This window comes from Streptomyces sp. P17 (genome assembly GCF_032436805.1).
GTDB lineage: Bacteria > Actinomycetota > Actinomycetes > Streptomycetales > Streptomycetaceae > Streptomyces.
Genome location: NZ_JAVRBF010000024.1, coordinates 1 through 112,190, shown reverse-complemented (window position 1 = coordinate 112,190; position 112,190 = coordinate 1). Strand labels below are relative to the sequence as shown.

Here is a 112,190-nt window from a genome sequence, read left to right as displayed (position 1 = left end):
CTTGGGTCTTTGGCCGGTGCGGCGAGGGTGCGTGCCGGGCGCCGTGGGTGCTGTGCGGGACTTTCAAAACACCCCCTGGAGGCGCGGGGCTGTATCGATTGGCGGCTCCGCCGCGTGGGCGCGACAAGCCACGACAAGTCCGCACCCGCCGAACCACCGCACGAGCCGAGCTCTGACGCGAAGGTCATCGCGGGTTACGTTGTCGGGAAGCCGTATTGGAGCTGACCCGACGGAGCCCGCGATGCCCTTCGCTCGACTCGCAACAGCAACGACCCCCACCTGCCACATCGGCCTCGGGCTCGCAGCGGTCGGCCGCCCCGGCTACATCAACCTCGGCCGGGACGAAGACCTCGGAGAGAACCGCAGTGTCGACGCCCTGCGCGACCGTACGCACGAGCTCCTCGACGCCGCCTACGCCCAAGGCGTCCGCTACTTCGACGTCGCCCGTTCCTACGGCCGCTCGGAGGAGTTCCTCGCGGACTGGCTGAACGCCCGCCCCGACATCGACGACGTGGTCATCGGCAGCAAGTGGGGCTACACCTACACGGCCGCCTGGTCGGCGCACGCCGAGACGCACGAGGTCAAGGACCACAGCCTCCAGACGTACGAGCGTCAGCGCGCCGAGACCGACGCGCTGCTCGGCGAGCGGCTCGACCTCTACCAGATCCACTCGGTGACCCCGGACAGCCCCGCCCTCACCGACAAGGACCTGCACGCCAAGCTGGCCGAGGCCGCAGCCCAGGGCCTCACCGTCGGCTTCTCCACCAGCGGCCCCGCCCAGGCGGACGCGATCCGCGCCGCCCTCGCCGTGACGGTCGACGGCGAGCCCCTCTTCCGTACCGTCCAGTCGACGTACAACCTCCTGGACACCTCCGCCGCCCCCGCCCTGGCCGAGGCCCATGACGCCGGACTCACGGTGATCGCCAAGGAGGCCATGGCCAACGGCAGGCTCGCGGAGCCCCATGCCCCGGACGCGCTGAAGGCCGTAGCGGCGGAGACCTCCCTGGGCACCGACGCCGTGGCCCTCGCCCATGTCCTGCGCCAGCCCTGGGCCGGTGTCGTCCTCTCCGGCGCCGCCACCGTTGTCCAGCTCGCCTCCAACCTGCACGCCCCCGTCGTGGACCTGGACAAGGACCAGCTGAGCAGGCTGGCGGAGCTGGTGGAGGAGCCGGGGGCGTACTGGGAGCGGCGGGGCCGGTTGCCCTGGCACTGACAGATCATGGGCGCCCGATGACCGTGAGACACGCATGCCCACTGTGAGACAAAGATGTCTCACATGGGCTATCGTCGTCTCATGGCTGTCGATCGTGACCACGTGCTGCGCAGCGCAGCCGCCCTGCTCACCCGGAAATCCACGTCCACCATGGACGAGGTCGCCAGGGCCGCCGGCATCAGCCGGGCCACGCTGCACCGGCAGTTCGCCGGGCGGGACGCGCTCGTGCGGGCGCTGGAGGCGCTGGGCATCGCGGAGTGCGAGGCCGCGCTGGACGCGGCACGCCTGGACGAGGGCCGGGCGAGCGAGGCCGTACGCCGGCTCGTCCGCGAAATAGAGCCCGCGGCCGGGCTGCTCGCGTTCCTCTACACCGAGAACCAGCTGTTCGAGGGCGAGGGGCAGAACGAGGGCTGGGCCCGGCTCGACGTCCGGATCGCCGCACTGTTCCGGCGCGGCCAGGAGTCCGGCGAGTTCCGGATCGACCTCACCCCGGCCTGGCTCACCGAGGCCCTCTACGGCCTGATGGCCTCCGGCGCCTGGGCGGTCCAGGAGGGCAGGGTCGCGGCCAACGACTTCACGCACATGATCGCCGAGCTGTTGCTCGGCGGCGCACTACGGAGAGAGGAATCATGACCAGCACCCTGCAGCCGGCGAACCCGACCGAGGCGGTGAAGCGCCCCGGCCGTTGGCTCGCGCTGTCCGTCCTGGTGCTCGCCGTGCTGCTGGTGGCCGTCGACGCGACCGTTCTCGGTCTCGCGACCCCCTTCATCAGTGAGGACCTGAAGCCCTCCGGCACCCAGTTGTTGTGGATCGGTGACGTCTACTCCTTCGTCATCGCCGGTCTGCTCGTCTCCATGGGCAGCCTCGGTGACCGAATAGGCCGGAAGAAGATCCTGCTCGTGGGCGCGACGGCGTTCGGCGCGATATCCGTGCTGAACGCGTACGCGACGACCCCCGAGATGATGATCCTGGCCCGTGCGCTGCTCGGTGTCGCCGGTGCCACCCTGATGCCGGCCACGCTCGCCCTGATCCGCAACATCTTCCACGACCCGCGCGAACGCAGCCTCGCCGTCGGCATCTGGGGCGCGACCGCCTCCGCCGGTACGGCAGTCGGCCCCATCGTCGGCGGTTTCCTGCTCGAACACTTCTGGTGGGGCTCGGTCTTCCTCATCAACCTTCCCGTGATGGCGGTCCTGGTCGTGGTCGGCATCAAGATGCTCCCGGAGTCCCGCAACCCGAACCCCGGTCCCTGGGACCTGGTCAGCGTGCTGCTGTCACTGATCGGCATGGTCGGCGTCGTCTACGCCGTCAAGGAGTTCGCGGCACAGGGCCCGGCCTGGGACTCGCTCGCCGTCGGCCTGCTCGGCGCGGCCGCGGTGTACGGCTTCGTACGCCGCCAGCTGACGCTCCCCGCCCCGCTGCTGGACATGCGGCTGTTCCGCAACCGCGGTTTCAGCGGCGCGGTCCTGGCCGACCTGCTGACCATCCTCGGCCTGTCCGGGCTGGTGTTCTTCCTCTCCCAGTACCTGCAACTCGTCCAGGGCCGCGGCCCCTTCGAGGCGGGCCTGGCCGAACTCCCCGCCGCCGTCGGCGCGGTGGCGGCAGGCCTGATCGCGGGCCGAGCCGCCCGCCGCTTCTCGGTACGAGCCGTGGTCTCCGGCGGCCTGGCGGCGGTCGGCCTGGCACTGGCCGCGCTGACGGTGATCGACCAGTCGACCGGCTACCCCCTGCTGGGCGCGGCCCTGCTGGTGGTCGGCATCGGCGCGGGCTTCTCGTTCACGGTGACGGCGGACGTGATCCTGGGCTCCGTACCGAAGGAACAGGCAGGCGCGGCATCGGCCGTGTCGGAAACGGCGTACGAATTGGGCGCGGCCCTGGGAATCGCCGTACTGGGCTCGATCGTGACGGGTGTGTACCGCGACTTCACGGCTCCGGCGGGCACCCCGGCGGGGGCGCATGAGTCCCTGGGCGGCGCGGTGGAGGCGTCCGCGGGGCTGCCGACACAGACGGCGCAGAACCTGCTGGACGCGGCCCGCCAGTCCTTCGTGGACGGCCTGGCACTGGCGGCAGGAGCGGGAGCAACGGTCCTCCTGCTGGCGTCGGTGGCAGCGTGGTTCATGCTGCGCAACCAACGGTTGGACAGCGGGCAGCTTTAAGCCCCTTTTCGCCCCGACCTGATGGTCGGGGCGCCATGACTCGACGCCCACGAAAACCGTCAGTCACCGTCGCCGCCCGCTCCGCCGTAGCCCTCACCGGAGGCAGCACCGCGCTGGCCGCCGACGGCGAGAAAGAACCCCGCGAACAGATCAGGTTCGTCGTCACGGAGAAGGCGGACGGTCCCGAGAGCGGTTCATCGACCTCGCGACGGCGGCCACCGGGGCCCGCGAGGAGTTCGCCCCGCTGGCGGCGGAACGCGGTCTGACCCTTCACCGCAGGCTGGCACCGGGCCTCACGGTCATCGGCGACCACGACGCCCTGCGCCGAGCCCTCGGCAAAGCGCCCCGTCAGGGGCGCGGGGAACTGCGCGACAAGCCCCCACCGGCCCGCGGACGAAAAACTACGCCGCTTCCTTCGCCTTCGTCGCATACATGTCCACATACTCCTGCCCGGACAACCGCATGACCTCAGCCATCACGGAATCGGTCACCGCCCGCAGCACATACCGATCCCGGCCCATCCCGTCGTACCGCGAGAACTCCATGGCCTCGCCGAAGCGAACGGTCACCTTCGAGGGCCGAGGCATCCCCGCACCCCCGGGCTGGATCTTGTCCGTGCCGATCATCGCGAACGGCACAACCGGCGCCCCCGTCATCAGGGTGAGCCGCGCGATCCCGGTCCGCCCCCGGTACAGCCGCCCGTCGGGCGACCGCGTGCCCTCGGGGTAGATGCCGAAGACCTTGCCCTCCTCCAGGATCCGGCGCCCGGTCATCAGCGCCGCGACCCCGCCCTTGCCGCCGTCCCGGTCCACCGGGATCATGCCGACGCCGGTGAAGAACCACGCCATCAGCCGGCCCTTGAGGCCCTTGCCGGTGACGTACTCGTCCTTGCCGATGAAGAAGACTTGCCGGTCGCAGACGAGCGGAAGGATCATCGAGTCGATGAACGTGAGGTGGTTGCCGGCCAGGATGACCGGACCGTCGCCCGGGATGTGCTCCGCGCCCTCCACCTGTGGGCGGAACATCAGGCGCATGATCGGTCCGAGCACTGCCTTGATGAGCGCGAAGCGGGACAACGGGCCCTCCGGTGTCAAGGGGGTCGATATAAGTCTGTGCAGGTGAGGACGATACTCGCGGTCCCCGGGGTCGCGCACATCGGGTTCACGGAGGTCTTACGCACTGTTGACGCAGGTTTACCTGCGGTGCCGTGCCGTCGCCTGCCGGAAACCCGCGCGGAACGGTGTGACGGACATCGCGCCGACCCGTGTCGGGACGTCCTCCCCACGCCTACCCCGCGCCATGCGTCCGATGCCGACGGTCCGTCAGAACTCTGTCCCCACACGACATCCGGCGTCACCCGTGTGTTCGATCCGGGGTCTCCCGCCGGTCATGGACGGGCACCTACGATCGGCCCGCACGGCGCCCTGGAGGCGGAGCGACGAAAAAATGTGAAGAGCCGAGGGCAGGAGGCCGCTCATGGGAACGCAGGAGTCGGACGAGCAGGCGCGCGGGACCGGACGGCGGGCACTGCTCGGCGCGGCGGTGCTGGGGGCGGGCGGAGCGGTCCTCGGACTGTCCGGTACGGCAGGAGCCGCCGGCGCGGGGTACGCGGGTGGCGTGAAGAGCCTGCCCAAGCCCACGATCATCGGACACCGCGGTGCCAGCGGCTACCGCCCCGAGCACACGCTCGCCGCCTACCAGCTCGCCCTCGACATGGGCGCCGACATCGTCGAGGCCGGCGACCTGGTGCCCACCAAGGACGGCCACCTCGTCTGCCGGCACGAGCCGGAGATCGGCGGCACCACCGATGTCGCCGACCACCCCGAGTTCGCCGGCCGCAAGACGACCAAGCTGCTCGACGGCGTCTCCGTCACCGGCTGGTTCACCGAGGACTTCACGCTCGCCGAGCTCAAGACGCTCCGCGCGATCGAGCGCATCCCGGCCAACCGTCCGCACAACAGCCTCTACGACGGCCGCTTCGAGATCCCCACCTTCGAAGAGGTGCTGCGGTGGCAGGAGGAGCAGACCCGCAAGCGCGGCAAGCAGGTCTGGATCTACCCCGAGATCAAGCACCCCACCTACTTCCGCAAGCTGGGCCTCGGCCTGGAGGAGCGGATCGCCAAGGTGCTGCGCAAGTACGGCAGGCACAAGTGGAACTCGCCGGTCATCGTCCAGTCGTTCGAGCCGACCAGCGTCCAGCGCCTCCACAAGCTCATCGACAACCCGCTGGTGGTCCTGCTCTCCGGCGCGAGCACGCGGCCGTACGACTTCGTGGACAGCGGTGACCCACGTACCGTCGCCGACCTGATCAAGCCGGCCGGGCTGCGCGAGATCGCCTCCTACGCCCAGGGCATCGGCCCCACCCTCGACCTGATCATCCCGAAGGACGCGAGCGGCAAGCTCACCACGCCGACCACCCTGGTCGCCGACGCGCACAAGGTGGGCCTGGTCCTGCACGCCTGGACGCTGCGCAACGAGAACCCGTTCCTGCCCGCGGACTTCCGCAAGGGCACGGACGCGGACGCCTACGGCGATGTCTTCGGCGCCTACCAGACGTACTTCGCCACCGGTATCGACGGCGTCTTCACGGACCAGCCGGACACCGGCCTCCTGGCCCGCGAGGACTTCGTCAACAGCTGAGCCCCGCGCCCCGGTTGGGGTGACCAGCGGCCGCCCGGGCAACCAGTCGCCCGGGCGGCCGCGTCGTGCTGCATATGACACCCGACTTTGATTTCGAGGTTCTCGCGCTGCGTCCGCTGCTCACCGCCGAGGCCTCCGCCGAGGCGCACGCCTCCGGGACCGAGCCCGGAGACCTGGAACAGGCGGTCTGGCTGCGTCTTCTGGAGCTCCTCGACGCCCAGGGCCCCCCGCCCCACCCCGAGCGCTGGCTGCGCTCGGCCGTCCGTTCCGAGGCCCGCCGCACCCGCCGCACCAACCGCCTCGAACGGCCGTACGACGCCGAACCCGCGGACGAGTCCGACCGCGACCCCGAACACCTCGCCCTGCGGGCCGCCCGCCACCGCGCCCTGCGCGACGCGGTCCGCCGGCTGCCCGGCCGCTGCCCCAGTCTGGTCGAGGCGCTGCTCTCGCCGAGGGACCTGACATACCGGGAGATCGCGGGGGAGTTGGGTATCTCACAGGGCAGCCTTGGCCCGGAACGTTCCAGATGCCTGGGTTGTCTACGGCGATTGCTGACGCCGGAGGTTGCGGCCACCGGAGCGCGGGGATAGGAGTGAGGGACGACAGGTGATCAGGTGAGCGGGAGGCGTGCGCACATGGGCATGAGCGTGACCATCTCTGCGGCGACCGAGCAGGACGCGGAGCAGATCTTCAAGCTGCAGTACCTGTGCTTCCAGAGCGAGGCGGCACTGTACGGCAACTACCGCATCGACCCGCTCGTCCAGACGCTGGACTCGGTGCGTGAGGAGGTCGCCGAGGACTGCGTCTTCGTGGCCCGACTCGGCGACGAAGTGGTCGGCTCGGTCCGGGGCTCGGTCACCGAGGACGGCGCCGCCGCCATCGGCAAGCTCTGCGTCCACCCCCGCCTCCAGGGCCACGGCATCGGCGCCCGACTCCTCCGAGCGGCCGAATCCGCCCTCGCCGCCGAGCGCGGCGCCACCCGGTTCCGCCTCCACACCGGCCACCGCAGCGAAAGCAGCCTGCGCCTCTACCGCAAGGTCGGCTACACGGCGGTCGGCACCTCCGAGGGCACGGACGGCGTACCGATGATCATCCTGGAGAAGGCGGCGGGTTCATACGCAGCGACGGCTTGAGGTCCGACCTGAGGGGCGCGGGGAACTGCGCGACAAGCCACAGACGACCCGCGCCCGCCGACGGCGATCAACCCGGCTGCTCGCTCCGCGCCTTCCGTAGCCAGTAGATCGCCGACAGCGGCAGCAGTACGGGGATGAACAGATACCCCATGCCGTAGTCGGACCAGACCGTCGCGTCCGGGAACCTCGACGGCTCGACCAGCGTCCACGTACCGACCACCAGCACGCCCAACAGCTCCGCGGCGCAGCACGCCAGCGCCGCCTTACGGGCCGTCTCGCCACCCCTGACCAGCGTGTACGTGATGAATCCGTACACGAGTCCCGCCACCGCAGACAGCGAGTAGGCAAGCGGGGCGTGGTCGAACTCGGTCGAGATCTGGACCGCCGACCGCGACACCGCGCCGACGACCATCACGCCGTACAGCCAGACCAGCAGCATCCCCGGCCCGCTGATGAGCCGAGTGCGCTTTCCCTCCAGGGCTGCCATCTCAGCCTCCCCAGATGTCATAGAGCCGCACCTCCAGCACGGCGAGCACCACACCACCGGCCGCGACCGTGATCGAACCCCACTTGGTCCGCTCGGCCAGCGACATGAACCCGGCCGCCGGCACACACGCGAAGGCGCCCAGCAGATACGCGACGAAGATCGTCGTTCCCTGCTCGGGGTCCTCGCCGCGCGCCAACTGCACGATCCCGACCACCAGCTGGACCAGCGCCAGCAGGGTCACCACGGCCATCCCGATGAAGTGCCAGTCCTTCGTCGGCTCATCGCGGTACGCGGCAAAGCCGCACCACGCGGCGAGCAGCAACGCGGCGACGCCGGTCACGAGTGTCAGGGCAGCAAGCATGCGGCGACCCTATTACGGGCCAAAAGGCCTGGTGCGGCCGACCCCTGCGGGCACCGTAGGGTCGAGGGCATGCACCTCCACGCCGAAGCCCTGCTGTTCGACAACGACGGCACCCTCGTCTCCTCGCTCGCCTCGGTCGACCGCTGCTGGACACGGTGGGCGGGGGAGTACGGAATCACCGCCGAAGAGTTCGGACGCATCGAACTGCACGGCCGGCCGGCCGTGGAGATAGCCGCCGACCTGCTGCCCGCCGACATCGTGCCGGTGGCCGTGGCCCGCATCGAGACGCTGGAGGTGGAGGACGTCCCCAACGGCGGCGTGGAGCTGCTGCCCGGCGCCCGTGCCTTCCTCGCCTCGCTGCCCGCCGACCGGTGGGCCGTCGTCACCTCCGCCACCCGGCGCCTCGCCGAGGCCCGCCTGGACGCCGTCGGCATCCTGCCCAAGACCCTGATCGCCGCCGACGACATCACCCGCGGCAAGCCCGACCCCGAGCCCTACCTCCTCGCCGCCCGGCGGTTGGGCGTCGACCCGGCCCGCTGTGTCGTCTTCGAGGACGCCCCCGCCGGTCTCCAGGCCGGCCGTGCCGCCGGGATGACCACCGTGGCCTTGGCCACAACCCACCAGGCCCACGAGCTTCGAGCCGACCTGGTGGTCAAGGACCTCTCGGCCCTGTCCGCCCTGGTCACCGCCGCGGGCATCGAGATCTCCGTCCGCGGCTGACCACCGTCCACCGCTCTCCGCAATGCGGACAGCCGTTCTTGGTCCGCGTACACCGTCTGCTTTACTGATCGCATGACCACGACGAGCATCCGCATCCTTGCGACCGAGGCGACCATGACGCCCGGTGCTCGCTGTATGTGTCGAATGTGCGCCTTCTAGAGGGCCCCCGCACCACTTTCTGAGCCTCGCGCCCCGAAGCGAGCCGCCACGGCATGTCCGTACGCCTCCAGCCGTACGTGACCCAGCTGCCCCGCGCACATCTTCCCTCCCGTACCAGGGCACACCCACGCCCGCGTACTCGACAGTGACGGAAACCCCCAGTGATCACCACATCGGGCCTGACGAAAATTTACCGGGCTCACCGCACCCGCGGTCGAGAGGTCACCGCCCTCGACGGCGTCGACCTGCACGTCCGCGAGGGCGAGGTGTACGGCGTCATCGGCCAGTCCGGCGCCGGAAAGTCCTCGCTCATCCGCTGCGTCAACCTCCTGGAGCGCCCCACCGCCGGCACGGTCACCGTCGCAGGCCAGGACCTCACCGCGCTCGCCGGTCGCGGACCGCGCGCCGGCAAGGAACTGCGGCAGGCGCGCAGCCGGATCGGCATGGTCTTCCAGCACTTCAACCTGCTGTCCTCGCGGACCGTGCAGGACAACGTCGGGCTGCCGCTGGAGATCCTCGGCAAGTCGGGCAAGGAGCGCTCCCGCAAGGCGCTCGAACTGCTCGACCTGGTCGGCCTCGCCGACAAGGCCGGGGCCTACCCCGCCCAGCTCTCCGGCGGCCAGAAGCAGCGCGTCGGCATCGCCCGCGCGCTGGCCGGCGACCCCAAGGTGCTGCTCTCCGACGAGGCCACCAGCGCGCTCGACCCGGAGACCACCCGCTCCATCCTCCAGCTGCTGCGCGACCTGAACCGGCAGCTGGGGCTCACCGTCCTGCTCATCACGCACGAGATGGACGTCGTGAAGTCGATCTGCGACTCGGCCGCGCTCATGGAGAAGGGCCGCATCGTCGAGTCCGGCACCGTCAGCGAGCTTCTCGCCACCCCCGGTTCCGAGCTGGCGAGCGCGCTGTTCCCGGTGACCGGCGACGCCACCGACGGCGACCGCACCGTCGTCGACGTCACCTTCCACGGCGAGACCGCCACCCAGCCCGTCATCTCCCAGCTGGCGCGCACCTACAACGTCGACATCTCGATCCTCGGCGCCGCCATCGACACCGTCGGCGGCCTCCAGGTCGGCCGGATGCGCATCGAACTGCCCGGCCGCTACGAGGACAACGTCGTGCCGATCGGCTTCCTGCGCGAACAGGGCCTGCAGATCGACGTACTGGGCCAGGAGCCCGTTCTGCTCACGGAAGGTGCCCACCGATGACCTGGTCCGAGATGCAGCCGCTGCTGGAGCAGGCCTGTTGGGACACCCTCTTCATGGTCGGCTGGTCCACGCTCATCGCCGTCCTCGGCGGCCTGCCGCTCGGCGTGCTGCTGGTCCTGACCGACAAGGGCGGACTGCTCCAGAACGTCGTCGCCAACAAGGTCATCGGGCAGGTCGTGAACGTCGCCCGCTCCATGCCGTTCATCATCCTGATGGTCGCGCTGATGGGGTTCACCCGCTCCATCACCGGCACGACCATAGGCCGTGAGGCCGCCATCGTGCCGCTCGCCATCGGCGCGATCCCCTTCTTCGCGCGGCTGGTCGAGACGGCTGTCCGCGAAGTGGACGGCGGGCTCGTCGAGGCCGTGCAGTCGATGGGCGGCAACACCTGGACGGTCGTGCGCAAGGTCCTCGTACCGGAGTCCCTGCCCTCGCTGATCGCCTCCACCACGACCACGATCGTCGCCCTCATCGGCTACTCCGCGATGGCCGGCACGGTCGGCGCCGGCGGTCTCGGCGACATCGCCATCCGCTACGGCTACCAGCGCTTCGAGACCGAGCTGATGTGGATCACCGTGGCGATCCTCGCCGTGGTCATCTCCCTCATCCAGTTCGCCGGCGACTACGCGGCCCGCTCCCTGCACCGCCGCAGCGGGACCGCGGGTCCCGCGCCCAGGCTTCGGCTGCTGAAGGCGTCCACAGCCACCAGCAAGACCGTCTAGTTCTCCCCGTCACACCCATCACGGGGTTGCTCCACCCATCAGGAAAGGCACTTTTCGTGCGTAACACCGCCAAGATCACCACCGCCGTCCTCGCCGCCGGAGCCCTCACCTTCGGGCTCACCGCCTGCGGCTCCTCCGACAGCGACTCCGCCTCCGCCGACACCAGCGGCCCGCTGGTCGTCGCCGCGAGCCCCGTCCCGCACGCCGAGATCCTCACCTACGTGAAGGACAACCTGGCCAAGGACGCGGGCCTCGACCTGGAGGTCAAGGAGTTCACCGACTACGTCACGCCGAACACGGCGACGGAGGACGGATCGGTCGGCGCCAACTACTTCCAGAACCAGCCGTACCTCGACGACTTCAACAAGAAGAACGGCACCCGCATCGTGCCCGTCGTCACGGTCCACCTGGAGCCGCTCGGCCTCTACTCGAACAAGGTCAAGAGCGCCGACGCCCTCAAGAGCGGTGCCACGATCGCCGTCCCGAACGACAGCGTGAACGAGGCTCGTGCCCTCAAGCTGCTCGACGCCAACGGGATCATCACGCTCAAGGACGGCGTGGGCAACGAAGCGACCCCGGCCGACATCACCAAGAACCCCAAGAATCTCAAGTTCAAGGAGCTGGAGGCGGCCCAGACCCCGCGCTCCCTGGACGACGTGGACGCCGCGGTGATCAACGGCAACTACGCCATCGAGGCCGACTTCAAGCCCGCCCAGGACGCCCTCGTCCTGGAGTCCGCCAAGGACAACCCGTACGGCAACTTCCTTGCCGTGAAGAAGGGCAGCGAGGACGACCCGCGCGTCAAGAAGCTCGCGAAGCTCCTGACCTCCCCCGAGGTCAAGAAGTTCATCGAGGACAAGTACGCCGGTTCCGTCATCGCCTCGTTCTGACCCGCGCCTTGTGACCACCGCACCGCACCACGGGGAGGACCCCTGTGGTGCGGTGCGGTGGTTTCATGCTGCATGCTGGGCAGTTCAGCAGGCCTGACGGTTTCGAAGGTTACGGAGCGGCGCATGACGAGCACCTTCCCCAACATCTCCATCAGCACGGAGCGGTTGGTGCTGCGTCCCCTCGACGAGGACGACGTGCCCGCCCTGACCGAGATGATGAACGACGAGCAGGTCGCCGCCTGGACCGATGTCCCGCAGCCCTTCACCCAGGCCGGCGCCCGCACCTGGATCACCGAGTACGCCCCCACCCAGCGCACCGGGGGCCACGGTCTCGACCTCGCCGTCGCCGAGTTCCTCACCCAGCGTCTGGTCGGCATCGTCCAACTCGGCAAGACCAACTGGCACATCCGCTCCACCGAACTGTCGTACATCATCGCGCCCTGGGCCCGCGGCGAGGGCTACGCCTCCGAGGCCACCCTCGCCACCGCCCAATGGCTCTTCGGCGACCAGAAGTTCGAGCGCATCGAGCTGCGCACGGCCGCCGGCAACACCGCCTCCCAGCAGGTGGCCCAGAAGATCGGCTGCATCAGCGAGGGCGTCCTGCGCAACGCCTGCATAGCGCACGTCCGGGCCGACGACGGCACCTGGTCCGATGTGCGCACCGACTTCATCGTCTGGGGCCTGCTCCCAGAAGACCTGGAGGGCGCGGGGGAGCAGCCGGCCGACTCCGGAGGTTTCACGTCCTACTCCGACTGGAACTGACCCCGGTCGGCCGGGATACCCTCGGGCTGCCCCGTCCACCTGCGTAAACCCCCTGGAGACTGACGACCATGGCCGACCGGGTCACGGTGATCGGCTGGGACGGCTCGCCGCTGACCGCCGCGGCACGCGCCGCCCTCGGCGCCGCCACGCTCGTGGCCGGCGCCGCGCACCACCTGGCGCTGCCCGAGGTGCCCCCCGCCGCCGAGCGCATCCGCCTCGGCAGCGTCGCCCTCGCCGCCCGCCGGATCGCCGGCCACCGCGGCACCGCGGTGGTGCTCGCCGACGGCGACCCCGGCTTCTTCGGAGTCGTACGAACCCTGCGCGCGCCCGAGTTCGGCCTGGAGGTCGAAGTCGTGCCCGCCGTCTCCTCGGTCGCCACCGCCTTCGCCCGCGCCGGAATGCCCTGGGACGACGCCCAAGTGGTCGTCGCGCACCCGCGCACCCTGCGACGCGCCGTGAATGTGTGCCGCGCCCACACCAAGGTCGCCGTCCTCACCTCACCCGGCGCGGGACCCGCCGAACTCGGACTGCTCCTGGAGGGCGTCCACCGCACCTTCGTCATCTGCGAGGAACTCGGCACCGAACGCGAACAGGTCACCGTCGTCACCTCCGACAAGGCCGCCGACCACACCTGGCGCGACCCCAATGTCGTCATCGTCATCGGCGGCCCTGCCGGGATCGCGGAGGGCGGCGGCTGGATCGCGGGCCGCGACCCGTCCGCCACGCCGCGCGGCTGGACCCTGCCCGCCGAGGCCTACGGCGGCCTTATGGGCGAGGGCGAGCTGGAACCGCTGCGGGCGGCCCAACTCGCCCGGCTCGGACCGCGCGTGGGCGATCTGGTGTGGGACATCGGCTGCGGCAGCGGTGCCTTCGCCACCGAGGCCGCCCGGGCCGGGGCCGCCGTCATCGCCGTCGACCGCGACCCACGGGCCTGCGAGCGCACCGAGTCCAACGCCCGCGCTCTCGGCGTCCAGCTCCAGGTCGTGCACGGCACCGCCCCGCACGTCCTGGAGAACCTGCCCGAACCCGACGTCGTACGCGTCGGCGGCGGGGGAGCGGCGGTCGTCTCCGCGGTCGCGGACCGCCGCCCGCAGCGCATCGTCACCCACGCGGCCACCCGCGACGAGGCCGAACTCATCGGCCGTGACCTGACCGAACACGGCTACCGGGTCGAGTGCGCCCTGCTCCAGTCCGTCGAACTCGACCCGCGGGCCTGGACGGAGCGCGAACGGAGCGTCGCGTTCCTGCTCAGCGGCCTGCTGCCGGACCGTACGGGCTGACGCCGATCCCGTCCCCGTGATCCTGTTGTCGTACCGCGCGCGGTAGGCTGGCCGATCGTTGCACCGCACTCGGACGCCCGACGCTTCGTCGGTCAATGTCCGGAAAACACGCCCGTTTTGGGGTGGGTGTGGTACGGCAGAACCGGAGGACGCGCAACGTGGCGCAGTCCACAGCGGGATCGTCGCGGATGAAGCTGTCGTGACGGGGGAACGGCCGCGACAATGCCAGTAAATGGCTTTGTCGTCTTTGTGGACGGGTCGTTCGTGCCGCTGGGCACACACGCTCGTTCTTCACTGTGGGGCGGTCGGTGCGCCGTTCCGGGTGAGCAGGTCGTAGAAGCACTAACCGATGGGCGAGGGGTACGCATGACCGACACCGGCCAGGTTCCGGGCGAGGGACTGCCGGAGAACGCAGGCATGGTGGATCAGCCGGGCGTCCCCGCGCCCGGTGCGTACACCTACCTCTCCGAGACCACCGCCGAGGACGAAGACCTGTTGCTGCTGCCCGGCGCCCAGAGCGCCTGGGGCAACGAGGTCGCCCCGCCCACGCCGGAACCGGTCGTGGAGGCCCTGCACGAACCCGGTGCGCACGAGATGTCCGGCCGGGACAGCGGCGCGGTCGACCTCAGCGCGGTCCGGATGCCCGGTCCGGCGCCGGTGCCGCCGACGACCCCGCGGCGCCCGCTGCATCTCGGCCCGCCGACCCCCGACGCCTCCGCCAGCCCGGTCCGCTCCCTCGCCGACCGCGGCGCGGTGGGAGCCGCGCCGGTGCGGCAGCCCGGTCCGCCCACGGCAGGTCCGGAGTACCTCGACATCGCGGGGCCGCAGCCGGCCGCGCCCTGGGGAGCCCCGGCGCCTTCTCCCGCTCCCGCTCCGGTGAGCGCCGAGGTGCCGGCTGCCGAAACGGTTGTTCCCTCGGCGGCACCGGCTCCTGAGCCCGCCGACGCGGCCCAGGCGGCCATGGCCCGTCTCGCCGCGGAGGCGGTCGCTGTCGCGCAGCCCGTGGAGGGACCGGAGCCCGGTCACGCCGCGCAGGAACCGAAGGCGAACGAGACGGTGCCGGCCGCCGCGCCGGAGGAGGCCGGGCCGTTTCCGGTGGCGCCGGTCGCGGACGAGGTTTCCGTGCCTGTCGCGCAGTTCCCGGTGCCGGAGGGTGACTCGGGCGCGGGTTCCGAGGCTGGCCAGGTCGTGGAGCCGGTGGCCGAAGCGGTGCCGGTAGCGGTGGCCGGAGTTGCGCAGGACACCGAGCCGGCTGCGCCTACGGATGTTCAGGCTGCCGAGGACGTTCAAGCTCCCGAGGCCGTCGTGCCCGAGGCTGTAGCCCCCGAGCCGGAGCCCGTCGCGGTTCCGGAGCCGCCGGTGGCCGAGCCCGTGGCGCCGGAGGCTCCGGTGGTCGTCGAGGCCGCCGTACCGGACGCGGCGCAGGCCGCCGAGGGCCCCGAGGCCGTCGTACCCGAGTCCGCCGAGGGCCCCGTCGTCGCCGAGCCCGAGCCGGTCGTGCCCGTGGCTGAGGAACCGCCCGCGCCCGAGCCCCCGCAGGTCGTCGAGCCGGTACCCGCGCCCGAGGTTCCCGTCCCGGACCTCGCTGCCGAGGCCCCCGCCCTGGACCTCGCTGCCGAGGCCCCCGCCCCGGACCTCGCTGCCGAGGCCCCCGCACCTGAGCCCGCTCCGGAGACCCCCACGGCTCCCACCCCCTTCGTGGCCGCCCCCACCGAGCTCCCGGCCGAGCCGGCCGCCCCCGTCGTAGCAGAGGCACCCGTCGTCATCCCCGAGCCCGCCCCGCAGCCCGAGCCCTTCGAGGCGCAGCCCGTGACCCCGGCCGTCGAGGAGCCGGAGGCCCCCGCGCCCCAGCCGTACGTCGCCGACCCGGCCGGGCCCCAGCTTCAGACGCCGGAGGCCGGTGTGCCGAGGGAGCTTCACCCGGAGCAGCCCCTGGGGCAGTTCGTGCCGGTGGCGGGACAGGTGCCGACCACCCCGCACCTCGCGCCTACCCCGCCCCAGCCGATCGTCCTCCCCGCCGAGGAGTCCCCCTCGGTCCCCGCTCCACGCGCGGGCGGCCCCGAACCGGTACAGCACGCGGAGGACCTGGACACCAGGGCCGCCGACCAGGAAGAGAGCACGGCCCCCGTGGCAGAAGCACGACAGGCCACCGGCCCGGCCGCGCCCGCCTACGAAGACGCCGAGCGCGAGGCCGTGCTGAAGGTCATGCGCGAGCGCCGTGACATCCGCAACGGCTTCCGCAGCGACCCCATCCCGCACGAGGTGTTGCTCCGCGTGCTGGAGGCGGCCCACACGGCACCGTCCGTCGGCCACTCGCAGCCCTGGGACTTCGTCGTCATCCGCTCCGCCGAGACCCGGCGCACGATGCACGAGCTGGCGATGCGGCAGCGCGACGCGTACGCGAAGTCGCTGCCCAAGGGGCGGGCGAAGCAGTTCAAGGAACTGAAGATCGAGGCCATCCTCGACACCCCGGTGAACATCGTGGTCACCGCCGACCCGACCCGCGGCGGCCGGCACACCCTGGGCCGCCACACGCAGCCGCAGATGGCGCCGTACTCCTCCGCGCTCGCCGTCGAGAACCTCTGGCTCGCCGCCCGCGCCGAGGGCCTCGGCGTCGGCTGGGTCAGCTTCTTCGACGAGCGCGAGATGGTCCGCACCCTCGGTCTGCCCGACCACCTGGAGGTCGTCGCCTACCTGTGCGTCGGGTACGTCGACGAGTTCCCGGACGAGCCCGAGCTGATGCAGGCCGGCTGGTCCAAGCGCCGCCCGCTGTCCTGGGTGGTCCACGAGGAGACGTACGGCCGCCGCGCCCTGCCCGGCGAGGACCCGCACGACCTGCTCGGCGAGACCGTCGCCCAGATCCGCCCGCTGGACGCCAAGGCGCTCGGCGAGGCCTGGGAGCGGCAGAAGCGCATGACCAAGCCGGCCGGTGCGCTCGGCATGCTGGAGATCATCTCCGCCCAGCTGTCCGGCCTGTCCCGCCAGTGCCCGCCGCCGATCCCGGAGCCCGCGGCCGTCGCGATCTTCGCGGGCGACCACGGTGTGCACGCCCAGGGCGTCACCCCCTGGCCGCAGGAGGTGACGGCCCAGATGGTCGCCAACTTCCTCGGCGGCGGCGCGGTCTGCAACGCCTTCGCGGGCCAGGTGGGCGCGGAGGTCTGCGTGGTGGACGTAGGTGTGGCGGCCGACCTCCCCGCGACGCCCGGCCTCCTTCCCCGCAAGGTCAGGGCCGGCACTTCCGACATGACCACCGGCCCCGCGATGACCCGCGAGGAGGCCAAGCAGGCCATCGAGGTGGGCATCGAGACGGCCCGCGACCTGGTGGCGGCGGGCAACAAGGCCCTGCTGACGGGCGAGATGGGCATCGCCAACACGACGGCCTCGGCGGCTCTGATCTCGGTCTTCACCGGCGCCGACCCGGCCGAGGTGACCGGCCGTGGCACCGGCATCAACGACGAGACCCTCGCCCGCAAGACCGAGGTCGTCCGCCGCGCCCTCGAAGTCCACCAGCCGGACCCGGCCGACCCCATCGGCGTCCTCGCCGCGATCGGCGGCTTCGAACACGCGGCGATGGTGGGCCTGTTGCTGGGCGGCGCGTCCTTGCGTACGCCGGTGATCCTTGACGGCGTCAGCGCCGGCGCCGCGGCCCTGGTCGCCCGCGCGATCGCCCCGGAGGTCCTCGCCGCCTGCATCGCGGGCCACCGCAGCGCGGAACCGGGCCACGTGGCAGCCCTGAACAAGCTGGGCCTGCGCCCCCTGGTCGACCTCGACCTCCGCCTCGGCGAGGGCACGGGCGCGCTCCTGGCGCTGCCCCTGGTCCAGAGCACGGCGAGAGCGATGCACGAGGTGGCGACGTTCGACTCGGCCGGGGTCACCGAAAAGTAGGCAGTGGGTGGGGCCTGGGGACCGCCGCCCCGGGCCTCTTCGCCACGCCCACGGCCCGCACCCGGCGACGATGCCCAGCCACCGGACACCGCGAGCCGCTCCCCCCACCGCCCCGTAAAATCCGCACGTCAGGGCTACCGCACCGCCGCATCAGAGGAGCCGCACCCTCATGGCCGAAAACCCCGCCTACCCCGTAGGCCTCCGCCTCACCGGCCGCCGGGTCGTCGTCCTCGGCGGCGGCCAGGTCGCCCAGCGCCGTCTCCCGGCACTGATCGCAGCGGGCGCGGACATCCACCTCGTATCCCCCGAGGTGACCCCCTCCGTCGAGGCCATGGCGGAGGCGGCCGAGCTCACCTGGCACAAGCGGCCGTACGAGGACGGCGACCTCGCGGAGGCCTGGTACGCCCTGATCGCCACCAGCGATCCCGAGGCCAACCAAGTGGCCTCCACCGAAGCGGAGCGCAACCGCGTCTGGTGCGTCCGCTCCGACGACGCCGACGCCGCCACCGCCTGGACCCCGGCCACGGGAACCAGCGAGGGCGTCACCGTCGCGATCCTCACCACCGACACCCGGTCCCGCGACCCCCGCCACACCGCCGCCATCCGGGACGCGGTCGTCGAGGGCCTGCGCGACGGCACCCTCGTCGCCCCGCACCACCGCACCCGCACCCCCGGCGTCGCCCTCGTCGGCGGCGGCCCCGGCGACCCGGACCTGATCACCGTCCGCGGCCGCCGCCTCCTCGCCGAGGCCGACGTGGTCATCACCGACCACCTGGGCCCGCGCGACCTGCTCGCGGAGCTGCCGGCCAGCGTCGAGGTCATCGACGCGGCGAAGCTTCCGTACGGACGGTTCATGGCCCAGGAGGCCATCAACAACGCCCTGATCGAGCACGCCAAGCAGGGCAAGTCCGTCGTACGTCTCAAGGGCGGCGACCCCTTCGTCTACGGCCGTGGCATGGAGGAGGTCCAGGCGCTGGCCGAGGCCGGTGTCCCGTGCACGGTCGTGCCCGGCATCTCCAGCTCGATCTCGGTCCCGGGAGCCGCGGGCATCCCGGTCACCCACCGGGGCGTCGCGCACGAGTTCACGGTGGTCAGCGGCCACATCGCGCCCGACGACGAGCGTTCACTGGTCGACTGGCCGTCCCTCGCCAAGCTCACCGGCACACTGGTGATCCTCATGGGCGTCGGCACCATCGGGAAGGTCGCCGAGACGCTCATCGCGCACGGCAAGTCCCCGGACACCCCCGTCGCCCTGGTCCAGGAGGGCACCACGGCCGCCCAGCGGCGCGTCGACGCGACCCTCGCGACGGCCGCCGAGGCCGTCACCGCGCAGGAGGTCAAGCCGCCGGCCGTCATCGTCATCGGCGAGGTCGTGAAGGTCGGCCCGACGACCTTGGCGTAACCCGAGGTAACTCACCTTCTCCCGAGCCGTTGGCACCGCACGCACGACAAGGCAGTATCACCCTGTGGCCGATCTCATCACCGTCGAGGACCCCGACGACCCGCGCCTGCGCGACTACACGGGCCTGACCGACGTAGAACTGCGCCGCAAGCGCGAGCCCGCCGAGGGCCTGTTCATCGCCGAGGGCGAGAAGGTCATCAGACGGGCCAAGGACGCCGGCTACGAGATGCGCTCGATGCTGCTGTCCGCGAAGTGGGTCGACGTCATGCGTGACGTCATCGACGAACTCCCGGCCCCCGTCTACGCCGTCAGCCCCGAGCTCGCCGAACAGGTCACCGGCTACCACGTGCACCGCGGCGCGCTCGCCTCCATGCAGCGCAAGCCCCTCCCGGCGGCGGCCGACCTGCTCCAGACCGCCCGCCGGGTGGTGGTCATGGAGTCGGTCAACGACCACACCAACATCGGCGCGATCTTCCGCTCGGCGGCGGCGCTCGGCATGGACGCGGTCCTGCTCTCGCCCGACTGCGCGGACCCGCTGTACCGCCGTAGCGTGAAGGTCTCGATGGGCGCGGTCTTCTCGGTGCCGTACGCCCGTCTGGAGACCTGGCCCAAGGGCCTGGAGTCGGTCCGTGAGGCTGGATTCTCCCTCCTCGCCCTCACGCCGGACGAGAAGGCCAAGCCCCTCGACGAGGCCGCACCGCACCGGATGGACCGGGTCGCCCTGATGCTCGGCGCCGAGGGCGACGGCCTGTCCCGCCAGGCCCTGGTCGCCGCGGACGAGTGGGTCCGCATCCCCATGGCCCACGGCGTGGACTCCCTCAACGTGGGCGCGGCGGCCGCGGTCGCGTTCTACGCGGTCGCGACCGGCCGCCCCGGGGCATAGTCAGTACTCGTACCGCGGCTCGCCACCTGGCGTCGGCCCGGCCGACCACTCCTGCCGTACGACGTCCCGCTCCTCGCCCATTCCCCGGCTCGGGCCCTGGCAGCCCTGGGCGACGGCGATACCGAGCGCGACCAGCAGGGTCACCACGACGAACACGAACAGCCGCTGGCGCAGCAACTGCGGGTTGGCGGGCCGGCGGCCCGTGCCCGTGTTCCGCGCCGGACGGCCGGTACCGCTGCGCGGTGCGGGCCGGTTGCCACTGCCCGTGCGCCCGGTGTTCCGCGAGGCGGGCGTGGGCCGCGGCCCGGACCGGCCGGAGGACGACGGGGTGGCACCACCGCGCGAGGCGCTGCTGCCCCGGGAGGGAGCGGGACCGCGAGAGGACGGGCCGGTGGGCCGCGGCGGCGGCGGTCCCTGCGGGCGGCGCTGGGCGCGGTCCGGGTAGGTGTCCGCGAGCCGTCCGGTCGGCCGGTCAGCCTCCCCCGAGCGGGGCGCGGGCGGACGCAGCTCGGCGATGCCCTGCGCCTCGCGGGCCGCGATCTCCTTCAGCCGCAGCGACAGTTGGAGCGTGGTCGGCCGCTCCTCGGGCGCCTTGGCGAGACAGGCCCGTACGAGCGGGGCCAGCGCGTCGGGCACGCCGTGCAGCTGCGGCTCCTCGTGCACGACGCGGTAGAGCATCACCTCGGAACTGCCGTGCCCGAAGGGCGAGTCGCCCATCGAGGCGTACGCCAGGGTCGCGCCGAGCGAGAAGACGTCCGTGGCCGGGGTGACGGCGGCGCCACGCACCTGCTCCGGGGCGAGGAAGCCGGGGGAGCCCACCGCCGTACCGACGTGGGTGAGCGTCGAGGCCCCCGTCGCCCAGGCGATGCCGAAGTCGATGATCCGGGGGCCCTTGGGGGACAGCAGGATGTTGGACGGCTTCAGATCCCGGTGCACCACCCCGGCCTCGTGCACCGCGACCAGCCCCTCCGACAGGGCGGCCCCGATCGCGGCGACCTCGGCCGCGACCAGCGACCCCTCGTCGGCGACCTTGTCGTGCAGCGAGGGCCCGGGGACGTACTGCGTGGCGAACCACGGCCGGTCGGCGTCGAGATCCGCCGCGACGAGGCGTGCGGTGCACCCACCCCGGATGCGCCGAGCCGCGGAGACCTCACGCGCGAACCGCGAGCGGAACTCCTGGTCCTCCGCCAGATCGGGCCGGATCACCTTCAGCGCGACCCGCTGCCCCTTCTTGTCGGAGCCCAGGTAGACCACGCCCATCCCGCCCGCGCCGAGCCGCCTGTGAAGCCTGAACGAGCCGACGACGCGCGGGTCCTCGCGCCTCAGGCGCATCATCGCCATGTTCATCCCCGCTGCCCGGTCCTGTGACGAGCCACAGCTTACGTTTCCCCGGCCGCCTGCGCGCAGAGGCCGCGCCCTCTCGTCCAGACGGATTGTCAGTGCCGGGTGGGAGACTTGAGGGGTGGTCAGGGAGCTGGTGAACAGGCCGACTTCGTCCGGTCTGTGATCCCAACCACCCGTCACAGAAGGGGGATTGAACCCGTGAAGGGTGATCGCGTGGAGATAGTCGTGGACGCGGGGGACACGACCCGCACCTACGAGATGGTGGCGAGCAGGGCGGGCCGCCGGGTGGAGACCGCGGTGCGCCGAGGCGTGGTGGAAGTGAGCGAAGTCACCCGCAACGGCTCTGTCGTACGTACGGCCCGATTCATGGCGAACCGGGTCCTGGCGCTGGTCGAGCAGCCGGTGCCGCGTGAGGACAGCTCGGAGAAAGCGGGGCACACCGGACGCCCCCTCCGGGAAGACCCCGAGACCTAGGACTCCGTCTCCACCCAGGGGAGTACTCCCCATCTGATGGCTCATCCTCCGGGAGGCCAGGCAATCGGTACGAGGGCATGACGTACGGCGGGGGCCGCGCCCGTAGATTTGAGGTCAAGCGGCGGGTGCAGCACTCGTCCCCCGAGGTCAGACACCCGCCGCTGCCAAGGACAACAGAACGGTCAGGAGAGGGACCATGGCCCAGACGGCACCGCGGACACTGCTCCGCACACAGACGCGCCGCCAGGGCCGTCGCCACCCACTGGTGGCGACGCTGATGGCCCTCCCCCTGGCGGCCCTGCTCCTCCTCGTCTTCGACGGCTGGGAGACAGTGGCCACACAAGCGTCGTCCGTGGGCGTGATGCTGGGGCGCTGAGCGGCGACCCCAGGCCCGGAAGAGCGGTCCGGGCGGGGACATCCACCCATGAAACCCCGTGGGGACGGGGGTGCGGCGGACGGCACCAATGCCGGCGCAGCTGGGGAGCTGCGCCGGCATTACTTTTACCCACGCCCGCTGCCTCAACGCCGACGTGAGATCCAGCCCCTGCCTTCTCGGCTGCACCAACTCGCGCCGCTGGATCCGGCACGCACGCAAACGGCGCCCCTGAACACTTCCCGCGGCCGACCCCAGCAGCCGAGCCGGACAGCTCGCGCGGCGGTGGGCCCGGCACCCCGGCGGCCCTGCACGGCCCGGTACCCCGGCGGCCGTGCCCATCCCGCGTCGCCGTGGGCCCGGCACCCCGGCGGCCCTGCACATCCCGTGCAGCCGTCGGCCCGCCCCACCCGCCCCACCCGCGCCGCTGCGGCCGTCGCGCCGCCGGCCGGCGCCGACCCGAGCAGCCGGGCTGATGAGCTCGCGCAGCGGTGGGCCCGGTACCCCGGTGGCCCTGCACATCCCGTGCAGCCGTCGGCCCGCCCCACCCGCGCCGCTGCGGCCGCTCGCGCCGCCGGCCGGCGCCGACCCGAGCAGCCGGGCTGATGAGCTCGCGCAGCCGTGGGCCCGGCACCCGGCGACCCTGCACATCCCACGGCGACTTCCACCTCGGCCAGCTCGTCCGCCACCCCGCCCCGGACGGCCCCTGGCGCCTCATAGACGTCGATGACCTCGGCACCGGTGACCCTGCCTGGGACCTCGCCCGCCCCGCCGCCTGGTACGCCTGCGGCCTCCTCGCCCCCGACGAGTGGACCCGCTTCCTCAGCGCCTACCGCGCCGCAGCCGGCCCGGCGATCAGCGCGCACGGCGACCCCTGGCCCACCCTCGACATCCCGGCCCGCGCCCTGACCGTACAGACCGCTGCCACGGCGATGGCGAAGGCGGCGACAGCCGGCCGCCCCCTCGACGAGGTCGAGCAGTCCTTTGTCGACGCCTGCGACCGAATGGCGTCCGCCCCGCCCGAGTTGACGTACGAATCAGTCAAGTAGGGTGCAACCGACCGCAGCCGGACAGAGTCCGCCCTGGCGATACGCGAAGCAGGACCGACCGGCGAGGAGTTGAGCCGACATGCAGTGTCCGAAGTGTCGTGCCCCGATGCACACCTACAACCGCAACGGCGTTCAGATCGAGCAGTGCAGTGGCTGCCCGGGATATTCCTCGACTACGGCGAGCTGGAGGCCCTGACCCGCCTGGAGTCCCAGTGGTCCCAGCCGACGGCCCCACCGGCCCCGCCCGCCCCGCAGGCGCACCCGGCCGCCTCCGCCCCCGCGGCCCCCGTCTGGGGCGCCCCGCAGCACGGCGGCCACTACGGTCACAAGCGCCAGAAGAGCTTCGGCCACATGCTCTTCTCCAGCTGAGCCGCAGCGCACACGAAGAAGCCCCCGACCACAGGGCCGGGGGCTTCGGTGCGTGGACGATACTGGGATTGAACCAGTGACCTCTTCCGTGTCAGGGAAGCGCTCTCCCGCTGAGCTAATCGTCCTCGGGACCGTGACCCGCAGATCACGAGTGCTACGTGCGCGATACTGGGATTGAACCAGTGACCTCTTCCGTGTCAGGGAAGCGCTCTCCCGCTGAGCTAATCGCGCGGGTCCGGATCTTCGAGAAGATCCAGTGGACGATACTGGGATTGAACCAGTGACCTCTTCCGTGTCAGGGAAGCGCTCTCCCGCTGAGCTAATCGTCCTTGGAGGTGGAGACGGGATTTGAACCCGTGTAGACGGCTTTGCAGGCCGTTGCCTCGCCTCTCGGCCACTCCACCAGGAGTGTGGGGGTTCGGGATGATCCCCCTTGCTCTTTCGAGCGAACGACGAGGTTCGAACTCGCGACCTCAACCTTGGCAAGGTTGCGCTCTACCAACTGAGCTACGTTCGCCTGTCTTTCCGTTCGGCTTGCGCGTCCCGGCGACGTGTTGAACTCTAGCGGATTCCTGGGCCAGTACAAAAACGCGTTTGTGCAGCGTGCTGCGCCTCACCCCCGCCCCACCTGCTCCCGGACGTGGTCAGAGCCCCCGCGAGGACATGCCCAGGTCACCCCGGAGACACCCGCCATAGACTCGACACCGTGCTCGACCTCCCTCCCCTGGCCCGCTTCGGCGACCGTCTCGCCACCGGCCTCCTCGACGTCACCAGCGACCCCGCGGCCCTGGACTCCACCGGCTTCTGGGCCGTCGCCGCGGACTTCGAGGGCCGGCTGACCTGCGCCCGCTTCCGGGACGTACGGGAGTCGCCCGTGCCCGCCCCGGTGCCGGGCGCCTGGCGCGGCCCCGCGGCGGACGACTGGACCTCCTCCCTCGACCGCGCCGCGTACACCGCCGGTGTGCGCCGCATCCGCGAGCACATCGCCGCCGGCGAGGTCTACCAGGCCAACCTCTGCCGGGTGCTCTCCGCGCCCGCCGCCCCCGACGCCGACGTGGACGCCCTGACCGCACTGCTGGCCCGCGGCAACCCGGCGCCGTACGCAGGAACGATCCGGCTGCCGGGGCACGGCGTGGAGATCGCCACCGCCTCCCCGGAGCTGTTCCTGCGCCGGGACGGCCGGACCGTGGAGTCCGGGCCGATCAAGGGCACCGGGCGGACCGAGGCGGACCTGCTGGAGAAGGACTACGCCGAGAACGTGATGATCGTCGACCTGGTCCGCAATGACATAGGCCGCGTCTGCGCCACCGGCTCGGTCTCCGTCCCCGATCTGTGCGCCGTGGAGAAGCACCCGGGCCTCGTCCATCTCGTCTCCACCGTGCGCGGCGAGCTGCGCCCCGACGCCGGCTGGCCCGAGCTGCTCGCCGCCGCCTTTCCGCCCGGCTCGGTCACCGGCGCCCCCAAGTCCAGCGCGCTGCGGATCATCGACGCGCTGGAGACGGCGCCCCGGGGCCCGTACTGCGGCGGCATCGGCTGGGTCGACGCGGACCGGGGGACCGGCGAGCTGGCGGTCGGCATCCGCACCTTCTGGATCGACCGTGCGGAGGGCGTCCTGCGCTTCGGCACCGGCGCCGGAGTCACCTGGGGCTCCGACCCGGAGGGGGAGTGGCGGGAGACCGAGCTGAAGGCGTCCCGGCTGCTCGCGGTAGCGTCGGGGGTGTACGAGGTGAGCGGAGAGGGACTAGGCACGTGAAGATCTGGCTCGACGGCAGGTTGCAGGACATCGAGTCCGCCCGCGTCTCCGTCTTCGACCATGGGCTGACCGTGGGCGACGGCATCTTCGAGACGGTGAAGGCGACCGACGGGAAGACGTTCGCGCTCACCCGGCATCTGAACCGGCTGACCCGCTCCGCGCGCGGCCTCGGCCTGCCGGACCCCGACCACGACGAGATCCGCCGCGCTTGTACGGCCGTACTCGAAGCGAACCCGATGCCGCTCGGCCGGCTGCGCATCACCTACACCGGCGGCCACGGCCCCCTCGGCTCCGACCGCGGCGAACACGGCCCGACCCTCGTCGTCGCCCTCGGCGAGACCACCCGCCGCCCCGACGCCACCGCCGTGATCACGGTCCCCTGGACCCGCAACGAACGCGGTGCGCTCACCGGCCTGAAGACCACCTCGTACGCCGAGAACGTCGTCGCCCTGGCCCGCGCCCACCACCACGGCGGCTCCGAGGCGCTGTTCGCCAACACGGTCGGCCAACTCTGCGAGGGCACGGGGTCCAACGTCTTCGTCGTCCTGGACGGCGAGATCCACACCCCGCCGGTCGCCTCCGGCTGTCTCGCGGGCATCACCCGCGAACTGGTCGTGGAGTGGACGGGCGCCAAGGAGACCGATCTGCCGCTGGACGTCCTTGAGCGGGCCGACGAGATCTTCCTGACGTCGACGCTGCGGGACGTCCAGGCCGTGCACCGCGTCGACGAGCGCGAACTGCCGGGCGCCCCGGGCCCGGTCACCGCAAAGGCGATGCGGGTCTTCGACGAGCGGTCCGGCCACGACCAAGATCCGTGAGGTCGGGCAAAAGAAGCTGACGCGCGGCTCCATCGCGGGTAGAACACCCGTGATGACCACGACCCTGCGGCCGACCGAGCCGCTCCAGCGAGATGCCGACGGGGTGCTGTCGCGCCACTTCCAGGTGTGTGTGAACAGCCGTCCGGTCGGCGCGATACACCTCGCGACGGACCCCCTCTTCGGGCCGACCGTCGCGCGCATCAGCGACCTGAGCATCGAGGAGCCGGACCGCAGGCGCGGGCGGGGCACCGTGGCCGCGCTCGCCGCCGAGGAGGTGGCCCGCGGCTGGGGCTGCACTCGCGTCGAGATCAGGGTGCCCGGCGACTGCGAGGGCGCGCTCCGCCTCGCCACCGCGCTCGGCTACGTCCACCGCAACCGCGGCATGGAGAAGCGGCTCGGCGCCACCCCGCCCGAACTGCCCGAGGGCAGCCGGGGCCGGCCCATGACGGAGGCGGAGTACGGGCCGTGGATGGAGCACGGCAACGCGCACTACGCGCAGAGCTGGATCGAGCGCGGCGTGCCCGAGGGCCAGGCGTGGGCCAAGGCGCTGAGCGACATGTCCAAGCTGCTCCCGCAGGGCCTGGCCACCGAGAACGTGGTCATCAGCGTCCTGGAGCACGAGGGCGAGGCCGTCGGCACCCTGTGGCTGTCGGTGGCGGGGGACAAGGCGTACGTCTTCGACGTCGAGACCGACCCGCGCTTCCGCGGCCGGGGCCACGGCCGCACGCTGATGCTGCTGGCCGAGGCCCAGGCGATGGCAGCCCGGAAGCGGGTCATCGGCCTCAACGTGTTCGCGGACAACGCCCCGGCCGAGCGCCTGTACGAGTCCCTGGGCTATGTGCCGGTGGGCTGGTCGATGTACAAGAACCTGTTCTGAGGTCAGCCCTGCCCGGCCTCCGCGAGCAGCCGGTCCACGATCTCCTCGACGCGCTCGCGCAGCCCCTCCTGGCTCTTGCCGCCGTCGAGGCGCTCACCGCCGATGACGTACGTCGGGGTGCCGGTCACGCCGATCGCCTTGCCCTCGGCCTGGTCGGCGTCCACGATCAGGATGTGCCGGCCGTCGATCAGCGCGGTGTCGAACTCCGCGGCGTCCAGACCGAGTTCCCCGGCCACCTCGACCAGGAAGGGTTCCCCCTTACGGTCCAGCTCCTCGACCCGGCCCAGCACGGCCTCCACGTACGCCCAGCCCTTCCCCTGTTCCAGGGCCTCCTCGGCGGCCTGCGCGGCGGCGAAGGAGTGCTTGTGCTTCTCCAGCGGGAAGTGCCGCAGCCTGAGCTCCAGCCGGTCGCCGTAGCGGGCGCGCAGGGCCCGCAGGTCGTCGAGGGCGGTACGGCAGTCGGGGCACTGGAGTTCGCACCAGACGTCGAGGACGGGCGCGGCGGGACGGACGGGGGAGGAGTCGCTCATGTGCCCAGTCTCCCAGCCCGGGATCCGCCGAGCCCCATCAGGGACCCACGACCGGACCGGCACCTTCGGAGGAGCCGACCCGGAGATGTCCCTGATGTCCGGCGGGAGCATGGCCCGGCGGGGCCCCGCAGGTGCAGGATGGAAGGGACGAGGGCCCCGCGCCTGACCGAATCCTGTCTGGAGGACCGGATGATTGCCGAGACCGTCTGTTCCGCCGTCGCCGCGGCCGGCCTGGGCATCGCGGCGGTCACGGCGTACCGCAAGCGTTTCCTGTCCGCCGCCAGGATCGCCGCCTACTCGCTCGTTCCGCTCGGCCTGGTGATGACCGGGGTCGTCGAGTGGCTGGCGGACACCGCCTTCAGTCCGGTCGCGTGGGCGGGCTTCGGCGTGCTCGGCGCCTCCTGGATGCTGTTCGCGAGCACCCGCGCCGTGGAGCGCCGCCGGGGTGGCGGCGCCCGCAAGGAGGCCCGGTCCGCTCGGCGTGACGCGGTGGCCCCGGCGGCCTCGGCGCCCTCCATGGGCTCAAGCTCCCGCCCGGCGGCCAAGCCTGCGGCGGCCCCCCAGGAGGACTTCAGCGACATCGAGGCCATCCTGAAGAAGCACGGCATATGACGGCCGCATGCCGGCTGAAACGACACAGTGGGTCGCCGTCCGCCCGTAATCGATCACGACCGGACCGGACATCGCGGATTAAGGCGAACTCCCGCTACTTCCGGGCGTGTTGATCGCACAGGGAGCGTTTACTGCGTCATCATCGCCCGCGAGATGCTGGACACGACACAGAGCGAGACCGCGCCGCCGCAGGACGAGCCGCGCGGATGCCTCTTCGCCCTTTCCCAGCCACCGCTGATGATCTTCCTTGCGGTGATCGGGTGTCTGCTGCTCATGGCTGCGCTGCACGACCTGCTGCTGCTCTGAGCCGTACCCGCGGCCCCCGGCGCCACCCGCCGGGGCCCGCGTCGACGCCGATGTCCGGCCCCGGAGGTTCTCAGCCGGCCGCTTCCTTGCGTCGCGCCCGGTAGGCGGCGACATGGAGCCGGTTGCCGCAGGTGCGGCTGTCGCAGTACCGCCGGGAGCGATTGCGGGACAGGTCGACGAAGGCGCGACGGCAGTCGGGGGCCTCGCAGCGCCGCAGCCGCTCCTGCTCCCCGGCGACCACGAAGAACGCCAGCGCCATGCCGCCGTCGGCCGCCAGGTGGTCGGCGACGGAGGCACCGGGTGCGAAGTAGTGCACATGCCAGTCGTATCCGTCGTGATCGGTGAGCCGGGGAGTGGTGCCCGCGGCGGCGACCAGCTCGTTGATCAGGCCGGCGGCGTCCCGGGGGTCCGGCGCCGCGAAGATCGCGGCGAACCTGGCCCGGATCTTGCGCACCGCGGACAGGTCCAGCTCCGAGAGCACGCCGACATCGCTGATCTCGTGCCTGCGCACGAAATCGGCGAGCGCCGCGACGTCCGGCAGCGCGTCGGCCGTCGTGTCGTCCTCCGGTGCGGTGTTCACCAGATCCACGACGGCGTCGAGGGCGCACCGGGTGTCGTGGGTGATCAGCACGTTTCGCTCCCTGGCCTGAGGGTCGGGCGCGGGCGCCCGCCGATGCTGGCCGATGGTAGTAGCTTCGCCGACGGCACTACGGCCGCGCCAGGTGCGTGGTAGCCGGGGGCAACCGAATAGGCGCCGCCGACCGCGAGATCGGGCCTCGGCGGAGCCGGACCCACGCACGCCGACGCCGCCCCGCAAGTGACTCACGGTGACGGCGTCGGTGCATACCGTATGCGATTGTTGACCTGTGCCCGAGCCGTCTCCCCGAGTCGACGGCGCCGGGCGGCTTCGTGGTGCCCCGCCTCAGCTCTCCGCCAGGATGTGTGAGAGCTCCTGGTCGAGATCGAAGTGCCGGTGTTCCGTGCCGGGCGGCACGGCGGCGTCCGTTCGCTTCAGGAAGGACTCCAGGGCCCGGGCCGGGGCCTCCAGCAGGGCCTCGCCCTCCGGGGAGCTCAGGGCGATGCAGACGACCCCCTGGCCATGACTGCGCGACGGCCAGACTCGGACGTCGCCGGTCCCGGTGGGCCGGTGCAGGCCCTCGGCAAGGAGGTCGCGGGCGAACACCCACTCGACGGTCTCCTCGGCTCCGGTGTGGAAGGTGGCGTGCACGGCGTAGGGGTCGGCCGTGTCGTACCGCAGGCCTGCGGGGACAGGCAGGGAGGACTCGCTCGACACAACGAGGCGCAGGTGCAGCTCGCAGCTGACCGTGGTGTTCATAAGCGCCAGGGCCTTTCGCTCAGTGTGCGCTCGGGGATTCGCACGTCGGCGAAATCGACATGCCACCTACGGTGCCGTTGTAAACCCCTCTGAGTGTTTTGCGTGCCTTTACGTAACTCTTCCGGCCGACGACCCGTTCGCGAGGTACGACCATTCCGGTGACTGGTTTCTCTCCGGTAGGGTTTGGCCGTATGAACACGGGGAGTAGCGAGCCTGGCGAGGTGGCCATGGCGTCGAACGAGACCGAAGTGGACGGCGCGAAGGCCGAGCAGGGGCTCGGTTCGAGAGCGCCGGAATTCATCAAGGTGCGCCGTCTGCTGCACCTGAGCTGGCAGGTGGGCGTCTTCGTCATCGGCCTGGCGGTCGTGGGGCTCGGCATCGTGATGCTGCCGCTGCCCGGTCCCGGCTGGGTGGTGATCTTCGCCGGCATGGCGATCTGGGCCACCGAGTTCGTCTGGGCCCAGCTGGTGCTGCGCTGGACCAAGCGCAAGGTCACCGAGGCCGCCCAGCGCGCCCTTGACCCCAAGGTGCGCCGCCGCAACATCATTCTGACATCGGTCGGTCTGGTGATCGTGGCCGTCCTGTGCGGGATCTACCTCTGGAAGTTCGGGCTCGTGATGCCCTGGAAGATCAAGGACCAGTGATCCGTCGAGGGGGTGCGGGGGCCGGCCGCTCAGTGTCCTTGCTGGTCACAGGCACGCCCTGACATGGGGTAATGTTCTTCCTGCGCCCGGGCGATTAGCTCAGTGGGAGAGCGCTTCGTTCACACCGAAGAGGTCACTGGTTCGAACCCAGTATCGCCCACCCGGGACGACGGCCCGTCTGCTTCAGAGCAGACGGGCCGTCGTCGTTCGGTGTGGGCTCCGGCCTCCCGTCCGGCGAGACGACTTTCGGCCGAGCGGGCCGAGTGTCCGGTGTCGCACATCCCGTTCGGCCGGCCGACCTCACGCACCCCACCTGCGACGACTCCCCGCCGGGCGCGGTTTGTCGCCTCCGTGGGCGCCCGGACCGCCGCCCCCCTCCGCAAGAAATTCCTGTCCGAATCATTGACGCACCCCGAGGCCCTCCGTAACTTGTGCCAGCAAGCGCTTACTTGAAACGATTCATGCAGGCGGCAATGACGCTGCGGGGAGGTGGCCCAACCATGGGAACCAGCAGGAATGTTGAGAGGCGAACGATCCTGAAGGTGGCCGGCGCTTCGGCGGCCGCGCTCGGGCTGGGCGCGACGGCTGCGTGCGGCGGTGACAGTGGTTCCGGCGACGGGACGGTGACGCTCCGTTACGCCTGGTGGGGTGGCGAGCCGCGCACCATCGCCATCAAGAAGACGATCGCGCTCTTCGAGAAGAAGTACCCGAAGATCAAGATCAAGCCGGAATTCACGGACTACGCGGCGTTCTGGGAGAAGTTCCAGACGCAGGCCTCCGGCGGGAATCCGCCGGACGTTTTCCAGAATGCGGTCGGCTTTCTTCGCAAGTACGACAAGCGCGGCGTTCTGATGGATCTCAAGGCGCAGGCGGACTCGGGGAATCTGAGCCTGGAGAACTTCCGCAACGGCGTTCTGGCGAACGGTCAGGTCGAGGGCAAGCAGCTCGGCATCCCCGTCGGCGCCAACACCATGGCCCTCGTCATCGACCTCAAGGCCTTCAAGAAGGCAGGTGTGGAGGCCAAGTTCGGCTGGACGTGGGACGAGTACTTCGACGCGCTCCAGACCATCCAGGACAGGCTGAAGATCGCCGGTGACACCGGCTACTTCGGCATCATGTACCTCTACGACCTGTATCTGCGTCAGAACGGCAAGGCCTTCTTCACCGACTCCGATCTCGGCTTCACCGAGGACGATCTGACGCAGTGGTGGGAGGACGGCTACAAGCGCGTCAGGTCCGGGCTTGTCGCCGACCCGAAGAAGATCGAGCAGGTCGCGCCCAAGTCGGGCCTGTCGGCGGGACTAGCCGCCTCCGAGTTCACCTGGGACAACTTCTCCATCCGCTACGAGGGCGAGGGCGAGTCGGACTACGGGCTCGCGCCGATCCCCACCACGGACGGCAAGCAGACCGGCCAGTACCTCGGTTCGCTGATGCTCAGCGCCTTCTCCGGGACCAAGTACCCCAAGGAAGTCGCCCAGTTCATCGACTTCATGGTCCATGACCCCGGGGTCGGCAAGATCATGGGCTACGACCGCGGCATCCTCGCCACGACCGAGCAGTACGAGGCGTTCACGCCCACCGACGACAACAACAAGGGCGTCAAGGCGTACGAGGAGGAGGTCGCCGACGCCGGCGTCCTCGGGAAGATCACCCCGCACCCGTCCGGCGCCGACATCATCGAGGCGGCGTTCCTGCGGCTCGGCGGTGAGGTCGCCCAGGGCAAGACCAAGCCGGCCGATGCCGCCAAGGCGCTGTTCAGCGAGGCCAAGGCCGCGTTCGCGGGCTGAGGGGACGTACCACCATGACGCTCGTCAAGGAAGCGCCCGTGCGCCCGGCGAAGAAGCGGTCCGCCGCTCCTGCCGCCGGGCGGCGCGGGCGGCGCCGCGAGAACCTCGCCGGTTATCTCTTCATGTCGCCGTGGATCGCGGGGTTCCTGCTGCTCACGGCGGGGCCGATGATCGCGTCGCTGTACTACGCGTTCACCAGCTACAACCTGTTCACGCCGCCCCAGTGGGTGGGGCTCGACAACTTCACGACGATGTTCCAGGACCCGCGCTGGCAGAAGTCGGTCGAGGTCACATTGAAGTACGTCGTCGTGGCCACACCGCTGAAGCTGCTGCTCGCGCTCGGCGTCGCGCTGCTGCTCGCACAGAGCCGGCGCGGACAGGGCCTGTACCGGGCCGCGTTCTACATGCCCTCGCTCATCGGCGCCAGCGTCTCCGTGGGCTTTGTGTGGCGGGCGCTGTTCTCCGACGACGCGGTCGTGGACCGTACGCAGAAGATCTTCGGTCTCGATGTGGGCGGCTGGATCGGCAACCCCGACTACGTCATCTACGCCCTGGTGGCCCTGAGCATCTGGCAGTTCGGCGCGCCGATGGTCATCTTCCTGGCCGGCCTCAAGCAGGTCCCGCGGGAACTGTACGAGGCCGCCGAGGTCGACGGGGCCGGTCCGCTGCGGCGGTTCTGGAACATCACGCTGCCGATGATCTCCCCGGTGCTGTTCTTCAACGTACTGCTGGAGTCCATCCACGCGTTCCAGGTCTTCGGCTCCGCCTACGTCGTCTCCGACACCCGGTGCGGGCCCGCCGACGCCACGCTCGTCTACACCTGTTACCTCTACCAGAAGGGCTTCAAGGAGGCCCAGATGGGCTTCGCCTCCGCGATGGCCTGGACGCTGGTGGTAGCGGTGGCGCTGGTCACGGCGGTCCTGTTCTGGTCGCAGAAGAAGTGGGTGCACTACGAGGAGGCCGCCAAGTGACCACCGCCACCAGCCCTGCCGTGCGCACCGCGAACGAGCGCAAGCGCACCGGATCGATCGTCTGGCACGTGGGCGCGCTGCTCATCCTCGCGGTCGTCCTGTATCCCGTGATCTGGGTCGTCGGTGCCGCGTTCAAGCCGAGCAAGGACATCATCGCCAGCCTCGACCTGCTGCCCGCGAAGCCGGTCTGGGCGAACTTCTCCGGGCTCGCCGACGGTATCTCCGGCATCTCCATCAGCAGCTTCTTCATGAACTCGCTGATGTACGCGGTCCTCGCCGTGGTCGGTGTCGTGGTGTCCAGCTCGCTGACCGCGTACGCCTTCGCCAAGATCGGGTTCGCGGGCCGGAACCTGCTGTTCACGCTGATGATCGGCACGCTGCTGCTGCCGTACCACGTGCTGCTCATCCCGCAGTACGTGATGTTCCGCAAGCTGGAGCTCGTCGACACGCTGGTGCCGCTCGTCGCGGGCAAGTTCCTTGCCGTGGAGGCGTTCTTCGTCTTCCTGATGGTGCAGTTCATGCGCGGGCTGCCGCGCGAGCTGGACGAGGCGGCCAAGCTCGACGGCTGCGGGCACTTCAGGACCTACTGGTCCATCGTGCTTCCGCTGTGCCGCCCGGCGATCATCACCAGCGCCATCTTCACCTTCATCAACGCCTGGAACGACTTCATGGGGCCGTTGATCTACCTCAACACCCCTGAGAAGTACACGGTCTCGCTCGGCCTGATGATGTTCCGCGACCAGGAGGGCATCTCCAACTACGGCAGCATGATCGCGATGTCGCTGGTGGCGCTGGTGCCGGTCATCGCCTTCTTCATGGCCTTCCAGCGGTATCTGATCGACGGTATGGCGACCTCCGGGCTGAAGGGCTGACCATGGCCGAGGCGCGCATGAAAGCACGCAAGGAGTCCATGTTCGGCGAGCGCTTCGCCGTCTTCGCCGAGGCGCTGCTCACCGGCGTGTGGATCGCCGTGGCCTGCCTCGGGGTCGTCACCTGTCCCGCGGCCTTCGCCGCCGGCGCACGGCATCTGCGACGCCGTACCGGCCATGAGGCCGGTGGCTGGCGGGAGTTCGTCGCGGACTTCCGGGCGGCCCTGCGCGGGGGATGGATCGTCGGGCTCGCCGGCTGGGCCGTGGCCGCCGCGGTCTGGGTGGACGTCCAGGCCGCGCGGGCCGGGCTGCCCGGCGGGCAGATCGTCGGGGCCGTCGGGCTGTTCGCGCTGATCGGTCTTGCCGTGGCCCTTCTGCGGGCGGCGGCCGTCTGGACGCCGGGCGGCTCCTGGCGGGCACTGCTCGCGGACGCCGGGCGCCGGACCGTGCTCGATCCCGCCGGATCCTTTCTGATCATCGCCGGTCTCGCCGTCGTGGCCCTGTCCGCCGCGTTCATCGCACCGCTCGCGGTCCCGGTGATCGGGGCCGTCGCGGCGGCGGCCGTCGCCGTGGAGGAGCGGTACCGGCACCACCGCTGACCTCGCATCAGGCCGGCGCCCCCCCCAGGCGCCGTACCTCTCTCTGCCATGCCCCTGCCCATCCCATTCGCACGGAAGGAACGGTCATGTCCCCCATCCCTCGCAGGTCCCTCCTCAAAGCGGCCGCCGTCGCCGGCGCCGCCGCACAGTTCAGCTGGGCCCTAGGGGCCAAGGACGCGCAGGCCGCGCCCAGAGCCGCGGCCGGTGACGGCGACCCCGTGACCCTGGACTGGCTGGAGGACGGTGGCCTCGGCGCGGCTCCCGGCTCGACCCTCGGTGTGCCCTGGCCCAAGGGCGCCTTCCAGGAGGACCAGACCTTCGCGCTGACGGACGCGGACGGCAAGGCCGTGCCCGTACAGACCTGGCCGATCGCATACTGGCCCGACGGCTCCCTCAAGTGGACCGCGCACGCGGTGAGTTCGGGAGGCTCCGGCAAGCTCACCCTCGCCGCCGGTGAGCCCGCCGCCCCCGAGAAGAAGGTCACCGTCGACAAGAGCGGCGGCACGATCGACATCTCGACCGGTGTGATCACCGCGAAGATCGGCACGTCCGGCGCCACACTGATCAAGTCCGTCACCCGCGGCTCCACCGAGATCGCCAAGGACGGCAAGCTCGTCCTGATCCGCCAGCCCGAGATCGAGGACGAGGACCAGGGCGCGGTCAAGACCGAGCGCTTCGACGGTGCCATCGCGAAGGTCGAGGTCGAGCAGGAGGGCCCGGTCCGCGCGGTCGTCCGCATCGACGGCAAGCACCGCAAGGGCAACCGCAGTTGGATGCCCTTCTCCATCCGCCTCTACTTCTACGCGGGCGCCGACTCCTTCCGCATGGTGCACACGATCACCTACGACGGCACCCAGGAAGCGGGCAAGGCCGGCGGCGACTTCATCCGTGGCCTCGGCGTCCGCTTCACCGTCCCCATGCGCGACCAGTCCTACGACCGCCACATCCGCATCGGCGGCGAGGGCACCGGCATGCTCCGCGAGGCCGTCAAGGGCATCACCGGACTGCGCCGGGACCCGGGCGCGGCCGTCCAGGCGGCCCAGTTCGAGGGCAAGAAGCTGCCCGACCCGGCGACTTGGGACCAGCGGGTCACCACGCGTCTTCAGTACATCCCCGAGTGGGGCGACTACACCCTTTCCCAGCTCTCCGCCGACGGCTTCACCCTGCGCAAGCGGACGAAGAAGGGCTACGGCTGGATCGGCGCCGGCGGCGGGCGGCGGGCCAACGGCTTCGGCTATGTCGGTGGCGTGAGCGGCGGATTCTCCTTCGGGCTGCGGGACTTCTGGGAGAAGTTCCCCGCCCAGCTCGACATCCGCGACGCCCACACCGACGAGGCCGAGGTCACCCTCTGGCTCTGGTCGCCCGAGGCGCAGCCCATGGACCTGCGCTTCTACCACGACGGCATGGGCCAGGACACCTTCCCCGAGCAGCTCGAAGGCCTCAACATCACCTACGAGGACTACGAACCCGGCTTCGGCACCCCGTACGGCATCGCCCGCACCTCCGAACTCCTCTTCTGGGCCAACGAGTCGACCCCGTCGGCGGACGCGCTGGCCGAACAGGCCGAGGCCGTAAGGGTGCTGCCGCAGCTCGCCGCGCCGCCCAAGCAGCTCATCAAGGCCGGCGTCTTCGGCCCCGGCCTGTACTCCGAGCCCGACCGCTCCACTCCCGCCAAGGCAAAGATCGAGGACCACCTCGACTTCCTCTTCACCTACTACAAGGACCAGGTGGAGATGCGCCGTTGGTACGGCTTCTGGGACTACGGCGACATCATGCACACCTACGACAACGCCCGGCACCAGTGGCGGTACGACATCGGCGGCTACGCCTGGGACAACTCCGAGCTGTCGCCGGACCTGTGGCTCTGGTTCGCGTACCTGCGCTCCGGCCGCGCGGACATCTTCCGCTTCGCCGAGGCGATGACCCGGCACACCGGAGAGGTCGACGTCTACCACATCGGCAAGTGGGCGGGGCTCGGCACCCGGCACGGCGTGCAGCACCACGGCGACAGCGCCAAGCAGCAGCGCATCGCCAACGCCACCTACCGGCGCTACTACTACTTCCTCACCGCCGACGAACGCGTCGGCGACCTCATGCACGCCAACGTCGACTCCGACGAGACGTTCCTCGTCCTCGACCCGATCCGCAAGATCCGCACCGAGCCGTACACGCCTGACCGGAACGCGCTGTCGGTCGGCTTCGGCACGGACTGGAGCGGTCTGGTATCGGCCTGGCTGACCGAGTGGGAGCGCAAGGGGCCCAAGTGGGAGAAGGCCAGGGCGCGGGTGCTGTCCACGATGGAGACCATCGCCGCGCAGCCCAACGGATTTGTGCAGGGCACCGGGCTCTACGACCTGGACACCGGGAAGTTCGCCATCGCCGAGAAGCCGGTGGTGGGGGTCTCGCATCTGTCCGCGGTGTTCGGCCTCAACGAACTGTGCGTCGAGCTCATCGACCTCGTCGACATGCCCAGGTTCCACGAGGCGTACTTCGACTACTGCCGGTACTTCAACGCCACCAAGGCCGAGCAGGCGGCGCGCTACGGCTCCGACTTCGGGACGCTGCTGCTCTTCCAGGGTCACTCGCGGCTTGACGCGTACGCAGCTGTGCAGACCGGGGACGAGAAGTTGGCCAAGCGGGCGTGGGAGAAGTTCTACAACTCCGACGGGTACAAGGAGTCCGCGCCCTGGACGACGCAGAAACTGAGCGGGCCGGCTTCCTTGGTGCCGGGCAGCGAGGCCACCTGGGTGTCCACCAACGACACCTCGTTGTACGGCCTCGCCGCCATCGAGAACCTGGCACTGCTGGGAGACAAGATGCCGTAGCGGCCCGCTAGTGCCGCGACAGGCGACGTTCGCCCCGTCGCGACGCCCGGCACGCACTCTCGCCGCACCGGACGAAAGCCCAAGTAAGTCCAGTACGAGGGCTTCCGGCCGGCACGCCGAGAGCACGCACCGGACGCCGCTCCTTGACGGGCAAACGTTGCCTGCCGCGGCACTAGTTCATCTTCCCCAGGACCTCCCGCACCCGTCGGACGTCCCTCAGGCGCTGCTCGTACGTCGCACCCAGGGCGAGCAGCAGGAGGCCGGCGAGTGCGGGAGGCGCCCAGCGGGGGAGGGCGTCGGTCACCTGGACGATGTACGGGGCCAGTTCGTGCAGGGCGTCCAGGGCCAGCACTGCGCCGCCGAGCAGCAGCGGTGCCTGGAGCTGGTGGCCGCCGCCCAGCAGGGTGAGCGACAGGGCCGCCAGGCCCAGCAGGAGCGGGCGCGTCCAGTGCGGGTCGGCCCAGGCCGCGACCAGGCTCGGCAGCAGGGTCGCGGCCAGGCCCGGGCCGTACGCCGTCCAGGACGAGGTCTGCGGATCGCGGCGCCTGCGCAGGGCGCCCACCAGCAGGGCAGGGATGGCCACCGGGAGCGTGTAGGCCTCCGCTATGCCGACCTCCCAGGCTGCCAGGCGGACCCAGGTGGCCAGGACGAAGAGGGCGGCGGAGGCGTAGGCGACGGGGCGGCGGTCCGGCCGTAGCGCCGTGGCCGCGGTGATCACGCCGCCCAGGGCGAGGACGAGCGCGAGCATCGGTGGGTCCGTGATCGTGAGCACGATGGCGAGGAGTCCCGCGGTGACGCCTGTGACCTCGATCGGGAGCGCTGCCTCGGCGTCGCGTGCGGCGAGCAGGGCGGCGGCCACCGGGACGGTCAGGACCAGCAGTGCGGTGTGCTGCGGTGCCCAGTCCGCGGCGGCGCCGATCGCGCAGGTCAGCGCGGTGGCGTAGGCGAGGGCCGTCGGTGCCGCTATGACGGCGCGCCGCCAGGAGGCCGCCGCGAAGAGGATCGTCAGCGTAGTGAGGACGGTGAGGGTCGCGGACTGTGCGGCGAGGGCGAGGAGAGCCGCGTGGAGGGACGTGGCTACGGCGAGGACGGCGGCCGTCGGCGCTGCCGAGATCATGGCGAGGGCTGTCAGTGACAGCGCCACCAACAGGCCTGCCTCGTAGGGCAGTTCCAGCACCGGTGGCAGGACGAGCGCCGTCGCCCACGCGAGCACCAGCGCCGCCGTCCTCGCCCCCGGGCGGGCGGTGAACGCCAGTACGGCGGCGATGGCGGCCAGCACCAGCGGGGCCGTCTCCGACTGCGGAGGCCAGGGCACCTCGGCCGTCACCGCGGCTCGGATGTCCGACGGCGCGCCGGACCAGGGGCGGTCGATCCAGGCGAGCGGGCCCAGCAGGGTGACGGCGACGAGCGGTGCCGCCCACAGCGCGGCGAGGGCCTGGACGGCCGCGGACGCCTGACCGAGGCCCTGGCGCACGGGCTCGGGCAGCCGCTGTGCGCGTACCGCCGCCAACAGGGCGACGCCGCACGCCAGATACACCGGAACCGTCCAGACCTCCGGCAGCACCACACGCGGGACGCTGCCCACAGCCGCGACCAGGAGGAGACCGCCGAGGGGCGCGGCCACTACAGCCGTGCGCCAGGCCGCCGCCAGGGCGATCAGCGCCGCGAGGAGGAGGAGCGCCGCCGCACGGGCGGCGGCGCTCGGACCGGCGGCCGTCCAGGACAGACCCCCGGCCGTCAGTACGCCCCCGGCGCCCATGCCGTACGCGCCGACGGCGGCGGCGACCCGTACGGAACGGGTGGGCACCCGGAGCGCCACAGCTGTGTCGAAACCGGCCGTGACCAGCAACGCGGCGGCCAGCCAGTACGGGCCGGCGTCCGACGCCAATACCCACAGCAACAGCGGGAGTTGGGCCGACGTCAGCGCGGTGGGCAGCGGCAGCCGCAGCTCGGCCGTCCTCGGCAGCAGGCCGTACGCCGTCCAGAGCGCCGCGAGCACTGCCGTCGCGACGGCCGTATAGCCGGCCCCGTCCGCCTCGCTCAGCGCGACCTCGTGCAGCGCGTACACGTCCAGCACCGTCAGTGCCAGACCGAGCCCCGCCACCGCCTCCGCCGTCGAGCGCAGGCCACGGGCCAGCAGCGGCACCGGTGTCGCGAGCGCCGCCACCGTGACCGCGCCCAGCACCGCGGACCGCCCCACGATGCCCAGATGCCCCCAGCCGACCAGCGTGAAGGCCATCGCGGCGATGGTGAGCAGCGCGCCGCCCAGGATCAGCAGCACGTTCTGCACGCGCGGCGGGGAGGCCTCGGGGCGCGGCGGCGCGGCGACCGGCGCGGGCCGGGCCGCGTCCAGGGTGGCGACCAGCCAGCCGCGACGGGCGAGCAACTGGGACCAGCGGGCGTCCAGTTGCCGCAGCTCGGCGTCGAGGAGCCGCAACTCCTCGGCTGGGGACGGGATGTGCGTCATGCCTCGGAGTGTGGCCCGCGTCACGCCGCGCGGCATGAGTGCGCATACTCAGGACGTACTCAGATCCGGTGCCACACTCTGCCCATGGACTGGTCCCATTACCGATTCCGCAGCCTGTGGACCCTGCCCGCGGCGCCCGCCGCCGTCTACGACGCCCTGGAGCGCGCCGAGGACTACCCCCTGTGGTGGCCCCAGGTGCGCGAGGTGAACCGGCTCGACGACACCAGTGGCGTGGTCCGTATCCGCTCCCTCCTGCCGTACGACCTGACCTTCACCGCGCGCGAGGTGCGGCGCGATCCGGCGGCCGGGGTGCTGGAGATCGCCATGGCCGGAGATCTGGAGGGCTGGGCGCGCTGGACCGTCACCCCGGACGGCACCGGCAGCCTGGCCCGCTACGAGCAGGTCGTCGACGTGCGCAAGCCGCTGATGCGAACCCTGGCCGTGCCCGGACGGCCCGTCTTCCGGGCCAACCACTGGCTGATGATGCGGGCCGGACGGCGCGGCCTCGCCGCCCACTTGGAAGCGGTTTGAAGGAAGCCCGCGAAGACCTGTATTGTTCAGTGCGTTCCCGGGCGATTAGCTCAGTGGGAGAGCGCTTCGTTCACACCGAAGAGGTCACTGGTTCGAACCCAGTATCGCCCACCGGGAAAAAGGGCCGGTCCGTATGGACCGGCCCTTTTTCATGCCGCCGCCGGAAGGTCCGGACGCAGCGGCCACGCCGGGTCCACCGCCTCCTCCGTGCCGCTGCGCGCGAACCACGCCTGCAGCCCACGCGCCTGCGCGGCATGCCACACCGCCTGCAACGTGTGCAGTTCGGCGGGCGAGAGCCGCTCAAGACGCGCCGCGAAACGGCGCCCCACCGCCCGTACGACATCCAGCGCGGCCAGCGCGTCAGCGCCGGCGTCATGCGCGCCGTCCAGTGTGACCCCGTAGTGCGCGCACAGGTCGGTGAGCGTGCGCCGGCCCTTGCGATAGCGGTCCAGATGCTTGTCCAGGACCCTTGGATCGAGCACCAGCAGCGGGCTCGTCTCGAACCAGTGGGCGAGCGACGACGCCCGATGGCGGCGCAGCTCACGATCCAGGATCGTCAGATCGAACGGCGCGTTCATCACCACCAGCGGGCGGCCCGCGACGGCCTGTTCGGCCAGTTCCTCGGCTATCTCGTGCATCACCGGCGCGGGCCAGCGGCCGTTGCGCTGCAGATGCTCCTCCGTCAGCCCGTGCACCGCCGTCGCCGACTCCGGCACCGGCACACCCGGGTTGACCAGCCACCGGGTCACCCGTGGCCGGGTGCCCGGGGCGTCCTGAATCACGACGGCCGCCGAGACGATCCGGTCGGTCTCGACGTCCACGCCTGTCGTCTCCGTGTCGAATGCCGCCAGCGGGCCCTCATACCAGCTCGCCATACCTACACAACCCCTCGTTCACCCACGGCAGCTGACGCACCGTCTTCTGCCTGTTTGGTGATACCCGGGCTGTTTGCGCCGTACGCCGGAAGGACACAACAGGAGTGCGGGTCTTTGCAGTTCAGCGGCCCGGTACGGGGATTCACTTGGCTTGGAAGGCTGTTGGTCATGGCGATAGCGCAGCCCGAGCGGGGCGGGCTGCTGCCCGAACGCACGGGCCCCCATCGCGGTTCACTCGCCACCACCGCCTGCATGGAGACACTGCAGGTGGGCTATCTGCACGCGGTCGCGGCGGCCGCGGGGTGCTCGCTGTCGCAGCCATTCCCGGACAACGGCATCGACTGGCACGTCAGTCACGGCTCACCCGGGCACACGGTCGACGACGAGGTCACCATCAAGGTGCAGCTCAAAGCCACCTACCAGATCCCGCCCAACCCTCCCGGCCGCGCCTTCTCCTTCACGCTGGACAACGACCACCTGCGCAAGCTCGCCCGCACCCCGGTCTCCGTGCACAAGATCCTCGTCGTGATGCTCGTCCCGCGGTCCCAGGACGACTGGCTGCGCGCCAGCCACGACCGGCTCGACCTCAGGCACTGCTGCTACTGGGTCAACCTCGCAGGACACCCGGTCACCGGCCGCACCCGGACCTCCGTGCGGATCCCGACCTCACGCATCTTCGACGACCGTGCGCTGTGCGAGATCATGACGCGGGTCGGGACGGGAGGCAGACCATGACGCACCGCCCGATCGAGGAGCCCCTGCGGCCGGTCAGGCCGCACCCTGTCGACGCCGCCGTCTGGCACCGTCCCCCCGAGCCCGACCAGGTCGACCCCGCCGTGCTCAGCGCCCTGCTGCACCGGCACGGCTGGCAGCGCCGCGGCGGCGCCGCCGGACGCTACGGCCGCTGGACCCCGCCGGGCCCCGGCGGTGGCGGCACCAGCCTGCTCGTGCCCGAGAACCGCGCCTTCCCCGACAGCGACGACCTGCTCGGCGAGGCGCTCGTCGCCCTGTCCCGCAGCGGCACCCCCTCCGCCCGCGAGGTGCTCGTCTCCCTCGCCGTGCCCAGCGACGAGATCCGGTGGTGGCGGGACGTCCCCACCGGGCCCGCGGGCACCACGCCCTGGACCGTGGAGGAGCAACTGCGCACCTCCGCGCGCCAGACGCTCCTCGCCGCCGCCCTCGCCACCCGCGCGCGTGCCGGCTATTACGGTGCCCGGCACCGCCGCCCCGCCGCCGCGATGCTGGAGAACGTCCTGGTCGGCTCCCCGTCCGGCGGCCGCCGGCTGACCGCCTTCGTGCCCGTCGCCACCGGCCGGCCGCTCGCCGTACGCCTGCACCAGGCGCTGTACGCCGCCCGTGAGGCCATCGACTACCAGCGGGCCACCGGCGGCATGGACGCCTTCGACGGCGCCGTCGAGGCGGGCGTGAGCCGGGAACTCACCGACGCCCTGATCGCCCTCGTCCGGGGCACCGAGGGCGCGCGCATCGCCGTCGAGTGGGCGCCCGCCGCCGGTGTCCCCGAGGGCTGCGCGGCCGGCGCCGAGGCCGTCGAGTTCTCCCCGGGCGACCTGCCGGTGCTGCGCGAGGCCGGGGCCCGCTATCTGCGCGAGGAACCCTCCGTCTCCGTGCGCATCACCGGCGCCGTGGTCCGGATGCGCAGGTCGGGGCCGCGCGGGGAGGGCACGGTACGGCTGCGGGTGCTGGCCGGCGCCGAGATCCCGCACATCCGGCTCACCCTGGACGAGGAGGCCTACCGGATCGCCGGGCACGCGCACCTGGTCGGACTGCCGGTGCGGGTGCACGGGCGGCTGGAGAGCCGGGGCGGCTTCCGCAAGCTCACCGGGGTCTTTGGGGTCGTACCCGTGCAGGTGGACGAGGCGGAGCGGGACCGGCTGATGAAGTCGCTCCAGGAGAATCTCGACTTCTTCGAGGAAGCCTGCGGAGGGGACTGATTTCGCCCTGGGTGGGTGCGGGTCGGTACGATCCCGTCATGCGCGCGCTCCCGGTATGGCGCCGCAGCCCACCTTCAGTCAGGAGAGACCGGTGTCAGACGTCCGTGTGATCATCCAACGCGATTCCGAGCGGGAAGAGCGCGTGGTGACGACGGGCACTACGGCCGCCGACCTCTTCGCAGCGGAGCGCTCGATCATCGCCGCGCGCGTGGGGGGCGAGCTCAAGGACCTGTCGTACGTCCTGGCCGACGGCGAGGAGGTCGAGGGCGTCGAGATCTCCTCCGAGGACGGTCTGAACATCCTGCGCCACTCCACCGCGCACGTCATGGCGCAGGCCGTGCAGGAGCTGTTCCCCGAGGCCAAGCTGGGCATCGGCCCGCCGGTCAAGGACGGCTTCTACTACGACTTCGACGTCGAGAAGCCGTTCACGCCCGAGGATCTCAAGGCCATCGAGAAGAAGATGCAGGAGATCCAGAAGCGGGGGCAGAAGTTCGCCCGCCGCGTGGTGACCGACGAGGCCGCCCGTGAGGAACTCGCGAACGAGCCCTACAAGCTGGAGCTGATCGGCCTCAAGGGCTCCGCGTCCTCCGACGACGGCGCGGACGTCGAGGTCGGCGCCGGCGAGCTGACGATCTACGACAACCTGGACGCCAAGACCGGCGAGCTGTGCTGGAAGGACCTCTGCCGCGGTCCCCACCTGCCCTCGACCCGGCTGATCCCGGCCTTCAAGCTGATGCGCAACGCCGCCGCGTACTGGCGCGGCAGCGAGAAGAACCCGATGCTGCAGCGCGTCTACGGCACCGCATGGCCGTCCAAGGACGAGCTCAAGGGCTACCTGGACTTCCTCGCCGAGGCCGAGAAGCGCGACCACCGCAAGCTGGGCAACGAACTCGACCTGTTCTCCATCCCGGAGCAGATCGGCTCCGGCCTCGCGGTCTTCCACCCCAAGGGCGGCATCATCCGCCGGGTCATGGAGGACTACTCGCGCCGCCGCCACGAGGAAGAGGGCTACGAGTTCGTCTACACCCCGCACGCGACGAAGGGGAAGCTCTTCGAGACGTCCGGGCACCTGGACTGGTACGCCGAGGGCATGTACCCGCCCATGCAGCTCGACGAGGGCGTGGACTACTACCTCAAGCCCATGAACTGCCCGATGCACAACCTGATCTTCGACGCGCGCGGCCGGTCGTACCGTGAACTGCCGCTGCGCCTCTTCGAGTTCGGGACCGTGTACCGGTACGAGAAGTCGGGCGTCGTGCACGGCCTGACCCGCGCGCGTGGCTTCACGCAGGACGACGCGCACATCTACTGCACCCGTGAGCAGATGTCGGAGGAGCTCGACAAGACGCTCACCTTCGTCCTCGGCCTGCTGCGCGACTACGGTCTGACCGACTTCTACCTGGAGCTGTCCACCAAGGACCCGGAGAAGTTCGTCGGCTCCGACGAGGTCTGGGAGGAGGCGACCGAGACGCTGCGCCAGGTCGCCGAGAAGCAGGGCCTGCCCCTCGTCCCGGACCCGGGCGGCGCCGCCTTCTACGGCCCGAAGATCTCCGTCCAGACCAAGGATGCCATCGGCCGGACCTGGCAGATGTCGACGATCCAGCTCGACTTCAACCTGCCCGAGCGCTTCGACCTGGAGTACACCTCCGCGGACGGCTCCAAGCAGCGCCCGGTCATGATCCACCGCGCGCTGTTCGGCTCCATCGAGCGGTTCTTCGCGGTGCTGCTGGAGCACTACGCGGGCGCCTTCCCGGCGTGGCTGGCGCCCGTCCAGGCGATCGGCATCCCGATCGGCGACGGGCACGTGGACTTCCTGGAGAAGTTCGCCGCCGCCGCCAAGAAGAAGGGCCTGCGGGTCGAGGTGGACTCCTCCTCCGACCGTATGCAGAAGAAGATCCGCAACGCCCAGAAGCAGAAGGTGCCCTTCATGGTCATCGCGGGCGACGAGGACATGGCCAACAACGCCGTCTCCTTCCGCTACCGCGACGGCTCGCAGGAGAACGGCATCCCCTTCGACGAGGCCATCGCGAAGATCCAGAAGGTCGTCGAGGAGCGGGCGCAGGTCTGATCCGGTGCTGTCAGGCCCCCGGGGAGTTCAGCTTCCCGGGGGCCTTTCGTCGTCCTCCCGGGAGAACACCTGGATCAGCCACGACGAGAACGAGCCGGTGACGGCGCCGAGCAGGGCCAGACCGCCGGCCATCATGCCGACGGCGATCACCCGGCCCCAGAAGGTGACAGGCGTGACGTCGCCATAGCCCACGGTGGTGAGCGTCGCGCAGGTCCACCAGAGGGCGTCGCCGAAGGTGTGCATGGACGTGCCCGGCGCCCCGCGCTCCCGCTGGTACACCGCCAGGGCGCCCGCGAAGCCGAGCAGCACGGCCGACACCCCGGCGTAGGTGATCACGCGCGCGTACAGCGACAGCCGGGGCTGTCCGTGCCGGCGCTGGACCGCCTCGTACAGCCGGACCACCCGCAGCGGACGCAGCAACGGCAGCAGCACCACCAGCGCGTCCAGCCAGTTCCTCCGTACGAAGCGCAGCCCCTGGCCGCTGAGGTGCCAGCGGACCGCGTAATCCACGGCGAACAGCGTCCAGGCGCCCAGCATCACCGCCAGGGTCAGATCCTGCCCGAACCCGGTGAGACCGGTGGCCAGGACGCGGACCGCGTACGCGGTGAGGAAGGCGACGGACGCCAGCGCGAGCGGCACCTCGGTGCGCTGCTCCCAGGGGCCCTGAGGATCGTCTTCGTGCACGCGCCCAGCTTCGCCCGAGCCGCTTTCCCGCGAACCCCGGCGACACGGCTCGAACGGGCGACGCCATATGCTGCATGGCATGACGAGTGAGCCGGAGCAGCAGTGGGGAGTGGGGACGCAGGACGCGTTCCAGCGTCTGTGGACACCCCATCGGATGGCCTACATCCAGGGCGAGAACAAGCCGACCGGCCCGGGGGCCGAGGACGGCTGTCCCTTCTGCTCCATCCCGGCCAAGTCCGACGAGGACGGGCTCATCGTCCGGCGCGGCGAGCTGGTCTACGCGGTGCTGAATCTGTACCCGTACAACGGCGGCCACCTGATGGTCGTGCCCTACCGGCATGTCGCGGACTACACCGATCTCACCGAGCCGGAGACCATCGAGCTGGCGGCCCTGACCAAGCAGGCGATGACGGCCCTGCGGACCGCGTCCGGGGCGCACGGCTTCAACATCGGCATGAACCAGGGCACGGTCGCCGGCGCCGGTATCGCGGCCCACCTCCACCAGCACATCGTCCCGCGCTGGGGAGGCGACACGAACTTCATGCCGGTGGTGGGGCACACGAAGGTGCTGCCGCAGCTGCTGGCGGACACCAGGAAGATGCTGGCCGAGTCGTGGCCGACGGCATGATGCGGGCGTAACACGGCTACACGTCGTACACGTCAGCCTTCCGAGGCGACGGGTCCTGCACCGCCGTACTCAAGAACGCGGACCTCGACCCGAACTTCTCCGTGTTCACGCCGTTCTCCTCCAGCACCCTTATCGCCGCCGCATGTACGACCCGCAGCACCGGTGTAGCCGCTCGCAGGGCGTCGTCGGCCATGAAGCGATGGCGCCACGGCTTGTCCGCCCAGGCGTGCCGGAGGCCGAAGGGCTCGGGCAGGCTCAGGGTGCCGCCGAGCCAGTTCAGCAGCGGGGGATACCAGCCGAGCGGGGCCCGGGCCGCGAGCCGCACGACCTCGTCGGCGTCGACCAGCGGCAGCTTGATCGTCCGGGTCTCCCAGGGCTTGAGGGACTTGCTGACCTCCTTCGTGGGGGCCTCGGACTTCGACGTGAACAGGGAGTGCACCGGGCCGAGCGCATGCCCGGTGACCTCGATGCGCAACGTCTCGTGCAGCACGGTGACCGTGATCAGCATGGTGATCACCAGCTGACCGTCCCACAGCGTCCACTGCACGCCCAGGTAGTGCCGGTCGCCCGCGCCGAACTGCTGCTTGTTGCAGATGTCCTGTATGGCGTGCTGCTTGACCTGGTAGGCCTCCACGTCCGTGCCGCCGGGCCGGGCCACCGCCTTGGCGTTCTCGCCGATCGGCGTGACGATCCAGTGCCGTATGGACGGGGTCGGGAAGCCGCCGGTGTTCAGCGGGCCGCGGGCCAGCATCTTCAGCTGGTCGTGGATCGAGCGTATGACGTCCCAGCTGCGGAACGGGTGGATCTCCCGGTGCGGGTCCGCCTGGACCAGGTCCTCGGCGAGCTGCCAGCTGCCCCAGCGGGTGCCCATGCCGAGGATGCCCTTGGGTCCGGCGTAGAACACGGAGTTGGACTGCTGCTCGGCGCTCAGCTTGGCCAGGGACTGGCGGAGCTGCTCGGCCGCGTTCTCGCCGGGGCTGCTCGGTACGGCCTCGGGGACCTTGGCGCCGACGCTGCTGCCCGCGATCAGGCTGTCCCAGCGCTCGCGCAGGTCCTTCGCCGTGCGCTCGCAGATCTGCTTGGCCAGGTACCAGCCGATGACGGGCAGGACGACCGCCGCGCGCGCGTACCAGGCCCAGAAGCCGGAAAACGGCATGCGGATCAGGAAGATCACGGCGAGCGCGCCCACCGCGACGAGGAGGGCGGTGGCGAGCGCACCGGCCCGCCGGTCCGCGCGTTTGGCCATGGTGGTGCGCAGTTGGAAGACCAGCAGCCAGATCAGCAGGCCGGGCAGGAACAGCACCCCGCACAGGACCATGACGACGGTCAGGCGGTTGTCGCGCTCCTTGCGGAGGTTGTTGGCCGCGAGGCAGTGCTCGACCACGACCTGGGGTTCGGCGCCGAAGGACTGGATGAGCGGTTTGCGGCCGGGGCCGACCATGCGGTCGACGACCGCGCGGGAGAAGGCCTCGCCGAGGTTCGGCTTGAACAGTTTGAGCTTGCCGGCCTTGACGGCCGACTGATGCCATTCGCTGTTGGCGTCGAGGATCTTCTCCACCGGGGTGTCGCGATAGGCCGCCGAGGCCAGCGCGAACGTCGCCGTCTGTCCCTCGTCGCCCGTGCGCGGCACCTGGGGACCGAAGATGTCCCCGTAACCGCCGTCAACGGCCATTCCCGCCCCCGATCGCCGCACACTGTCGTTCTGCGGCCTTCCCGACTTCCTTGCCCGGCACACCTGTTGATCAGGTCATCAGCGTATCCGCAGCCACCGACAGTTCGTCGGCGGACGGCCGAAGCCGTCCGCCGACGCGGAGGGGAGCGTTCCACAAAGGCCTTTCGGGTGGGGCCCCTTCGGCCCCACCTGGGTTGTGCCCGGTGCCAACTACGCGGAATCCCGGGTCTCTTCACGGATCCTTTCGGCGATCTGCGGCGGCATCGGCTCGTGCCGCGCGTAGGAGCGGTTGAAGCGGGCGGTGCCGTGCGAGAGGGAACGCAGGTCGACGGCGTACCGGCCGATCTCGATCTCCGGCACCTCGGCGCGGACCAGCGTGCGTCCGCCGGGGGTCTGTTCGGTGCCGAGCACCCGGCCGCGCCGCCCCGAGAGGTCGCTCATCACGGCGCCCACGTACTCGTCGCCGACCAGTACGGTCACCTCGGCGACCGGTTCCAGGAGGTGGATCTTCGCGTCGGCCGCGGCCTCCCGCAGCGCCAGCGCTCCGGCCGTCTGGAAGGCGGCGTCGGAGGAGTCCACCGAGTGGGCCTTGCCGTCGAGGAGCGTGATCCGGACGTCGATGAGCGGATGACCGGCCGCGACTCCCTTGGCGGCCTGGGCCCGTACGCCCTTCTCGACGGACGGGATGAACTGCCGCGGCACCGCCCCGCCGACCACCTTGTCCACGAACTCGATGCCCGAGCCGCCGGGCAGCGGCTCGACCTCGATCTCGCAGATGGCGTACTGCCCGTGCCCGCCGGACTGCTTCACATGCCGACCGCGCCCGGCCGACTTGGCGGCGAACGTCTCCCGCAGGGAGACCCGGTGCGGTACGACGTCGACCTGGACGCCGTAGCGGCTGCGCAGCCGTTCCAGGGCGACGTCGGCGTGGGCTTCACCGAGGCACCACAGGACGACCTGGTGGGTGTCCTGGTTCTGCTCCAGGCGCATGGTGGGGTCCTCGGCGACCAGCCGGGACAGGCCCTGGGAGAGCTTGTCCTCGTCGGCCTTGCTGTGCGCCTGGATGGCGAGCGGCAGCAGCGGGTCGGGCATCTCCCAGGGCTCCATCAGGAGCGGGTCGTCCTTGGCGGAGAGGGTGTCGCCGGTCTCCGCGCGGTTCAGCTTCGCCACGCACGCGAGGTCGCCCGCGATGCAGTGGCTGAGCGGCCGCTGCTGTTTGCCGAACGGCCGGGACAGGGCGCCGATCCGTTCGTCGACGTCGTGGTCCTCGTGCCCGCGGTCGGCAAGCCCGTGCCCGGAGACATGGACGGTCTCGTCGGGGTGCAGGGTGCCGGAGAAGACACGCACGAGCGAGACCCGGCCGACATACGGGTCGGACGCCGTCTTCACGACCTCCGCGACCAGCGGCCCGTCCGGATCGCACTGCTTCAGCTCGCGCGGCTTGCCGTCGACGGTCGTGACGCGGGGCGCCTCGCGCTCCAGCGGCGTCGGGAAGCCGCCGGTGACCAGCTCCAGCAGCTCGATGGTGCCGAGCCCCTGCCGGGCGCCCTCGGCCGCGGGGGCGGCGGCCAGGACGGGGAAGAAGACTCCGCGCGCGACCGCGCGCTCCAGGTCGTCGATGAGCGTTTTCACGTCGATCTGCTCGCCGCCGAGATAGCGGTCCATGAGGGTCTCGTCCTCGCTCTCGGCGATGATCCCCTCGATGAGCCGGTTGCGGGCCTCCTCGATCCCCGGCAGCAGGTCCTCGCCCGGCTCGGACTCCTTGCGCCCCCCGGAGGAGTAGTCGAACAGCTTCTGCGACAGCAGCCCGATCAGTCCGGTCACCGGCGCATGACCGTCCGGCGCCTGCGGTCCGTGCAGCGGCAGATAGAGCGGGAGCACGGCGTCAGGATCGTCGGCGCCGAAGGCGTCCGCGCAGATCCGCGTCATCTCCTCGTAGTCCGCCCGCGCGGACTCCAGGTGCGTGACCACGATGGCGCGCGGCATGCCGACGGCCGCGCACTCCTCCCACACCATGCGGGTCGAGCCGTCCACGCCGTCCGAGGCGGAGACGACGAAAAGGGCCGCGTCCGCCGCTCGCAGACCGGCCCTGAGTTCCCCGACGAAGTCGGCGTATCCGGGGGTGTCCAGAAGATTGACCTTGATGCCGTCCCATTCGACGGGCACCAGGGAGAGCTGTACCGACCGTTGCTGGCGGTGCTCGATGTCGTCGTAGTCCGAGACGGTGCCGCCGTCCTCCACGCGGCCCGCCCGGTTCACTGCCCCCGCGGTGAGCGCGAGAGCTTCCACCAATGTCGTCTTGCCCGATCCGGAGTGGCCGACCAGCACCACATTCCGTACGGACGCGGGGTGGTCGGCCGCTGTTGCCCTGCCGGCGGCTCCGGGGTGTGCGTTCGCCTTGTCGCCCATGGCCTTGCCTCCCGTGCACGGTGAGGTCATTTGTGGGCGCGGACATGCGGATCCGCGTGCGGTGGCGGCTCCGGTGACGCCCGCGGTTCTTCGAGCTTTCCACTCCCGTCACGGTGCGTCCATACGGAGGACGTGATCGCGCCCGCCGCTCCCGCGCGTTGTGTGAACCGGCGCCCGGCCGCCAGCCGTGCGCGCGCGTGGCTACGATGGGCCAGCCGGTGGCCAGCAGGGGCCGCGCGGCCACACCGAACCTCGGGAAGGCCATGCTGAACAAGTACGCGCGTGCATTCTTCACGCGTGTCCTCACACCGTTCGCCGCGTTTCTGATCCGGCGGGGCGTCAGCCCCGACACGGTCACGCTGATCGGCACCGCCGGCGTGATGGCGGGCGCGCTGGTGTTCTACCCGCAGGGCGAGCTCTTCTGGGGCACGGTCGTGATCACGCTGTTCGTGTTCTCGGACCTGGTCGACGGCAACATGGCCCGGCAGCTGGGCCGCTCCAGCCGCTGGGGCGCCTTCCTGGACTCCACGCTCGACCGCGTCGCCGACGGCGCGATCTTCGGCGGCTTCGCGCTCTGGTACGCCGGGGGCGGCGACGACCTCGTCCTGTGCGCGGTCTCGATCTTCTGTCTGGCGAGCGGCCAGGTGGTGTCGTACACCAAGGCCCGGGGCGAGTCGATCGGTCTTCCGGTCGCCGTGAACGGTCTGGTCGAGCGGGCCGAGCGCCTGGTGATCTCCCTGGTCGCGGCCGGTCTCGCGGGCCTGCACGACTTCGGGGTACCCGGGATCCAGTACCTGCTGCCCGTCGCGCTGTGGATCGTCGCAGTGGGCAGCCTGGTCACGCTGATCCAGCGCGTCGTCACCGTGCGCCGCGAGGCCGCAGAGGCGGACGCGGAGGCCGCCCCGGAGAACGCCGCGCAGGGGAGCGAGGCGGCGAAATGAGCGCCCAGGAGCGGCTGACGGACGCGCTGTACGGCCTTGGCTGGGGCACCGTCAGGAGGCTTCCCGAGCCGGTCGCGGTACGGCTCGGCCGGACGATCGCGGACGCCGCCTGGAAGCGGCGCGGCAAGGGCGTGCAGCGGCTGGAGAGCAACTACGCGCGCGTGGTGCCCGACGCGAGCCCGGAGCGCCTCGCCGAGCTCTCGCGCGCGGGCATGCGCTCGTATCTGCGCTACTGGATGGAGTCCTTCCGCCTCCCGGCCTGGAGCGCGGAACGCGTCAAGACGGGGTTCGACGCCAAGGACCTGCACTACCTGACCGACGGTCTCGCGGCCGGGAAGGGCGTCATCCTGGCGCTGCCGCACCTGGGCAACTGGGATCTGGCCGGTGCCTGGGTGACCACCAAGCTGCAGACGCCGTTCACGACGGTCGCCGAGCGCCTGAAGCCGGAGACCCTCTACGACCGGTTCGTCGCCTACCGCGAGGGCCTCGGCATGGAGGTGCTGCCGCACAGCGGCGGCTCCGCGTTCGGCACACTGGCCCGGCGACTGCGCGACGGCGGGCTGGTCTGCCTGGTCGCCGACCGTGATCTGTCCGCCTCCGGCGTCGAGGTCAAGTTCTTCGGCGAGACGGCCCGGATGCCGGCCGGACCTGCCCTGCTCGCCCAGCAGACGGGTGCGCTGCTGCTGCCGGTGACGCTCTGGTACGACGACTCGCCCGTGATGCGGGGGCGGGTGCATCCGCCTGTCGAGGTGCCCGAGACAGGTACCCGGGCCGAGAAGACGTCTGTCATGACACAGGCGCTGGCAGATGCCTTCGCCACGGGGATCGCCGAGCATCCGGAGGACTGGCACATGCTGCAGCGCTTGTGGGTGGCCGATCTCGACCCAGCTCTCGATGCCGAGAAGGGCTCGTCGTGAGGATCGGCATCGTCTGCCCGTACTCCTGGGACGTGCCGGGCGGCGTCCAGTTCCACATCCGCGATCTCGCCGAGTACTTCATCCGGCTCGGCCACGAGGTGTCCGTGCTCGCCCCCGCCGACGACGACACCCCCCTGCCGCCGTACGTCGTCTCGGCGGGCCGCGCGGTCCCGGTGCCGTACAACGGCTCGGTGGCCCGGCTGAACTTCGGGTTCCTGTCGGCGGCGCGGGTGCGGCGCTGGCTGCACGACGGCGCGTTCGACGTCGTCCACATCCACGAGCCGTCCTCGCCGTCCCTCGGGCTGCTGACCTGCTGGGCAGCGCAGGGCCCGCTGGTCGCCACCTTCCACACCTCGAACCCGCGCTCCAAGGCCATGATCGCCGCGTACTCGATCCTCCAGGCCGCCCTGGAGAAGATCAGCGCGCGCATCGCGGTCAGCGAGTACGCCCGCCGCACGCTGGTGGAACACCTGGGCGGGGACGCGGTCGTCATCCCCAACGGCGTCGACGTCGACTTCTTCGCCAAGGCCGAGCCCAAGCCGGAGTGGCAGGGCGACACGATCGGCTTCATAGGGCGGATCGACGAGCCCCGCAAGGGCCTGCCGGTGCTGATGAAGGCGCTGCCGAAGATCCTCGCCGCCCGGCCGCAGAGCAGGCTGCTGGTCGCCGGGCGCGGCGACGAGGAGGAGGCGGTGGCGAACCTGCCCCGGGAACTGCGCTCGCGCGTGGAGTTCCTCGGCATGGTCAGCGACGAGGACAAGGCCCGCTTCCTGCGCAGTGTCGACCTCTACGTCGCCCCCAACACCGGCGGCGAGAGCTTCGGGATCATCCTGGTCGAGGCGATGTCGGCGGGGGCACCGGTGCTCGCCTCGGACCTGGACGCCTTCGCGCAGGTGCTGGACCAGGGAGCGGCGGGCGAACTCTTCGCCAACGAGGACGCCGACGCGCTCGCCGAGGCGGCGGTACGCCTGCTGGAGGACCCGGCCCGCCGCGCCGAACTGCGCGAGCGGGGCAGCGCCCATGTCCGCCGCTTCGACTGGTCGACGGTCGGCGCGGACATCCTGTCGGTGTACGAGACGGTGACCGACGGGACGACAGCGGTGGCAGCGGCGGACGAGCGGGCGCCGGGGCTGCGGGCGCGGTTGGGGTTGGCGCGGGACTGAACGCACGCGCGCGCGGGGGCCGGTCGGCAGGGTGTGCGCGTAGGGCTTGAGGTGACGGCGCGCATCGGGGCTCGCGGCGTCCGCGCGCGTGCATGAGGGCTGTGGCGGCGGCACGCGCGCGTGGGCGCTCGTAGCGCCCGGGCCGGGCGTCGGTAACCTTGCCGCCCGTGACCGCAACCCTCATCTGGATCCTCGTCGCCCTTGTCGCGATCGGCCTGTACCTGAGCTGGACCGCGGGCCGGCTCGACCGGCTGCACGCCCGGATCGACGCGACCCGTGCCGCGCTCGACGCGCAACTGCTCAGGCGGGCCTCGGTGACCCAGGAGCTCGCCACCTCCGGGGTGCTCGACCCGGCCGCCTCGATCGTCCTCTACGAGGCCGCCCATGCCGCCCGGCAGGCCGAGGAGGAGCAGCGGGAGGTCGCCGAGAGCGAGCTCAGCCAGGCGCTGCGGGCCGTGTTCGCCGAGGCCCAGCAGGTCGAGGAGGTGCGGCAGGCGCCCGGGGGAGAGGCCGCCGCCCGTGAACTGACCGAGGCGGTGCGCAGGGTGCCGATGGCCCGGCGCTTCCACAACGACGCCGTGCGCGCCGCCCGGGCGCTGCGCCGGCACCGCAAGGTGCGCTGGTTCCGGCTGGCCGGGCACGCGCCGTTCCCGCTGGCCTTCGAGATGGACGACGAGCCGCCGTCGGCGCTGACGGACCGGGCTGCCTAGTCGGCGCCGTACGCGAAAAGGATCCACCGCCTCACCATTGGCCCTTGCTGTGGCCTGGTCCATTCACGTTTCCTCGGTGCTGTAGAAACCCCTCTTTTCCCGTATGTGAGGTCAATCCGTGTCCATCACCGAGAACCAGGCTCCCGCCACCGGTACCGCCCGCGTCAAGCGCGGCATGGCCGAGCAGCTCAAGGGCGGCGTGATCATGGACGTCGTCACGCCGGAGCAGGCGAAGATCGCCGAGGACGCGGGCGCCGTCGCCGTCATGGCCCTGGAGCGGGTCCCGGCCGACATCCGCAAGGACGGCGGCGTGGCCCGGATGTCCGACCCGGACATGATCGAGGGCATCATCGATGCGGTCTCCATCCCGGTGATGGCCAAGTCCCGCATCGGCCACTTCGTCGAGGCCCAGGTCCTGCAGTCCCTCGGCGTGGACTACATCGACGAGTCCGAGGTCCTGACCCCGGCCGACGAGGTCAACCACTCCGACAAGTGGGCGTTCACGACCCCCTTCGTCTGCGGTGCCACCAACCTGGGCGAGGCCCTGCGCCGTATCGCCGAGGGCGCCGCGATGATCCGCTCCAAGGGCGAGGCCGGCACCGGCAACGTCGTCGAGGCCGTCCGCCACCTGCGCCAGATCAAGAACGAGATCGCCAAGCTGCGCGGCTTCGACAACAACGAGCTGTACGCCGCCGCCAAGGAGCTGCGCGCCCCGTACGAGCTGGTCAAGGAAGTCTCCGAGCTCGGCAAGCTCCCGGTCGTGCTGTTCTCCGCCGGTGGCGTCGCCACCCCCGCCGACGCCGCGCTGATGCGCCAGCTCGGCGCCGAGGGCGTCTTCGTCGGCTCCGGCATCTTCAAGTCCGGCGACCCGGCCAAGCGCGCCGCCGCCATCGTGAAGGCCACCACCTTCTACGACGACCCGAAGATCATCGCGGACGCGTCCCGCAACCTCGGCGAGGCCATGGTCGGCATCAACTGCGACACCCTGCCCGAGGCCGAGCGCTACGCGAACCGAGGCTGGTAATGACCGCTCCCGTGGTCGGAGTGCTCGCACTCCAGGGCGACGTACGGGAGCACCTCATCGCCCTGGCCGCGGCCGACGCCGTGGCCAGGCCGGTGCGGCGCCCCGAAGAGCTCGATGACATCGACGGCCTGGTCATCCCCGGCGGTGAGTCCACCACCATCTCCAAGCTCGCCGTCCTGTTCGGCGTGATGGAGCCGCTGCGCGCACGCGTGCGTGCCGGACTGCCCGTCTACGGCACCTGCGCGGGCATGATCATGCTGGCCGACAAGATCCTCGACCCGCGCTCGGGACAGGAGACCATCGGCGGCATCGACATGATCGTGCGCCGCAACGCCTTCGGCCGCCAGAACGAGTCCTTCGAGGCATCCCTCGACGTGCGGGGCATCCCGGGCGATCCTGTGGAGGGCGTCTTCATCCGCGCCCCCTGGGTGGAGTCCGTGGGCGCCGAGGCCGAGGTTCTCGCCGAGCACGACGGCCACATCGTCGCGGTCCGCCAGGGCAACGCGCTCGCCACGTCGTTCCACCCGGAACTGACCGGCGACCACCGCGTGCACGGGCTATTCGTCGAGATGGTGCGCGCCAACCGTGCGGCCGAGTCCTTGTAGGATCTCTGGCGTTCGTTCATAGACGGGTTACGCGAAGGAGACAGGCAGATGTCCGGCCACTCTAAATGGGCCACGACGAAGCACAAGAAGGCCGTGATCGATGCCAAGCGCGGCAAGCTCTTCGCGAAGCTGATCAAGAACATCGAGGTCGCGGCGCGCATGGGCGGCGTCGACCTCGAAGGCAACCCGACGCTCTATGACGCCGTCCAGAAGGCCAAGAAGCAGTCGGTTCCGAACAAGAACATCGACTCCGCGATCAAGCGCGGCGGCGGTCTCGAAGCCGGCGGCGCCGACTACGAGACGATCATGTACGAGGGCTACGGCCCGAACGGTGTCGCGGTGCTCATCGAGTGCCTCACCGACAACCGCAACCGCGCCGCCTCCGACGTGCGCGTCGCCATGACCCGCAACGGCGGCAACATGGCCGACCCGGGCTCCGTGTCGTACATGTTCAGCCGCAAGGGCGTTGTCATCGTGCCCAAGGGTGAGCTGACCGAGGACGACGTCCTCGGCGCCGTCCTGGACGCGGGCGCCGAGGAGGTCAACGACCTCGGTGAGTCCTTCGAGGTCATCAGCGAGGCCACCGACCTGGTCGCCGTCCGCACCGCCCTCCAGGGCGCCGGCATCGACTACGACTCCGCCGACTCCAGCTTCGTGCCCTCCGTCCAGGTCGAGCTGGACGAAGAGGGCGCCAGGAAGATCTTCAAGCTGATCGACGCGCTGGAGGACAGCGACGACGTGCAGAACGTCTTCGCCAACTTCGATGTGAGTGACGAGATCATGGAGAAGGTGGACGCCTGAGCCGACGCTCCGGATACGAACGGGCCGACGGGACACACCCCGTCGGCCCGTCGCGTTGTCGGGCGCTGTCAGTGGCACCCGATAGCCTGCACAAACAGGCGATCGAAAGGGAGGGGCGAGTGCGCGTACTGGGGGTGGACCCGGGACTGACGCGGTGCGGGGTCGGTGTGGTCGAGGGCGTCGCCGGACGACCGCTGACCATGCTCGGCGTCGGTGTCGTACGGACCCCCACGGACGCCGAGTTGGGGCAGCGCCTCGTCGCCGTCGAGCAGGGCATCGAGCAGTGGCTCGATGAACACCGGCCTGAATTCGTCGCCGTGGAGCGGGTGTTCAGCCAGCACAACGTCCGCACCGTGATGGGCACCGCCCAGGCCAGCGCCGTGGCCATGCTGTGCGCCGCGCGCCGCGGCATCCCGGTCGCCCTGCACACCCCCAGCGAGGTCAAGGCCGCCGTCACCGGCAGCGGCCGCGCCGACAAGGCGCAGGTCGGCGCCATGGTCACCCGGCTGCTGCGGCTCGGCGCGCCACCCAAGCCCGCGGACGCCGCCGACGCCCTCGCGCTCGCCATCTGCCACATCTGGCGCGCCCCCGTCCAGAACCGACTCCAGCAGGCCGTGGCCCTGCACGCAGCACAGACCACCGCATCGAAAGGCCGTACGGCATGATCGCCTTTGTGAGCGGCACAGTCGCCGCACTCGCCCCCGACGCCGCCGTCGTCGAGGTCGGCGGTGTCGGCATGGCCGTACAGTGCACGCCGAACACGCTCTCCACCCTCCGCCTCGGTCAGCCCGCGAAGCTGCACACCTCGCTGGTGGTCCGCGAGGACTCGCTGACCCTGTACGGCTTCGCGGACGACGACGAGCGGCAGACCTTCGAGCTGCTCCAGACCGCGAGCGGCGTCGGACCGCGCCTGGCGCAGGCCATGCTCGCCGTGCACTCGCCCGACGCCTTGCGCAGAGCCGTCGCGACCAGCGACGAGAAGGCGCTCACCGCCGTCCCCGGCATCGGCAAGAAGGGCGCGCAGAAACTGCTGCTGGAGTTCAAGGACCGGCTCGGCGAGCCGATCGGCGCCCCCGCCGTCGGCGCACCGGTCACCCAGGGCTGGCGCGACCAACTGCACGCGGCTCTGATCGGCCTCGGGTACGCGACCCGTGAGGCCGACGAGGCCGTGTCCGCCGTGGCGCCCCAGGCGGAGGCGGCCGAGGGCACGCCTCAGGTCGGCCGGCTGCTGAAGGCGGCCCTTCAGACGCTGAACCGCGCCCGCTAGCCCGTACCGAGGAGAACCGCCGTGAACTGGGACGACACAACCGACACCCCCGCCGAGGAGCGGCTCGTCGGTGCGTCCGCCGACCGTGACGACCAGGCCGTCGAGGCGGCGCTGCGCCCCAAGGACCTGGGCGAGTTCATCGGCCAGGAGAAGGTCCGCGAACAGCTCGACCTCGTCCTGCGCGCCGCACGCGCGCGTGGCGCCACCGCCGACCATGTCCTGCTCTCCGGTGCCCCCGGCCTCGGCAAGACCACCCTGTCGATGATCATCGCGGCCGAGATGGGCGCTCCGATCCGCATCACCTCGGGGCCCGCCATCCAGCACGCCGGCGATCTCGCGGCGATCCTCTCCTCCCTCCAGGAGGGCGAGGTCCTCTTCCTCGACGAGATCCACCGCATGTCCCGGCCCGCCGAGGAGATGCTCTACATGGCGATGGAGGATTTCCGCGTCGACGTGATCGTCGGCAAAGGCCCCGGCGCCACCGCCATCCCCCTTGAGCTGCCCCCCTTCACCCTGGTCGGCGCCACCACACGCGCGGGACTGCTGCCGCCCCCGCTGCGCGACCGCTTCGGCTTCACCGCGCACATGGAGTTCTACGAGCCCGCCGAGCTGGAGCGCGTCGTCCACCGCTCCGCGCATCTGCTCGACGTCGAGATCGAGGCCGACGGCGCCGCCGAGATCGCCGGCCGCTCCCGCGGCACGCCCCGTATCGCCAACCGTCTGCTGCGCCGCGTCCGCGACTACGCGCAGGTCAAGGCCGACGGCATCATCACGCGCGACATCGCGTCGGCGGCACTGAAGGTCTACGAAGTCGATGCGCGCGGGCTCGACCGGCTCGACCGGGGCGTCCTCGAAGCCCTGCTCAAGCTCTTCGGCGGCGGCCCGGTCGGACTGTCGACACTCGCCGTCGCGGTGGGGGAGGAGCGCGAGACCGTGGAAGAGGTCGCCGAGCCGTTCCTCGTCCGGGAGGGTCTGCTGGCCCGCACTCCCCGCGGCCGGGTGGCCACGCCCGCCGCATGGGCGCATCTCGGCCTCACCCCGCCCCGCTCGGGGGCTGTGGGAAACGGACAAGGGGACCTGTTCGGGGCGTGAGGGCGCCGTGCCGGGGCTCGCACGGCGCGGGCATTGGCGGGGTCAGGAACCTCGGTGCCATGCTGAGCGTTGTTCCTTGCACGCGGACTCGCTTAGACTCCGCCGATGCCGCCGTTGTCGGCGGCACTTAAACCCCCAACCATCAGGCCGCTCACCATCGCGGTCGTGTGAAGGAAGTTCCGACCCGTGAGTCTCGTGACCCTCCTCCCGTTCATCGTGCTCATCGGGGCCATGTTCCTGATGACCCGGTCGGCCAAGAAGAAGCAGCAGCAGGCCGCCGACATGCGGAACCAGATGCAGCCCGGTTCCGGCGTCCGCACCATCGGGGGCATGTATGCCACGGTCAAGGAGGTCAATGAGGACACCGTCCTCCTCGACGCCGGCCCGGGTGTGGACCTGCTCTTCGCCAAGAACGCCATCGGTGCCGTCCTCTCCGACGACGAGTACAACCGCATCGTCCACGGCATCGAGCACGACCTGAAGGCCGACGCCGACGTCGTCCCGGACGACGCCTCCTCCCTCACCGAGTCCGACGACGCTGCCGCCGCCTCCGACGAGAAGTCCGTCGACCTCGGGAAGAAGGACGCGGACACCGACGAGGAGCCCTCCGACGACGTCGCGGCCGCCGAGACGAAGGCCGACAGCGAGCCGAAGAAGTCCGACGGCGAGTCCGACGCGAAGTAGCCGCCTCCCGGAGCGCGCGGGCGTGACCCGCGCGCCCCGGGCGCGCGCGGCTCTCGCACCGGATCCCGACTACATGTCATGGCCGCCGGCGCCCACCGGGCGAGAGGCGGCCCGAGAGGGAGTACGAGAAGGTGGCAGCACCTAAGAAGGGCCGGAGCGCGAGCGCCCAGAGCAGGCCGGGGCGCTCGCTGGTCCTCATCCTGATCGCCATCGTGGCGCTCACCGGGGGAATGTTCCTCTCCGGGCACACCACCCCGCGACTCGGTATCGACCTGGCCGGCGGTACGAGCATCACGCTCCGCGCGGAGGCCGAGCCGGGCCAGGAATCCGCGATCAACAAGACCAACATGGACACCGCCGTCGAGATCATGGAGCGGCGTGTCAACGGTCTTGGTGTCTCGGAGGCCGAGGTCCAGACCCAGGGCGACAAGAACATCATCGTCAACATCCCCAAGGGCACGAACTCCAAGGAAGCCCGGGACCAGGTCGGCACCACCGCCAAGCTGTACTTCCGCCCGGTCATCGCCACCGAGGTCACCGGCGCCGCCGCGAAGACCAGCCCGTCCCCGAGCCCTTCCGGCAGCGCGTCGGACAAGGCCACGGACAAGGCGACCTCGTCCTCGTCCCCCTCGGCGACCGGCACGCCGTCGGCGACCTCCACCACCCAGGGCCGCGCGGTCACCGACGCCCTGAAGGCCGACCCCACCGGATCGGCGAGCCCCAGCTCCAGCGCCTCCCCGTCCGCCAGTGCCAGCCCCTCCGGCTCCGCGGACACCGGCAAGCTCGAAAAGCAGTACGCCGCGCTCGACTGCACCGACGAGACGGCCCGCGCCAAGGCCGGCGACGGCGCCAAGCCCACCGACTCCACCGTCGCCTGCGGCCAGAACGCGGGCGGCCAGTGGCAGAAGTACATCCTGGGCCCGGCCGAGGTCGACGGCACGGACGTCGACAAGGCCGAGGCGGCCTTCAACACCACGACCGCCGCCGGCTGGACCGTGAACATGGAGTTCACGGGCGAGGGCCGCAAGAAGTTCGGCGAGATCACCGGCAAGCTTGCGCAGAACCAGCCCCCGCAGAACCAGTTCGCCATCGTCCTGGACAACGAGGTCGTCTCCGACCCGCGAGTCAGCCAGGCCCTGACCGGCGGCAGCGCCGAGATCTCCGGCAACTTCAACCAGGAGTCCGCCCAGAGCCTCGCCAACATGCTGTCGTACGGCGCCCTGCCGCTGTCCTTCAGCGAGGACAGCGTCACCACCGTGACCGCCGCGCTCGGCGGCGAGCAGCTCAAGGCCGGTCTGATCGCGGGCGCGATCGGTCTCGCCCTGGTCATCCTCTACCTGGTGGTCTACTACCGCGGCCTGTCGCTCGTCGCCATCGCCTCGCTGCTGGTCTCCGCCGCGCTCACCTACGTGATCATGTCGCTGCTCGGCCCGGCCATCGGCTTCGCGTTGAACCTGCCGGCCGTCTGCGGTGCCATCGTCGCCATCGGCATCACGGCGGACTCGTTCATCGTGTACTTCGAACGCGTCCGGGACGAGATCCGCGAGGGCCGCTCGCTGCGCCCCGCCGTCGAGCGGGCCTGGCCGCGCGCCCGGCGCACCATCCTGGTCTCCGACTTCGTGTCGTTCCTGGCCGCCGCGGTGCTGTTCGTCGTCACCGTCGGCAAGGTCCAGGGCTTCGCGTTCACGCTCGGCCTGACCACCGTGCTCGACGTGGTGGTCGTGTTCCTGTTCACCAAGCCCCTGCTGACCCTCCTGGCCCGCAGGAAGTTCTTCGCGAACGGCCACCGCTGGTCCGGCCTCGACCCCAAGCGACTGGGGGCCAAGCCACCGCTGCGCCGTACCCGCCGTCCCGCCGCCGGCCCCGTCGACCCGAAGGAGGCGTGAGATGTCGAAGCTCGGCACCCTCGGCGCCCGACTGCACCGTGGCGAGGTCGGCTACGACTTCGTCGGCAACCGCAAGCTGTGGTACGGCCTGTCCATCCTGATCACCATCACGGCGATCGTGGGCCTCGCGGTGCGCGGCCTGAACATGGGCATCGAGTTCCAGGGCGGCGCGGTCTTCACCACCCCGAAGACCTCCGTCTCGGTCTCCCAGGCGCAGGAGTACGCGGAAAAGGCCTCCGGCCACGACGCGATCGTCCAGAAGCTCGGCGACGGCAAGCTGCGCATCCAGGTCGCGGGCATCGACACCAGCGCGGCCGACAAGGTCTCCGCGGAGCTCGCCAAGGACCTGAAGGTCGACGAGAACGACGTCACCGGCGAGCTGGTCGGCCCCAGCTGGGGTGAGCAGATCGCCAACAAGGCCTGGCAGGGACTCGGGATCTTCCTGGTCCTTGTGGTGATCTATCTGGCGATCGCCTTCGAGTGGCGCATGGCGGTCGCCGCGTTCGTCGCCCTGATCCACGACATCACCATCACGGTCGGCATCTACGCCCTCGTGGGCTTCGAGGTCACCCCGGGTACGGTGATCGGTCTGCTGACCATCCTCGGTTATTCGCTCTACGACACGGTGGTCGTCTTCGACAGCCTCAAGGAGCAGACGAAGGACATCACCAAACAGACGCGCTGGACCTACAGCGATGTCGCCAACCGTTCGATCAACAGCACCCTGGTCCGTTCCGTCAACACCACGGTGGTCGCGCTGCTGCCGGTGGCGGGCCTGCTGTTCATCGGTGGCGGTTTCCTCGGCGCCGGCATGCTGAACGACATCTCGCTGTCGCTGTTCGTCGGCCTCGCCGCCGGTGCGTACTCCTCGATCTTCATCGCCACCCCGCTCGTCGCCGACCTCAAGGAGCGCGAGCCGCAGATGAAGGCGCTGCGCAAGCGCGTACTCGCCAAGCGCGCCCAGGCCGCGGCCAGGGGCGAGACCCTGGACGCCGGCCCCGTCGACGAGCCCCTCGACGACGAGCCGGACGACGCCGCGCCCGCGGTCGTCGGCCCCCGCAACCAGCCCGCGTCCCGCACCCGGGGCCGTGGCCGACCCTCGGGGAAGCGCCGATGACCGACATCGAGGAGCTGCTGCTCAGCCGCATCCGTGATGTGGCCGACTACCCGGAGCCGGGCGTGATGTTCAAGGACATCACCCCGCTGCTCGCGGACCCGGCCGCGTTCACCGCGCTCACCGACGCCCTCGCGCAGATCGCCGAGCGCACCGGCGCCACCAAGGTCGTCGGTCTGGAGGCCCGTGGCTTCATCCTCGGCGCCCCCGTCGCCGTCCGCGCCGGACTCGGCTTCATCCCGGTGCGCAAGGCGGGCAAGCTTCCCGGAGCCACCCTCAGCCAGGCCTACGACCTGGAGTACGGCTCCGCGGAGATCGAGGTGCACGCCGAGGACCTCGTCGCCGAGGACCGTGTCCTGGTCGTCGACGACGTCCTCGCCACCGGCGGCACCGCGGAGGCCTCGATCCAGCTCATCCGCAGGGCGGGCGCCGAGGTCGCCGGCCTCGCCGTGCTGATGGAGCTCGGCTTCCTCGGCGGCCGTGCCCGGCTGGCACCGGCCCTCGACGGAGCCCCTCTGGAGGCTCTGCTCAAGATCTGAACGAGACCCACGGACGCGGGGCGCACCTTCCCGGAAGGGAGGCGTGCGCCCCGCGCGCATGTCCGGGCGCACCACTGCGGGACACCCGTACGCGAGGCCCTCGAAAGCCGTCGGACACCCGAAGGACACCGCCGAGGAATCCCGGGCCCGCCCCTTGTGTTTCTTCCGTATAAGGCCCTCACATCGGCCTGAAGGCGATCCTGGGGCGCAGGATCGCTACCATGGGGTCTCCGGAGCCTGACCGGGGGACCCGGATCGCGCACGAGGAGTCCTCTTGCCAGACGAGGCCCAGCACCTGACCGCCGCCAAGCCCGACTCCGCCTCGGGCCCCGCGGACAAGCCCGCGCCGAAGACGCCGAACGCGAAGAACGACGCGCATGGGCCGGTCGAGCACGCCCAGTCCGCGCCCGTCGACAAGTCGGCCGACCAGTCGCGCCCCAAGCCGGCCCCGCCCGAGCGCCCCTCGACCCCCGCGGTCCGCCCCAACACCGGCCAGCCGCCCCGCACCGGCTCCTCCAACCGCGTCCGCGCCCGCCTGGCCCGCCTCGGCGTCCAGCGCTCCAACCCCTACAACCCGGTCCTGGAGCCGCTGCTGCGGATAGTGCGCAGCAACGACCCGAAGATCGAGACGGCCACGCTCCGCCAGATCGAGAAGGCCTACCAGGTCGCCGAGCGCTGGCACCGCGGCCAGAAGCGCAAGAGCGGCGACCCGTACATCACGCACCCGCTCGCCGTCACCACCATCCTCGCCGAGCTCGGCATGGACCCGGCCACACTCATGGCGGGCCTGCTGCACGACACGGTCGAGGACACCGAGTACGGCCTCGACCAGCTCCGCCGTGACTTCGGCGACTCCGTGGCCCTGCTCGTCGACGGCGTCACCAAGCTGGACAAGGTCAAGTTCGGCGAGGCCGCGCAGGCCGAGACCGTGCGCAAGATGGTCGTCGCCATGGCCAAGGACCCGCGCGTCCTGGTCATCAAGCTCGCCGACCGTCTGCACAACATGCGCACCATGCGCTACCTCAAGCGCGAGAAGCAGGAGAAGAAGGCGCGCGAGACCCTGGAGATCTACGCGCCGCTCGCCCATCGCCTGGGCATGAACACCATCAAGTGGGAACTGGAGGACCTCGCCTTCGCGATCCTCTACCCCAAGATGTACGACGAGATCGTCCGGCTGGTGGCCGAAAGAGCACCCAAGCGTGACGAGTACCTGGCCATAGTGACCGACGAGGTCCAGCAGGATCTGCGCGCCGCCCGCATCAAGGCCACCGTCACCGGCCGCCCGAAGCACTACTACAGCGTCTACCAGAAGATGATCGTCCGCGGCCGTGACTTCGCGGAGATCTACGACCTGGTGGGCATCCGCGTCCTGGTGGACACCGTCCGCGACTGCTACGCGGCTCTGGGCACCGTCCACGCCCGCTGGAACCCGGTTCCGGGGCGGTTCAAGGACTACATCGCGATGCCCAAGTTTAACATGTACCAGTCACTGCACACGACGGTCATCGGCCCCAACGGCAAGCCCGTCGAGCTGCAGATCCGCACCTTCGACATGCACCGCCGCGCCGAGTACGGCATCGCCGCGCACTGGAAGTACAAGCAGGAGGCCGTCGCCGGCGCCTCCAAGGTGCGCACCGACGTGCCGAAGGCCGGCAAGGGCAAGGACGACCACCTCAACGACATGGCGTGGCTGCGCCAGTTGCTGGACTGGCAGAAGGAGACCGAGGACCCGGGCGAGTTCCTGGAGTCCCTGCGCTTCGACCTGTCCCGCAACGAGGTCTTCGTCTTCACCCCCAAGGGCGACGTCATAGCGCTCCCGGCGGGTGCCACTCCGGTGGACTTCGCCTACGCCGTCCACACCGAGGTCGGCCACCGCACCATAGGCGCGCGGGTCAACGGCCGTCTCGTACCGCTCGAATCCACCCTGGACAACGGCGACTTGGTGGAGGTCTTCACCTCCAAGGCAGCCGGCGCGGGCCCCTCCCGCGACTGGCTCGGCTTTGTGAAGTCGCCGCGCGCCCGCAACAAGATCCGGGCCTGGTTCTCCAAGGAGCGCCGCGACGAGGCCATCGAGCAGGGCAAGGACGCCATCGCCCGCGCGATGCGCAAGCAGAACCTGCCGATCCAGCGCATCCTCACCGGCGACTCCCTCGTCACCCTCGCGCACGAGATGCGCTACCCCGACATCTCCTCGCTGTACGCGGCGATCGGCGAGGGCCATGTGGCCGCGCAGAACGTCGTACAGAAGCTGGTGCAGGCCCTCGGCGGCGAGGAGGCGGCCACCGAGGAGATCGACGAGTCGGTCCCGTCGGCCCGTGGCCGCAGCCGCAAGCGGCGCAGCAGCCAGGACCCGGGCGTCGTGGTCAAGGGCGTCGACGATGTGTGGGTCAAGCTCGCCCGCTGCTGTACGCCCGTCCCCGGCGACCCGATCATCGGCTTCGTCACCCGGGGTAGTGGCGTATCGGTTCACCGCAGTGACTGCGTCAACGTGGAGTCACTGTCCCGCGAGCCCGAGCGCATCCTTGAGGTCGAGTGGGCGCCCACCCAGTCCTCGGTCTTCCTGGTCGCCATCCAGGTCGAGGCCCTGGACCGCTCCCGGCTGCTGTCGGACGTCACCCGCGTCCTGTCCGACCAGCACGTCAACATCCTCTCCGCGGCCGTACAGACCTCCCGCGACCGTGTCGCCACCTCCCGCTTCACGTTCGAGATGGGCGACCCGAAGCACCTCGGGCACGTCCTGAAGGCGGTCCGGGGCGTCGAGGGCGTCTACGACGTCTACCGGGTGACCTCGGCGCGCAGCCGGGCGTAACCGCCGTACGAGCACGAAAAGGGGCTCCCCTCGGGGAGCCCCTTCTCATGCCGAGCGTGCCGGTCAGCCGCCGAACTCCTGGAGGCCCTTCAGGGCCTGGCCCAGCAGGGCCTGGCGGCCCTCCAGCTCACGCTCCAGCTTGTCCGCCTTGGCGTTGTTGCCCTGGGCGCGCGCCTGCTCGATCTGCTGGTGGAGCTTGTCCACGGCCGCCTGGAGCTGGCCGGTCAGACCCTCGGCACGCGCGCGTGCCTCCGGGTTGGTCCGGCGCCACTCGGCCTCCTCGGCCTCCTGGATGGCCCGCTCTACGGCGTGCATCCGGCCCTCGACCTTCGGCCGGGCGTCCCGCGGCACATGGCCGATGGCCTCCCAGCGCTCGTTGATCTGGCGGAACGCGGCACGGGCGGCCTTCAGGTCCGTCACCGGGAGGATCTTCTCGGCCTCATGGGCCAGCTCCTCCTTGAGCTTCAGGTTCTCGGACTGCTCGGCGTCCCGTTCGGCGAAGACCGAGCTGCGCGCGGCGAAGAACACGTCCTGGGCGCCGCGGAAGCGGTTCCACAGGTCGTCCTCGTGCTCGCGCTGGGCGCGGCCCGCGGCCTTCCACTCCGCCATCAGCTCGCGGTAGCGCGCCGCCGTCGGACCCCAGTCCGTCGACCCGGACAGCGACTCGGCCTCGGCGACCAGCCGCTCCTTGGTCTTACGGGCCTCCTCGCGCTGCGCGTCCAGGGCCGCGAAGTGCGCCTTGCGCCGCTTGGAGAACGCCGAGCGCGCGTGCGAGAAGCGGTGCCACAGCTCGTCGTCCGACTTGCGGTCGAGACGCGGCAGCCCCTTCCAGGTGTCCACCAGCGACCGCAGCCGCTCACCGGCCGCCCGCCACTGGTCGGACTGCGCCAGCTCCTCGGCCTCGGCGACCAGCGCCTCCTTGGCGTGCCGCGCCTCGTCGGACTGCTTCGCGCGCTGCTGCTTGCGCTCCTCCCGCCGCTTCTCGACGGTCTCCACGAGCTTGTCCAGACGCTGCCGCAGCGCGTCCAGGTCACCGACCGCGTGATGCGCGTCGACCTGCTCGCGGATGTGGTCGATCGCGACCTGCGCGTCCTTCGCGGACAGGTCGGTGGTCTTCACTCGCTTCTCGAGGAGGCCGATCTCGACAACCAGGCCTTCGTACTTGCGCTCGAAGTAGGCCAACGCTTCCTCGGGGGAGCCGGCCTGCCAGGAACCGACGACCTGCTCGCCGTCGGCCGTACGCACGTACACGGTCCCCGTCTCGTCGACGCGGCCCCACGGGTCGCTGCTCACAGCGCCTCCTCCACATGATGCCTGCGTGGGGCTTCAGCGCCCCCGGGCATCGTCCACAGTTTCGTCACGGCCAACATAGGCGACCGGCGGGTTGCCTGTCCGCATCCCGCGCGACCGAAATTTCGCAGTTGGGGGGTCAGGATTTGGTGACAGTTGCCTTGTTGATCACCACGGTCGCGTTGGGCGCCGTGTTGCCCGTCGTGGGGTCCGCGGCCTGCGCTCCAGCGGCCGCGACCTTCTTGAGGACCTTCATGCCGGCCTCCGACACCGTGCCGAACGGTGTGTAGTTGGCCGGCAGCGGGCTGTCCTGGTAGACGAGGAAGAACTGGCTGCCGCCGGAGTCCTTGCCCTCACCGGTCTGGGCGTTGAACTGGTTCGCCATCGCAACCGTTCCCGCCGGGTACGTGTTGCCCTTGAGGCTCTTGTCCTTGAGGTTCTCGTCCGGGATCGTGTAGCCGGGACCGCCGGTGCCGGTGCCCGTCGGGTCGCCGCACTGGAGCACGAAGATGCCGCTGTCGACCAGCCGGTGGCACTTGGTGCGGTCGAGGTAGCCCTTGTTCACGAGGAAGTTGAACGAGTTGACCGTGCGCGGGGCGGCCGACGCCTTGAGCGCTATGTCGATCTCGCCGCACGTGGTGTCCAGCTTCATCGTGTAGTCCGCGGACTTGTCGATGGTCATGGCCGGCTCCTTCTTCCAGCTCATGGTCTCGACCTTGCCCGCGGCCGGCTTCTTGCACGGGTCCGGGGCCTTGCTGGTCGGCGGCGCGCTCGGGGTGACCTCGGCGCCCGCGTTCGACTTGCCGTCGTCCCCTTCGAAGGCGCCGGCCGTATAGAGCCCGACGCTGCCGATGATGACGACGCCGAGCGCGGACGCGATCACCGCGTTGCGCGTGCGTGACTTGCGCCGCGCGTCCGTACGCCGCTGCTGCTGCCGCAAGAACTTCTCCCGGGCGAGCTGACGCCGCCGCTGTTCCTGGCTGACCACGGGGTTGTCTCCTCAAGCGTCTGAATGCGTCGACCGGTACGAGTGCGTCCGGTGGGCCGACCCTCTGCGTGTGCCCCGTACCGTATATGGGTTCGCTGAGGAATCGGCAGCGCCGGTAGGCTCTGACCTCAGGCGCAGCCCACCGACTTGTCACCAAAACCGACACAACGAAGGACGATCGTGCTCATTGCCGGGTTCCCCGCCGGGGCCTGGGGGACGAACTGCTATCTCGTCGCCCCCGCCGCCGGTGAGGAGTGCGTGATCATCGACCCGGGCCACCAGGCGGCCCCCGGAGTCGAGGAAGCACTGAAGAAGCATCGGCTCAAGCCCGTCGCCGTCGTCCTCACCCATGGCCACCTCGACCATGTGGCCTCGGTCGTCCCCGTGTGCGGCGCGCACGACGTACCGGCCTGGATCCACCCCGAGGACCGGTACATGATGAACGACCCCGAGAAGGCGCTCGGCCGTTCCATCGGGATGCCGCTGATGGGCGAGCTGACCGTGGGGGAGCCGGACGACGTCAAGGAGCTGACCGACGGCGCGAAGCTGGAGCTGGCGGGGATGGAGCTCACCGTCGCCCATGCGCCGGGCCATACCAAGGGGTCGGTGACCTTCGGCCTGCCCGAGGCGGCGGACATCCCGCCGATCCTGTTCTCGGGCGACCTGCTGTTCGCCGGCTCCATCGGACGCACCGACCTGCCCGGCGGTGACATGGCCGAGATCCTCGACTCGCTGGCCCGCGTGTGCCTGCCGCTCGACGACTCGACCGTGGTGCTGTCCGGCCACGGCCCCCAGACGACCATCGGCCAGGAGCGCGCCACCAACCCGTATCTGCGGCGGGTGGCCGCCGGCCGCCAAGATCGCGGCGCAGCCCAGCGGGCTCCCCGACGAGGAATGTGACGAGAGACCTTCCGTGAGCACCTTCAAGGCCCCCAAGGGCACCTACGACCTGATCCCGCCGGACAGCGCCAAGTTCCTTGCCGTCCGCGAGGCCATCGCCGCCCCGCTGCGCAACTCCGGCTACGGCTACATCGAGACGCCCGGCTTCGAGAACGTCGAGCTGTTCGCACGCGGTGTCGGTGAGTCCACCGACATCGTGACCAAGGAGATGTACGCCTTCGAGACCAAGGGCGGCGACAAGCTGGCCCTGCGCCCCGAGGGCACGGCGTCCGTGCTGCGCGCCGCGCTGGAGGCCAACCTGCACAAGGCGGGCAACCTGCCGGTCAAGCTCTGGTACTCCGGCTCGTACTACCGCTACGAGCGCCCCCAGAAGGGCCGCTACAGGCACTTCTCCCAGGTCGGCGCCGAGGCGATCGGGGCCGAGGACCCGGCGCTGGACGCCGAGTTGATCATCCTGGCCGACCAGGCGTACCGCTCGCTGGGCCTGAGCGACTTCCGCATCCTGCTCAACAGCCTGGGCGACAAGGAGTGCCGCCCGGTCTACCGCGCCGCGCTCCAGGATTTCCTGCGCGGCCTGGACCTGGACGAGGACACCCTGAGCCGCGCGGAGATCAACCCGCTGCGCGTCCTGGACGACAAGCGCGAGTCGGTCCAGAAGCAGCTCGGGGACGCGCCGCTGCTGCGCGACTACCTCTGCGACGCCTGCAAGGCGTACCACGAGGAGGTCCGCGAGCTGATCACGGCCGCCGGCGTCGTCTTCGAGGACGACCCCAAGCTGGTCCGCGGCCTGGACTACTACACCCGTACGACGTTCGAGTTCGTCCACGACGGTCTGGGCTCCCAGTCCGCGGTGGGCGGGGGCGGCCGCTACGACGGTCTCTCCGAGATGATCGGCGGCCCCGCGCTGCCGTCCGTCGGCTGGGCCCTCGGCGTCGACCGCACGGTCCTCGCGCTGGAGGCGGAGAGCGTGGAGCTCGAACTCCCCTCCCTGACCAGCGTGTTCGCGGTCCCGCTGGGCGAGGAGGCCCGCCGGGTCCTGTTCGCCAAGGTGACCGAGCTGCGCAAGGTGGGCATCGCCGCGGACTTCTCCTACGGCGCCAAGGGCCTCAAGGGCGCCATGAAGAACGCCAACCGCAGCGGGGCGCGCTACACGGTCGTCGCCGGCGAACGCGACCTCGCCGAAGGCGTCGTCCAGCTCAAGGACATGGAGTCCGGCGAGCAGACGGCGATCGGCGTGAACGAGATCGTGGCCGAGCTGGAGGCCAGGCTCGGCTGACCGCCTGACACGAAGGCGCCGGGCAGCTGTCCGGCGCCTTCCTCATGGGTCGAGCAGCCCGTGCCGCAGGCCCTGGTGACCGCCGCCGTGCGGTCGTCCACCCCCAACTCCCCGAAGATCCGCAGCAGATGGGTCTTCACCGTCGGCTCCCCGATGAACAGCCGCCGCCCGATCTCCGCGTTCGTGCAGCCCTACGCCACCGGGCGCGGTACCGCCGTCTCCCGCTCCGACAGCCCAGGGCGCTCCGGCTTGGTGCGCAGCTGGTCCACCAGCCGCGCCGCCAGTACCGTCTCCCCGCGCGCGGCCGCCCGTACCGCCCGAGCGAGGTCGCCGCGCGGCAGGTCCTTCAGCGGATATCGGCTTCGTCCCCGGGCCACCACAGCAGCGCCCAGCCCAGCACCGGCACGAGGTTGATGACGCCCACCGCCACGAACGCCCCCCGCAGCCGCCGCAGTCAGATAGTGGCGGCTCACGCTGAGCCCCGGGATCTCACCGTCGAAGCGGCGCATCAGTTCGGCGACCGTGCGGGTCGGGGTCCGCGTGCGCTCGGTGCGCGGGGCGCCGTCCGGCTCGGTCCGCTCGACGGTGGCGTCGGTGCCGTACCGGTCCCGCAGGGCGGCCGGGCGGCCCTCGGCGACGATGCGGCCCGCGGTCACCACGGCGAGACGGTCGGCCAAGGCCTCCGCCTCCTCCAGGTAGTGCGTGGTGAGGAGGATGGTGATGCCCTCGTCGGCGAGGGCGCGGATCAGGTCCCAGAACCGGCGCCGGGCCGCCGGGCCGCCGGGGCGAAGCCGGTCGTCGGCTCGTCCAGGAGCAGCAGGTCGGGGCCGCCGATCACACCCAGCGCCGCATTCAGCCGTCGGCGCCGGCCGCCCGACAGGGCCTTGATCCGGCTTCCCGCCTTCTCCTCCAGCCCACCAGACCGATGACCTCCTCGGGGTCGCGCGGCCTGGGGTAGTAGCGGGCGAAATGACGGACGGTTTCGCGGACCGTCAACTCGACGGGCGCCGATTCGCCCTGCCAGACGATTCCGACACATGAGCGCCACGCACGCGTGCCCATCGCGGGATCCGTGCCCAAGACCCGGACGTCGACCGCGGTCACGTCGCCGTACTGCTTGCGCAGCCCCCGTACGTCCACGGCGAGGTCGTTCGCGTGTGCTGTCATGCGTTCGAACCTCGGCCGGAATCGAACGCTCAGGGACGACTGGGCGTACTTCCTTATGTCCACCGAACGGTGGACAGAGGTCTGTGTGCGGCACAATGGCCCCTGCCCGAAGAAGGTCCAACTCTCAAGCAGACGGAATCGGCGTGATGAGCAAGACCACAGTCAACGACGTCTCCACCGAACCCGAGCCGGAGCGCGCGGAGGCCGTGCCGCGGGTGGTGGGAGGCAGTCGCGCGTTCGCGCTGATGCTGGTGATCACCGGCGCCGCCGGACTGCTCGCCGCGTGGGTCATCACGCTCGACAAGTTCAAGCTGCTGGAGGCCAAGGTCGAGGGAAAGACCTTCGTCCCCGGGTGCAGCCTGAACCCCGTCGTCTCCTGCGGCAGCGTCATGGAGAGCGACCAGGCCTCGGCCTTCGGCTTCCCCAACCCGATGCTGGGTCTCGTCGCCTACGGCATCGTCATCGGCGTCGGCGTGAGCCTGCTCGCCCGCGCCCGCTTCCCGCGCTGGTACTGGCTCACCTTCAACGCCGGCACCCTCTTCGGCATCGGCTTCTGCACCTGGCTGCAGTTCCAGTCGCTGTACCGCATCGGCGCCCTGTGCCTGTGGTGCTCGCTGGCCTGGGTCGCGACGATCATCATGTTCTGGTACGTGACCTCGCTCAACGTGCGCAACGGCTTCCTGCCCGGGCCGCGCTGGCTGAAGGGCTTCTTCAGCGAGTTCACCTGGGTCCTGCCGGTGTTGCACATCGGGGTCATCGGCATCCTGATCATGACCCGCTGGTGGGACTTCTGGACCAGCTGACAGCGCCGAGGGCATTGTCAGTGCGGTGAATTAGGGTTTCAGCGTGGAGCCCGACCTGTTCACCGCCGCAGCCGAAGAACGCCAGGAGAAGGACCCGACGGCCAGTCCCCTGGCTGTTCGGATGCGCCCGCGCACCCTCGACGAGGTGGTGGGCCAGCAGCACCTGCTGAAGCCGGGCTCACCGCTGCGCAGACTGGTCGGCGAGTCCGGCGGCGGCCCGGCCGGACCCTCCTCGGTGATCCTTTGGGGCCCGCCCGGCACCGGCAAGACGACCCTCGCGTACGTCGTCTCCAAGGCCACCAACAAGCGGTTCGTGGAGCTGTCCGCGATCACCGCGGGGGTCAAGGAGGTCCGCGCGGTCATCGAGGGCGCCCGCCGGGCCACCGGCGGCTTCGGCAAGGAGACCGTCCTCTTCCTCGACGAGATCCACCGCTTCAGCAAGGCCCAGCAGGACTCCCTGCTCCCGGCGGTGGAGAACCGCTGGGTGACCCTGATCGCGGCGACCACCGAGAACCCGTACTTCTCGATCATCTCCCCGCTGCTGTCCCGCTCCCTGCTGCTGACCCTCGAACCCCTCACCGACGACGACGTCAGAGGTCTGCTGCGGCGGGCGCTGAGCGACGAGCGCGGCCTCAAGGACGCCGTCACCCTCCCCGAGGACACCGAGGACCACCTGCTGCGCATCGCCGGCGGCGATGCCCGCCGCGCGCTCACCGCCCTGGAGGCCGCCGCCGGGGCCGCCCTCGACAAGGGTGAGTCGGAGATCGGGCTGCAGACCCTGGAGGAGACTGTCGACCGGGCGGCGGTGAAGTACGACCGCGACGGCGACCAGCACTACGACGTGGCCAGCGCCCTGATCAAGTCCATCCGCGGCTCCGACGTCGACGCGGCCCTGCACTACCTGGCCCGGATGATCGAGGCCGGCGAGGACCCCCGCTTCATCGCCCGCCGCCTGATGATCTCGGCCAGCGAGGACATCGGCCTCGCCGATCCGAACGCCCTGCCCATCGCGGTCGCCGCCGCCCAGGCCGTCGCCATGATCGGCTTCCCGGAGGCCGCCCTCACCCTCAGCCACGCCACCATCGCCCTCGCCCTGGCCCCGAAGTCCAACTCCGCGACCACCGCCATCGGCGCCGCCATGGAGGACGTGCGCAAGGGACTGGCCGGGCCCGTGCCGCCGCATCTGCGCGACGGGCACTACAAGGGCGCCGCCAAGCTCGGTCACGCGCAGGGGTATGTGTATCCGCACGACCTGGCCGAGGGCATCGCCGAGCAGCAGTACGCCCCGGACGCCCTCAAGGACCGCGAGTACTACACCCCGACCCGGCACGGCGCCGAGGCGCGGTACGCGGACGCGGTGGAGTGGACCAGGCAGCACCTCGGTCGCAAGCGGTCCTGAGCAGCCTGTAGAATCCCTCGGAGTGCTGTGTCCCGTGCAGTCAGAACGGGACGGTCAGCCGGAGACCCGGTTCTCAGGAACCGGCTCCAGGAGCGTCGCGCACCGTCGAACGGTGTCGCGGGCAGCCCACCACCACTCGTCGTACGACGGGAACGGTCGGTGGGCCACTCGCGTGCTGCACGTATGTGCCCAGACCAGGGAGCGGCTGCCCAGCAGGTCCGACCGACCGGACCCGCGGGGTCTCCCAGGCTGCGGATGCGACCTCCCACAACCCTGACAAGCCGAAAACCAGGAAATGAGAAACAAGTGGCGAATCAGTCCCGCCCCAAGGTCAAGAAGTCGCGTGCCCTCGGCATCGCGCTGACCCCGAAGGCCGTCAAGTACTTCGAGGCCCGTCCCTACCCGCCGGGTGAGCACGGCCGTGGCCGCAAGCAGAACTCGGACTACAAGGTCCGTCTGCTGGAGAAGCAGCGTCTGCGCGCGCAGTACGACGTGTCCGAGCGCCAGCTCGTCCGCGCCTACGAGCGTGCCTCGAAGGTCCAGGGCAAGACCGGTGAGGCCCTGATCATCGAGCTGGAGCGTCGTCTCGACGCCCTGGTCCTGCGTTCGGGCATCGCCCGCACCATCTACCAGGCCCGTCAGATGGTCGTTCACGGCCACATCGAGGTCAACGGCCAGAAGGTCGACAAGCCGTCCTTCCGCGTCAAGCCCGACGACGTCGTGATGGTCCGTGAGCGCAGCCGTGAGAAGACCCTCTTCTCCATCGCCCGTGAGGGCGGCTTCGCCCCCGACGGTGAGACCCCGCGCTACCTCCAGGTGAACCTCAAGGCCCTGGCGTTCCGCCTGGACCGTGAGCCGAACCGCAAGGAGATCCCGGTGATCTGCGACGAGCAGCTCGTCGTCGAGTACTACGCCCGTTGATCCTTCGGCGGACGTAGCACCACCTGTGCGTCAGCCCGCCGTCTCCCCGCCCTTCCGGGTGGGCGAGGCGGCGGGTTCGTGCATGTCGAGGGTGACCTCGGTGCGCCGCACGGGCCCGCGCGGCGCGGGCAGCGCCTCCAGCGCCCTGGCCCCCGACCGCCCGGGACGCAGTGCCCGGTCCACCGCCGCCTCCCGGTCGAGCCGCGCACCCGCCCGTACGCACTCCTCGTACCGCTCGTCGCCCAGCCGCTCCCGGGCCATGGCCTCGCACAGTTCGTGCGGGGCGTTGTAGTACGCCGAGCCGAACAGCGGCAGCCCCACCGACGGCCACATCCGCCCGGCCGCCCCTTGCAGCACCGCCGCCTCCGCCGGATCGCCGTCGGCCGCCGTGACCAGGGCCAGCAGTTCCACCGTGAGCACCGAGCCCAGCAGGTCGTGGAAGGAGTGGGCGTCGGCCAGGCAGTCCGTCAGCAGCTCACGCGCGCGTCCCTGATCCCCCTCGCGCCAGGCCGCGTACGCCAGCACATACAGCGCGTACGACCGCGCCCAGCGCTCGCCGTGGTCCTCGCACACCTGGCGCACGTCCTCGCACAGCCGTACCGCCTCGGTCAGATCGCCCTGGAAGGCCCGGGCCATCGCGAGCTCCACCTGGCCCATGAGGACGTTGCTGTTGAGCTCGCCGATCTCCTGGTAGCGGGCCAGCGCCGAGCGCAGCAGCGTTTCAGCACGGGCCATGTCGTCGCTGACCAGGGCAAGGCAACCGGTGCGGTGCTCGGCGTAGGCCGCCGCGGTCGGGTTCGCCGACAGCTCCGCCTCCTCACGGCACTCGTGCAGCGCGGCCAGCGCGGCCACGGCGTCGCCCTGGAGGACCGCCACATAACCGAGCACCCACAGGGCCTTCAGCCGGGACTGCTCATGGCCGGAGTCCAGCCGGACGGCCTGGTCCAGCCAGTGGCGGCCCTCCGAGAGGCGGCCGCAGCCGACCCAGTAGAACCACAGGGAGCCCGCGAGGAGCTGGCCCAGATGTGCCTCGTCGGGCTCGGACAGACAGTGCCCCAGGGCGGTGCGCAGATTCGGCAGCTCCGCCTCCACGCGCGCGGCGACCTCGGTCTGGCGCGGCGAGAACCAGTCCAGCTCGCACCAGGTCGCAAGGCCCAGGTACCAGTCGCGGTGCCGGCGCCGCAGCCGCTCCGCGTCACCGGTCGCCGCCAGCCAGTCGGCGCCGTAGGCGCGGACCGTGTCCAGCATGCGGTAGCGCACACCCGACGCGGTCTCCTCGCGGGAGACCACCGACTGCGCGAGGAGTTCCGAGAGCACGTCGAGGACGTCGTCGGCGTGCAGACCGTGCCCGCTGCACACGTACTCCACGGCCTCCAGGTCGAACCGCCCGGCGAACACCGAAAGACGCGCCCACAGCAACCGCTCCTCGGGCGTGCACAGTTCATGGCTCCAGCCGATCGCCGTCCGCAGCGTCCGATGACGCCACGACGCGTCCCCTCCGCCCCGGGTCAGCAGCCGGAACCGGTCGTCGAGGCGGGCCAGCAACTGCCCCGGCGACAGCGCCCGCAGCCGCCCTGCCGCCAGCTCCACCGCCAGCGGGATCCCGTCGAGGCGCCGGCACAGCTCCCGTACGTCGTCTTCGCCGGCGACCTTCACCCCGTGCAGCGCGGCCCGGTCCGCGAACAACTCGACGGCCTCGTCCTCGGCGAGCGGCGCCAGCGGGAAGAGCTTCTCGCCCGGCACCGCGAGCGGGCGGCGGCCCACGGCGAGGACCTTCAGCCCCGGCGCCCGTCCCAGCAGTTCGGTCACCAGCTCGGCACAGGCGTCGACCAGGTGCTCGAACCCGTCCAGGAGCAGCAGGAGTTGACGTTCGGCGAGCCGGTCGAGGAGCGTCTCGCGCGGCGGGCGGGTGGTGTGGTCGGTGAGCCCCAGCGCCGCCACCACCGCGTGGTCGACGAACGCCGGATCCCGCACCGGCGCCAGCTCCACCCGCCACACCCCGTCCGGCGGCGCGCACCGGGCGGCCGCGTGGGCCGCCAGCCGCGACTTGCCCACCCCGCCCACTCCGGTCACCGTCACCAGACGCGTCCCGCCGAGCGCCTCGGCCAGCCCCGCGAGTTCGGCCGTACGCCCGACGAACGCGTCGAGCTCCAAGGGCAGATTGCCGGCCACCGTGGTGTCCTCACGCTGTCGATCTCGCATGGGATACGGAGCGTACTGAACCGTATTCACTCCGTACAATCGCTTCGCGCAACTCGGCGCTCCCACGGGCGGTAATCCGGTACGGAGCCCCGCGCCCGGCGCGATAGGCTCGACCTCACGACTTTTCGATGTTGAGGCACGTTTCAGGGAGCGGGTGCAACAGTGTCCGGTGGAGAGGTGGCCGGGATCCTGGTGGCGGTGTTCTGGGCGATCCTGGTCTCCTTCCTCGCCGTGGCACTGGTGAGGCTGGCCCAGACGCTCAGGGCGACCACCAAGCTGGTCGCGGACGTGACCGATCAGGCCGTCCCGCTCCTGGCGGACGCCTCCTCGGCGGTGCGTTCGGCGCAGACCCAGATCGACCGGGTCGACGCCATCGCCTCCGACGTCCAGGAGGTCACCTCCAACGCCTCCGCGCTGTCGACCACGGTGGCCTCCACCTTCGGCGGCCCCCTGGTCAAGGTCGCGGCCTTCGGCTACGGCGTGCGCCGGGCCATCGCGGGCCGCAAGGACGACGTGCCCGCCAAGGAACCCCGACGTACCGTGATCGTGGGCCGCACGGTTCCGGCCGCACGGCGGAGCAAGCGGAAGAAGGGCTGATCCAGCGATGTTCCGCCGTACCTTCTGGTTCACCACAGGTGTCGCGGCCGGTGTATGGGCCACCACCAAGGTCAACCGCAAGATCAAGCAGCTGACCCCCGAGCACCTGGCCACCCAGGCCGCCAACAAGGCACTTGAGGCCGGCAGCCGCCTCAAGGACCGCGCGGTGGGCTTCGCGCTCGACGTCCGCGACAACATGGCCCAGCGGGAGGCCGAGCTGGAGGACGCGTTGGGCATCAACGCGGACCCCGAACTCCCCGCGCCGCGGCGGCATGCCGCGATCGAGAACCGCACCAAGCCGAAGACGTACGTCATCGACAGCACGTCGTACACGTACAAGACGAATTCGTACAACCGGAATGAGGACCACTGATGGAGTCGGCTGAGATCCGCCGCCGCTGGCTGAGCTTCTTCGAGGAGCGCGGGCACACCGTCGTCCCTTCGGCGTCGCTCATCGCGGACGACCCGACTCTCCTCCTCGTCCCCGCCGGCATGGTTCCCTTCAAGCCCTACTTCCTGGGTGAGGTCAAGCCGCCCTTCGACCGCGCCACCAGCGTGCAGAAGTGCGTGCGCACCCCGGACATCGAAGAGGTCGGCAAGACCACCCGGCACGGCACGTTCTTCCAGATGTGCGGCAACTTCTCCTTCGGTGACTACTTCAAGGAAGGCGCCATCAAGTACGCCTGGGAGCTGCTCACCAGCCCCCAGGACAAGGGTGGTTACGGCCTGGAGCCGGAGAAGCTCTGGATCACCGTCTACAAGGACGACGACGAGGCCGAGCGCATCTGGCACGAGGTCGTCGGTGTGCCGAAGGAGCGCATCCAGCGCCTCGGCATGAAGGACAACTACTGGTCCATGGGCGTCCCCGGCCCCTGCGGCCCCTGCTCCGAGATCAACTACGACCGCGGCCCCGAGTTCGGCGTCGAGGGCGGTCCCGCCGCCAACGACGAGCGGTACGTGGAGATCTGGAACCTCGTCTTCATGCAGTACGAGCGGGGCGAGGGCACCGGCAAGGAGAGCTTCGAGATCCTCGGCGACCTGCCGAGCAAGAACATCGACACCGGGCTCGGCCTGGAGCGGCTCGCCATGATTCTGCAGGGCGTGCAGAACATGTACGAGATCGACACCTCCATGGCCGTCATCAAGAAGGCCACCGAGCTGACCGGTGTGGCCTACGGCGACGCCCACGGCTCCGACGTCTCCCTGCGCGTGGTCACCGACCACATGCGCACCGCCGTGATGCTCATCGGCGACGGCGTCACGCCGGGCAACGAAGGCCGCGGTTACGTCCTGCGCCGCATCATGCGCCGCGCCATCCGCAACATGCGGCTGCTCGGCGCCACGGGTCCGGTCGTCAAGGAGCTCGTGGACACCGTCATCGCGATGATGGGCCAGCAGTACCCGGAGCTGGTCACCGACCGCGAGCGCATCGAGAAGGTCGCCGTCGCCGAGGAGAACGCCTTCCTCAAGACGCTGAAGGCCGGCACCAACATCCTCGACACCGCCGTCACCGAGACCAAGCAGGCCGGTGGCACCGTGCTCGCCGGCGACAAGGCGTTCCTGCTCCACGACACCTGGGGTTTCCCGATCGACCTCACCCTGGAGATGGCCGCCGAACAGGGCCTGTCCGTGGACGAGGACGGCTTCCGGCGCCTGATGAAGGAGCAGCGCGAGCGCGCCAAGGCCGACGCCCAGGCCAAGAAGACCGGCCACGCCGACATGGGCGCCTACCGCGAGATCGCCGACAGCGCCGGTGAGACCGAGTTCATCGGCTACACCGACACCGAGGGCGAGTCGACGATCGTCGGCATCCTCGTCGACGGCGTCTCCTCCCCGGCCGCCACCGAGGGCGACGAGGTCGAGATCGTCCTCGACCGCACCCCGTTCTACGCCGAGGGCGGCGGCCAGATCGGCGACACCGGCCGGATCAAGGTCGACTCCGGTGCCGTCATCGAGGTCCGCGACTGCCAGAAGCCGGTCCCGGGTGTGTACGTCCACAAGGGCGTCGTCCAGGTCGGCGAGGTCACCGTCGGCGCCAAGGCCCAGGCCTTGATCGACAACCTCCGCCGCAAGGCCATCGCCCGCGCCCACTCGGCCACCCACCTGACCCACCAGGCCCTGCGCGACGCCCTGGGCCCGACGGCCGCCCAGGCCGGTTCCGAGAACCAGCCCGGCCGTTTCCGCTTCGACTTCGGTTCGCCGTCCGCCGTTCCGACGGCCGTGATGACCGACGTCGAGCAGCAGATCAACGAGGTGCTCGCCCGCGACCTCGACGTCCGCGCCGATGTCATGGGCATCGACGAGGCCAAGAAGCAGGGCGCCATCGCCGAGTTCGGCGAGAAGTACGGCGAGCGCGTGCGCGTCGTGACCATCGGCGACTTCTCCAAGGAGCTGTGCGGCGGCACCCACGTGCACAACACGGCCCAGCTCGGCCTGGTCAAGCTGCTCGGCGAGTCGTCGATCGGCTCGGGTGTGCGCCGTATCGAGGCCCTCGTCGGTGTCGACGCCTACAACTTCCTCGCCCGGGAGCACACCGTCGTCGCCCAGCTCCAGGAGCTGATCAAGGGCCGCCCGGAGGAGCTCCCGGAGAAGGTCTCCGCCATGCTCGGCAAGCTGAAGGACGCCGAGAAGGAGATCGAGAAGTTCCGCGCGGAGAAGGTCCTCCAGGCCGCCGCCGGTCTCGCCGAGTCCGCCAAGGACGTACGCGGTATCGCCCTGGTGACCGGCCAGGTCCCGGACGGCACCACCGCCGACGACCTGCGCAGGCTCGTCCTCGATGTGCGGGGCCGCATCCAGGGCGGCCGGGCCGCTGTCGTGGCCCTCTTCACCACGGTCAACGGCAAGCCGCTGACGGTCATCGCCACCAACGAGGCCGCCCGCGAGCGCGGTCTGAAGGCCGGCGACCTGGTCCGTACGGCCGCCAAGACCCTCGGCGGCGGCGGTGGCGGCAAGCCGGACGTCGCCCAGGGCGGCGGCCAGAACCCGGCCGCCATCGGCGACGCCGTGGACGCCGTGGAGCGCCTGGTCGGGGAGACGGCCAAGTAATGCGCAGAGGACGTCGGCTCGCCATCGACGTCGGGGACGCCCGTATCGGGGTCGCCTCGTGCGACCCCGACGGGATCCTCGCCACCCCGGTGGAGACGGTCCCCGGCCGGGATGTCCCCGCGGCTCAGCGCCGGTTGAAGCAGCTGGTCGAGGAGTACGAGCCGATCGAAGTCGTCGTCGGGCTCCCGCGCTCCCTCAAGGGGGGCGAGGGCCCGGCCGCGGTCAAGGTCCGCGGCTTCGCCCAGGAGCTCGCGAAGGGCATCGCCCCGGTTCCGGTACGGCTCGTGGACGAGCGGATGACCACGGTGACGGCCAGTCAGGGACTGCGCGCCTCGGGCGTGAAGTCGAAAAAGGGCAGATCGGTCATTGACCAGGCAGCCGCTGTGATCATCCTCCAGCAGGCACTGGAATCCGAACGGGTGTCAGGTAAAGCACCCGGCGAGGGCGTCGAAGTGGTCATCTGATCGCGATACGGTAACGTTCCGCGCGATGCGGCGGTGTTCGAACAGCTGCCGCACAAAGAGAGGCGGAACGGAAGCCGGGCCGGACGCTGCGCGACCGCCGCCTCGCGGCTCTAGGGGATCGATGACTGAGTATGGCCGGGGCCGGGGCTCCGAACCGTGGCATCCCGAGGACCCGTATTACGGGGACGGTGGATGGGAGGGACAGCAGGCCCAGCCGGGCCAGCAGTCCCCCCACGGCGGCCAGCCGCAGCACTATCCGGAGCAGCCGCAGCAGCCGCAGTACGGCGACTGGGGCACCGGCCAGCAGGCCGGATACGGTCAGGCGCAGCAGGAGTACCCGCAGCAGCAGTACCCGCACCAGTACGACCAGCAGCAGCACTACCAGGGGCAGGGTCAGCAGGGCTACGACGGCGGCTGGGGCACCGGCACGCATGCGCATGTTCAGTACACCGACCCCTCGGACCCGTACGGTCAGCAGTCCGCCTCCTACGGCGAGCAGCAGCCGGACTCCTACGGCACGCCCGAGGCATACCCGCCGCCGGAGCCGCCGAGCCGGCGCCGGGCCGAGCCGGAGCCGCGTCCCGACTGGGATCCGGGACCCGACCAGGGCGAGCACGCCTTCTTCGCGGGCGGCGACGATGACGACGACTTCGACGACGAGCCGGGGCGCCGGCGCGGCCGCGGGGACCGGCGGGGCCGGGGCGGCAAAGGCGGCAAGAAGCGCCGTAGCGGATGCGCCTGTCTGGTGGTGCTGCTGGTGTTCGGCGGAGGCATCGCCGGGGTCGGATATGTCGGGTACCAGTTTTACCAGGATCGTTTCGGCGACGCCCCGGACTACGCGGGAAGCGGCAACGGCGAGCAGGTGACCGTCGAGATCCCCAAGGGCGCGGGCGGCTATGCCATCGGCCAGGAGCTGAAGGCGAAGGGTGTGGTCAAGAGCGTCGACGCGTTCGTGGCCGCTCAGCAGCAGAACCCCAAGGGCAACTCGATCCAGGCCGGGGTCTACACGCTGGAGAAGGAGATGTCGGCCGACAACGCGGTCGACATGATGCTCAGCCCGGAGAGCCAGAACAACCTGATCATCCCCGAGGGCACCCGCAACGTCGCGGTCTACAAGCTGATCGACGCGCGTCTCGAACTCGACAAGGGCACCACGGCGAAGGTCGCCGACGAGGAGTGGAAGAGCCTGGGTCTCCCCGAGTGGGCGACCAACCACAAGAACGTCAAGGACCCGCTGGAAGGCTTCCTCTACCCGTCCAGCTATCCGGTGGCCAAGGGGCAGAAGCCCGAGGCGGTCCTCAAGCAGATGGTCGCACGGGCCACGGAGAAGTACGAGGCCCTCGGCCTGGAGAAGAAGGCCGAGGGCCTGGGCCTGGACAACCCGTGGCAGCTGCTCACCGTGGCGAGCCTGGCGCAGGCCGAGGGCACCAGCCACGACGACTTCCGCAAGATGGCCGAGGTCGTCTACAACCGCCTCAAGCCCGGCAACCCCGAGACCTACGGCTCTCTGGAGTTCGACTCCACGTACAACTACATCAAGAACCAGAGCAAGATCGACCTGACGATCGCCGAGCTCAGGCAGTACAACAACCCGTACAACACGTACTACGTCAAGGGACTGCCGCCCGGCCCCATCGACAACCCCGGTGAGCAGGCGCTCAAGGGCGCGCTCAACCCGACGGACGACGGCTGGTACTACTTCATCTCGCTGGACGGCAAGACCAGCAAGTTCACCAAGACGCTCGCCGAGCACGAGAAGCTGGTCGAGCAGTTCAACGCATCGCGGAACAACGACTGACGGCACAAGGACAGGTGCAATGACAGGTCAGGGCCCAGACGCCCGTCGGGCCGCCGTGCTCGGTTCGCCCATCGCCCACTCCCTGTCGCCGGTGCTGCACCGCGCCGCGTACGAGGCGCTGGGGCTCGCGGGCTGGACGTACGACCGGTTCGAGGTGGACGAGGCCGCACTGCCCGGGTTCTTCGCCGAGCTCGGTCGTGAGTGGGCCGGACTGTCGCTGACCATGCCGCTGAAGCGGGCGGTCATCCCGCTGCTCGACGAGATCAGCGAGACGGCCCGCTCGGTCGAGGCGGTCAACACCGTCGTGTTCACCGAGGACGGCCGCCGCGTCGGCGACAACACCGACATCCCCGGCATGGTCGCCGCCCTGCGCGAACGCGGCATCGAGCAGGTCGGCTCGGCGGCGATCCTGGGCGCCGGCGCCACCGCGTCCTCCGCCCTGGCCGCGCTCGCCCGTATCTGCACCGGTGAGGTCGTCGCCTACGTCCGCAGCGCCGCCCGTGCCGCGGAGATGCGGCAGTGGGGCGAGCGGCTCGACGTCGAGGTGCGTACGGCGGAGTGGGCGGACGCCGCCGAGGCGCTCCGCGCGCCCCTGGTCATCGCGACCACTCCGGCCGGTGCGACCGACGAGCTCGCCTCCGCCGTACCGGAGCGTCCCGCCACGCTGTTCGACGTGCTCTACGACCCCTGGCCCACCCCGCTCGCGGCCCGCTGGTCCATGTTCGGCGGGGCCGTGGTCAGCGGGCTCGACCTGCTGGTGCATCAGGCGGTGCTCCAGGTCGAGCAGATGACGGGACGCACCCCGGCCCCGCTGGACGCCATGCGGAAAGCGGGCGAACACGCGCTCGACGCCCGATAAGATCCTTCCGGTTCCGCAGGGGGCGGGACCAGGAGGGGAACACGTCCGATGTCCACAGGTCAGCCGCTGGCGTCCGGCAAGAGCCAGATCTTCGAGAGCCTGCTGTGGTTCCTGCCCGACTGGGTGCAGAACACCGTGCTCGTGCTGATCGTGCTCGCCGTTCTGGCGACCTGGGGCCTGAAGCTGCGCAACAAGATCGTCCACCGCCGTGCGCTGCGCCAGGCGCCTCCGGCCCCCGCGGCGGCCCGGTACGACCAGGGGAGCGGCGCCGACTACCTGGGCGCGTACGCCCCGCAGCGGCGTCCGGAGGACAGCTCCGCCTGATGGCGCAGCCGCGTCGCGGGCTGACACATTCGCGTCCGACTGATGGACCGGCGGCCGGGGACGGCCCCGGGACGTGGGAGGATCGGAAGTGGCGGGCCGGGGCCGCGCACCTGGTCTTGCCGTCGCCGTACGCGAGGACGCGCGTACGAAGAGCAGTACCAGGGCGCGAGCACTGAGGAGCATCGTTGAGCAGGTTGCGCTGGCTGACCGCGGGGGAGTCCCACGGCCCCGCACTCGTGGCGACGCTGGAGGGCCTTCCGGCCGGCGTGCCGATCACCACGGAGATGGTGGCGGACCACCTGGCCCGGCGCCGGCTCGGCTATGGCCGCGGTGCGCGGATGAAGTTCGAGCGCGACGAGGTCACCTTCCTCGGCGGCGTGCGGCACGGCCTCACCCTCGGTTCCCCGGTGGCGATCATGGTCGGGAACACCGAGTGGCCCAAGTGGGAGCAGGTCATGGCGGCCGACCCGGTCGACCCGGAGATCCTCGCCGGCCTCGCCCGCAACGCCCCGCTGACCCGGCCCCGGCCCGGCCACGCGGACCTCGCGGGCATGCAGAAGTACGGCTTCGACGAGGCCCGGCCGATCCTGGAGCGGGCCTCGGCGCGTGAGACGGCGGCCCGGGTGGCGCTGGGCGCGGTGGCGCGGTCGTACCTGAAGGAGACCGCCGGCATCGAGATCGTCAGCCACGTCGTCGAGCTGTGCTCCGTCAAGGCCCCGCAGGGCGTCTACCCGACCCCGGCCGACGTCGAGAAGCTGGATGCCGACCCGTTGCGCTGCCTGGACGCGGACGCGTCGAAGGCGATGGTCGCGGAGGTCGACCAGGCCCACAAGGACGGCGACACCCTCGGTGGCGTGGTCGAGATCCTGGCGTACGGCGTTCCCGTCGGCCTCGGCTCGCATGTGCACTGGGACCGCAAGCTGGACGCCCGGCTCGCCGGAGCGCTCATGGGCATCCAGGCCATCAAGGGCGTCGAGATCGGCGACGGCTTCGAGCTGGCGCGGGTGCCGGGCTCCAAGGCGCACGACGAGATCGTGAAGACCGACGAGGGTATCCGCCGGGTCACCGGTCGCTCCGGCGGCACCGAGGGCGGTCTGACCACCGGGGAGCTGCTGCGTGTCCGCGCCGCGATGAAGCCGATCGCGACCGTGCCGCGCGCGCTGCAGACGGTGGACGTGACGACCGGTGAGGCGACCCAGGCGCACCACCAGCGCTCCGACGTCTCCGCGGTCCCGGCCGCCGGAATCGTCGCCGAGGCCATGGTGGCCCTCGTCCTCGCGGACGCGGTCGCGGAGAAGTTCGGCGGCGACAGCGTGCCCGAGACCCGGCGCAACGTTCAGTCGTACCTCGACAACCTGGCCATCCGATGAGCCCTGCGCCGGTCGTCGTCCTGGTCGGCCCGATGGGCGTGGGCAAGTCCACCGTCGGACAGCTGCTCGCCGAGCGGCTCGGCGTCGGCTACCGCGACACCGACGACGACATCGTCGCCGAGCAGGGCCGGACCATCGCCGAGATCTTCGTCGACGAGGGCGAGCCCGCCTTCCGCGCGATCGAGAAACGGGCGGTGCACCAGGCCCTCGCCGAGCACGACGGCGTCCTGGCCCTGGGCGGCGGCGCGATTCTCGACGCGGACACGCGGGCGCTGCTCGCCGGACAGCGCGTCGTCTACCTCTCGATGGACGTCGAGGAGGCGGTCAAGCGCACGGGACTGAACGCCGCCCGCCCGCTGCTCGCCGTCAACCCGCGCAAGCAGTGGCGCGAGCTGATGGAGGCCCGCCGTCATCTGTACGAGGGGATCGCGACGGCGGTCGTCGCCACTGATGGCCGTACGCCCGATGAGGTAACCCAAGTCGCCCTGGACGCACTGGAGTTGAAGGAAGCATGAGCGAGGCAGTGACGCGGATCCAGGTCGGCGGTACGGCGGGCAGTGAGCCGTACGAGGTCCTGGTGGGCCGTCAACTCCTGGGCGAGCTCGGCGGGTTGATCGGGGACAGGGTCAAGCGGGTCGCCGTCATCCACCCCGAGGCCCTCGCCGAGACCGGCGACGCGCTGCGCGGCGACCTCGTCGAGCAGGGCTACGACGCCGTCGCCATCCAGGTGCCGAACGCGGAGGAGGCCAAGACCGCCGAGGTCGCCGCCTACTGCTGGAAGGCGCTCGGCCAGTCCGGCTTCACCCGCACCGATGTCGTCGTCGGCGTCGGCGGCGGCGCCACCACCGACCTCGCCGGGTTCGTGGCGGCGACCTGGCTGCGCGGGGTGCGCTGGATCGCGATCCCCACCACTGTGCTGGCCATGGTGGACGCGGCCGTCGGCGGCAAGACCGGCATCAACACCGCCGAGGGCAAGAACCTCGTCGGCGCCTTCCACCCGCCCGCCGGCGTCCTGTGCGACCTGGCCGCGCTGGACTCCCTCCCGGTCAACGACTATGTCTCCGGGCTCGCCGAGGTCATCAAGGCCGGCTTCATCGCCGACCCGGCGATCCTCGACCTCATCGAGTCCGATCCCCAGGCCGCCCGCACCCCGGCCGGACCGAACACCGCCGAGCTGATCGAGCGCTCGATCCGGGTGAAGGCCGAGGTCGTCTCCTCGGACCTGAAGGAGTCGGGCCTGCGCGAGATCCTCAATTACGGCCACACCCTCGGCCACGCCATCGAGAAGAACGAGCGCTACAAGTGGCGTCACGGCGCCGCGGTGGCCGTCGGCATGCACTTCGCCGCCGAACTGGGGCGCCTGGCCGGGCGCCTGGACGACGCGACCGCCGACCGGCACCGCACGATCCTGGAAGCGGTCGGTCTTCCGCTGCACTACCGCTACGACCAGTGGCCCAAGCTGCTGGAGACCATGAAGGTCGACAAGAAGTCCCGCGGCGACCTGCTCCGCTTCATCGTCCTGGACGGCCTGGCCAAGCCCACCGTCCTGGAGGGACCTGACCCGGCAGTGCTCCTCGCCGCGTACGGAGAAGTGGGCCAGTAAGTCCGCCGGGACGCCGTACGCCCGATTTTCCGTGTACACATGGGCACTTCGGACCGCCCCCGGCCGTTCACCAAACGAAGGCCGGGGGCGGTACCGTTCGGTAGGGAGCGGGGTTCGCGCCTCGCTGCCAGCGCCAATGGCCCGTACGAGATGGAGTGGCACCGGATGCAGCACGCAGTGGGTTCTCCGCTGCCGCCGCCCCACCAGCCGGGGCACGGACGGGCCGTCGGCTGGTCACCGGCCGCACACCACCCGGGTCCGCCGCACCCGGGCCCGCACCAGGGAGCCGCTCCCGTGCCCCCGGCACCGGGCTTCACCGCACCGCCGCCGGGCTCGGTCCCACCCACTCCTCAGCACGTCCCGCCGCCTCCGGCCCCGGACACCACCGGCCACGTGCCGCTGCCGCCCGGCGGCCCGGTCGCCATGCCGAGCCCCCCGGCCGTGCCCGATCCGGCCGGTACGACCCTCGCGGTGCTGCTCATCGGCCCCGCGGGCGCCGGAAAGACCAGCGTCGCCAAGTACTGGGCCGACCATCGCCGGATCCCCACCGCCCACATCAGCCTTGACGACGTCCGCGAATGGGTCCGCTCCGGCTTCGCCGACCCCCAGACCGGCTGGAACGACCACTCCGAGGCCCAGTACCGCCTGGCCCGCCGCACCTGCGGCTTCGCCGCGCGCAACTTCCTGGCCAACGGCATCTCCTGCATCCTCGACGACGCCGTCTTCCCCGACCGCCCGGTCGTGGGCCTCGGCGGCTGGAAGCGCCACGTGGGCCCCGGCCTGCTGCCGGTGGTTCTCCTCCCGGGCCTGGAGATCGTCCTGGAGCGCAACGCGGAACGCTCCGGCAACCGCCGCCTCACCGACGAGGAGGTGGCCCGCATCCACGGCCGCATGGCGGGCTGGTACGGCTCGGGCCTGCCGATCATCGACAACTCCCAGCTGGACGTTCAGCAGACGGCACAGGTCCTGGACGACGTATTGGCACGCTCCATAGCGAGTCCGCCGAGCTGGTAGGGCGGCTCCTTTTGGCTCAGGGGACTGGTCCCGCCCGAGGGACGCGGGGCTGTATCGATGTGCGGCTCCGCCGCGCTGTATCGATGTGCGGCTCCGCCGCGTGGGCGCGACAAGCCCCCACCGACCCGCACCCGGCGGAACGACCGCAACCGCCCCCCACTCGGCCCTCCCGAACGGCGCCGCACCTACAAGACTCCTACGCTCGTGTCATGTCAGAGGTGTACGCCACCCGAAGATCCCGCCTGCGGGACCACTGCCAAGCCGGCGGCAGCCACTCCGCTCTGGTCACCCGCCCCGCCAACGTCCGCTACCTGGCGGGCGCGGCCCCCAAGGACGCCGTCCTGCTGATCGGCCGTACCGAGGACGTCCTGGTGTGCACCGGCCCGCCGGACGACCGCCCCACCGAGGGCCGCCCGGACGAGGCGCTGCGCGTGCACAGGCTCCCCGGCGCCGGAGGTGACCCCGCGGTGGCCGCCGCCGATCTCGCCGGAGGACAGCGCGCCGAATCCCTGGCCGTGGAGGAGCATCACCTCACCGTCGCCCGGTACAGAGCCATCAGCTCCGTCGTGCCCCGGCTGCGCCTCGCGGAGCTGGGCGGAGCCGTCGAGCAGCTCAGGGTGGTGAAGGACGAGGAGGAGATCTCCTGCCTGCGCATCGGCGCCGAGATCGCCGACCAGGCCCTGGGCGAGCTCCTGGAGTCCATCCTCGTCGGCCGCACGGAACGGCATCTCGCGCTGGAGCTGGAACGCCGTCTGGTCGACCACGGCGCGGACGGCCCCGCCTTCGCGACGTCCGTCGCCACCGGCCCCAACTCCGGCAAACGCGCCCACCGGCCCACCGACCGACGGGTCGAGGAGGGCGACTTCCTCTCCGTCTGTCTGGGCGCCACCTACCGCGGCTACCGCTGCGAGATCGGCCGTACCTTCGTCATCGGCACCTCACCGGCGGACTGGCAGATCGAGCTGTACGACCTCGTCTTCGCCGCTCAGCGTGCCGGCCGGGAGACCCTCGCACCCGGCGCCGCCTACCGCGACGTGGACCGCGCGGCCCGCCAGGTGCTGGACTCCGCGGGCCATGCGGAGGGCCTGCCGCCGCTCACCGGCCATGGCGTCGGGCTCGAAATCGACGAGGACCCGCAGTTGGCCCCCGCGGCCATGGGTAAACTGGACGCTTGCGTGCCGGTCACCGTCGAACCGGGGGTCCACCTCCCGGGCCGGGGCGGCGTCCGGATCGATGACACGCTCGTCGTCCGCCCCGAGGCGGACGGCGGACCCGAGCTACTCACCATCACGACCAAGGAGCTGCTCGCGCTGTAGGAGTGCGTGCGCCGGGGTCGTCCACGTCAGTCCAGGAGATTCCGCAACCGTGGCTTCCACGAACGACCTCAAGAACGGCATGGTGCTCAAGCTCGAAGGCGGCCAGCTCTGGTCCGTCGTCGAGTTCCAGCACGTCAAGCCCGGCAAGGGCCCGGCCTTCGTGCGCACCAAGCTCAAGAACGTGCTCTCCGGCAAGGTCGTCGACAAGACGTTCAACGCCGGTGTCAAGGTCGAGACGGCCACTGTCGACAAGCGCGACATGCAGTTCTCGTACATGGACGGCGAGTACTTCGTCTTCATGGACATGGAGACCTACGACCAGCTGATGGTCGACCGCAAGGCCGTCGGCGACGCCGCCAACTTCCTGATCGAGGGCTTCACCGCCACCGTCGCGCAGCACGAGGGCGAGGTGCTCTTCGTCGAGCTGCCGGCCGCCGTCGAGCTCGTCATCCAGGAGACCGAGCCGGGCGTCCAGGGCGACCGCTCCACCGGTGGCACCAAGCCCGCCACGCTGGAGACCGGCCACCAGATCCAGGTCCCGCTCTTTATCACCACCGGTGAGAAGATCAAGGTCGACACCCGCACGAGCGACTACCTCGGCCGGGTGAACAGCTAACCGTGGCTGCCCGCAACACGGCCCGCAAGCGTGCCTTCCAGATCCTCTTCGAGGGCGACCAGCGCGGCGCCGACGTCCTGACGGTCCTCGCGGACTGGGTCCGGCTCTCCCGGGCCGACACCCGGCAGCCGCCGGTGAGCGAGTACACGATGCAGCTGGTCGAGGGCTACGCGGAGCACGCGCGGCGCATCGACGAGCTGATCGCGCAGTACTCGGTCGGCTGGACCCTCGACCGGATGCCGGTCGTCGACCGCAACATCCTGCGGCTCGGCGCCTACGAGCTGATCTGGGTCGACGAGACCCCGGACGCCGTCGTGCTCGACGAGATGGTGCAGCTTGCCAAGGAGTTCTCCACGGACGAGTCGCCCTCGTTCGTCAACGGCCTCCTCGGCCGGTTCAAGGAGCTCAAGCCCTCGCTGCGCCGGGACGAGGCGTAGGGGCACCAGGAATCGCCGGAGGGCCCGCAGCGGCATGCTGCGGGCCTCCGGCGTTGCTGTGTGTACGTGCGGGCCTCAGGCCCGTACAAAGCCGCCGGGGTGGCCGGAACCGTGAAGGTTCCGGCCACCCCGGCGGCACGTTTCTGCTCAGTCGGCAGAAGGGTCAGCTCTCCTCGTGGGACACCGCGCGACGGGCGTCGGCGTCCAGCACGCCCCAGCTGATCAGCTGCTCGGTCAGGACCGAGGGGGACTGGTCGTAGATGACGGCGAGTGTGCGCAGGTCGTCCTGGCGGATCGAGAGCACCTTGCCGTTGTAGTCACCGCGCTGGGACTGGATCGTCGCGGCGTAGCGCTGGAGGGGGCCCGCCTTCTCGGCCGGGACGTGGGCCAGTCGCTCCAGGTCCAGGACCAGCTTCGGCGGCGGCTCGGCGGCCCCGCCGGGCGTGGTGCCGGGCAGCAGCTCCTGCACCGGAACGCCGTAGAAATCCGCCAGCTCGGCAAGGCGCTGTACGGTCACGGCACGGTCGCCGCGCTCGTACGAACCGACCACCACGGCCTTCCAGCGTCCCTGGGACTTCTCCTCGACACCGTGGAGGGAAAGGCCCTGCTGGGTGCGGATGGCCCGGAGCTTGGCCCCGAGCTGTTTGGCGTATTCGCTGGACATATAGCTCCCCGGACACTGTGTCGACGCGGCCGGCCGTCTTCCTGCCGCGCGGCTGGTAACTCACTGTGAGGTTACGCAGCGTGACTCTTCTGCGTCAAGCCGAATGGTCCACACCGACTCTTCCGTGGCAGCGAGCACCGATTGGGCCAAGGGGGTGAACCGGGTCCGTTTCCCGGCCTGCTACGGTGGATGACGCAAACCCGGCGTCCTTTAAGGTCCGTCCCGTGAGGCGGAGAAGGAGGTCCTTTTCGTATGGACACGCAAGCGTCCGATGCGCGGCCCGTTCTCGAAGGCCCCGACATCGCGCGGGTACTGACCCGCATCGCCCACGAGATCGTCGAGCGCGCCAAGGGCGCCGACGACGTGGTGCTCCTCGGCATTCCGACCCGGGGCGTCTTCCTCGCCCGGCGGCTGGCCGCGAAGCTCGAAGAGATCACCGAGCGCAAGATCCCGGTCGGCTCGCTCGACATCACCATGTACCGGGACGACCTGCGCATGCACCCGCCGCGTGCGCTCGCCCGCACCGAGATCCCCGGTGACGGGCTCGACGGCCGCCTCGTCGTCCTCGTCGACGACGTGCTCTTCTCCGGCCGCACCATCCGCGCCGCCCTCGACGCGCTGGGCGACATCGGCCGGCCGCGCGCCGTGCAGCTCGCCGTGCTCGTCGACCGCGGCCACCGCGAACTGCCCATCCGCGCCGACTACGTCGGCAAGAACCTCCCCACGTCGTTGCGGGAGACGGTCAAGGTCCAGCTCACCGAGGAGGACGGTCGCGACACCGTGCTGCTCGGTGTGAAGCCGACCCAGTAGCAGACGGATCGCGCACGCCCCTTCGGCGTGCCCTCGCCTGCCCCGAATCTCCCGATATCTGAACTGCCTTACGGAGCCTGACAGATGCAGCGTCATCTCATCTCGGCCGCCGACCTCACCCGCGACGACGCCGTCCAGATCCTCGACACCGCCGAGGAGATGGCCCGGGTGGCCGACCGGCCCATCAAGAAGCTGCCGACCCTGCGCGGCCGCACCATCGTCAACCTCTTCTTCGAGGACTCCACGCGCACGCGTATCTCCTTCGAGGCCGCAGAGAAGCGACTGTCCGCGGACGTCATCAACTTCTCCGCCAAGGGATCCAGCGTGTCCAAGGGCGAGTCCCTCAAGGACACCGCACAGACGCTGGAGGCCATGGGCGTCGACGCCGTGGTCATCCGGCACGGCGCCTCGGGAGCGCCGTACCGGCTCGCCAACTCCGGCTGGATCGACGCGGTCGTCATCAACGCCGGTGACGGCACCCACCAGCACCCGACCCAGGCCCTGCTGGACGCCTTCACCATGCGCCGCCGGCTCGTCGGCCGGGACGCCGGGATCGGCCAGGACCTGGCCGGCAAGCGGATCACGCTCGTCGGCGACGTCCTGCACAGCCGGGTCGCCCGCTCCAACGTCGACCTGCTGCACACCCTCGGCGCCGAAGTCACCCTCGTCGCCCCGCCGACCCTGGTGCCGGTCGGTGTCGGGACCTGGCCCTGCGAGGTGTCGTACGACCTGGACAGCACGCTGCCCAAGTCCGACGCGGTGATGATGCTGCGCGTGCAGCGCGAGCGGATGAACGCCGCGTTCTTCCCCACCGAGCGCGAGTACTCGCGGCGCTACGGCCTCGACGGCGACCGGATGGCGAAGATGCCCGAGCACGCCATCGTGATGCACCCGGGCCCGATGGTGCGGGGCATGGAGATCACCGCCGAGGTCGCCGACTCCGAGCGCTGCACCGCCATCGAGCAGGTCGCAAACGGAGTCTCCATCCGGATGGCCGTTCTGTATCTGCTGCTGGGCGGCAACCAGCCCGCCGTCACCCACACCCGTATCGAGGAGAAGTAAGACAGATGAGCAAGATCCTGATCCGTGGTGCGAAGGTGCTCGGCGGCGAGCCGCAGGACGTGCTGATCGACGGCGAGGTGATCGCCGAGGTGGGCGTCGGCCTGTCGGCCGAGGGTGCCGAGGTCGTCGAGGCGGCCGGCCAGGTGCTGCTGCCGGGCCTGGTAGATCTGCACACCCATCTGCGTGAGCCCGGCCGCGAGGACTCCGAGACCGTCCTGACCGGCACGCGCGCGGCGGCCAGCGGCGGCTACACCGCCGTGTTCGCCATGGCCAACACGTTCCCCGTCGCCGACACCGCCGGTGTGGTCGAGCAGGTCTACCGGCTCGGCCGGCAGCACGGCTACTGCGATGTGCAGCCCATCGGTGCCGTGACCATCGGCCTGGAGGGCAAGAAGCTCGCCGAGCTCGGCGCCATGCACGAGTCGGCCGCCGGTGTCACCGTCTTCTCCGACGACGGCAAGTGCGTCGACGACGCCGTGATCATGCGCCGGGCGCTGGAGTACGTGAAGGCCTTCGGCGGGGTTGTCGCCCAGCACGCCCAGGAGCCGCGGCTGACCGAGGGCGCCCAGATGAACGAGGGCGTCGTCTCCGCGGAGCTGGGGCTCGGCGGCTGGCCAGCGGTGGCCGAGGAATCGATCATCGCCCGGGATGTCCTGCTCGCCGAGCACGTCGGTTCCCGCGTCCACATCTGCCACCTGTCGACCGCAGGGTCGGTGGAGATCGTGCGCTGGGCCAAGTCCCGCGGCATCGACGTCACCGCCGAGGTCACCCCGCACCACCTCCTGCTCACCGACGAGCTGGTGCGGACGTACAACCCGGTCTACAAGGTCAACCCGCCGCTGCGCACCGAGCGTGATGTGCTGGCGCTGCGCGAGGCGCTCGCCGACGGCACGATCGACATCGTCGCCACCGACCACGCCCCGCACCCGCACGAGGACAAGGACTGCGAGTGGGCCGCGGCCGCCATGGGCATGGTCGGTCTGGAGACCGCGTTGTCAGTGGTCCAGGAGACGATGGTGGACACCGGGCTCCTCACCTGGGCCGGGGTCGCCGAGCGCATGTCCTTCAAGCCCGCCGAGATCGGGCAGGCGAAGGGCCACGGCCGTCCCGTCTCGGCTGGTGAGCCCGCCAACCTCACGCTCGTCGACACGGAATACCGTGGGTCGGTGGACCCCAGGGGCTTCGCCTCGCGCAGCCGCAACACTCCGTACGAGGGGCGTGAGCTGCCGGGCCGTGTGACGCACACGTGGCTCCGGGGCAAGGCCACGCTCGTCGACGGGAAGCTCACGTGACACCACTTCTGACCATCGCCGCCGAACAGAAGTCGGCCGAGGTGACCGACTGGGCCGCCCGCATCGGCTGGCTCGTCGGCCTCGCCCTCTTCGTCGCGCTCGTCTACTGGCTGATGCGCGAGGGCTGGAAATGGCGCGGCACGCTCCAGGGCGACCTCCCGGAGCTGTCCAGCGCGCCTGATGAGCCGGGGCCGGTGAGACTGAGCATGAGCGGCCGTTACCACGGCTCCACCACCGCCGGGCAGTGGCTCGACCGCATCGTGGCGCACGGCCTGGGCACGCGCAGCCGGGTCGAGCTGACGCTGACGGATGCGGGCCTGCACGCCGTACGCCCCGGGGCGAGCGACTTCTTCGTCCCGGCCGGACAGCTGCGCGAGGCCCGGCTCGACAAGGGCATCGCCGGCAAGGTACTGACCGAGGGCGGACTGCTCGTGGTGACCTGGGCGCACGGCGACCGGCTGATCGACTCCGGCTTCCGCTCGGACACGGCCGCCGAGCATACCGAGTGGGTCGACACCCTGAACCAAATGATCAACAACACGGAAGGCGCACGATGACGACCTCCACAAGGGGAGCCACCAAGGTTCCCGCCGTCCTCGTCCTGGAGGACGGCCGGATCTTCCGCGGCCGTGCCTACGGGGCCGTGGGGGTGACCTTCGGCGAGGCCGTGTTCTCCACCGGCATGACCGGCTACCAGGAGACCCTCACCGACCCGTCGTACCACCGCCAGGTCGTCGTGATGACCGCCCCGCACGTCGGCAACACCGGCGTCAACGACGAGGACCCGGAGTCGAAGCAGATCTGGGTCGCCGGCTATGTCGTGCGCGACCCCGCGCGCGTGCCGTCCAACTGGCGCTCCCGGCGCTCGCTGGACGACGAGCTGCGCCAGCAGGGCGTCGTCGGGATCTCCAACATCGACACGCGCGCGCTCACCCGCCATCTGCGGGAGCGCGGCGCCATGCGCGTCGGCATCTTCTCCGGCCACGCGCTGCCCGACGAGGGCACCATGCTCGCCGAGGTGCGCCAGGCCCCCGAGATGAAGGGCGCCGACCTCTCGGCCGAGGTCGCGACCAAGGAGGCGTACGTCGTCCCCGCGATCGGCGAGAAGAAGTTCACCGTCGCCGCCGTGGACCTCGGCATCAAGGGCATGACCCCGCACCGGATGGCCGAGCGCGGCATCGAGGTGCACGTGCTGCCCGCCACGGCGACCGCCGAGGACGTGTTCGCCATCAACCCGGACGGCGTGTTCTTCTCCAACGGTCCGGGCGACCCGGCCACCGCCGACCACCCGGTCTCCGTGATGCGGGCGGTCCTGGAGCGCGGCACCCCGCTGTTCGGCATCTGCTTCGGCAACCAGATCCTGGGCCGCGCGCTCGGCTTCGGCACCTACAAGCTGAAGTACGGCCACCGCGGCATCAACCAGCCGGTGCAGGACCGTACGACCGGCAAGGTCGAGGTCACCGCGCACAACCACGGCTTCGCCGTCGACGCCCCGACCGACCAGGTCTCCGACACCCCCTACGGCCGCGCCGAGGTCTCCCACGTCTGCCTCAACGACAACGTGGTGGAGGGTCTTCAGCTCCTCGACCGCCCGGCCTTCAGCGTCCAGTACCACCCCGAAGCGGCAGCGGGTCCGCACGACGCCGCCTACCTGTTCGACCGCTTCGTTTCCCTGATGGAGGGCCAGCGTGCCTAAGCGCACCGATATCCAGTCCGTCCTGGTCATCGGCTCCGGCCCGATCGTCATCGGCCAGGCCGCCGAGTTCGACTACTCCGGCACGCAGGCATGCCGTGTGCTCAAGGCCGAGGGCCTGCGCGTCATCCTGGTCAACTCCAACCCGGCGACGATCATGACCGACCCGGAGATCGCCGACGCCACCTATGTCGAGCCGATCACCCCGGAGTTCGTCGAGAAGATCATCGCCAAGGAGCGCCCGGACACCCTGCTGCCCACCCTGGGCGGCCAGACGGCCCTGAACACCGCGATCTCGCTGCACGAGGCGGGGACGCTGGAGAAGTACGGCGTGGAGCTCATCGGCGCCAATGTCGAGGCCATCAACAAGGGCGAGGACCGCGACCTCTTCAAGGAGGTCGTCGAGGCCGTCCGCCAGAAGATCGGCCACGGCGAGTCCGCCCGCTCGGTCATCTGCCACTCCATGGACGACGTCCTCAAGGGCGTCGAGACCCTCGGCGGCTACCCGGTCGTCGTCCGCCCCTCCTTCACCATGGGCGGCGCCGGCTCCGGCTTCGCGCACGACGAGGAGGAGCTGCGCCGCATCGCCGGCCAGGGTCTGACCCTGTCTCCCACCACCGAGGTGCTCCTGGAGGAGTCCATCCTCGGCTGGAAGGAGTACGAGCTGGAGCTGATGCGCGACAAGCACGACAACGTCGTGGTCGTCTGCTCCATCGAGAACTTCGACCCCATGGGCGTGCACACCGGTGACTCCATCACCGTCGCCCCGGCGATGACGCTGACCGACCGCGAGTACCAGACCCTGCGCGACATCGGCATCGCCGTCATCCGCGAGGTCGGCGTCGACACCGGCGGCTGCAACATCCAGTTCGCGGTGAACCCCGAGGACGGCCGGGTCATCGTCATCGAGATGAATCCGCGCGTGTCGCGCTCCTCGGCCCTCGCCTCCAAGGCGACCGGCTTCCCGATCGCCAAGATCGCGGCCAAGCTCGCCGTCGGCTACACCCTCGACGAGATCCCGAACGACATCACCCAGGAGACCCCGGCCTCCTTCGAGCCCACGCTCGACTACGTGGTCGTCAAGGCCCCGCGTTTCGCCTTCGAGAAGTTCCCGTCCGCCGACTCCACGCTGACGACCACCATGAAGTCGGTCGGCGAGGCCATGGCGATCGGCCGCAACTTCACCGAGGCGTTCCAGAAGGCACTGCGCTCGCTGGAGAGGAAGGGCAGCCAGTTCACGTTCGTCGGCGACCCAGGCGACAAGTCCGCGCTGCTCGCGGAGTCCGTCCGCCCCACCGACGGCCGCATCAACACCGTCATGCAGGCCATCCGCGCGGGCGCCACGCCCGAGGAGGTCTTCGAGTACACGAAGATCGACCCCTGGTTCGTCGACCAGCTCTTCCTCATCAAGGAGACCGCCGACGAGCTCGCCGAGGCGCGTGAGCTGACCCCCGAGCTGCTCGCCGAGGCCAAGCGGCACGGTTTCTCCGACCAGCAGATCGGCGAGATCCGCGGGCTGCGCGAGGACGTCGTCCGCGAGGTGCGGCACGCGCTCGGCATCCGCCCGGTCTACAAGACGGTCGACACCTGTGCCGCCGAGTTCGCCGCGAAGACGCCGTACTTCTACTCGTCCTACGACGAGGAGACCGAGGTCGCCCCGCGCGAGAAGCCCGCGGTGATCATCCTCGGCTCCGGCCCAAACCGCATCGGCCAGGGCATCGAGTTCGACTACTCCTGCGTTCACGCCTCCTTCGCGCTGAGCGACGCCGGGTACGAGACCGTGATGGTCAACTGCAACCCGGAGACCGTCTCCACGGACTACGACACCTCCGACCGCCTGTACTTCGAGCCGCTGACGCTGGAGGACGTGCTGGAGATCGTCCACGCGGAGTCCCTCGCCGGTCCGGTCGCGGGCGTGGTGGTCCAGCTCGGCGGCCAGACCCCGCTGGGCCTCGCGCAGGCCCTGAAGGACAACGGCGTCCCGATCGTCGGCACCTCCCCGGAGGCGATCCACGCCGCCGAGGACCGCGGCGCCTTCGGCCGCGTGCTGCAGGAGGCCGGCCTCCCGGCCCCCAAGCACGGCACCGCCACCACCTTCGCCGAGGCCAAGGCCATCGCCGACGAGATCGGCTACCCGGTCCTGGTGCGGCCGTCGTACGTCCTCGGCGGGCGCGGCATGGAGATCGTCTACGACGAGACCCGGCTGTCGTCCTACATCGCCGAGTCGACCGAGATCAGCCCCACCCGGCCGGTGCTCGTCGACCGCTTCCTGGACGACGCGATCGAGATCGACGTGGACGCGCTCTACGACGGCGAGGAGCTCTACCTCGGCGGCGTGATGGAGCACATCGAGGAGGCCGGCATCCACTCCGGCGACTCCGCGTGCGCGCTCCCCCCGATCACGCTCGGCGGCTTCGACATCAAGCGCCTGCGGGCCTCCACCGAGGCCATCGCCCGCGGCGTCGGCGTCCGCGGCCTGATCAACATCCAGTTCGCGATGGCCGGGGACATCCTCTACGTCCTGGAGGCCAACCCGCGCGCGTCCCGCACCGTCCCCTTCACCTCGAAGGCGACCGCGGTGCCGCTGGCCAAGGCCGCCGCCCGGATCTCGCTGGGCGCGACCATCGCCGAACTGCGGGCCGAGGGGCTGCTGCCGCGCACCGGGGACGGCGGCGAACTGCCGCTGGACGCGCCGATCTCCGTCAAGGAGGCCGTCATGCCGTGGTCGCGCTTCCGCGACATCCACGGCCGCGGCGTCGACACGGTCCTCGGCCCGGAGATGCGCTCCACCGGCGAGGTCATGGGCATCGACTCCGTCTTCGGCACGGCGTACGCCAAGTCGCAGGCGGGCGCCTACGGCCCGCTGCCCACCAAGGGCCGCGCCTTCATCTCGGTGGCCAACCGCGACAAGCGGTCGGTGATCTTCCCGGCCCGTGAGCTGGTCGCGCACGGCTTCGAGCTGCTGGCCACCTCCGGCACCGCCGAGGTCCTCAAGCGCAACGGCATCACCGCCTCCGTGGTCCGCAAGCAGTCCGAGGGCATCGGCCCGAACGGCGAGAAGACCATCGTCCAGCTCATCCACGACGGCGAGGTCAACCTCATCGTCAACACCCCGTACGGCACCGGCGGCCGCCTCGACGGCTATGAGATCCGTACGGCGGCCGTGGCGCGGTCCGTGCCGTGTCTGACGACCGTGCAGGCGCTGGCCGCCGCGGTGCAGGGCATCGACGCCCTCAACCACGGCGACGTGGGCGTCCGTTCGCTCCAGGAACACGCGGAACACCTGACCGCGGCCCGCGACTAGCAGCCCTGAGGGGGACACCGGAAACGGTGTCCCCCTCTTGGTGAGGACACCACTTCTCGGTGAGGACCATGTACAAGATCTTCTTCAACCTCGTCTTCAAGCGGATGGACCCGGAGCGCGCGCACCACCTCGCCTTCCGCTGGATCCGGCTCACCGTGCGCATCCCGGTGCTGCGCACCTTCATCGCCGCCACGCTCGCGCCCCGCCACAAGGAGCTGCGCACCGAGGCCTTCGGGCTGCGGATGCACGGGCCGTTCGGGCTCGCCGCCGGCTTCGACAAGAACGCCGTCGCCATCGACGGGATGTCGATGCTCGGCTTCGACCACGTCGAGATCGGCACCGTCACCGGGGAGGCACAGCCCGGCAACCCCAAGAAGCGGCTCTTCCGGCTCGTACCGGACCGGGCGCTGATCAACCGCATGGGCTTCAACAACGAGGGCTCGCCGGCCGTCGCCGCCCGTCTGGCCTCCCGTACGCCCGTCTTCAACACGGTCGTCGGTGTGAACATCGGCAAGACCAAGGTGGTTCCGGAGGCCGAGGCGGTCGGCGACTACGTGAAGTCGACCGAGCGGCTGGCACCGTACGCCGACTACCTCGTCGTGAACGTCTCCTCGCCGAACACGCCAGGGCTGCGCAACCTCCAGGCCACCGAGGCGCTGCGGCCGCTGCTGAGCGCGGTGCGCGAGGCCGCCGACCGTACCGTCACCACGCGTCGAGTCCCGCTGCTGGTCAAGATCGCGCCGGACCTCGCCGACGAGGACATCGATGCCGTGGCCGACCTCGCCGTCGAGCTCGGCCTGGACGGGATCATCGCCACCAACACCACCATCGCGCGCGAGGGGCTCGGTCTGACCTCCGCTCCCGCCCTGGTCCAGGAGACCGGCGGCCTGTCCGGCGCCCCGCTCAAGGCGCGCTCCCTGGAGGTGCTGCGCCGCCTGTACGCGCGCGTGGGCGACCGCATCACCCTGGTGGGCGTGGGCGGCATCGAGAACGCCGAGGACGCCTGGCAGCGCATCCTGGCCGGCGCCACGCTGGTCCAGGGGTACAGCGCCTTCATCTACGAGGGGCCCTTCTGGGGCCGTGCCATCCACAAGGGGCTCGCCGCCCGCCTGCGCACCAGCCCGTACGCCACCCTCGCCGACGCGGTCGGCGCCGACGTAAGGAAGGCCGCATGACTCTGGAACCCTTCGGCGCACGGCTGCGCCGCGCCATGGATGAGCGGGGCCCGCTGTGCGTCGGCATCGACCCGCACGCCTCGCTGCTCTCGGAGTGGGGTCTGAACGACGACATCGCCGGTCTGGAGCGGTTCAGCCGTACGGTCGTCGAGGCGCTGGCCGACCGGGTCGCCGTACTGAAGCCGCAGAGCGCGTTCTTCGAGCGCTTCGGGTCGCGCGGGGTCGCCGTCCTGGAGAAGTCGGTCGAGGAGGCCCGCGCGGCCGGCGCGCTGGTCGTGATGGACGCCAAGCGCGGCGACATCGGCTCGACCATGGCCGCCTACGCCGAGTCCTTCCTGCGCAAGGACTCCCCGCTGTTCTCGGACGCGCTGACCGTCTCACCGTATCTCGGCTACGGGTCGCTCTCGCCGGCCGTGGCGCTCGCGCGCGAGAGCGGCGCGGGGCTGTTCGTGCTGGCGCTGACCTCCAACCCGGAGGGCGGCGAGGTCCAGCACGCGGTGCGGGCCGACGGGCGCACGGTGGGCGCGACCATGCTGGCCCACCTCGCCGCCGAGAACGAGGGGGAGGAGCCGCTCGGTTCCTTCGGAGCGGTCGTCGGCGCCACGCTCGGCGACCTGTCGTCCTACGACCTGAGGATCAACGGTCCGCTCCTGGCGCCCGGCATCGGCGCCCAGGGAGCCACGCCGGCGGACCTTCCCCGGGTCTTCGGGGCGGCGGTGCGCAATGTCGTGCCGAACGTCAGCCGGGGGGTGCTGCGGCACGGTCCCGATGTCGGCGCGCTGCGTGCGGCGGCGGAGCGGTTCGCGGAGGAGATCCGGGCAGCGGTGTAAGTCGGCCGTGTGGGTCGTCCCTGAGGGGCGGCGGAGATATTTAGACGCTTGTTCGAGTCCTCCGACGAGTGGCCACGGGCCGACTTGAGTCTGAATACATCCTCAAATCAGGGGCAGTATGTCTGAAATATCCGTCCTGGCGGAGGCTGACCAGGACTTTTCCGCTGTTCTCGCTGACTCTGGCGGACTTGCCCGCTAGTCTCCGAGCAGTGGGGGCACCCCCACACCCTTTAGGTAGTGGGGGACAGTGGGCAAGCGTGTTGCTCGTGGCTCCCCAGGTGTGGGGCGACTAGGTTCCTCACCGGTCCGTATCCGACAGTTCAACATCCGAGGTGACGTAGGCGTGGCTCTTCCGCCCCTTACCCCTGAACAGCGCGCAGCCGCGCTCGAAAAGGCCGCCGCGGCTCGCCGGGAGCGGGCCGAGGTCAAGAATCGACTCAAGCACTCCGGCGCCTCCCTTCACGAGGTCATCAAGCAGGGCCAGGAGAACGACGTCATCGGCAAGATGAAGGTCTCCGCCCTTCTTGAGTCTCTGCCGGGCGTGGGCAAGGTCCGCGCCAAGCAGATCATGGAGCGACTCGGCATCTCCGAGAGCCGCCGCGTGCGTGGCCTCGGTTCCAACCAGATCGCGTCCCTGGAGCGTGAGTTCGGCAGCACCGGCTCCTGATCCCGGGCACTGCCGGGAAGGAAGTCCCGGGCACCCCGGGATTGCTGGAATAATCGCTGCATGAGTGAACGTTCGCGGCTGACCGTGCTCTCCGGCCCCTCAGGGGTCGGCAAGAGCACGGTCGTCGCCCATATGCGCAAGGAACACCCCGAGGTCTGGCTCTCGGTGTCGGCGACGACCCGCAAGCCCCGCCCCGGCGAGAAGCACGGAGTCCACTACTTCTTCGTCACCGACGAGGAGATGGACAAGCTGATCGCCAACGGCGAGCTGCTGGAGTGGGCCGAGTTCGCCGGCAACCGCTACGGCACGCCGCGCGCGGCCGTGCTGGAGCGCCTGGAGGCGGGTGAGCCCGTCCTGCTGGAGATCGACCTCCAGGGCGCCCGGCAGGTCCGCGAGTCCATGGCGGAATCTCATCTGGTGTTTCTGGCTCCTCCCTCCTGGGAGGAGCTGGTGCGCAGGCTCACCGGCCGGGGCACCGAGCCGCCCGAGGTGATCGAGCGTCGGCTGCGGGCGGCGACGGTCGAACTGGCCGCCGAGCCGGAGTTCGACGTGACCTTGGTCAACACCTCCGTCGAGGACGTGGCGCGCGAGCTGCTAGCCTTGATGGACGTTGTGTGATCGTCTCTGATCGCCTGACCGAATCTTTCCCATCCATCGGAAGGTAGAGCGTGTCCTCTTCCATCTCCGCGCCCGAGGGCATCATCAACCCGCCGATCGACGAGTTGCTTGAGGCCACCGACTCGAAGTACAGCCTGGTGATCTACGCGGCCAAGCGGGCCCGCCAGATCAACGCGTACTACTCGCAGCTCGGCGAGGGCCTCCTTGAGTACGTCGGTCCGCTCGTCGACACCCACGTCCACGAGAAGCCGCTCTCGATCGCCCTGCGCGAGATCAACGCGGGACTGCTGACGTCCGAGGCTGTTGAGGGCCCGGCGCAGTAATATTTCCTGCTTGCAGCAGTCTTTTCCACAGGCCCGGCAGCACGACTGCCGGGCCTGTGGTGTGTGATGGGGGAGTACGTTTCCGAGCCGGGGAGAGACCGTGGACAAGCCGAGGGTCGTTCTGGGGGTGAGCGGTGGTATCGCCGCGTACAAGGCCTGTGAGCTGCTGCGAAGGCTCACGGAGTCGGGACATGACGTACGCGTCGTGCCCACCGCCTCCGCGCTGCACTTCGTCGGCGCCGCCACCTGGTCGGCCCTGTCCGGCAACCCCGTCTCGACCGAGGTGTGGGACGACGTCCACGAGGTGCCGCACGTCCGCATCGGCCAGCACGCCGACCTCGTCGTGGTCGCCCCGGCCACCGCGGACATGCTCGCCAAGGCCGCGCACGGCCTCGCCGACGACCTGCTGACCAGCACCCTGCTCACCGCCCGCTGCCCGGTCGTCTTCGCCCCGGCCATGCACACGGAGATGTGGGAGCACCCGGCCACCCAGGAGAACGTGGCGACGCTGCGCCGTCGCGGCGCCGTCGTCATCGAACCGGCCGTCGGCCGCCTCACCGGTGTCGACACCGGCAAGGGCCGGCTGCCGGACCCGGGGGAGATCTTCGAGATCTGCCGCCGGGTCCTGGCCAGAGGCGTCACCGAGCCCGACCTCAAGGGGCGGCACGTCGTCGTGAGCGCCGGCGGCACCCGCGAGCCCCTGGACCCGGTCCGCTTCCTCGGCAACCGCTCCTCCGGCAAGCAGGGCTACGCCCTCGCCCGCACCGCCGCCGCGCGGGGCGCCCGCGTCACGCTGATCGCCGCGAACACGGGGCTGCCGGACCCGGCTGGGGTGGACCTCGTCCCGGTCGGTACGGCCGTACAGCTGCGGGAGGCGGTGCTGAAGGCGGCCGCCGACGCCGACGCGGTCGTCATGGCGGCGGCTGTCGCGGACTTCCGCCCCGAGACGTACGCCGCCGGAAAGATCAAGAAGAAGGACGGCCAGGACCCGGATCCGATCGTGCTGGTGCGGAATCCGGACATCCTCGCGGAGATCTCCGCGGACCGGGCCCGCCCCGGCCAGGTGGTCGTCGGATTCGCCGCCGAGACGGACGAGGTGCTGGCCAACGGCCGTGCCAAGCTGCAGCGCAAGGGCTGCGACCTGCTCGTGGTGAACGAGGTGGGGGAGCGCAAGACCTTCGGCTCCGAGGAGAACGAGGCCGTGGTGCTGGGCGCCGACGGCACCGAGACGCCCGTGCCGTACGGCCCCAAGGAGGCCCTGGCCGAAACCGTGTGGGATCTGGTGGCCGGGCGCCTGAGCTGAATGCCGCATTCGCTTCACGGACTCCTGAAACCCCGCACATTGGGGCGTGGCGCCCCTGGTCACGCCGTGGGAGATTGGGCAGAATGCCCGTGCCGCAGGTCACAGCGCTCCCGAGAGGCGAGACAGGTGGGCCCGTGGCCGAGCGCGACCGATAAACTGTTCTCGGACGACGCCGGGCGCAGCCCCCGAGCCCGTCCGCCAATGATCAGCCAGCAGCCGCTGCAACCCCAGGGAGCGTTGTGTCCCGTCGCCTGTTCACCTCGGAGTCCGTGACCGAGGGTCACCCCGACAAGATCGCTGACCAGATCAGCGACACCATTCTCGACGCGCTTCTGCGTGAGGACCCGACCTCCCGGGTCGCCGTCGAGACGCTGATCACCACCGGCCTGGTGCACGTGGCCGGCGAGGTCACGACCAAGACGTACGCGGACATCGCGACGCTGGTCCGCAACAAGATCCTGGAGATCGGCTACGACTCCTCGAAGAAGGGCTTCGACGGCGCTTCCTGTGGTGTCTCGGTGTCCATCGGCGCGCAGTCCCCGGACATCGCGCAGGGCGTCGACACGGCGTACGAGAGCCGGGTCGAGGGCGACGAGGACGAGCTGGACAAGCAGGGCGCCGGTGACCAGGGCCTGATGTTCGGCTACGCGACGGACGAGACGCCGACGCTGATGCCGCTGCCGATCTTCCTCGCGCACCGCCTGTCGAAGCGCCTGTCCGAGGTCCGCAAGAACGGCACCATCCCCTACCTGCGCCCCGACGGCAAGACGCAAGTCACCATCGAGTACGACGGTGACAAGGCCGTCCGTCTCGACACGGTGGTCGTGTCCTCGCAGCACGCCTCCGACATCGACCTGGAGTCGCTGCTCGCCCCCGACATCCGCGAGTTCGTCGTGGAGCCGGAGCTGAAGGCGCTCCTGGACGAGGGCATCAAGCTGGACACCGAGGGCTACCGTCTGCTGGTCAACCCGACCGGACGCTTCGAGATCGGCGGCCCGATGGGCGACGCCGGCCTCACCGGCCGCAAGATCATCATCGACACGTACGGCGGCATGGCCCGCCACGGCGGCGGCGCCTTCTCCGGCAAGGACCCGTCCAAGGTGGACCGCTCGGCCGCCTACGCGATGCGCTGGGTCGCCAAGAACGTCGTGGCGGCCGGCCTGGCCTCCCGCTGCGAGGTCCAGGTGGCGTACGCCATCGGCAAGGCCGAGCCGGTCGGTCTGTTCGTCGAGACCTTCGGCACCGCCAAGATCGACGCCGAGAAGATCGAGAAGGCGATCGACGAGGTCTTCGACCTCCGCCCGGCCGCGATCATCCGCGACCTCGACCTGCTCCGCCCGATCTACGCCCAGACGGCCGCGTACGGCCACTTCGGCCGCGAGCTCCCCGAGTTCACCTGGGAGCGCACGGACCGCGTGGACGCACTGCGCGCGGCGGCGGGGCTGTAAGCCTCCGACCTCTCACGGCTGACGAGGCCCGGTGTCCCTTGGGGGTGCCGGGCCTCGGCGTTTGTCCGCGTGGCGCCGCTGTCAGTGGCATTTGGTAAGAATGCAGGTGTGAGCAGCGAGGATGGGCAGGTCGGTGGTGGGGCTGAGGGGGCGCCGCCTGAGCAGCTCGCGTTCATTCGGGAGAGTGTGCGTCAGGCCAAGGGGCCTCGGGCCAAGCCTCGGACCTGGCGGGGGGCCGCGCTTGCTCCGGAGTTGCCTGTTGCGCGGGTGCTGGTGGACAAGGGGGTGCTGCATCTTGATCGGTATTTCGACTATGCGGTGCCTGAGGAGCTGGATGCCGACGCTCAGCCCGGGGTGCGGGTGCGGGTGCGGTTCGGGGCCGGGCGGCATCGGGTGCGGGACGGGCGTCGTGAGGGTGGGGGGCTGATCGACGGGTTTCTTGTCGAGCGGCTGGCCGAATCCGACTACTCGGGGCCGTTGGCCGCGCTGGCTCAGGTCGTGTCGCCGGAGCGGGTGCTCGATGAGGAACTGCTGGCGTTGGCTCGGGCTGTCGCGGACCGGTATGCGGGGAGTCTGGCCGATGTGCTTCAGCTCGCTGTTCCGCCGCGGAGCGCTCGGGCCGAGCAGCGGCCCTCTCCTGAGCCGTTGCCTGCGCCGGCGGCGCCTGAGGTCGGGTCCTGGGGGCGGTACGAGCAGGGGGGTGCGTTTCTGCAGGCGCTGGCCTCGGGCGGGGCGCCTCGGGCCGTGTGGAATGCCTTGCCCGGGCCTGAGTGGAGCGAGGAGATCGCCCGGGTTGTCGCGGCGACGCTCGCGTCGGGGCGTGGGGCGTTGGCCGTGGTGCCGGACGGGCGGGCTGTCGCTCGGGTCGATGCCGCGTTGACCGCGCTGCTGGGGGAGGGGCGGCATGCCGTGCTCACCGCCGACGCCGGGCCCGAGAAGCGGTATCGGGAGTGGCTCGCGGTGCGGCGGGGGTCTGTGCGGGCCGTCGTGGGGACTCGGGCCGCTGTGTTCGCGCCGGTGCGGGATCTTGGGCTGGTGGTCATCTGGGACGACGGGGACGACAGTCACAGTGAGCCGCATGCTCCTCAGCCGCATGCGCGTGATGTGTTGTTGCTGCGGGCCGCTCAGGACAAGTGTGCGTTTTTGCTGGGGGGTTGGAGCTGCACCGTCGAGGCCGCGCAGCTTGTGGAGAGCGGGTGGGCTCGGCCGATCGTCGCCGGCCGGGAGCAGGTGCGGGGGGCTGCGCCGCTGGTGCGGACGGTGGGGGACGGTGATCTTGCCCGGGACGAGGCCGCGCGGGCGGCTCGGTTGCCCACGCTGGCCTGGCAGGTCGTCAGGGATGCGTTGCGGCAGGGGCCGGTGTTGGTGCAGGTGCCTCGGCGGGGGTATGTGCCGCGGTTGGCGTGTGCCAACTGTCGGGCGCCTGCTCGGTGTCGGCACTGTGCGGGGCCGTTGGAGGCGCAGGACGCCGGGGTGTTGCGGTGTGGGTGGTGCGGGCGTGACGAAGGCGCCTGGCACTGTGCGGAGTGTGGGGGGTTTCGGCTTCGCGCGCAGGTGGTGGGGGCTCGCAGGACCGCGGAGGAGTTGGGGCGGGCGTTCCCGGCTGTGCCGGTGCGGACGTCCGGGCGGGAGCATGTGCTGGACACCGTGCCGGGGGGGCCTGCGCTGGTGGTGAGTACGCCGGGGGCTGAGCCGGTGGCGGAGGGGGGGTACGCCGCGGCGCTGCTGCTGGACGGGTGGGCCATGCTGGGGCGGCCTGATCTGCGGGCCGGGGAGGATGCGTTGCGGCGGTGGATCGGGGCGGCCGCGCTGGTGCGGCCGCAGGGTGTCGGGGGGACCGTGGTGGTGGTGGCCGAGCCGACCCTGCGGCCTGTGCAGGCGCTCGTGCGGTGGGATCCCGTGGGGCATGCGGTGCGGGAGCTGGCGGAGCGGGCCGAGCTGGGGTTTCCGCCGGTGTCCCGGATGGCGGCGGTGTCGGGGGTCGCGGAGGCTGTGGGGGAGTTTCTGCGGGCTGCGGAACTGCCTGAGGAGGCGGAGGTGTTGGGGCCTGTGGCGGTGCCTGTTACGGCGCCCGGGCGTCCTCGGCGGGTTGGGGGGCCGCCGCCGGGGGAGCGGTGGGAGCGGGCGCTGGTTCGGGTGCCGCCGGGGAAGGGGGCGGCGTTGGCCGCTGCGCTGAAAGCTGCGCAGGCTGCTCGGATGGCTCGGGGTGGGGCTGGTGGGGAGGCGGCGGTTCGGGTGCGGATTGATCCGCCGGATATTGGGTGACCTGGGGTGGGGTTCGCTTGCCAGTTTTGCAGGTGTGCGGTCGGTTTGGGTGCCGTGGGGTGCGCTCGCCCGCGTTGGCGGTGTGCGGTTGGTTTCGGGTGGCGTGGGGTGCGCTCGCCCGCGTTGGCGGGGTGCCGCTGCGCCCACCCGTGCCGCCCCAGCGGCACGACTGCCCGTAGCGGCGGTGGGTGAGCGGAGCGGTGGGCCGCGGGTACGTGGGTTGGATGGCGCTGCTGTGCCCGCCCGTGCGGTCCCGCATGGCTGCCCGTAGCGGCGGTGGGTGAGCGGAGCGGTGGGCCGCGGGTACGTGGGTTGGATGGCGCTGCTGTGCCCGCCCCTGCGGCCCTGCATGACTGTCAGCGGCGGCGGCGGCGGCGGTGAGCGGAGTGGCGGTTGGCCACGCGGTTGGATGGCGCTGCTGTGCCGCCCCCGCATCCCTGCATGACCGTCAGCGGCGGCGGTGGGTGAGCGGAGAGGCGGCAGCCCGCCCGCGCCCCCGTCCTCCCGATGTCGGCGCGGGAGGACGGGGGCCGGGGGCCGGAGCGGGGCGTCAGCCGTTGCGGGGGGCTGGGAAGGCTGGGGGGCGGGGGTCTTCTCGGAAGGTGGGGGTTGTGGCTGTGGGCTGGGTGGGCATGGACCTTGCTGCGGGGACCGTGGGGACCGACGGGATGCCCGTGTTGACGCTCACCGTTCGGGTGCTCGTCGGCTCTGTCGTGCGCTCGGCCTCGGCTGCCGCCTGAGTCGCGGCGCGGCGGGAGCCGTAGCGGCGGTGGACCGCCTGCTTGGTCACGCCGAGGGCGGAGCCCACCGCGTCCCACGAGAAGCCGAGTGAGCGGTCGAAGTCCACGGCCGCCGTCACCAGGGTCTCGACACTGTCCCGCAGCTCCTGGGCGAGACGTACCGTCGGGGCGGGGGCGCGTCCGTAGACGACGAAGCCCGTGGACGGGCCGGAGCGGCGCGGGCGGTAGACGTTGCCCAACTGGGCGGTGAGCGTGCGCAATGCGTCCACCTGCCGGCGGACCCGCTCGATGTCCCGCACCAGCAAGTGCAGGCTGGCCCGAGCCTGGGCGTCGTGGGTTGCGTGGTCGGCCATGAACAAGCCTCTCGAACCGGCGTTGAAAAGGATAGGGCCGCGCGATGTGCGGCCCGTTGTGGTCAACTCTTTCTTGACCAACGCGGATTCGCTCCGCTGGTCACGCAGAGGGGGCGTACCGGCATATGCGTGCGCCGGGGGGTGCCCCTCATCAGCGGTCAAGCGGTGCCCCGAAGCCCGGCGGCAACACCCCCCAGGTCATCCGTACGACAGGGGGCACACAGCCATACCGGGCCCGGGGGCCAGGCGCCCCATTGCGGGGCCACGGAAAAGGTAACGGGGTGCGCCGGGCGGCCATCGGCTCGCGTCGGCGGCGGCTTTCCCCTCGTGGCCGGGCAACCCCTCGGCCCCTCGCCCCAATAGACTGGTGTGTTGCCCCTTCCAACCCCCGACCGAGAGGCCCGCACGCACCCATGAAGCTTGTCTTCGCCGGTACCCCCGAGGTCGCCGTTCCCGCTCTGGACGCTCTTCTCGCCTCCGGGCGGCATGAGGTGGCTGCCGTTGTCACGCGGCCCGATGCTCCTGCCGGACGGGGGCGGAGGCTGGTGGCCTCTCCCGTGGCCGAGCGGGCCGAGGAGGCCGGGATCGAGGTGCTGAAGCCCGTCAAGCCGCGGGATCCGGAGTTTCTGGAGCGGCTCAGGGAGATCGCGCCGGACTGCTGTCCTGTTGTCGCCTATGGGGCCCTTCTGCCGCGCGTCGCCCTCGACATCCCGGCCCACGGCTGGGTCAACCTGCACTTCTCGCTGCTGCCCGCCTGGCGCGGTGCCGCCCCTGTGCAGCACGCCATCATGGCCGGGGACGAGATCACCGGCGCCACGACCTTCCTCATCGAGGAAGGGCTCGACTCCGGGCCCGTCTACGGGACGGTGACCGAGTCCATCCGGCCCACCGACACCAGCGGCGACCTGCTGACCCGGCTCGCCTTCGCCGGCGCCGGGCTGCTCGCCGCGACCATGGACGGGATCGAGGACGGCTCCCTGAAGGCCGTACCGCAGCCGGGCGAGGGGATCAGCCTGGCCCCGAAGGTCAATGTCGAGGACGCCCACATCGACTGGACCGCCCCCGCGCTGCGCGTCGACCGGGTCGTACGCGGCTGCACCCCGGCGCCCGGCGCCTGGACCGTCTTCCGCGGTGAGCGGCTCAAGCTCATCCAGGTCCAGCCGGTGCCGGACCGGACCGAGCTCGCGCCGGGCGCGCTCGCCGTCGGCAAGAACACGGTGCACGTCGGCACCGGGTCGTACGCCGTCGAGCTGCTGTGGGTGCAGGCCCAGGGCAAGAAGCCGATGCGGGCGGCCGACTGGGCGCGCGGCGTGCGGATCGCCGACGGGGAGCGCCTCGGGGCCTGACCTGCCGCGCACCGGGCGCCCGGTGCGACGTAGGCTGGACACACACTTCAGCAAGCGTCATCCAGCAATCCGGAGCACCTTTTTCGTGAGCGACACCTCCCGTCGGCCCCGCAAACCCGGCAAGCCCTACCGGCGGCCCAAGAAGGACCCCGTCCGCGTTCTCGCCTTCGAGGCCCTGCGGGCCGTGGACGAGCGGGACGCGTACGCCAACCTCGTGCTGCCGCCGCTGTTGCGCAAGGCGCGGGAGCAGGGTGACTTCGACGGGCGGGATGCCGCCCTCGCCACCGAGCTGGTGTACGGGACGCTGCGCCGGCAGGGGACGTACGACGCCGTCATCGCCGCGTGTGTCGACCGGCCGCTGCGGGAGGTCGACCCGCCGGTGCTCGATGTGCTGAGCCTCGGGGCGCACCAGCTGCTCGGGACGCGGATTCCGACGCACGCCGCGGTGTCCGCCTCCGTCGAGCTCGCCCGGGTCGTACTCGGCGACGGGCGGGCCAAGTTCGTGAACGCCGTGCTGCGCAAGGTCTCCCAGCACGACCTCGACGAGTGGATCGAGCGGGTCGCGCCGCCCTACGACGACGACCCCGAGGACCATCTCGCTGTCGTGCACTCGCATCCGCGCTGGGTCGTCTCCGCTCTGTGGGACTCGCTCGGCGGCGGACGCGCCGGGATCGAGCGGCTGCTGGAGGCCGACAACGAGCGGCCCGAGGTGACGCTGGTCGCCCGGCCGGGGCGGGCCACCACCGACGAGCTCCTCGGCGAGGACGCCGCGGTGCCGGGGCGCTGGTCGCCGTACGCGGTCAGGCTTGCCGAGGGTGGTGAACCCGGCGCGATCGAGGCCGTACGCGAGGGACGTGCCGGGGTGCAGGACGAGGGCAGCCAGCTCGTCGCTCTCGCGCTGGCCAACGCTCCGCTCGACGGGCCCGATGAGAAGTGGCTCGACGGATGTGCCGGGCCCGGCGGCAAGGCCGCGCTGCTCGCCGCGCTCGCCGCCGGACGCGGGGCCGTGCTGCTCGCCTCCGAGAAGCAGCCGCACCGGGCCGGGCTCGTCGCCAGGGCCCTCGACGGCAACCCCGGGCCGTATCAGGTCATCGCCGCCGACGGGACGCGGCCGCCGTGGCGGCCCGGCTCTTTCGACCGGGTGCTGATGGACGTGCCGTGCACCGGTCTCGGCGCCCTGCGGCGGCGGCCGGAGGCGCGGTGGCGGCGCAGGCCCGAGGACCTCGACGGGTTCGCGCCGCTCCAGCGGGGCCTGCTGCGCACGGCGCTCGACTCCGTGCGGGTCGGCGGGGTCGTCGGATATGCCACCTGTTCCCCGCATCTCGCCGAGACCCGCGCTGTCGTCGACGACGTGCTCAAGCAGCACCCGGGCGCGGAACTGATCGACGCCCGCCCGCTGCTGCAGGGCGTGCCGGACCTGGGCGACGGGCCCGACGTACAGCTGTGGCCGCATCTGCACGGGACCGACGCGATGTATCTGGCGCTGATCCGGCGGACTGTCTGACTAGTGCGCTGCCGGGGGCCGGACCTCGTAGTCGGCGCTGATTCGGCGGACCGTCTGAGGAGTGCGTTGCCGGGGGTCGGACCCCGTAGCCGAGGCTGATCTGGCGGACCCGTCTGAGGAGTGCGTTGC

General features: G+C 70.7%; 101 protein-coding genes, 7 tRNA genes and 3 pseudogenes. 87 read left to right on the top strand and 24 right to left on the bottom strand.

Annotated elements, in window-relative coordinates; genetic code table 11:
• Window positions 1-241: 241 nt before the first annotated feature.
• From RMT89_RS17745 to RMT89_RS17735, 3 genes are all read left to right on the top strand, one after another.
• The gene (locus tag RMT89_RS17745) at window positions 242-1,213 is read left to right on the top strand and encodes an aldo/keto reductase (RefSeq protein ID WP_315884720.1); all 972 of its coding nucleotides are present in this window, start codon (window positions 242-244) and stop codon (window positions 1,211-1,213) included.
• Between the two features lie 81 nt (window positions 1,214-1,294).
• Window positions 1,295-1,846: a helix-turn-helix domain-containing protein gene (locus RMT89_RS17740; RefSeq protein ID WP_315884719.1), complete on the top strand. Its 552-nt coding sequence runs from the start codon at window positions 1,295-1,297 to the stop codon at window positions 1,844-1,846.
• Window positions 1,843-3,369 (top strand): MFS transporter, encoded by a 1,527-nt coding sequence (locus tag RMT89_RS17735; protein ID WP_315884718.1) that lies wholly within the window; start codon window positions 1,843-1,845, stop codon window positions 3,367-3,369. Before RMT89_RS17740 ends, RMT89_RS17735 begins: the two co-directional genes overlap by 4 nt.
• A 401-nt stretch (window positions 3,370-3,770) precedes the next feature.
• Here the strand turns inward: RMT89_RS17735 and RMT89_RS17730 are convergent, their stop codons facing one another.
• Window positions 3,771-4,445, bottom strand: coding sequence for a lysophospholipid acyltransferase family protein (locus RMT89_RS17730; protein ID WP_315884717.1), 675 nt, complete (start codon window positions 4,443-4,445; stop codon window positions 3,771-3,773).
• Window positions 4,446-4,845: 400 nt separating this feature from the next.
• Between RMT89_RS17730 and RMT89_RS17725 the strand changes: the two genes are divergently transcribed.
• From RMT89_RS17725 to RMT89_RS17715, 3 genes are all read left to right on the top strand, one after another.
• A complete protein-coding gene (locus RMT89_RS17725) occupies window positions 4,846-6,009 on the top strand; it encodes a glycerophosphodiester phosphodiesterase (protein WP_315884716.1) in 1,164 nt (387 codons plus the stop codon).
• 74 nt (window positions 6,010-6,083) lie between these two features.
• Window positions 6,084-6,599 carry a sigma-70 family RNA polymerase sigma factor gene (locus RMT89_RS17720; RefSeq protein WP_315884715.1) on the top strand — a complete coding sequence of 172 codons (516 nt, stop codon included), beginning with the start codon at window positions 6,084-6,086 and terminating at the stop codon, window positions 6,597-6,599.
• A gap of 45 nt (window positions 6,600-6,644) precedes the next feature.
• On the top strand, window positions 6,645-7,142 hold the full coding sequence (locus tag RMT89_RS17715; RefSeq protein WP_315884723.1) for a GNAT family N-acetyltransferase: 498 nt from the start codon (window positions 6,645-6,647) through the stop codon (window positions 7,140-7,142).
• A 67-nt stretch (window positions 7,143-7,209) separates the two neighbouring features.
• Here the strand turns inward: RMT89_RS17715 and RMT89_RS17710 are convergent, their stop codons facing one another.
• Together RMT89_RS17710 and RMT89_RS17705 are read right to left on the bottom strand one after the other, a co-directional pair.
• Window positions 7,210-7,650: a hypothetical protein gene (locus tag RMT89_RS17710; RefSeq protein ID WP_399498334.1), complete on the bottom strand. Its 441-nt coding sequence runs from the start codon at window positions 7,648-7,650 to the stop codon at window positions 7,210-7,212.
• Entirely contained in the window at window positions 7,631-7,990 is a 360-nt protein-coding gene (locus tag RMT89_RS17705; protein ID WP_315884713.1) for a hypothetical protein, read from the bottom strand. Before RMT89_RS17705 ends, RMT89_RS17710 begins: the two co-directional genes overlap by 20 nt.
• A 69-nt stretch (window positions 7,991-8,059) precedes the next feature.
• Between RMT89_RS17705 and RMT89_RS17700 the strand changes: the two genes are divergently transcribed.
• From RMT89_RS17700 to RMT89_RS17660, 9 genes are all read left to right on the top strand, one after another.
• A complete protein-coding gene (locus tag RMT89_RS17700; protein ID WP_315884712.1) occupies window positions 8,060-8,710 on the top strand; it encodes an HAD family hydrolase in 651 nt (216 codons plus the stop codon).
• Window positions 8,711-9,030: 320 nt separating this feature from the next.
• Window positions 9,031-10,077, top strand: coding sequence for an ATP-binding cassette domain-containing protein (locus tag RMT89_RS17695; RefSeq protein WP_315884711.1), 1,047 nt, complete (start codon window positions 9,031-9,033; stop codon window positions 10,075-10,077).
• Window positions 10,074-10,799 carry a methionine ABC transporter permease gene (locus RMT89_RS17690; protein ID WP_315884710.1) on the top strand — a complete coding sequence of 242 codons (726 nt, stop codon included), beginning with the start codon at window positions 10,074-10,076 and terminating at the stop codon, window positions 10,797-10,799. Before RMT89_RS17695 ends, RMT89_RS17690 begins: the two co-directional genes overlap by 4 nt.
• Window positions 10,800-10,855: 56 nt before the next feature.
• A complete protein-coding gene (locus RMT89_RS17685; RefSeq protein WP_315884709.1) occupies window positions 10,856-11,689 on the top strand; it encodes a MetQ/NlpA family ABC transporter substrate-binding protein in 834 nt (277 codons plus the stop codon).
• A 123-nt stretch (window positions 11,690-11,812) separates the two neighbouring features.
• A complete protein-coding gene (locus RMT89_RS17680; protein ID WP_315884708.1) occupies window positions 11,813-12,451 on the top strand; it encodes a GNAT family N-acetyltransferase in 639 nt (212 codons plus the stop codon).
• 68 nt (window positions 12,452-12,519) lie between these two features.
• Window positions 12,520-13,731 (top strand): precorrin-6y C5,15-methyltransferase (decarboxylating) subunit CbiE, encoded by a 1,212-nt coding sequence (gene cbiE / locus RMT89_RS17675; protein ID WP_315884707.1) that lies wholly within the window; start codon window positions 12,520-12,522, stop codon window positions 13,729-13,731.
• Window positions 13,732-14,097: 366 nt separating this feature from the next.
• Window positions 14,098-17,616, top strand: coding sequence for a nicotinate-nucleotide--dimethylbenzimidazole phosphoribosyltransferase (gene cobT, locus RMT89_RS17670; protein WP_315884706.1), 3,519 nt, complete (start codon window positions 14,098-14,100; stop codon window positions 17,614-17,616).
• A 169-nt stretch (window positions 17,617-17,785) separates the two neighbouring features.
• The gene (gene cobA, locus RMT89_RS17665) at window positions 17,786-19,018 is read left to right on the top strand and encodes a uroporphyrinogen-III C-methyltransferase (RefSeq protein ID WP_315884705.1); all 1,233 of its coding nucleotides are present in this window, start codon (window positions 17,786-17,788) and stop codon (window positions 19,016-19,018) included.
• 64 nt (window positions 19,019-19,082) lie between these two features.
• Window positions 19,083-19,901, top strand: coding sequence for an RNA methyltransferase (locus RMT89_RS17660; RefSeq protein WP_315884704.1), 819 nt, complete (start codon window positions 19,083-19,085; stop codon window positions 19,899-19,901).
• Here RMT89_RS17660 and RMT89_RS17655 read toward each other — a convergent pair whose 3' ends face one another.
• Complete coding sequence (locus RMT89_RS17655; RefSeq protein WP_315884703.1) at window positions 19,902-21,248, bottom strand: protein kinase domain-containing protein; 1,347 nt, start codon at window positions 21,246-21,248, stop codon at window positions 19,902-19,904.
• A 195-nt stretch (window positions 21,249-21,443) separates the two neighbouring features.
• On the opposite strand from RMT89_RS17655, the gene RMT89_RS17650 reads away from it, so the two are divergent.
• From RMT89_RS17650 to RMT89_RS17635, 4 genes and pseudogenes are all read left to right on the top strand, one after another.
• Window positions 21,444-21,719 carry a hypothetical protein gene (locus RMT89_RS17650; protein ID WP_315884702.1) on the top strand — a complete coding sequence of 92 codons (276 nt, stop codon included), beginning with the start codon at window positions 21,444-21,446 and terminating at the stop codon, window positions 21,717-21,719.
• Between the two features lie 196 nt (window positions 21,720-21,915).
• Window positions 21,916-22,095 (top strand): hypothetical protein, encoded by a 180-nt coding sequence (locus RMT89_RS17645; RefSeq protein WP_315884701.1) that lies wholly within the window; start codon window positions 21,916-21,918, stop codon window positions 22,093-22,095.
• A gap of 602 nt (window positions 22,096-22,697) precedes the next feature.
• On the top strand, window positions 22,698-23,141 hold the full coding sequence (locus tag RMT89_RS17640) for a phosphotransferase family protein (RefSeq protein ID WP_399498326.1): 444 nt from the start codon (window positions 22,698-22,700) through the stop codon (window positions 23,139-23,141).
• A gap of 79 nt (window positions 23,142-23,220) precedes the next feature.
• Window positions 23,221-23,510 (top strand): annotated as a pseudogene (locus tag RMT89_RS17635) (zf-TFIIB domain-containing protein).
• 53 nt (window positions 23,511-23,563) lie between these two features.
• On the opposite strand, the gene RMT89_RS17630 reads toward RMT89_RS17635, so the two are convergent.
• From RMT89_RS17630 to RMT89_RS17610, 5 genes are all read right to left on the bottom strand, one after another.
• Window positions 23,564-23,635, bottom strand: a tRNA-Val gene (locus RMT89_RS17630).
• 34 nt (window positions 23,636-23,669) lie between these two features.
• Window positions 23,670-23,741: transfer RNA gene (locus RMT89_RS17625), tRNA-Val, on the bottom strand.
• 26 nt (window positions 23,742-23,767) lie between these two features.
• Window positions 23,768-23,839, bottom strand: a tRNA-Val gene (locus RMT89_RS17620).
• 1 nt (window position 23,840) lies between these two features.
• Window positions 23,841-23,914: transfer RNA gene (locus tag RMT89_RS17615), tRNA-Cys, on the bottom strand.
• Between the two features lie 40 nt (window positions 23,915-23,954).
• A tRNA-Gly gene (locus tag RMT89_RS17610) sits at window positions 23,955-24,027 on the bottom strand.
• A 189-nt stretch (window positions 24,028-24,216) separates the two neighbouring features.
• Between RMT89_RS17610 and RMT89_RS17605 the strand changes: the two genes are divergently transcribed.
• From RMT89_RS17605 to RMT89_RS17595, 3 genes are read left to right on the top strand one after another with little or no spacing between them, the layout of a single operon-like run.
• A complete protein-coding gene (locus tag RMT89_RS17605; protein ID WP_315884700.1) occupies window positions 24,217-25,263 on the top strand; it encodes a chorismate-binding protein in 1,047 nt (348 codons plus the stop codon).
• Window positions 25,260-26,081: an aminodeoxychorismate lyase gene (locus tag RMT89_RS17600; RefSeq protein WP_315884699.1), complete on the top strand. Its 822-nt coding sequence runs from the start codon at window positions 25,260-25,262 to the stop codon at window positions 26,079-26,081. Before RMT89_RS17605 ends, RMT89_RS17600 begins: the two co-directional genes overlap by 4 nt.
• A gap of 52 nt (window positions 26,082-26,133) precedes the next feature.
• Window positions 26,134-26,958 carry a GNAT family N-acetyltransferase gene (locus RMT89_RS17595; protein ID WP_315884698.1) on the top strand — a complete coding sequence of 275 codons (825 nt, stop codon included), beginning with the start codon at window positions 26,134-26,136 and terminating at the stop codon, window positions 26,956-26,958.
• 2 nt (window positions 26,959-26,960) lie between these two features.
• Here RMT89_RS17595 and RMT89_RS17590 read toward each other — a convergent pair whose 3' ends face one another.
• The gene (locus RMT89_RS17590; RefSeq protein ID WP_315884697.1) at window positions 26,961-27,488 is read right to left on the bottom strand and encodes a DsbA family protein; all 528 of its coding nucleotides are present in this window, start codon (window positions 27,486-27,488) and stop codon (window positions 26,961-26,963) included.
• Between the two features lie 189 nt (window positions 27,489-27,677).
• Here RMT89_RS17590 and RMT89_RS17585 point away from each other — a divergent pair, with 189 nt between their 5' ends.
• Together RMT89_RS17585 and RMT89_RS17580 are read left to right on the top strand one after the other, a co-directional pair.
• Window positions 27,678-28,100, top strand: a complete 423-nt coding sequence (locus RMT89_RS17585) for a hypothetical protein (RefSeq protein WP_315884696.1) — start codon at window positions 27,678-27,680, stop codon at window positions 28,098-28,100.
• A gap of 153 nt (window positions 28,101-28,253) precedes the next feature.
• Entirely contained in the window at window positions 28,254-28,406 is a 153-nt protein-coding gene (locus RMT89_RS17580) for a hypothetical protein (protein ID WP_176711650.1), read from the top strand.
• A gap of 70 nt (window positions 28,407-28,476) precedes the next feature.
• Here RMT89_RS17580 and RMT89_RS17575 read toward each other — a convergent pair whose 3' ends face one another.
• Both RMT89_RS17575 and RMT89_RS17570 read right to left on the bottom strand, forming a co-directional pair.
• Entirely contained in the window at window positions 28,477-29,037 is a 561-nt protein-coding gene (locus RMT89_RS17575) for a CGNR zinc finger domain-containing protein (RefSeq protein ID WP_315884695.1), read from the bottom strand.
• Between the two features lie 291 nt (window positions 29,038-29,328).
• A complete protein-coding gene (locus tag RMT89_RS17570) occupies window positions 29,329-29,742 on the bottom strand; it encodes an SsgA family sporulation/cell division regulator (RefSeq protein WP_004002642.1) in 414 nt (137 codons plus the stop codon).
• Window positions 29,743-29,933: 191 nt separating this feature from the next.
• On the opposite strand from RMT89_RS17570, the gene RMT89_RS17565 reads away from it, so the two are divergent.
• The 7 genes from RMT89_RS17565 (at window position 29,934) to RMT89_RS17535 (ending at window position 37,437) form a co-directional block, all read left to right on the top strand.
• The gene (locus tag RMT89_RS17565) at window positions 29,934-30,386 is read left to right on the top strand and encodes a TIGR02611 family protein (protein WP_315884694.1); all 453 of its coding nucleotides are present in this window, start codon (window positions 29,934-29,936) and stop codon (window positions 30,384-30,386) included.
• A gap of 88 nt (window positions 30,387-30,474) precedes the next feature.
• Window positions 30,475-30,546, top strand: a tRNA-Val gene (locus RMT89_RS17560).
• Window positions 30,547-30,886: 340 nt separating this feature from the next.
• Entirely contained in the window at window positions 30,887-32,173 is a 1,287-nt protein-coding gene (locus tag RMT89_RS17555; RefSeq protein ID WP_315884693.1) for an extracellular solute-binding protein, read from the top strand.
• Window positions 32,174-32,187: 14 nt separating this feature from the next.
• Window positions 32,188-33,144 carry a sugar ABC transporter permease gene (locus RMT89_RS17550; RefSeq protein ID WP_315884692.1) on the top strand — a complete coding sequence of 319 codons (957 nt, stop codon included), beginning with the start codon at window positions 32,188-32,190 and terminating at the stop codon, window positions 33,142-33,144.
• Window positions 33,141-34,016: a carbohydrate ABC transporter permease gene (locus tag RMT89_RS17545; RefSeq protein WP_315884691.1), complete on the top strand. Its 876-nt coding sequence runs from the start codon at window positions 33,141-33,143 to the stop codon at window positions 34,014-34,016. The genes RMT89_RS17550 and RMT89_RS17545 overlap by 4 nt, the downstream gene beginning before the upstream one ends.
• Window positions 34,017-34,033: 17 nt before the next feature.
• Entirely contained in the window at window positions 34,034-34,612 is a 579-nt protein-coding gene (locus RMT89_RS17540) for a hypothetical protein (RefSeq protein WP_315884690.1), read from the top strand.
• A gap of 86 nt (window positions 34,613-34,698) precedes the next feature.
• A complete protein-coding gene (locus RMT89_RS17535; protein WP_315884689.1) occupies window positions 34,699-37,437 on the top strand; it encodes a Tat pathway signal sequence domain protein in 2,739 nt (912 codons plus the stop codon).
• Between the two features lie 172 nt (window positions 37,438-37,609).
• Here RMT89_RS17535 and RMT89_RS17530 read toward each other — a convergent pair whose 3' ends face one another.
• Window positions 37,610-39,904 carry an SCO7613 C-terminal domain-containing membrane protein gene (locus RMT89_RS17530; protein ID WP_315884688.1) on the bottom strand — a complete coding sequence of 765 codons (2,295 nt, stop codon included), beginning with the start codon at window positions 39,902-39,904 and terminating at the stop codon, window positions 37,610-37,612.
• Between the two features lie 84 nt (window positions 39,905-39,988).
• Between RMT89_RS17530 and RMT89_RS17525 the strand changes: the two genes are divergently transcribed.
• Entirely contained in the window at window positions 39,989-40,435 is a 447-nt protein-coding gene (locus RMT89_RS17525; RefSeq protein WP_315884687.1) for an SRPBCC family protein, read from the top strand.
• Between the two features lie 39 nt (window positions 40,436-40,474).
• Window positions 40,475-40,546 (top strand) — tRNA-Val (locus RMT89_RS17520).
• Between the two features lie 38 nt (window positions 40,547-40,584).
• On the opposite strand, the gene RMT89_RS17515 is transcribed toward RMT89_RS17520, so the two are convergent.
• On the bottom strand, window positions 40,585-41,310 hold the full coding sequence (locus RMT89_RS17515) for a 3'-5' exonuclease (protein WP_315884686.1): 726 nt from the start codon (window positions 41,308-41,310) through the stop codon (window positions 40,585-40,587).
• Between the two features lie 168 nt (window positions 41,311-41,478).
• On the opposite strand from RMT89_RS17515, the gene RMT89_RS17510 reads away from it, so the two are divergent.
• The 3 genes from RMT89_RS17510 (at window position 41,479) to thrS (ending at window position 45,330) form a co-directional block, all read left to right on the top strand.
• Window positions 41,479-42,045 (top strand): DUF4365 domain-containing protein, encoded by a 567-nt coding sequence (locus RMT89_RS17510; protein WP_315884685.1) that lies wholly within the window; start codon window positions 41,479-41,481, stop codon window positions 42,043-42,045.
• A complete protein-coding gene (locus RMT89_RS17505; protein WP_315884684.1) occupies window positions 42,042-43,262 on the top strand; it encodes a hypothetical protein in 1,221 nt (406 codons plus the stop codon). The genes RMT89_RS17510 and RMT89_RS17505 overlap by 4 nt, the downstream gene beginning before the upstream one ends.
• A gap of 91 nt (window positions 43,263-43,353) precedes the next feature.
• On the top strand, window positions 43,354-45,330 hold the full coding sequence (gene thrS / locus RMT89_RS17500; RefSeq protein WP_315884683.1) for a threonine--tRNA ligase: 1,977 nt from the start codon (window positions 43,354-43,356) through the stop codon (window positions 45,328-45,330).
• A 27-nt stretch (window positions 45,331-45,357) separates the two neighbouring features.
• Here thrS and RMT89_RS17495 read toward each other — a convergent pair whose 3' ends face one another.
• Entirely contained in the window at window positions 45,358-46,014 is a 657-nt protein-coding gene (locus RMT89_RS17495; protein ID WP_315884682.1) for an ion channel, read from the bottom strand.
• 67 nt (window positions 46,015-46,081) lie between these two features.
• Between RMT89_RS17495 and RMT89_RS17490 the strand changes: the two genes are divergently transcribed.
• Window positions 46,082-46,642 carry an HIT domain-containing protein gene (locus RMT89_RS17490; RefSeq protein WP_315884681.1) on the top strand — a complete coding sequence of 187 codons (561 nt, stop codon included), beginning with the start codon at window positions 46,082-46,084 and terminating at the stop codon, window positions 46,640-46,642.
• 16 nt (window positions 46,643-46,658) lie between these two features.
• On the opposite strand, the gene RMT89_RS17485 is transcribed toward RMT89_RS17490, so the two are convergent.
• On the bottom strand, window positions 46,659-48,314 hold the full coding sequence (locus RMT89_RS17485) for a hypothetical protein (protein ID WP_315884680.1): 1,656 nt from the start codon (window positions 48,312-48,314) through the stop codon (window positions 46,659-46,661).
• 210 nt (window positions 48,315-48,524) lie between these two features.
• Window positions 48,525-50,723 carry an elongation factor G-like protein EF-G2 gene (locus RMT89_RS17480; RefSeq protein WP_315884679.1) on the bottom strand — a complete coding sequence of 733 codons (2,199 nt, stop codon included), beginning with the start codon at window positions 50,721-50,723 and terminating at the stop codon, window positions 48,525-48,527.
• A 206-nt stretch (window positions 50,724-50,929) separates the two neighbouring features.
• On the opposite strand from RMT89_RS17480, the gene pgsA reads away from it, so the two are divergent.
• The 15 genes from pgsA to RMT89_RS17405 all read left to right on the top strand — a co-directional run bounded on the left by pgsA (window position 50,930) and on the right by RMT89_RS17405 (window position 66,275).
• A complete protein-coding gene (gene pgsA, locus RMT89_RS17475) occupies window positions 50,930-51,664 on the top strand; it encodes a phosphatidylinositol phosphate synthase (RefSeq protein WP_315884722.1) in 735 nt (244 codons plus the stop codon).
• Complete coding sequence (locus RMT89_RS17470; RefSeq protein WP_315884678.1) at window positions 51,661-52,581, top strand: phosphatidylinositol mannoside acyltransferase; 921 nt, start codon at window positions 51,661-51,663, stop codon at window positions 52,579-52,581. The genes pgsA and RMT89_RS17470 overlap by 4 nt, the downstream gene beginning before the upstream one ends.
• A complete protein-coding gene (locus RMT89_RS17465) occupies window positions 52,578-53,744 on the top strand; it encodes a glycosyltransferase family 4 protein (RefSeq protein WP_315884677.1) in 1,167 nt (388 codons plus the stop codon). The genes RMT89_RS17470 and RMT89_RS17465 overlap by 4 nt, the downstream gene beginning before the upstream one ends.
• A gap of 167 nt (window positions 53,745-53,911) precedes the next feature.
• A complete protein-coding gene (locus RMT89_RS17460) occupies window positions 53,912-54,454 on the top strand; it encodes a hypothetical protein (protein WP_315884676.1) in 543 nt (180 codons plus the stop codon).
• 118 nt (window positions 54,455-54,572) lie between these two features.
• A complete protein-coding gene (pdxS, locus tag RMT89_RS17455) occupies window positions 54,573-55,478 on the top strand; it encodes a pyridoxal 5'-phosphate synthase lyase subunit PdxS (RefSeq protein ID WP_015661776.1) in 906 nt (301 codons plus the stop codon).
• Window positions 55,478-56,083, top strand: a complete 606-nt coding sequence (gene pdxT / locus RMT89_RS17450) for a pyridoxal 5'-phosphate synthase glutaminase subunit PdxT (RefSeq protein ID WP_315884675.1) — start codon at window positions 55,478-55,480, stop codon at window positions 56,081-56,083. Before pdxS ends, pdxT begins: the two co-directional genes overlap by 1 nt.
• A 48-nt stretch (window positions 56,084-56,131) precedes the next feature.
• Window positions 56,132-56,884 carry a YebC/PmpR family DNA-binding transcriptional regulator gene (locus tag RMT89_RS17445; protein WP_315884674.1) on the top strand — a complete coding sequence of 251 codons (753 nt, stop codon included), beginning with the start codon at window positions 56,132-56,134 and terminating at the stop codon, window positions 56,882-56,884.
• Window positions 56,885-57,003: 119 nt separating this feature from the next.
• Window positions 57,004-57,549 carry a crossover junction endodeoxyribonuclease RuvC gene (gene ruvC / locus RMT89_RS17440; RefSeq protein WP_315884673.1) on the top strand — a complete coding sequence of 182 codons (546 nt, stop codon included), beginning with the start codon at window positions 57,004-57,006 and terminating at the stop codon, window positions 57,547-57,549.
• On the top strand, window positions 57,546-58,151 hold the full coding sequence (ruvA, locus tag RMT89_RS17435; RefSeq protein ID WP_315884672.1) for a Holliday junction branch migration protein RuvA: 606 nt from the start codon (window positions 57,546-57,548) through the stop codon (window positions 58,149-58,151). Before ruvC ends, ruvA begins: the two co-directional genes overlap by 4 nt.
• Window positions 58,152-58,172: 21 nt before the next feature.
• Window positions 58,173-59,243 (top strand): Holliday junction branch migration DNA helicase RuvB, encoded by a 1,071-nt coding sequence (gene ruvB / locus RMT89_RS17430; RefSeq protein WP_315884671.1) that lies wholly within the window; start codon window positions 58,173-58,175, stop codon window positions 59,241-59,243.
• A gap of 186 nt (window positions 59,244-59,429) precedes the next feature.
• Window positions 59,430-59,927 (top strand): preprotein translocase subunit YajC, encoded by a 498-nt coding sequence (gene yajC / locus RMT89_RS17425; RefSeq protein WP_315884670.1) that lies wholly within the window; start codon window positions 59,430-59,432, stop codon window positions 59,925-59,927.
• Window positions 59,928-60,058: 131 nt separating this feature from the next.
• Entirely contained in the window at window positions 60,059-61,813 is a 1,755-nt protein-coding gene (gene secD / locus RMT89_RS17420) for a protein translocase subunit SecD (RefSeq protein ID WP_315884669.1), read from the top strand.
• A gap of 1 nt (window position 61,814) precedes the next feature.
• Window positions 61,815-62,930: a protein translocase subunit SecF gene (secF, locus tag RMT89_RS17415; RefSeq protein WP_315884668.1), complete on the top strand. Its 1,116-nt coding sequence runs from the start codon at window positions 61,815-61,817 to the stop codon at window positions 62,928-62,930.
• The gene (locus RMT89_RS17410) at window positions 62,927-63,466 is read left to right on the top strand and encodes an adenine phosphoribosyltransferase (protein WP_315884667.1); all 540 of its coding nucleotides are present in this window, start codon (window positions 62,927-62,929) and stop codon (window positions 63,464-63,466) included. Before secF ends, RMT89_RS17410 begins: the two co-directional genes overlap by 4 nt.
• A gap of 274 nt (window positions 63,467-63,740) precedes the next feature.
• The gene (locus tag RMT89_RS17405; protein ID WP_315884666.1) at window positions 63,741-66,275 is read left to right on the top strand and encodes a RelA/SpoT family protein; all 2,535 of its coding nucleotides are present in this window, start codon (window positions 63,741-63,743) and stop codon (window positions 66,273-66,275) included.
• Window positions 66,276-66,338: 63 nt separating this feature from the next.
• Here RMT89_RS17405 and RMT89_RS17400 read toward each other — a convergent pair whose 3' ends face one another.
• Together RMT89_RS17400 and RMT89_RS17395 are read right to left on the bottom strand one after the other, a co-directional pair.
• The gene (locus RMT89_RS17400; protein WP_315884665.1) at window positions 66,339-67,568 is read right to left on the bottom strand and encodes a DUF349 domain-containing protein; all 1,230 of its coding nucleotides are present in this window, start codon (window positions 67,566-67,568) and stop codon (window positions 66,339-66,341) included.
• Window positions 67,569-67,704: 136 nt separating this feature from the next.
• Window positions 67,705-68,553, bottom strand: a complete 849-nt coding sequence (locus RMT89_RS17395; protein WP_315884664.1) for a peptidylprolyl isomerase — start codon at window positions 68,551-68,553, stop codon at window positions 67,705-67,707.
• A gap of 180 nt (window positions 68,554-68,733) precedes the next feature.
• On the opposite strand from RMT89_RS17395, the gene RMT89_RS17390 reads away from it, so the two are divergent.
• Both RMT89_RS17390 and hisS read left to right on the top strand, forming a co-directional pair.
• Window positions 68,734-69,453 (top strand): MBL fold metallo-hydrolase, encoded by a 720-nt coding sequence (locus tag RMT89_RS17390; protein ID WP_315884663.1) that lies wholly within the window; start codon window positions 68,734-68,736, stop codon window positions 69,451-69,453.
• 13 nt (window positions 69,454-69,466) lie between these two features.
• Window positions 69,467-70,729, top strand: coding sequence for a histidine--tRNA ligase (hisS, locus tag RMT89_RS17385; RefSeq protein WP_315884662.1), 1,263 nt, complete (start codon window positions 69,467-69,469; stop codon window positions 70,727-70,729).
• A gap of 42 nt (window positions 70,730-70,771) precedes the next feature.
• Here the strand turns inward: hisS and RMT89_RS17380 are convergent.
• Both RMT89_RS17380 and RMT89_RS17375 read right to left on the bottom strand, forming a co-directional pair.
• Window positions 70,772-71,088, bottom strand: a pseudogene (locus tag RMT89_RS17380) (LuxR C-terminal-related transcriptional regulator); the annotation flags it as partial.
• Between the two features lie 105 nt (window positions 71,089-71,193).
• Window positions 71,194-71,896, bottom strand: a pseudogene (locus tag RMT89_RS17375) (ABC transporter ATP-binding protein); the annotation flags it as partial.
• Between the two features lie 146 nt (window positions 71,897-72,042).
• On the opposite strand from RMT89_RS17375, the gene RMT89_RS17370 reads away from it, so the two are divergent.
• The 3 genes from RMT89_RS17370 (at window position 72,043) to rpsD (ending at window position 75,019) form a co-directional block, all read left to right on the top strand.
• On the top strand, window positions 72,043-72,699 hold the full coding sequence (locus RMT89_RS17370; RefSeq protein ID WP_315884661.1) for a vitamin K epoxide reductase family protein: 657 nt from the start codon (window positions 72,043-72,045) through the stop codon (window positions 72,697-72,699).
• Window positions 72,700-72,742: 43 nt separating this feature from the next.
• Entirely contained in the window at window positions 72,743-74,098 is a 1,356-nt protein-coding gene (locus RMT89_RS17365; protein ID WP_315884660.1) for a replication-associated recombination protein A, read from the top strand.
• 306 nt (window positions 74,099-74,404) lie between these two features.
• The gene (gene rpsD / locus RMT89_RS17360; protein ID WP_019758012.1) at window positions 74,405-75,019 is read left to right on the top strand and encodes a 30S ribosomal protein S4; all 615 of its coding nucleotides are present in this window, start codon (window positions 74,405-74,407) and stop codon (window positions 75,017-75,019) included.
• 30 nt (window positions 75,020-75,049) lie between these two features.
• Here rpsD and RMT89_RS17355 read toward each other — a convergent pair whose 3' ends face one another.
• Window positions 75,050-77,221 carry an AAA family ATPase gene (locus RMT89_RS17355; protein WP_315884659.1) on the bottom strand — a complete coding sequence of 724 codons (2,172 nt, stop codon included), beginning with the start codon at window positions 77,219-77,221 and terminating at the stop codon, window positions 75,050-75,052.
• 162 nt (window positions 77,222-77,383) lie between these two features.
• Between RMT89_RS17355 and RMT89_RS17350 the strand changes: the two genes are divergently transcribed.
• The 14 genes from RMT89_RS17350 to nusB all read left to right on the top strand — a co-directional run bounded on the left by RMT89_RS17350 (window position 77,384) and on the right by nusB (window position 90,664).
• Complete coding sequence (locus tag RMT89_RS17350) at window positions 77,384-77,818, top strand: DUF948 domain-containing protein (RefSeq protein ID WP_315884658.1); 435 nt, start codon at window positions 77,384-77,386, stop codon at window positions 77,816-77,818.
• Window positions 77,819-77,825: 7 nt separating this feature from the next.
• A complete protein-coding gene (locus RMT89_RS17345; RefSeq protein WP_315884657.1) occupies window positions 77,826-78,191 on the top strand; it encodes a hypothetical protein in 366 nt (121 codons plus the stop codon).
• Window positions 78,191-80,863: an alanine--tRNA ligase gene (alaS, locus tag RMT89_RS17340; RefSeq protein ID WP_315884656.1), complete on the top strand. Its 2,673-nt coding sequence runs from the start codon at window positions 78,191-78,193 to the stop codon at window positions 80,861-80,863. The genes RMT89_RS17345 and alaS overlap by 1 nt, the downstream gene beginning before the upstream one ends.
• Window positions 80,863-81,327 (top strand): Holliday junction resolvase RuvX, encoded by a 465-nt coding sequence (ruvX, locus tag RMT89_RS17335; protein WP_015661798.1) that lies wholly within the window; start codon window positions 80,863-80,865, stop codon window positions 81,325-81,327. Before alaS ends, ruvX begins: the two co-directional genes overlap by 1 nt.
• Window positions 81,328-81,448: 121 nt before the next feature.
• Window positions 81,449-83,125 carry an endolytic transglycosylase MltG gene (mltG, locus tag RMT89_RS17330; RefSeq protein WP_315884655.1) on the top strand — a complete coding sequence of 559 codons (1,677 nt, stop codon included), beginning with the start codon at window positions 81,449-81,451 and terminating at the stop codon, window positions 83,123-83,125.
• Between the two features lie 19 nt (window positions 83,126-83,144).
• Entirely contained in the window at window positions 83,145-83,984 is an 840-nt protein-coding gene (locus RMT89_RS17325; protein ID WP_315884654.1) for a shikimate dehydrogenase, read from the top strand.
• Between the two features lie 48 nt (window positions 83,985-84,032).
• On the top strand, window positions 84,033-84,308 hold the full coding sequence (locus RMT89_RS17320) for a hypothetical protein (RefSeq protein WP_315884653.1): 276 nt from the start codon (window positions 84,033-84,035) through the stop codon (window positions 84,306-84,308).
• 185 nt (window positions 84,309-84,493) lie between these two features.
• Entirely contained in the window at window positions 84,494-85,678 is a 1,185-nt protein-coding gene (gene aroC, locus RMT89_RS17315) for a chorismate synthase (RefSeq protein ID WP_315884652.1), read from the top strand.
• Window positions 85,675-86,193 (top strand): shikimate kinase, encoded by a 519-nt coding sequence (locus RMT89_RS17310; RefSeq protein ID WP_315884651.1) that lies wholly within the window; start codon window positions 85,675-85,677, stop codon window positions 86,191-86,193. The genes aroC and RMT89_RS17310 overlap by 4 nt, the downstream gene beginning before the upstream one ends.
• Complete coding sequence (gene aroB, locus RMT89_RS17305) at window positions 86,190-87,281, top strand: 3-dehydroquinate synthase (protein ID WP_315884650.1); 1,092 nt, start codon at window positions 86,190-86,192, stop codon at window positions 87,279-87,281. Before RMT89_RS17310 ends, aroB begins: the two co-directional genes overlap by 4 nt.
• A gap of 165 nt (window positions 87,282-87,446) precedes the next feature.
• Window positions 87,447-88,295 carry a Pro-rich N-terminal domain-containing protein gene (locus RMT89_RS17300; RefSeq protein WP_315884649.1) on the top strand — a complete coding sequence of 283 codons (849 nt, stop codon included), beginning with the start codon at window positions 87,447-87,449 and terminating at the stop codon, window positions 88,293-88,295.
• A gap of 209 nt (window positions 88,296-88,504) precedes the next feature.
• Entirely contained in the window at window positions 88,505-89,611 is a 1,107-nt protein-coding gene (locus tag RMT89_RS17295) for an aminopeptidase P family protein (protein WP_315884648.1), read from the top strand.
• A gap of 49 nt (window positions 89,612-89,660) precedes the next feature.
• Window positions 89,661-90,227 carry an elongation factor P gene (gene efp / locus RMT89_RS17290; RefSeq protein WP_015661807.1) on the top strand — a complete coding sequence of 189 codons (567 nt, stop codon included), beginning with the start codon at window positions 89,661-89,663 and terminating at the stop codon, window positions 90,225-90,227.
• A gap of 2 nt (window positions 90,228-90,229) precedes the next feature.
• Window positions 90,230-90,664, top strand: a complete 435-nt coding sequence (gene nusB, locus RMT89_RS17285) for a transcription antitermination factor NusB (RefSeq protein ID WP_315884647.1) — start codon at window positions 90,230-90,232, stop codon at window positions 90,662-90,664.
• A 163-nt stretch (window positions 90,665-90,827) separates the two neighbouring features.
• Here nusB and bldD read toward each other — a convergent pair whose 3' ends face one another.
• Window positions 90,828-91,328 (bottom strand): transcriptional regulator BldD, encoded by a 501-nt coding sequence (gene bldD, locus RMT89_RS17280; protein WP_003956405.1) that lies wholly within the window; start codon window positions 91,326-91,328, stop codon window positions 90,828-90,830.
• Window positions 91,329-91,580: 252 nt separating this feature from the next.
• On the opposite strand from bldD, the gene pyrR reads away from it, so the two are divergent.
• The 14 genes from pyrR to RMT89_RS17210 all read left to right on the top strand — a co-directional run bounded on the left by pyrR (window position 91,581) and on the right by RMT89_RS17210 (window position 108,118).
• Window positions 91,581-92,138 (top strand): bifunctional pyr operon transcriptional regulator/uracil phosphoribosyltransferase PyrR, encoded by a 558-nt coding sequence (gene pyrR / locus RMT89_RS17275; protein WP_315884646.1) that lies wholly within the window; start codon window positions 91,581-91,583, stop codon window positions 92,136-92,138.
• An 84-nt stretch (window positions 92,139-92,222) separates the two neighbouring features.
• Window positions 92,223-93,200, top strand: a complete 978-nt coding sequence (locus RMT89_RS17270; protein WP_315884645.1) for an aspartate carbamoyltransferase catalytic subunit — start codon at window positions 92,223-92,225, stop codon at window positions 93,198-93,200.
• 5 nt (window positions 93,201-93,205) lie between these two features.
• Entirely contained in the window at window positions 93,206-94,492 is a 1,287-nt protein-coding gene (locus tag RMT89_RS17265; protein ID WP_315884644.1) for a dihydroorotase, read from the top strand.
• Window positions 94,489-95,049 (top strand): hypothetical protein, encoded by a 561-nt coding sequence (locus RMT89_RS17260; RefSeq protein ID WP_315884643.1) that lies wholly within the window; start codon window positions 94,489-94,491, stop codon window positions 95,047-95,049. The genes RMT89_RS17265 and RMT89_RS17260 overlap by 4 nt, the downstream gene beginning before the upstream one ends.
• Window positions 95,046-96,188, top strand: a complete 1,143-nt coding sequence (carA, locus tag RMT89_RS17255; RefSeq protein ID WP_315884642.1) for a glutamine-hydrolyzing carbamoyl-phosphate synthase small subunit — start codon at window positions 95,046-95,048, stop codon at window positions 96,186-96,188. The genes RMT89_RS17260 and carA overlap by 4 nt, the downstream gene beginning before the upstream one ends.
• Entirely contained in the window at window positions 96,181-99,489 is a 3,309-nt protein-coding gene (carB, locus tag RMT89_RS17250) for a carbamoyl-phosphate synthase large subunit (protein ID WP_315884641.1), read from the top strand. Before carA ends, carB begins: the two co-directional genes overlap by 8 nt.
• Before the next feature lie 68 nt (window positions 99,490-99,557).
• A complete protein-coding gene (locus RMT89_RS17245; RefSeq protein ID WP_315884721.1) occupies window positions 99,558-100,664 on the top strand; it encodes a quinone-dependent dihydroorotate dehydrogenase in 1,107 nt (368 codons plus the stop codon).
• Window positions 100,661-101,494 (top strand): orotidine-5'-phosphate decarboxylase, encoded by an 834-nt coding sequence (gene pyrF / locus RMT89_RS17240; protein WP_315884640.1) that lies wholly within the window; start codon window positions 100,661-100,663, stop codon window positions 101,492-101,494. The genes RMT89_RS17245 and pyrF overlap by 4 nt, the downstream gene beginning before the upstream one ends.
• A 343-nt stretch (window positions 101,495-101,837) precedes the next feature.
• The gene (locus tag RMT89_RS17235) at window positions 101,838-102,161 is read left to right on the top strand and encodes an integration host factor (RefSeq protein ID WP_003977346.1); all 324 of its coding nucleotides are present in this window, start codon (window positions 101,838-101,840) and stop codon (window positions 102,159-102,161) included.
• A gap of 60 nt (window positions 102,162-102,221) precedes the next feature.
• Window positions 102,222-102,779 (top strand): guanylate kinase, encoded by a 558-nt coding sequence (gmk, locus tag RMT89_RS17230; protein ID WP_315884639.1) that lies wholly within the window; start codon window positions 102,222-102,224, stop codon window positions 102,777-102,779.
• 50 nt (window positions 102,780-102,829) lie between these two features.
• Window positions 102,830-103,102 carry a DNA-directed RNA polymerase subunit omega gene (rpoZ, locus tag RMT89_RS17225; protein WP_003988945.1) on the top strand — a complete coding sequence of 91 codons (273 nt, stop codon included), beginning with the start codon at window positions 102,830-102,832 and terminating at the stop codon, window positions 103,100-103,102.
• Between the two features lie 100 nt (window positions 103,103-103,202).
• On the top strand, window positions 103,203-104,405 hold the full coding sequence (gene coaBC / locus RMT89_RS17220; RefSeq protein WP_315884638.1) for a bifunctional phosphopantothenoylcysteine decarboxylase/phosphopantothenate--cysteine ligase CoaBC: 1,203 nt from the start codon (window positions 103,203-103,205) through the stop codon (window positions 104,403-104,405).
• A gap of 239 nt (window positions 104,406-104,644) precedes the next feature.
• On the top strand, window positions 104,645-105,853 hold the full coding sequence (gene metK / locus RMT89_RS17215; RefSeq protein ID WP_315884637.1) for a methionine adenosyltransferase: 1,209 nt from the start codon (window positions 104,645-104,647) through the stop codon (window positions 105,851-105,853).
• A gap of 108 nt (window positions 105,854-105,961) precedes the next feature.
• Entirely contained in the window at window positions 105,962-108,118 is a 2,157-nt protein-coding gene (locus tag RMT89_RS17210) for a primosomal protein N' (protein ID WP_315884636.1), read from the top strand.
• A 550-nt stretch (window positions 108,119-108,668) separates the two neighbouring features.
• Here the strand turns inward: RMT89_RS17210 and RMT89_RS17205 are convergent.
• Window positions 108,669-109,211 carry a hypothetical protein gene (locus tag RMT89_RS17205; RefSeq protein ID WP_315884635.1) on the bottom strand — a complete coding sequence of 181 codons (543 nt, stop codon included), beginning with the start codon at window positions 109,209-109,211 and terminating at the stop codon, window positions 108,669-108,671.
• A gap of 413 nt (window positions 109,212-109,624) precedes the next feature.
• Here RMT89_RS17205 and fmt point away from each other — a divergent pair, with 413 nt between their 5' ends.
• Window positions 109,625-110,557 carry a methionyl-tRNA formyltransferase gene (fmt, locus tag RMT89_RS17200; RefSeq protein ID WP_315884634.1) on the top strand — a complete coding sequence of 311 codons (933 nt, stop codon included), beginning with the start codon at window positions 109,625-109,627 and terminating at the stop codon, window positions 110,555-110,557.
• Between the two features lie 85 nt (window positions 110,558-110,642).
• A complete protein-coding gene (locus RMT89_RS17195; RefSeq protein WP_315884633.1) occupies window positions 110,643-112,061 on the top strand; it encodes a transcription antitermination factor NusB in 1,419 nt (472 codons plus the stop codon).
• The last annotated feature ends 129 nt before the right edge of the window (window positions 112,062-112,190 follow it).

What these genes read in the sequence shown, in the direction of transcription:
- RMT89_RS17745 (WP_315884720.1), top strand. Translation starts at nt 242, where the DNA reads ATGCCCTTCGCTCGACTCGCAACAGCAACGACCCCCACCTGCCACATC.
- RMT89_RS17740 (WP_315884719.1), top strand. Translation starts at nt 1,295, where the DNA reads ATGGCTGTCGATCGTGACCACGTGCTGCGCAGCGCAGCCGCCCTGCTC.
- RMT89_RS17735 (WP_315884718.1), top strand. Translation starts at nt 1,843, where the DNA reads ATGACCAGCACCCTGCAGCCGGCGAACCCGACCGAGGCGGTGAAGCGC.
- RMT89_RS17725 (WP_315884716.1), top strand. Translation starts at nt 4,846, where the DNA reads ATGGGAACGCAGGAGTCGGACGAGCAGGCGCGCGGGACCGGACGGCGG.
- RMT89_RS17720 (WP_315884715.1), top strand. Translation starts at nt 6,084, where the DNA reads ATGACACCCGACTTTGATTTCGAGGTTCTCGCGCTGCGTCCGCTGCTC.
- RMT89_RS17715 (WP_315884723.1), top strand. Translation starts at nt 6,645, where the DNA reads ATGGGCATGAGCGTGACCATCTCTGCGGCGACCGAGCAGGACGCGGAG.
- RMT89_RS17710 (WP_399498334.1), bottom strand. Translation starts at nt 7,650, where the DNA reads ATGACATCTGGGGAGGCTGAGATGGCAGCCCTGGAGGGAAAGCGCACT.
- RMT89_RS17705 (WP_315884713.1), bottom strand. Translation starts at nt 7,990, where the DNA reads ATGCTTGCTGCCCTGACACTCGTGACCGGCGTCGCCGCGTTGCTGCTC.
- RMT89_RS17700 (WP_315884712.1), top strand. Translation starts at nt 8,060, where the DNA reads ATGCACCTCCACGCCGAAGCCCTGCTGTTCGACAACGACGGCACCCTC.
- RMT89_RS17690 (WP_315884710.1), top strand. Translation starts at nt 10,074, where the DNA reads ATGACCTGGTCCGAGATGCAGCCGCTGCTGGAGCAGGCCTGTTGGGAC.
- RMT89_RS17680 (WP_315884708.1), top strand. Translation starts at nt 11,813, where the DNA reads ATGACGAGCACCTTCCCCAACATCTCCATCAGCACGGAGCGGTTGGTG.
- cbiE (WP_315884707.1), top strand. Translation starts at nt 12,520, where the DNA reads ATGGCCGACCGGGTCACGGTGATCGGCTGGGACGGCTCGCCGCTGACC.
- cobT (WP_315884706.1), top strand. Translation starts at nt 14,098, where the DNA reads ATGACCGACACCGGCCAGGTTCCGGGCGAGGGACTGCCGGAGAACGCA.
- cobA (WP_315884705.1), top strand. Translation starts at nt 17,786, where the DNA reads ATGGCCGAAAACCCCGCCTACCCCGTAGGCCTCCGCCTCACCGGCCGC.
- RMT89_RS17655 (WP_315884703.1), bottom strand. Translation starts at nt 21,248, where the DNA reads ATGAACATGGCGATGATGCGCCTGAGGCGCGAGGACCCGCGCGTCGTC.
- RMT89_RS17645 (WP_315884701.1), top strand. Translation starts at nt 21,916, where the DNA reads ATGGCCCAGACGGCACCGCGGACACTGCTCCGCACACAGACGCGCCGC.
- RMT89_RS17640 (WP_399498326.1), top strand. Translation starts at nt 22,698, where the DNA reads ATGAGCTCGCGCAGCCGTGGGCCCGGCACCCGGCGACCCTGCACATCC.
- RMT89_RS17595 (WP_315884698.1), top strand. Translation starts at nt 26,134, where the DNA reads ATGACCACGACCCTGCGGCCGACCGAGCCGCTCCAGCGAGATGCCGAC.
- RMT89_RS17590 (WP_315884697.1), bottom strand. Translation starts at nt 27,488, where the DNA reads ATGAGCGACTCCTCCCCCGTCCGTCCCGCCGCGCCCGTCCTCGACGTC.
- RMT89_RS17585 (WP_315884696.1), top strand. Translation starts at nt 27,678, where the DNA reads ATGATTGCCGAGACCGTCTGTTCCGCCGTCGCCGCGGCCGGCCTGGGC.
- RMT89_RS17580 (WP_176711650.1), top strand. Translation starts at nt 28,254, where the DNA reads ATGCTGGACACGACACAGAGCGAGACCGCGCCGCCGCAGGACGAGCCG.
- RMT89_RS17570 (WP_004002642.1), bottom strand. Translation starts at nt 29,742, where the DNA reads ATGAACACCACGGTCAGCTGCGAGCTGCACCTGCGCCTCGTTGTGTCG.
- RMT89_RS17565 (WP_315884694.1), top strand. Translation starts at nt 29,934, where the DNA reads ATGAACACGGGGAGTAGCGAGCCTGGCGAGGTGGCCATGGCGTCGAAC.
- RMT89_RS17555 (WP_315884693.1), top strand. Translation starts at nt 30,887, where the DNA reads ATGGGAACCAGCAGGAATGTTGAGAGGCGAACGATCCTGAAGGTGGCC.
- RMT89_RS17550 (WP_315884692.1), top strand. Translation starts at nt 32,188, where the DNA reads ATGACGCTCGTCAAGGAAGCGCCCGTGCGCCCGGCGAAGAAGCGGTCC.
- RMT89_RS17540 (WP_315884690.1), top strand. Translation starts at nt 34,034, where the DNA reads ATGAAAGCACGCAAGGAGTCCATGTTCGGCGAGCGCTTCGCCGTCTTC.
- RMT89_RS17535 (WP_315884689.1), top strand. Translation starts at nt 34,699, where the DNA reads ATGTCCCCCATCCCTCGCAGGTCCCTCCTCAAAGCGGCCGCCGTCGCC.
- RMT89_RS17530 (WP_315884688.1), bottom strand. Translation starts at nt 39,904, where the DNA reads ATGACGCACATCCCGTCCCCAGCCGAGGAGTTGCGGCTCCTCGACGCC.
- RMT89_RS17525 (WP_315884687.1), top strand. Translation starts at nt 39,989, where the DNA reads ATGGACTGGTCCCATTACCGATTCCGCAGCCTGTGGACCCTGCCCGCG.
- RMT89_RS17515 (WP_315884686.1), bottom strand. Translation starts at nt 41,310, where the DNA reads ATGGCGAGCTGGTATGAGGGCCCGCTGGCGGCATTCGACACGGAGACG.
- RMT89_RS17510 (WP_315884685.1), top strand. Translation starts at nt 41,479, where the DNA reads ATGGCGATAGCGCAGCCCGAGCGGGGCGGGCTGCTGCCCGAACGCACG.
- RMT89_RS17505 (WP_315884684.1), top strand. Translation starts at nt 42,042, where the DNA reads ATGACGCACCGCCCGATCGAGGAGCCCCTGCGGCCGGTCAGGCCGCAC.
- RMT89_RS17490 (WP_315884681.1), top strand. Translation starts at nt 46,082, where the DNA reads ATGCTGCATGGCATGACGAGTGAGCCGGAGCAGCAGTGGGGAGTGGGG.
- RMT89_RS17485 (WP_315884680.1), bottom strand. Translation starts at nt 48,314, where the DNA reads ATGGCCGTTGACGGCGGTTACGGGGACATCTTCGGTCCCCAGGTGCCG.
- RMT89_RS17480 (WP_315884679.1), bottom strand. Translation starts at nt 50,723, where the DNA reads ATGGGCGACAAGGCGAACGCACACCCCGGAGCCGCCGGCAGGGCAACA.
- pgsA (WP_315884722.1), top strand. Translation starts at nt 50,930, where the DNA reads ATGGGCCAGCCGGTGGCCAGCAGGGGCCGCGCGGCCACACCGAACCTC.
- RMT89_RS17470 (WP_315884678.1), top strand. Translation starts at nt 51,661, where the DNA reads ATGAGCGCCCAGGAGCGGCTGACGGACGCGCTGTACGGCCTTGGCTGG.
- pdxT (WP_315884675.1), top strand. Translation starts at nt 55,478, where the DNA reads ATGACCGCTCCCGTGGTCGGAGTGCTCGCACTCCAGGGCGACGTACGG.
- RMT89_RS17445 (WP_315884674.1), top strand. Translation starts at nt 56,132, where the DNA reads ATGTCCGGCCACTCTAAATGGGCCACGACGAAGCACAAGAAGGCCGTG.
- ruvA (WP_315884672.1), top strand. Translation starts at nt 57,546, where the DNA reads ATGATCGCCTTTGTGAGCGGCACAGTCGCCGCACTCGCCCCCGACGCC.
- secF (WP_315884668.1), top strand. Translation starts at nt 61,815, where the DNA reads ATGTCGAAGCTCGGCACCCTCGGCGCCCGACTGCACCGTGGCGAGGTC.
- RMT89_RS17410 (WP_315884667.1), top strand. Translation starts at nt 62,927, where the DNA reads ATGACCGACATCGAGGAGCTGCTGCTCAGCCGCATCCGTGATGTGGCC.
- RMT89_RS17370 (WP_315884661.1), top strand. Translation starts at nt 72,043, where the DNA reads ATGAGCAAGACCACAGTCAACGACGTCTCCACCGAACCCGAGCCGGAG.
- RMT89_RS17355 (WP_315884659.1), bottom strand. Translation starts at nt 77,221, where the DNA reads ATGCGAGATCGACAGCGTGAGGACACCACGGTGGCCGGCAATCTGCCC.
- RMT89_RS17345 (WP_315884657.1), top strand. Translation starts at nt 77,826, where the DNA reads ATGTTCCGCCGTACCTTCTGGTTCACCACAGGTGTCGCGGCCGGTGTA.
- alaS (WP_315884656.1), top strand. Translation starts at nt 78,191, where the DNA reads ATGGAGTCGGCTGAGATCCGCCGCCGCTGGCTGAGCTTCTTCGAGGAG.
- ruvX (WP_015661798.1), top strand. Translation starts at nt 80,863, where the DNA reads ATGCGCAGAGGACGTCGGCTCGCCATCGACGTCGGGGACGCCCGTATC.
- mltG (WP_315884655.1), top strand. Translation starts at nt 81,449, where the DNA reads ATGACTGAGTATGGCCGGGGCCGGGGCTCCGAACCGTGGCATCCCGAG.
- RMT89_RS17325 (WP_315884654.1), top strand. Translation starts at nt 83,145, where the DNA reads ATGACAGGTCAGGGCCCAGACGCCCGTCGGGCCGCCGTGCTCGGTTCG.
- RMT89_RS17320 (WP_315884653.1), top strand. Translation starts at nt 84,033, where the DNA reads ATGTCCACAGGTCAGCCGCTGGCGTCCGGCAAGAGCCAGATCTTCGAG.
- RMT89_RS17310 (WP_315884651.1), top strand. Translation starts at nt 85,675, where the DNA reads ATGAGCCCTGCGCCGGTCGTCGTCCTGGTCGGCCCGATGGGCGTGGGC.
- aroB (WP_315884650.1), top strand. Translation starts at nt 86,190, where the DNA reads ATGAGCGAGGCAGTGACGCGGATCCAGGTCGGCGGTACGGCGGGCAGT.
- RMT89_RS17300 (WP_315884649.1), top strand. Translation starts at nt 87,447, where the DNA reads ATGCAGCACGCAGTGGGTTCTCCGCTGCCGCCGCCCCACCAGCCGGGG.
- RMT89_RS17295 (WP_315884648.1), top strand. Translation starts at nt 88,505, where the DNA reads ATGTCAGAGGTGTACGCCACCCGAAGATCCCGCCTGCGGGACCACTGC.
- bldD (WP_003956405.1), bottom strand. Translation starts at nt 91,328, where the DNA reads ATGTCCAGCGAATACGCCAAACAGCTCGGGGCCAAGCTCCGGGCCATC.
- pyrR (WP_315884646.1), top strand. Translation starts at nt 91,581, where the DNA reads ATGGACACGCAAGCGTCCGATGCGCGGCCCGTTCTCGAAGGCCCCGAC.
- RMT89_RS17270 (WP_315884645.1), top strand. Translation starts at nt 92,223, where the DNA reads ATGCAGCGTCATCTCATCTCGGCCGCCGACCTCACCCGCGACGACGCC.
- RMT89_RS17265 (WP_315884644.1), top strand. Translation starts at nt 93,206, where the DNA reads ATGAGCAAGATCCTGATCCGTGGTGCGAAGGTGCTCGGCGGCGAGCCG.
- carA (WP_315884642.1), top strand. Translation starts at nt 95,046, where the DNA reads ATGACGACCTCCACAAGGGGAGCCACCAAGGTTCCCGCCGTCCTCGTC.
- RMT89_RS17245 (WP_315884721.1), top strand. Translation starts at nt 99,558, where the DNA reads ATGTACAAGATCTTCTTCAACCTCGTCTTCAAGCGGATGGACCCGGAG.
- pyrF (WP_315884640.1), top strand. Translation starts at nt 100,661, where the DNA reads ATGACTCTGGAACCCTTCGGCGCACGGCTGCGCCGCGCCATGGATGAG.
- gmk (WP_315884639.1), top strand. Translation starts at nt 102,222, where the DNA reads ATGAGTGAACGTTCGCGGCTGACCGTGCTCTCCGGCCCCTCAGGGGTC.
- RMT89_RS17205 (WP_315884635.1), bottom strand. Translation starts at nt 109,211, where the DNA reads ATGGCCGACCACGCAACCCACGACGCCCAGGCTCGGGCCAGCCTGCAC.
- fmt (WP_315884634.1), top strand. Translation starts at nt 109,625, where the DNA reads ATGAAGCTTGTCTTCGCCGGTACCCCCGAGGTCGCCGTTCCCGCTCTG.